The sequence below is a fragment of the Burkholderia sp. AU32262 genome, from assembly GCF_020419985.1.
Taxonomy (GTDB): Bacteria; Pseudomonadota; Gammaproteobacteria; order Burkholderiales; family Burkholderiaceae; genus Burkholderia; species Burkholderia semiarida.
Map to the genome: position 1 here is coordinate 112663 of NZ_JAIZRS010000007.1, position 115343 is coordinate 228005.

The window sequence follows — 115343 nt, forward strand, 5'->3', positions numbered from 1 at the left end:
GGCACGCGCTCGGGCTGTATCGCGGCATGCCGGGCGCGCGCGGCTGGCGTCGCGTGCTGTCCGACAACAAGAAGCTCGCACGCGGCGATCTGGCCGTGTTCGACGAGGCGCGTGCGCATCTGAACGCGGCCGAAGAAATTTTTGAAAAAAATGCTTTGCAAGATTCAAAAGACTTCGTATAATCTTGTTCTTCGCTGCTGAAACAAAACAGCGAAACGAAGCAAGCAGTATCAGTGGTGGCTGTAGCTCAGTTGGTAGAGTCCAGGATTGTGATTCCTGTCGTCGTGGGTTCGAGTCCCATCAGCCACCCCAACAAATTCAAGCAAAAAGCCCGGTTCATTGAACCGGGCTTTTTGCTTTTCGGCGTTCGGATAGAGCCTCGGCGTGTCCTGCTCGCGGCGTCTTTAACGAAGCGGCATCCCGTATTCAACGAAGCGACCGCGATACCATGTCGGCGCTCGTGCGCTTCGAAAGTGCGGTTGCGTAAATCGAGTCGCCCCGACGATATGGCTTCGATGTCGAATATGAAATCGTGGGCGAGACGGGCAGGTGTTGAAATCGGGCGCGCGATCGTGCGTGGTATCGACCGATGGCACCGCTTGTCTCGCATCGCCGACGGGGATGACGGAGATGGCGACGAGGCCTCGGGCCTGCTTCGTATCGCGCTTCCGTGTCGTTGCGCTGACAACGTTCGTACCCGTTTACCCGCGACGTTTTTCTTTCCCGCCTAAGGTTCCCGCGCGCCGTGCCGTTATCTTCTCTGGACAGCCCTCGTGCCTCGAATGCTGATCCGTTTTCTTGCCTGCTCGCGCCAAACGCGAGCAGGCTTTTTTCGTTTACGGCTGCGCATAACCCGCTGATTGGCGGAATCGAACAGGGGCTTGGCGCAAACCGACAAAGTGCAACAATCTTGCATGCGTGTAATGTAGGACCTTCCTCGTGCCCTCATGCTTTGCAGGGCCGTTCGATCCCGATGACCGATGAAGGTGTCGGGATTTTTTTTGCCCGCACGCCGACGTCCCGACACCGCGCTGCATGAAATGCATCCCGCAAAGCACGGTATATTTTGCGATGACACATGCCGATCAAGAAAACCAGCACAAGGAGTTGCCGCCGATGCCGGGCACCCGGACCACACTGCGCGCCGCGACGGCGCACGACGCGAACCACATTGCTCGCCTGCACACGCTGAGCTGGCAAACCGCCTATAGCCATATCCTTCCGGCCGCCTATCTGACCGACGAGGTGCCGACTGAGCACGCGGTTCGCTGGCGCAAGTATTTCGATCGCGACGAGAGCGAGTGGGGCTTCGTGCTGATCGCCGAGTCGCACGGCGAGCCGGTCGGCTTCGTCAGCGCCGAGCGCCCCGTCGATCCGGCGCTTGGCGTGCTGCTCGACTGCCTGCACGTTCATCCTTCGCATCACGGCGGCGGCACGGGCAAGCGCATGATCGAAGCCGTTCGCGCGTGGGCCAGGTCGATCGGCGTGGGCAAGGTCCATCTGCAGGTGCTGGAGGGCAACGTGCGCGCGATCGGGTTCTACGAACACAACGGCTGGCGATTGGCCGGCGTCGAAACGTGTCGCCTCGGCCAAACGGAAGTCATTGACCGGATTTACGCGATCGAGGCTTGAACGCTTGCGGCTTCGGCGCGGGCGGCGGCACCCGGCCGCCATGGCATCGCGCGAGGGGAAACCCGAACGGACATTGCGATCATTCGCCGCAATACCGCACAAGCAAATCGGCTTCGGTCTCGTGGATTTCGACGGGCAAGGTCGTCGCACCGGCATAGGCCAGATAGCGCGCGCGATGCTGGCCGTTACGGAACGACGCGACGCCGATTTTCGACAGGCCGGGAATACCGAGTAGCGTTCGCGTTCTCGTCTCGCGAAACGTGATGAACGGCATGTCCGGGATCCTGCTGCGGTTCGGATCGAGGAATTCGCGGATGCCGGCGGCTTTGCCAGGGGCCCAGTACTGAACCGACGGCAGTACGTAGTCGGTGGTGTCGCGGTCGGCGCAGGCCAGCAATTTCTTCAGGTCGACCGTCACGACCCGATGCCGCGAGTCGTCGGACGAGAATACTCGCTTGAGGTGCGTGTAGGCATAGGGGGCGTGTCCGGGAAGCTGGACGATCCAGACATCTACGCCGCTTTGTTTTGCTTGAGCGAGCGTCATTATTTCCTCTGGTGGCGCGAGGTCTTTGTGATCCGAGTTTAGCAGCGCGACGACGGCCGCGGAGCAGGTCGACAACGGAAATGGCAAGGCGGGGCAACTTCCGGTGCCATCGGAAGGGCAAAAGGAATGAGAGCGGTCATATGGCTGCGGTCGATATCGACAGGTTGCGAGAATATCGTGATACTGCCGGTGAAAATGAAGCGCCGCGCGAAATTCACGCAAGATTCACACTGTGCCGCGAAGCCCGTCGGGTGCCGGGCGTCATAAAAATAGAGAGGGCGGATTGAGCGGAGAAGCCATGTCGTCGAAACTCGAGATCGAGTATCTCGATTACTGTTTCAGAGCAACGCTCGACATCACGGCGTCGGGCCGTACCGCCGTTGTCGACAGGCAACTCGAATCCGCGGTGCGAAGCAGGACGCTCGCGTGGATCGTGTTCGATCGCTTTCTGGAGCGCAATGATTTCGCCGATGCGGAAGACGCGCGCGCCAATATCATCGACTGGCTGGAGCGACTTGCCGATCCGAAGCCCGTCGCATCGACCGCGATTGCGAAGGCGAGCGCGGTGGCGACCGGCGCGGTGGCGGCAGATTCGTCGACGGCCGAAATCGTTGGCGATGTCGCTATCGAGATCGTCGGCGATGCCGCTGTCGAGATCGTCAGCAATCTCGACTGGATCGATATGGTTACCGACTGGTTTTCCAGCGGCTCGTTGTAGTGACGAACTCGTGTTTTCGTGACGCAGATCATTGCGTGCGTGAAATTCCTCGCGAAAAAATGAAGCGAAAATCACTTCGCGTCAAAAAATAGAATAATCCTGCTTTGACAATACCGGCGACTTACCGGAAACTGCGCTCGGTGCTGAAAAATTGAATTGAATTAAGACGGGATAAACCGCTGGATGGGAAGGCGAACGCTGTCGGCCGGCTCTTCGTCAGCGAAGTCCACAAGCAATGCGTCGCGCTTGAACCATGAAGGTATTCGTCGGCACGCGAGCATGCCGGTTATCGTCACATTGTCACCAAAGGGTGAGTTGCCGCACAGACCGTCGCGTGACCCGCGATCACAATTTGACCGGTTGACCGTTCTTCCCCGGCCCGGTCAACCGTTTCCCCGCTCGCTCGCGCAGGAGCGGGGGCTTTTTGCCCCCCGACGCCGGAAGGCTGCGTCGGCGGAACCGGACAGGCGTCCGGCGGGCTGCGCGACGGCATTCGTTCGCGTCCCCACATCCGTTCGCCTGATCCGTACGAATCGCTTTCCTCGTGCCTGAGCGAACCCTCAGGCCCATCGCCGGTTTTTGCCGGCGATGCCTTGATCCCGGCGGCGGGCAACATCGCTGCCGGGATGTTTTTTGCGTCGGATGGCGTGACGTCACATCGCGCGCCACGGGCATGGCGCTTCGCTCACCCCGCCTGTTCGACGCTGGTTTCCCATCCGTCGTAGTTTCCGCCGAGCGCGCGTACCTCGCGATTGAGCGCGATCGTATGGCGCGTGATGTCGGCGAGCGCCATCGTGCCTTCGTGCGAAAACCGTACGGCCGACTTGCCGTCTTCGGTCGGCGCGACCGATTCGACCGGATAGCCTTTCGCTTCGGCCCAGTCCGCGAACTGGTGCGCGTCGCTCGGGTCGGGGAAGTACGCCCAGTGCATCACGCGCCGGCTCACGTCGGGGACGTCGCCTTGCTGCCGCAGCGCATCCAGCGTGCGCATGTCGCGCATGATCTGCCAGTCGTCGTCGGTCGGGTAGAGCGTCTGCCAGTAAGTGGCCTTGTCCGGGTCGTCCTGATGCGCGTACTGAAGTGCATAGGTCGTCTGGTCGGCCAGCGAATCGACGATCTCCGCGGCTGCCTCCTCGTCGAACGGCACGTAGAAAAGAAAATCCCGGTTGCCGTCGACGGTGATGCGGCCGACCTGCACGCCGCCTTTCGCGATGATCGCGGCGTCGAGCAGATCCTCGATCTTCGCGAGATCGGCGAATTCGTCGCCGGTCGGCAGGCCTTCGGGCGACGGGCGCGCGAACGGGACGCGCACGCTCAGCAGCGACGTGCGCGGATCGCCTTCGGCGATTTCCGCAAAGCCATGGTTGAAGCTGATGAAAGCCTGATGGTCGCCCATTCTGGCAGGGAAGGTTCCCCAGGCGTCGCTCATGTGTTTCTCCCGTACACGATTGTCTGTTGACGGTTGCAAAGCGTCCCAATGTATCATCGAAAATCGCGTTGGCCGGGCAAGCGCGCATGATCGCCGGCACGTGCGGGCCATGGTCGCGAGATCCGGCTGTCAGCCGCTTGCCGCGTGCAGCCGGCAGGCCGCAAAAATTCAAAGGAGATGCCGATGTCGACGTTTGCGGTGAATGGTGTGCGGATCGATCCGCTCAGCGCGCGCGTGACGCACGTGCGCTGGGCGGCCGTGAACCCGGCCGATCGCTCGTGGGCGGAGACGCCGCGCGAGGCCCCGGTGGCGGACGTGGCGCGTGCGCTTGCGTCCGGTAACGATGTCCGCGCGATCTTCTCGGCATCGGATACCACCGCGATCGGGCCCAGGCTGAAACGCGTGCTGTATCGCGATGCGTCGGAAGGCATCGAGCTCGACATCGATGCAACGAGCGAGTCGCGCACGTTGCGCGATCTGCCGCAGATCTGACTGCGGGCCGTTACCCCAAACGAATCGAGCGAGCGCGTCCATGACCCTGTCCAGATTTTCCATCGTCCCGTCGGCATTCGCGCTGTGTCTGGCGCTTGCCGCCTGCCAGACCGCGTCCGGGCCGGCGCCCGTGCAACCGTCGCCGGAGACTGCGTCGACGACCGATCCTGCCTCGTCGCCGGCGGCCGCGCCGGATCGCGGCATGGGCCTCGCGCCCCGGTTGGCGGAGCAGACTCACCGGGCCACCGGTCAATGCACGGCCAACGGTTCCGTCAACGTATGCAATTGACCGATGTCGGCGCCGCGGCGCGTGATTCGCGCCATCGGTATCGGAATCCTCACATGCCGGCCGCGTCGATGGGCCGGCGGCCGTCGGCACGAGCGGGCGTGCAATGACCGACGAGCGGAAACCAACGGATTCCGGCCGGCACGTCGATCCCGACGCGGAAACGGTCATCGGCGCGTTGCCGGTCACGCTGGCAGTCGACAGCCGAAGCCTGAAAAGCAGGGCGATCGTGTGTGCGGGGCTGGCCGCGGCGAGCCTGTGCGGTTACGTGGCCGCGCCGGCGCTCTGGCCGGGTTGCTGGGGCTGGTTAGTGCGGCGTTGTTCGTGTCGTCGCGGCGCAAGATCGCGCTGCAGATCGACGAGACGGGCTTCCGGCTGATCGGCGCCGCGCGCGAAAAACCCGTCACGCCGTGGCGGGACGTCACCGAATTCCGGATCGTCAGCGTCGCCGGGAATCATTACATCGGCTACCAGTTCTCCGCGCATTCGTCGCGCACGAAGGTGCCGGGTGGCGTAATGCTGCCGATCGCCCGGTTTGCCGATTTTCCGCTCGGCGCGGTGGCCGGGTTGCTTGAAGCCTGCCGTCGTCAGTTCGGCCTGCCTGACGAGCAGGCCGAGCGAACGGGCCGATGACGCCTGAAGCGGCGTTGTCCCGCGCCCCTGTCACACGAGCAAACAAAAAAATCCCGGGCGCCATGTCGATTTTCGCCGGAGTCGTCCGTCGTAGCATCGGAGGCGTGCGCAACGCGCGTCCGTCCCGATTTTCGATACGACAACCGACTGAAGGAGCGACACCATGCCCACGTCCGTCAAGCCGATCCCGGAAGGGATGCGCACGCTGACCCCGCATCTGATCTGTGCGGGCGCGACCGCAGCCATCGATTTCTACAAGCGCGCGTTCGACGCGACCGAACGATTCCGCCTCGCGATGCCCGACGGCCGGCTCGCGCATGCGTGCCTCGCGATTGGGGATTCGACGCTGATGCTGGTGGATGAGATGCCCGAGCACGGTGCGCTGGGGCCGAAGGCGCTGAAAGGCACGCCCGTCTGCCTGCATCTGTACGTGCCGGACACCGATGCGGCGATCCAGAAGGCGGTGGCAGCCGGCGCGACGGTCACGATTCCGGCCGCGGACATGTTCTGGGGCGATCGTTACGGGCAGGTCGAGGATCCGTTCGGGCATCGCTGGTCGCTGGCGACGCATCAGCGCGATCTGACACCCGAGCAGATCGCGGACGCCATGGCCAGCGCGCCGCCTTGCGGCAGTTGAACCGGCCCGCGTCGAACGACCGTGGGCGAGCGCGCTGCGCGGCGGCGCGATCTCGCCGCGGCCCGCGTGGCGCGTTCGCGGTCATGCGCCGGCCGTCTTGCCGTGCTGCTTGTGTTCGTACATCCGGCGATCGGCCGATGCCAGCAGGTCGGCGACGGTGCGATGGTGTGCGGGATCGTAGGCAACGTGCCCGACGCTGAACCGGATCGCGTAGCCGCGTGCGTCGGCGGCGTTGCGCTGCGCGAGCGCCTGCGTGACGCGTTCGACGGGCTCGGCGACGTCGGCCGGATCGGTGGCGCTCAACAGCACGACGAACTCGTCGCCGCCGAGCCGTGCGATGACGTCGCTGTCGCGCAGCGCGCCCGTCAACGTTTCGGCGAACGCCTTGAGCGCGCGGTCGCCTTCGGCATGGCCGAAGCGATCGTTGATCGCCTTGAAATCGTTCAGGTCGAAGAACAGCAGCACGGCGTGACGGCCGACGCGATCGCACAGCCTCAGCACGTGGCGGGCGAGAAGCTCGAAGCCGCGCCGGTTCGTCAGTTGCGTGAGTTCGTCGGTGGTCGCGAAATGCAGCGCGGCGATCTCGCGCTCGGTCATGTGGGCGAGATCGCCCAGCAGCGCGAGTTCGTCGGGTTCGAGCGAGCGGGGCCGCGTGTCGATCAGGCACAACGTGCCGATGGGGGCGCCGTCCGGTGCGGCGAGCGGCCGGCCGGCGTAGAAGCGGATGCCGGGCGCGCCGGTGACGAGCGGATTGTCGTGGAAGCGGTCGTCGTTCAGCGCGTCCTGGATCACCATCGTATCGGGCGCGAGCAGTGCGTGTGCGCAGAACGACACGTCGCGCGGCGTCTGCGCGGCGTCGAGGCCCGGATGACTTTTGAACCACTGGCGATTCTCGTCGACGAGGCTGACGAGGGCGATCGGGACGTCGAACAGCCGCCGCGCGAGGCGTGTCAGGCGATCGAAACGCTCTTCGGGCGGCGTATCGAGGATCGAAAGCGAATGAAGCGTATCGAGCCGGGCCGCCTCGTCGGCCGATTTCGGTGCGATTTGCATGGGCGTTGCCTCTTGTCCCGGCCGTCGGGCCGGTGATGGGTCGTACGCGGAACAGTATCGCGCATTCGTCGATGCATCGCCACGCTGGATGTTCCGCCACGGCGGTGACCGGGTTCATGAGATTCGGTGTCGATGCCGTGAAAGGCGCGTGTCACCGGCCCGGGTTTCGCCCCGATGCGGAATCGGACAGGCGATAACCTCAAGGCGCGCGTCGCCGCGCCGTAAACAGGACAAGTCCAATCGTTCATCCCATCGCACCATGGTTCGAATCCTGTACGCGGGCTATCTCGCGTTCGCGCTGTATTTCCTTTACCCGCTGGTTCAGAACACACTGACATTCAGCACCGATTGCGTGCGCAGTGCGCTGCCGATGGGCGCCCACGGCTTGTCGGCGAATTCGGCGAGCGGTGCGGACGGACATGCGAATCGCTGTGCGTCGAGCGCGCATGCCGGCGTCGCGACTGGCCGGGTGCCGGAGATCCATTGAGCATGGCGGCATCGCGCGTGACGGGCGCTTCGCGCAGCGGTGCACTGGCCATTCGGCCGAATTGAACATCGCGCCGCGCTCGCCGATCATCTGCACCATGGTGGCGGGAAGGCGAGCGGACGAGCGCCGACGGGCGAAAGGGCGTGCGGCGCGTCAGTAGCTGGAGCGGTACGGCGTGCCCTGATCGAAGCGGCTTTGCCAGTGCGTGAGGTAGCGCGACGCGAGTTGCGGATTGTTCCAAACCACGACGACGTTCTCGGAATTGCGGCTGGCCGCCGACGCACTGTAGTTGAACGAGCCTGTTTCGACGTGCTCGGCGTCGATCACGAGGTACTTGTCGTGATGGATCGCATAGGTGTCGATCGTGCGTGTCGGGATGCCCGCGTTGATGAGCAGGTTCAGTGCCTGCTTGCTGCTCTTTGCGCGGTTGCCCTTGTCGTCGACGACCACCGCGACATTGACGCCGCGGCGCTTGGCGGCAAGCAGTGCACGCGTGACGGGCGGCGACGTGAACGAGTAGGCGGCGACCCGGATCGAACTGCGCGCCGCGCCGATCGCTTTCAGCACGAGCGCCTCGGCGCCGCCGTCGGGCGAGAAGGCCGATTCGACGACCTGCGTCGCGGGGGCTTCATGAGTCGGAGCCGGCAACCATCGCGACACGAGATCGATCGCCTGCTGAAGCAGCGATTCGCTTTGCGTCTTGCCGAAGGCGGCGAAGGGTGTGGCGAGCAGGGAAGCGGCGAGACAGGCGGCAGCGAGGCGATTGCGCGACAACATGTTGGACAGCGAATGATTTCGAGACAGCGGGCCGTGAGTGTAACGCACGCGTGGCGGCCCGGTCACGTGCGGATGCGAAGCGACGGGCCACGCGATGATCGGTAGGGGTGGAGAAGGGTGACGCAAAGTTGCGTTGTGCGGTCCGTGTGCGATCGGCGATCAACGGACAGGAGTAGGCCCGACGATTGTGTGCGTTTTGCGTGTACCGTTGCCGAGCACGCGCGTGCGAGCAATGCGCGCGCCCGGTCGGACGGGCGCCCAATCAATGCGGCCCGCGGCTCAGGCGTACGTCTGGCGGGCATGCCGCTCGGGCATCCGCACGCAACGCATCGTCAATCCGCCGCTGCACGCGCCCCGGCGTCGTCGGACGCGATCCAGCCGGGCCCGGGCTCGGGCTGCACGTCGCGAGCGTCGAGCGGTTCGCCGCAGGCCGAGCATACGGTGACCGCGTGCATCAGCTGCCCGCAGGCCCGGTGGCGCAATTGCACCGGCGGACCGTGGCCATCGTCCTTCCAGCGATCGCCCCACGCCATCAGCGCGAGCAGGGCCGGGTAGAGGTCGAGGCCCTTTTCCGTCAGCCGGTATTCGAAGCGCGGCGGGCGTTCCTGATACGCGCGCTTGACGAGCACGCCTTCGTCGACGAGCCGCGCGAGCCGTTCGGCCAGCACGTGGCGCGTCAGGCCGAGCTGGGCCTGGAACGCATCGAAGCGGCGGCAGCCGAGGAAGGCGTTGCGCAGGATCAGCATGGTCCAGCGGTCGCCCAGCACGGCGAGCGTGCGGGCGACCGAACAGTTCAGCGTGCCGATGTCATCCCATTTCATCGTCGAGTCTCTTGCCTCTTGCGGCGGTCTTGCGGCGGTTCAGCGAAATAGCGGGTTCGATTATAGAACCCGCCTTCGGTCGCAACGGGCGCAGCCGCGTTGACAACGGCCGGCGTCGTTGACAATAATGAGTTCCAATTTAGAACTTACTCGCGCGGCGACGCGCTTTCAACCCGGAGACAACCCGATGAATCCGCTTTCCTTGTCTGGCCTCGATCTGCTGCGTGCCGCCGTGTCGGGCGACGCGCCCCTCGCGTCGATTTCCGAGACGATCCCGATGCGTCCGCTCGACGTCGAGCTCGGTTACGTGAAGTTCTCGGCGCGGGCGGACGGCCGGCACCTGAATCCGCTGGGCGGCGTGCACGGCGGGTTCGCCGCGACGGTGCTCGATTCGGTCACCGGGTGCGCGGTGCATTCGATGCTCGATGCGGGTGTCGGTTACGGCACCGTCGATCTGCACGTGAAGATGCTGCGGCCCGTGCCGCGCGACGTCGATCTGATCGCGGAAGGGCGGGTGATTCACCTGTCGCGTTCGCTGGGCGTCGCGGAGGGCACGCTGAAGACGCCGGACGACAAGATCGTCGCGCATGCGTCGGCGACCTGCTTCATCCAGCGGCCGCAGTAACCTGGGGCGGCCTCACGCTTGACGGAGCGGGCGAAGGAGCGCAGGAGCGTGCCGGGCGGCACCGCAGGCCGCTTGTAAGCATGTGCCGCGCCGGTCTGAAGCAGTCGCTCCAATGTGATAGCGTTCCTGCTTTCCACCGACGCGACAGGAACAGCATGGAATACCGCACACTCGGCGATTCGGGTATCGAGGTCAGCCTGATCGGCCTCGGCACGATGACGTGGGGCGAGCAGAATTCGGAGCGCGACGCGCACGAGCAGATCGACTACGCGCTCGGGCAGGGCGTGACGCTGATCGACGCCGCGGAGATGTATCCGGTGCCGCCGAAGCCCGACACCCAAGGCCGCACCGAACAATACATCGGCACCTGGATCGCGCGGCATCGCGCGCAGCGCGATCGCATCGTGCTCGCGACGAAGATCGCGGGGCCGGCGCGGCAGCCGCACAATCCACGCCATATTCGCGGCGAGGGCAACCAGTTCGACCGCAAGAACCTGACCGAAGCGCTCGACGGCAGCCTCAAGCGCCTGCAGACCGACTACGTCGATCTCTACCAGTTGCATTGGCCCGATCGCAGCACGACCACGTTCGGCCGGCCCGCGTATCCGTGGGTCGACGACGCGTACACGGTGCCGATCGAGGAAACGCTCGGCGTGCTCGCGGAATTCGTGAAGGCCGGCAAGGTGCGCGCGATCGGCGTGTCGAACGAAACGCCGTGGGGTGTCGCGCAGTTCCTGCGCGCGGCCGAAAGGCTCGGGCTGCCGCGCATCGCCAGCATCCAGAATCCGTACAGCCTGCTGAACCGCACGTTCGAGAACGGGCTGTCGGAGTTTACGCATCGCGACGGCGTCGGTCTGCTCGCGTATTCGCCGCTCGCGTTCGGCTGGCTGTCCGGCAAGTACGAGAACGGGGCGCGTCCGGCCGGCGCACGCATCACGCTGTTCGAGCGTTTCCAGCGCTACAGCAAGCCGCAGGCCGTCGAGGCGACGTCGCGCTATGTCGCGCTCGCGCGACGTCACGGGCTGTCGCCCGCGCAACTGGCGCTCGCGTTCGTCAACAGCCGCCCGTTCGTGCGCAGCAACCTGGTCGGCGCGACGTCGCTCGAGCAGTTGAAGGAGAACATCGGCAGCATCGACGTGAAGCTGTCCGACGAGATTCTCGCCGAGATCGACGCGTTGCACGAACGGCAGCCGAATCCGGCGCCGTAAGCGGCGCGCGGCCCGCGCGGCAGCGATGCCGCGACGGGCCGCATCGGGCGGTTTCGACGGCGCCGCGCCGCGCCGTCGTTGCTCGCGTCAGCGCATCTTCAGCCGCGTGCGTGCGACGAACAGCGCGGCGAGGCTCAGCAGCGCACATCCGATCAGATAGAGCGCCGGCGACAGCCGGTTGCCGGTCGCGCTGATCAGCCAGGTGATGACGAACGGCGCGAAGCCGCCGAACAGCGTGACGCCGGTGTTGTAGCTGACCGCGAGCCCGGTGGCGCGCGTCTGCGACGGGAACAGTTCGGCCATCAGTGCCGGCAGCGCGCCGCAGTACATCGCCTTCAGCGCGCCGATCCAGACCAGTGCGGCGAGCATCGTCGCGAACGACGCGTGGCGCGTGAGCCATGCGAACGTCGGCCACACGGTCACGAGCATCAGCACGGCCGCGACCGCCATCATGCGGATCCGCCCGGTGCGGTCGGACAGATGGCCGACGACCGGCGTGACGAGCGTGAGCACGAAGCCGGTCGCGAGCGTCGCCGCGAAGCCGGTCGATGCCGGTAGCCCGAGCTGCTTGATCGCATAGGTCGGCATGTACAGGATCATGTAGTTGATCGCGGTCGAGATCACGAGCACGCCGATCGACAGCAGCAGCCGCACCTTCTGGCCCGCGAACAGCTCGCGCACCGGCGCCTCGGAGCGTGCCTGCGTCTTGAATTCGACGCCTTCGTCGACGTAGCGGCGGATGTACAGCCCGACCGGGCCGATCGCCAGCCCGAACAGGAACGGCACGCGCCAGCCCCAGCTTTCGAGTTGCGCGGAGGTCAGCGTGGCCGTCAGCAGCGCGCCGAAGCCCGACGCGAGCAACGTCGCGAGGCCCTGGCTCGCGAACTGCCAGCTCGACATGAAGCCGCGCCGCTGCGGCGCGTGCTCGACGAGGAATGCGGTCGAACTCGCGAATTCGCCGCCGGCGGAAAAGCCCTGCATCAGCCGCGACAGCATGATCCCGAGCGGCGCGAGAATGCCGATCGATGCGTAGGTCGGCATCAGCGCGATCAGCAGCGTGCCGGCCATCATCATCGCGATCGACAGCAGCAGCGACGCCTTGCGGCCCGCGCGATCCGCGTACGCGCCGAGCACGAAGCCGCCGATCGGCCGGATCAGGTAGGACAGCCCGAACGTGCCGAGCGTCAGCATCAGCGACGTCGCTTCGCTCGTGGCGGGGAAGAACAGCTTGGCGATCGTCACCGCGAAGAAGCCGTAGACGATCAGGTCGAACCATTCGAGCGCGTTGCCGATCGACGCCGCGAAGATGATGCGCCGGATTTGCGCGGCGCTGGGGCGCGCGGCGTCCTGTGAGGTCAGGGTGGTCGTATTCATCGTGTGTGCAGGTCCCGTGAAAGGGGCGAAGCGCGTTACAGGGCGGCGCCGGCCGCGGCGGATGCCGCGCGGCGAACGGGCGGCGCGTTCTCGCCGAGATCCCAGAAGAGGCCGGCCATCATCTGCAGCCCCTCGCTGACGACGCTCGCGAGCAGGTGCTCGTCGGGCGCGTGCTGCGAGCACGCTGGGTACGAGTGCGGCACCCACAGCGTCGGCAACCCGAGCGTGTCGGCAAACACCTCGTTCGGCAGCGTGCCGCCGAGATTCGGCAGGATCGCGGGCTTCTTGCCGGTGGTGCGCGCGAGCGACGCGACGGCCCAGCGGACCCACGGATCGTCCGGCGGCACGCGCGTCGCCGGTGCGCCGCGTTCGACGTCGATCTCGATGTCGGCGAAGCCGTGCGCATCGAGATGCGCGCGCAGGTGTGCTTGCAGCGCTTCCCAGTCGGTGCCGACGACGAAGCGCAACTGGCAGTGCGCGTACGCGGCGGGCGGGATCGCGTTGACGGGATGCTCCGGATTGCCGGCCTTGAACGCGAGGATCTCGAACGTGTTCCAGCCGAACACGCGCTCGGCCGCGGACAGGCCGGGCTCGCCCCAGTCGGCGTCGAGCGCCGGGTCGCCGGGGCCGCCGCCGACGGAAAGATCGGCGAGCGCGTCGCGCACCGCGGCCGGGATCGGCGGCGGGCGCAACCCCTCGACGCGAATCGCGCCGCGCGCGTCGACGAGGCTCGCGAGCGCATGCGCGAGCACGATCGCCGGGTTGCGCAGCAGTCCGCCCCAGTTGCCCGAGTGATGCGCGCCGTCGCGGGCGCGCAGGCTCAGCTTGAAGTTGACCGAGCCGCGCGAGCCGAGAAATACCGTCGGGCGCGCGGCGGCAATGCGCGGGCCGTCGGACGCAATCAGCACGTCGGCCGCGAGCGCGTCGCGCTCCCGGCGGCACAGCGCGTCGAGGCCCGGAGACCCGGTTTCCTCGCCCATCTCGATCAGCAGCTTCGCATTGAAGCCGAGCCGGCCGCCGCGTGCTTCGAGCACGCTCGCCAGCGCGGCCAGGTTGATCGTGTGCTGGCCCTTGTTGTCGGCGCTGCCGCGGCCGTACCAGCGGTCGCCGTCGGCCGTCAGCGTCCACGGCGACAGCGGCGCGCGCCACTGCGCGTCGTAGCCGCGCACGACGTCGCCGTGACCGTAGATCAGCACGGTCGGCAGCGCGTCGTCTTCGTGGCGCGACGCGAGCAGGAATGGCCCGCCGCCAGCGACGGGGTTGTCGACGATCCGCGACGTGAAGCCGAGGCGTGCAGCCTCGGGCGCGATCTCGTCGGTCAGATAGGCGCGCAGCGCGGCTTCGCTGCCGCTTTCCTGGCTTTCGGTGCGCAGGCCGACGCGGCGGCTCAGGGTCGTGAAGAACGCACCGGATTCGAACTGGTTCAGCGCGTGCTGGATGGCGGCGGTACGGCTCAAGTCGGGTCTCCTCGGTCGGGTTCGCCGTGCGCGGGCGCGCAGGCAGCGTGAAGTGCGATCGATTCTAGAAAGCCGGTTTTTTTGTCACAATGATCGAATTTCGAACCTTTCTTTGCTGAAAAGGCAAAGCAGCGCGGCCGGATGCGGCGCGGAGACAGAACGATGGCGGCTTTCCTGCATGGCCTGGCATTGCGATATTTCGTCGAGGTGGCGCGTACCGGGTCGATCAGCGACGCGTCCGCGCGGCTGCACGTGGCCGTATCGGCAATCAGCCGCCAGATCGCGAAGCTGGAGAGCGAGCTCGGCGCGCCGCTGTTCGAGCGGCGGCCGCGCGGGATGGCGTTGTCGGAGGCGGGAGAGCGGTTGCTGGCGTTCGCGCAGCGGAGCCTGCTGGAGGCCGAGCACGTGATGAAGGACATCGGCGGGCTCGACGCGCTGCACGGCAGCCTGCTGAAGATCGCGTGCTCGGAAGGGTTCGCGATCGATTTCCTGCCCGGCGTGCTCGCGAGCTTCAAGGCGCGCCACCCGGGCGTCGATTTCATCGTGTGGGTCGTGTCGCCGGCGGACGCGACCCGGCGCGTGCGCGACGGCGATGCGGACATCGCTTTGACCTTCAGCCTCGCGCCGGAGAAGGGCGTGCGCGTCGACCACACCGAGCGCGCGCCGGTCTTTGCGCTGGTCCGGCACGATCATCCGCTCGCGGCGCGCGACGCGGTGTCGCTTGCCGATGTCGCCCGGTACGCGCACGTGCTGCCCGAGGCCGGCACGACGGTGCGCCAGCTGATCGACATCGCGTGCGCGCTCGACGGGCTGCTGCTCGAGCCCGAGCTGACGAGCAACAATACCGCGGCGATGTACGGCTACGCGCGGCGCACGGGCGCGGTGATGTTCACGGGGCTGTTGTCGGTGCGCGGCCGCTCCGAGGCGGACGGCTTCGTCGTCGTGCCCGTGACCAATCCGCAATTGCGCGAACGCAGCATCCAGGTGCGGACGATGGCGGGGCGCGATCTGCCCGCGTCGGTGCGCGCGTTCCGCGACCATCTGATCGACGCGATGCAGGCCGCTTCGTCGCCGCCGACCGCCGCGCGAGGCCCGGGACGCCGGCCCGTGAGATAATCGTCAATCCGCCTTCCGCGCCCATGCGGCTTCTCGAGCCGCATCGCCCCTGTTCGACGCCAAATTGAAGAACCTGATTGTCACCCTCGATCGCGCCGGCGAGTTCGACGAGATCATCGACGTGCGCACACCGCTCGAGTTCGCCGAGGACCATATCCCCGGCGCGCTGAACGCGCCCGTGCTCAGCAACGAAGAGCGCGTGCTCGTCGGCACGATGTACCGGCAGGTGTCGCCGTACGAGGCGACGCGCGTCGGCGCGGCAATGGTGGCGCGCAACATCGCGCGCCATCTCGACACGACGTTCGCGGACCGTCCGCGCAACTGGCGGCCGCTGATCTACTGCTGGCGCGGCGGCAAGCGTTCGGGCTCGATGACGACCTGGTTCAACCTGATCGGCTGGAAGGCGCGCCAGCTCGACGGCGGCTACAAGGCGTACCGCCGGTCGGTGTGCGCGACGCTCGATTCGCTGCCTACACGCTTTCGCTATATCGCGCTCGTCGGTCATACGGGCTGCGGCAAGACGCGCCTGCTGAACGCGCTGCGCGACGTGGGCGCGCAGACGCTCGACCTGGAAGCGCTCGCGTGCCATCGCGGCTCGCTGCTCGGCGCGCTGCCGGGCAAGCCGCAGCCGGCGCAGAAGGGCTTCGATTCGGGGCTCGTCGAGGCGCTCGGACGCTTCGACCCCCAATGGCCGGTGTTCGTCGAGTCGGAAAGCCGCAGGATCGGGCTCGTGCAGTTGCCGATCGCGCTGATCGAGGCGTTTCACGCGGGGCCGTGGGTTCAGGTCGAAGCCGCCCACGACGAGCGGATCGCGTTCCTTCTCGACGATTACGCCCATCTGTTCGACGCGCCGGGCGCGTTCAAGGCGCAGCTTCATCGGCTGATCGGCCTGCACAGCCGCGAAGAGGTGACGCGCTGGAAGGGGCTGATCGATGCCGGCGCGCGAGCCGAATTGTTCACCGAACTGATCGACAGGCATTACGATCCCGCCTATGCGCGCACTTACCGCGCGACGTACAACAAGCCGAACCGGGTGCTGACGTTCACGTTCCGGCCCAACGCGGCCGACGTTCACGATCAGGCGCGCACGCTGCTGGCCGAACTCGCGCAAGCCGGGCTGGCCGCATCGGCCGCATTTGCGGCCGGCACGACATCCGAAATCGATAAAAACCACTCGACGACCATCACACGATGACGACCACACGCACCCAACCCGCCCCGGCCCTCGGCTGGATGACCTTCCTTCTGATCGCGGTCGCGGGACTGTTCTACGTAAAATGGTTTCCGTACTACAACAAGGCGTTCGTTGCCGCCGAGCACCATTCGATCGGCCAGTCGATCCTGATGGGCACGTCGGCGGCCGCGCCCGAGCCGTCGCTGAAGGCGGCGCTCGACTACGCGTGGGCATACGGCAAGGCGATCTGGCAGGCGATGGTACTGGGCCTGCTGCTCGGCTCGGCCGTGCAGGCGCTGCTGCCCGCGCACTGGGTGGCGCGCGTGCTCGGTCGCACGGGTTTCGGCAGCGTCGCCGCGGGCGGGCTGCTGTCGCTGCCCGGGATGATGTGCACGTGCTGCGCGGCGCCGGTCGTCGCGGGCCTGCGTGCGCGTCATGCGTCGCCGGGCGGCGCGGTCGCGTTCTGGCTCGGCAACACGGTGCTGAACCCGGCGGCGCTGGTGTTCATGGGCTTCGTGCTCGGCTGGCACTGGAGCGCGCTGCGCCTCGTGCTCGGCATCGCGATGGTGTTCGGGATCGGCTATCTGCTGAATCGCGTCGCACGTCCCGAAGACCGCAGCATCGACGATGCGCAGCTTGCCGCGCTGGCGGCCGAACAGGCCGCGGCCGGCAATCCGTTCGTCCGCTGGATGAAGCTGCTCGCACGCATGGCCGTGCGGCTCGTGCCCGAATACATCGTGCTCGTGCTGCTGCTCGGCGCCGCGCGCGCGTGGCTGTTTCCGCATATCGGCCCGGACATCGGCAATCAGCTCGGCTGGATCGTCGCATTCGCGGTCGCGGGCATGCTGTTCGTGATTCCGACGGCCGGCGAGGTGCCGATCATCCAGGCGATGCTGTCGCTTGGCATGGGCGTCGGTCCGGCCGCCGCGCTGCTGATGACGCTGCCGCCGATCAGCGTGCCGTCGCTCGCGATGCTCGCGCGTTCGTTCAAGCCGTACATGCTGGCGATCGTCGCGACGCTCGTCGTCGTATTCGGGATCGTGAGCGGCTTGCTCGCGATCGCGTTCGGGTTCTGACGCGCGCAACGGCGCGCCCGTCGCGCGCCATCGTCGTATTCACCCGGCGCCGCCGCTTCATGCGTGCGGCGCCCTTTACAAGAAGCAAACAGGAAAACGCATGACCCAACCGAAGATTCATCCTCGACTCGAAAAGGCGCTGACGCGCGGCGATCTCGCGATTCGTCAGGCCAATTCCGCGCGGGCGACGGCCGTGCTGCACGCACTCGGCACGATGATCATCGAGGCCTCCGCAACGATCGGTGTCGAGGCCAGCATCGACATTCCGCAGGGCGATCGCATTTACGATCCCGTCAACGGCCTGTGGCTGCAGAAGATGCTGGTGTCGTTCGACGGCCCGGTGGACAAAGCCGACAAGGAAGAGCTGCGCACGGTGTATCTGGTGGCCGACGATCCGGGCACGCAGTTCCGCGTGGAATGGCATCGCGCGGACGGCAAGCTCGGCCGCCACGAAGGCGGCCCGCTCGCGACCGTCGCGTTCCTGACCGACGTCGAAATTCCGTGGAGCGACGACGACGAGTAACGTCGTCGCATTTGGCCGGCGCGTGGTGCCTGGTGCCCGACGCGCCGGCCGTCAGCGCATCATCCGCCGCCGGAACAGCCACGCGGACAGCAGGAATCCGCCGACCGCGTAGCCGGCGAGCACCGCGACGTGCAGCGCGATGTCGGTCGCCGGCCGGCCGAGCATCGCAGGCCGGATCAGCTCGACCGCATTCGCAAGCGGCAGCGCCTGCGCCGCATGCCGCGCGATCGGCGGCAACTGCGTGATCGGGAAGAACACGCCCGACAGCAGCAGCATCGGCGTCAGCACGAGCGTCTGATAGAACATGAAGAAATCGTAGGATGGCGCGAGCGCCGTGACGATCATCGCGATGCTGGCGAACGCGAGGCCGGCCAGCGCGATCACCGGCAGCACCGCGAGCATCGACGGAAAGCGTGCATAGCCGAGCACGCCCGCGACGAGCATGATCGCGCCCCCCGACAGCATTGCCTTGCTGGCCGCCCACACGATTTCGCCGAGCACGATGTCGCCGAGCGCGAGCGGCGTATGCATGATCGCTTCCCACGTGCGCTGCACGTGCATCCGCGAGAAACCCGAATACATCGACTCGAAGCTCGCGGACATCATCACGCTCGAGCCGACCGTGCCGGCCGCGAGGAATGCGATATACGACACGCCGTCGACATGGCCGAGCATCAGGCCGAGCCCGAAACCCAGCCCGAACAGATAGATCATCGGATCGGCAAGATTGCCGAACATCGACGCGAGCGCGAGCTTGCGCCACACGAGGTAATTGCGTCGCCAGACGGCGACCCAGTTGCCTGCATTGGCCGGCATTGCGATCGCGAAGCGTGATTCGCGCGGCGGGGCCGACGGCGTGGTGGCGGAATAGTTGCGGACGTCCATGGTCGTTCAGTCCTGCATCTCGCGGCCGGTGAGCCGCAGGAACACATCTTCCAGATTGGCCGGGCGATGCAGATAGCGCAATCCTGTGCGGCCCTTGAGGCGCGCGCTGAGCGGTTCGGGGTCGGTCACATAGCAGAACAGCGTCTCGCCGCTGATCTCGGTGCGCTTCGCGAAGGCCGACAACTCGTCGCGCAGCGCGGCCGGATCGGGCCCGTAGATCTCGATCACGTCGCAACCGATCTCCGATGCGATCAGGGCATGCGGTGCGCCTTCGGCGATCTTGCGGCCTTCCTCGATCACGCACAGCCGATCGCACAGACGCTCGGCTTCTTCCATGAAATGCGTGGTGATCAGGATCGTCTTGTCGCGCGCGAGCAGCGAACGCAGCCGCTCCCACATCAGATGCCGCGCCTGCGGATCGAGGCCCGTCGTCGGCTCGTCGAGCACGAGCACGTCGGGATCGTTGACGAGCGCGCGGGCGAGCGTGAGGCGACGCTTCATGCCGCCCGACAACTCGCCCACCTTCGCATCGGCCTTGTTCTCGAGCTTCGCGAATTCGAGCAGCGGCGGCACGAGCGCGCGTGCCGCCTGCGCCGACATCCCGAAATAGCGGCTGAACACGAGCAGGTTTTCCCGGACCGTGAAGTCCGGATCGAGATTGTCGAACTGCGGGACGACGCCGACGCGCTGGCGTGCATGTCGGGCACGCGATGGAACCGGTTCGCCGCACAGCGAAATGGTGCCGGCATCGGGATGCGCGAGGCCGAGCAGCATCTTCAGCGTCGTGGTCTTGCCGGCGCCGTTCGGGCCGAGCAGGCCATAGCATTCGCCGGCCTTCACGTGGAAGGACAGACCGTTGACGACGAGCTTGTCGCCATAGCGTTTTTCGACGTTGCGGAAATCGATCGGTGCGACGGACATGGGCGTCTTGTCGTTGTAAGCGGGCGTGTGCTGCTGCCCGGTGCGTGGCCGGTTTCCGAACGGATCGCGCGAATCCGTGTCACACGGGCGTGACCGAAGCGCACGATGCCGGCGCGACGCGGCTCGCTGGTGTACGAATGGGCCATTCTAGTGCATCGGCTGCGTCGCTTCAGGGCACGCCCGCCCGGTGCGATGCATGTGCGCACCGATCATGCACCGCATCATCGCGCACGCGCGACGCGGGGCGAATCAGCGTTTTCCATCCCTTGCGTCCTGAATTGCGGCGCACCATGATGAATGCGTCGGCTCGTTGTCGCGATAGGGAGGCTTCATGGCTAGCTACAACAAGATTTTGCTGTGTTACGACGGCACGCTCGAAGGGCGCAAGGCACTACGCTGCGGAGCCAATCTCGCAATGGACCTGAAGGCGGAAACGCATTTGCTGTCGGTCGTCGACATGCGTTCGAGCATTGCGCAAAGCGCCGGCTTGCTGACCGATGTCGCGTGCGGCCGCTTCGAGGAAACCGCGCGCGAAATCCTGCAGGAAGGCGTGAACTGGCTGCGCGAGCGCGGTGTGCAAGCCGAGGGCCATTTCGCCTTCGGTTATCCGATCGACGAAATCGCGAATCTCGCGTCGGAGCTGAAGGTCGACCTCGTCGTCGTCGGCCACCGGTGCCGCAGCGGATTGTCGAGATGGTGGATGGGCTCGGGCAATACGCAACTGCTCGATCGCGTGAACTGCAGCATTCTGGTGGCGTGTTCGTCGGCGGAAGAGCAGAAGGCCGAAATCGCGCGCGAGCGCGAGGCGGCCATGGCGGCCGGCCAATGATCTAAAGACTGGATGACGACCTGACCGGCGATGCATGCCGGTCAGGCATCGCGCTGGATCGGCGGAGCGGGCGTCCAGCGCGGGCTGCTATGCATGCAGGTCGATCCCGGACAATTTCCACGAGAACAGCCCGAAGCGGTGAAAGATCGCCGCATAGCGCGTGCCGTCGGCGCCGCGCTGATACGTGACGACGAATTCATCGATATTTCGGTAGCCCGCGCTGGTTTGTTGCTGGCGCGGCGCTTGCGGTGCTTCGCTGGGGCTGGCCGGTGCGGCGGGCGCGGGGGCCGGCGACGATGCCGCGGAAGCGGCCGCGTTGCCGCTCGGTACGCCGGCACTTGCGGGCGCCGGATGGGCGGGTGGCGCGGCAGGCGTGTTGCCGGGTGCATTGTCCGCCGGTGGCTGATTCGACCACTCAGGCGGCCGCTCGCCCGGATTGCCGCGCGGCGGCAATCCGCTCATCAACGCGGCGACGCCTTCCGGGGTCGCGTACGCATCGACGAGCGGGCCGATCAGCGCGGACCCGATCAACGCGCCGATCACCGCGAACGGATTGTCCTTTTTTACGGCGTCGACGCGGCGCATCAATTCTTCCGTGACCTGCTGCTTCAGGCTGATGCGCAGCGACGGAAAGTCCACATATTCGCTGATCGCCTGCGCGTCGCGCGCATCGATCGCCGATTTCAGGCGGCCGAGCGCGACATACGGCGACGCGTACCCATAGCCGAGCGCCGCAATGACGGCGACGACGAGCGCGACGATCAACAGGGGCTTGAGTCGCCATGCACGGCGCGACGAACCAGTCACGTTGCCTCCGGTGCGGGAAGGTTCCGCAATCAGAGACCGCCCGGCGTGGCCGATCGTTCCTCCGCGATGCAGCGATCGATCATCCGGCAAACGGCGTCGATCGTGCCCACCATGATCAGGCGCGAACGACCGTGATAGACGCGCACCGGCGCGCGACGCGCGGGTTCCGCGTGATTCAGGCCAGCGTTCAGCGATACGCGCGCGAACGCGGGGAGCGCTGACGGCAGCAGGGACGCCTGCCGTTCGACTGCGACTTCTTCTTGCACGGGCGCCGCCGCGGACAGCGGAGCGCAGGGCGTGCGGCCGCGCAGATGACGCAGGCGACCGAATTGACGGAAAGGCAGCAGGCGGGCAAGGCGTTCCATGATGTTCTCCTAGCGAGACGGAATGTCAGAGTTCGCCCGAGCGGATCAGCCCGACGGCGATGCCTTCCAGCGCGAAATCCGCGCTGCCGGCCTTGACGAAGATGTTTTCGTAATCCGGGTTCTCCGCGATCAGCTCGAGGCCGCCGGGCCGGCGCATCAGGCGCTTGACCGTGACGTCGTCGCCCAGGCGCGCGACGATGATCTGGCCGTCCTTCGCTTCCGTGCGCTTCTGCACGGCGAGGAGGTCGCCGTCGAGAATGCCGGCGTCGCGCATCGACAGCCCGCGCACCTTCAGCAGGTAGTCGGGCTTGCTGGTGAACAGCGCGGGATCGCACGCGTAGTGCTGCGAGATGTGCTCCTGCGCAAGGATCGGGCTACCGGCCGCGACGCGGCCGACGAGCGGCAGCGACAGTTGCATCAGGCCGGCGTGCGGCAGCGTGAACTGATGCGGGGCGTCGTCGATGCCGAGCAGCCGGATGCCGCGCGATGCGCCCGCGGCCAGCTCGATCACGCCCTTGCGCGCCAGCGCACGCAGGTGCTCCTCGGCCGCATTCGGCGAGCTGAAGCCCAGTTCGGCCGCGATCTCGGCACGGGTGGGCGGGAATCCGGAGCGCTCGATCGCGCGGCGGATCAAGTCGAACACTTGCTGCTGACGGGCGGTGAGTTTGGTCATGGCTCAACTGTATGGATAGACAGTGAGCTGTATTTTTATACAGTACTTCGCGAATTTCAAGTGTTACTTGAGGTTCGACGCGATTGCGTCGATTCCGGCGCGATTTCGCGACGCCCGGACGCCGGTTTGTCCGCCGCAACCGTCCGTCCCGTATGCGTTAGCACTTTTGAGTATTAAAAAATGAGGAAGGATTATTTTTAATCATGTAACCCGTTCGATAGACTGGCCCGACATCGCAATACCGACAACACTGGAGAACCAAGGATGGGCAAGCGCAACACGGGGCTGGTGGGCGGAGTGGGCCGCCTGATCGCAACATTCGCGCTGGGCGCGGCGGCGGCGCTGGGCGTCGCGACGCATGCGCAGGCCGATACGACTTTCCTGAACGTGTCGTACGACCCGACGCGCGAGCTGTATCAGGATTTCAACCAGGCGTTCGGCAAGGAGTGGAAGGCGAAGACGGGCGAAACCGTCAACTTCAAGCAGTCGCACGGCGGTTCGGGCGCGCAGGCGCGCTCGGTGCTCGACGGCCTGCAGGCCGACGTCGTCACGCTGGCGCTGGCCTACGACATCGACGCGCTCGCGAACAAGGGGCTCGTGAACAAGGATTGGCAAAAGCGCCTGCCCGACAACGCGTCGCCGTACACGTCGACGATCGTGTTCCTCGTGCGCAAGGGCAATCCGAAGGGGATCAAGGACTGGGACGACCTGACCAAGCCGGGCATCTCGATCGTCACGCCGAACCCGAAGACCTCGGGCGGCGCGCGCTGGAACTACCTGGCCGCGTGGGCATACGCGTTGCACAAGCCGGGCGGCAACGAGCAGACGGCGAAGGAATTCGTCACGAAGCTCTACAAGAACGCAGGCGTGCTCGATTCGGGCGCGCGTGGCGCGACGACGAGCTTCGTGCAGCGCGGGATCGGCGACGTGCTGATCGCATGGGAAAACGAGGCATTCCTGTCGGTCAAGGAATTCGGCACCGACAAGTTCGAGATCGTCGTGCCGTCGGTGAGCATCCTGGCCGAGCCGCCCGTCGCGGTGGTCGACAAGGTGGTCGACAAGAAGGGCACGCGCAAGCTGGCCGAGGCGTACCTGAATTACCTGTACAGCCCGCAGGGCCAGGAAATCGCGGCACGCAACTACTACCGGCCGCGTTCGAAGAACGTGCCGGCGGAGCTGACCAAGCAGTTCCCGAAGCTGAAGCTGTACACGGTCGACGACACGTTCGGCGGCTGGACGAATGCGCAGAAGACGCATTTCGCGGATGGCGGCGTGTTCGATTCGATCTACAAGCCGCAGTAACGCACGCAGTCACACCATAACGACCAAGCGGCGCGCCACGACAGCGCGCCGCATCCCCGACGGGCCGCCGGCGCGATGCACTGCGCCGGCGTTTGCGTCGGACCCGTGAGCAGCATCGACCCAGCAAGAGCATCCGATGACGACGTACACCTTTCGCAAGCCGAGCGCGCTGCCCGGTTTCGGCGTGACACTCGGCATCACGGTGGCCTATTTGAGCCTCGTGGTGCTGATTCCGCTCGCCGCCACGTTCCTGAAGACCGCGACGCTGTCGTGGGACCAGTTCGTCACCGCCGTCACGTCGCCGCGCGTGCTCGCGTCGTACCGGCTGACGTTTTCGGCCGCGCTCGGCGGCGCGCTGATCAACGCTGTGTTCGGCTTTCTCGTCGCGTGGGTGCTGGTGCGCTACACGTTCCCGTTCAAGCGCCTCGTCGATGCGGTCGTCGACCTGCCGTTCGCGCTGCCGACCTCGGTGGCCGGCATCTCGCTCGCGGCCGTCTACGCGACCAACGGCTGGGTCGGCCAGTATCTCGCGCCGCTCGGCATCAAGATCGCGTTCACGCCGGCCGGCGTGCTGGTCGCGCTGACCTTCATCGGGCTGCCGTTTGTCGTGCGCACCGTGCAGCCGGTGCTCGAGGATTTCGAGCGGGAGCAGGAAGAAGCCGCCGCGTGCCTCGGCGCGTCGCGCTGGCTGACGTTCCGCCGCGTCGTGCTGCCGGCCGTGCTGCCGGCGCTGCTCACCGGTTTCGCGCTCGCGTTCGCGCGCGCGCTCGGCGAATACGGATCGGTGATCTTCATCGCCGGCAACGTGCCGATGAAATCCGAGATCACGTCGCTGCTGATCATCACGAAGCTCGAACAGTATGACTACGCGGGCGCGACCGCGTTGGCGGTCGTCATGCTGGTGGTGTCGTTCCTGATGCTGCTGCTGATCAACACGCTGCAGTGGTATCTGCAGCGCAGGACGAGCAAGGGCGCGAGCGGTCCGGCGCCCGCCACCGTCACCGTCAACGCCGTCGCGGCAGGAGGCCAGCAATGAGCCAGGAGGCCACCGTCGTGCTGAAAACCCCGTCGTCCGCCGTGCGCGCCACGAAGCGGCTCGACCCCGTCAGCGAGTCGCGCGTCGTGCGCTGGCTGCTCACGGGCATCGCGCTCGCGTTCCTCGCGTTTTTCCTCGTCGTGCCGCTCGCCGCGGTGTTCGTCGAGGCGTTGCGCAAGGGCGTGGGCTTCTATCTCGAATCGCTGGCCGATCCCGATGCGTGGTCGGCGATCAAGCTGACGCTGACCGTCGCCGTGATCGCGGTGCCGCTGAATCTCGTGTTCGGCGTATGCGCATCGTGGGCGATCGCGAAATTCGAATTCCGCGGCAAGGCGCTGCTGACGACGCTGATCGACCTGCCGTTCTCGGTGTCGCCGGTGATCTCCGGCCTCGTGTACGTGCTGTTGTTCGGCGCGCAGGGCTGGTTCGGGCCGTGGCTGCAGGATCACGACGTGCAGATCATCTTCGCGGTGCCGGGCATCGTGCTCGCGACGATCTTCGTCACGTTCCCGTTCGTCGCGCGCGAGCTGATTCCGCTGATGCAGGCGCAAGGCACCGACGAGGAAGAAGCGGCGCGCGTGCTCGGTGCATCGGGCTGGCAGATCTTCCGCCGCGTGACGCTGCCGAACGTGAAATGGGGCCTGCTGTACGGCGTGATCCTGTGCAATGCGCGCGCGATGGGCGAGTTCGGCGCGGTGTCGGTCGTGTCCGGCCACATCCGCGGCGTGACCGACACGATGCCGCTGCACGTCGAGATTCTGTACAACGAATACAACTTCGCGGCGGCGTTCGCGGTGGCGTCGGTGCTGGCGCTGCTCGCGCTCGTCACGCTCGCGCTGAAGCTGATCGCCGAGCGTCATCTCGCCGCCGAACTGGCCGACGCCGTTCCCGCACATGCCGGCCCTGTCGGCGCCGTTTCGTCGAAATCGTAAAGAGGCAACCAGAATGGGTATCACCGTCCGTAACCTTCAGAAGCGCTTCGGCGATTTCACGGCGCTCGACAACGTATCGCTCGACTTCCCGCCCGGCGAACTGGTCGCGCTGCTCGGGCCGTCCGGCTGCGGCAAGACCACGCTGCTGCGCGTGATCGCGGGCCTCGAGCACGCGGACGCCGGCCAGGTCGTGCTGCAGGGGCTCGACGTCGCGTCGGTCGGCGCGCGCGACCGCCAGGTCGGCTTCGTGTTCCAGCACTACGCGCTGTTCCGCCACATGACCGTGTTCGAGAACGTCGCGTTCGGGCTGCGCGTGAAGCCGCGCCGCGAGCGGCCGTCGGAAGCCGCGATTCGCGAGAAGGTGCACGAGCTGCTCAAGCTCGTGCAGCTCGACTGGCTCGCGCAGCGTTACCCGTCCGAGCTGTCGGGCGGCCAGCGCCAGCGCATCGCGCTCGCCCGCGCGCTCGCGGTCGAGCCGAAGGTGCTGCTGCTCGACGAACCGTTCGGCGCGCTCGACGCGAAGGTCCGCAAGGAACTGCGCGGCTGGCTGCGTCGCCTGCACGACGACCTGCACATCTCGACGATCTTCGTCACGCACGATCAGGAAGAGGCGCTCGAGGTGGCCGATCGGATCGTCGTGCTGAACCGCGGCCACGTCGAGCAGGTCGGCAGCCCGCAGGACGTCTACGATCATCCGCAAAGCGCGTTCGTGTACGAGTTTCTCGGCGCGGCGAACCGGCTGCCGGGCACGGTCGCCGGGCGCGGCTTCGTCGCCGACGGCGCGGCTGCGCCGATCGAGGTCGACGCCGATTTCGCGGGCCCCGCGAATGCGTACGTGCGGCCGCACGATCTGCAGCTGTGGCCGGCGGGCGAAGGGCACCGCGACGGCATCGCGGTGGACGTGCGGCGCGTGATTCCGCTCGGCGGTTCGGTGCGCGTGGAGCTGGAGGCACGCGCGGGCGGCGCGCTCGAGGCGGAACTCGACCGCGACGCCTGGCGGGCGCTCTCGCTGCAGGTCGGCGACGGCGCGACGGCCGTGCCGCGTGCCGTGCGGGTATTTCCCGCGCGTTGACGAGGCAATGTGGGGCAAAGGGCGGGATTCGCTCCGATTCGACAATCAAACAACGACAGCCTAAGAGGCATACCCATGAATTTTCAGCAATTGCGGTTCGTGCGCGAAGCGGTGCGCCAGAACATGAACCTGACCGAAGTCGCGAACGTGCTGTACACGTCGCAGTCGGGCGTGTCGAAACAGATCAAGGATCTGGAGGATGAACTGGGCGTCGACATCTTCATTCGGCGCGGCAAGCGGCTGACGGGGCTCACGGAGCCCGGCAAGGCCGTGCACCAGCTGATCGAGCGGATGCTGCTCGACGCCGAGAACCTGCGCCGCGTCGCGCGCCAGTTCGCCGATCAGGACAGCGGCCACCTCGTCGTCGCGACGACGCACACGCAGGCGCGCTACGCGCTGCCGAAGGTGATCCGGCAGTTCACCGAGGTGTTTCCGAAGGTGCATCTCGCGCTGCGCCAGGGCAGCCCGCAGCAGATCGCGCAGATGATCCTGAACGGCGAGGCCGATCTCGGCATCTCGACCGAGGCGCTCGACCGCTATCCGGACATCGTCACGTTCCCGTGCTATTCGTGGCACCACACGGTCGTCGTGCCGAAAGGGCACCCGCTCGTCGGCCGCGAGAACCTGACGCTCGAGGAAATCGCCGAGTACCCGATCATCACGTACGACCAGGATTTCACGGGCCGCTCGCACATCGACCAGGCATTCACGCAGGCGGGCGCGGTACCCGACGTCGTGCTGACCGCGATCGACGCGGACGTGATCAAGACCTACGTCGAGCTCGGGATGGGGATCGGCGTGGTCGCGGCGATGGCCTACGACCCGCAGCGCGACACGGGGCTCGTCGCGCTCGATACGCAGCACCTGTTCGAGGCGAGCACGACACGGGTCGGGCTGCGCAAGGGCGCATTCCTGCGCGCGTATGCGTACCGGCTGATCGAGATGTTCGCGCCGCACCTGAACGAAGCGGAAATCGCCGGGCTGTTGCGCGAAGCCGTCTGATCATTGCGCGTCGCGCGCCGTCCGACTCGCCGCTTCCGTCATGGTCGGCGACAGGTCGCGACGGCGAATGCCCGCGCGCCGCGCGTCGATATCGTCGGCGCAAAGCGCGTTGTCCACGACGAACCGCGCCATCGTCGGCCGCCGCCCGCGAAGCGAGCGCTTCGGCGAGCCGCCGTCGCGAGTGTCGCATTTGCGCGTCGCGAAGCCCGCTCGCGCGCTCCGAATAAACCCTTAAATATTGATCAGACAGGTTGCGCGCCGAAGCGAATCGGTACAGCATAGCCTTCACTCCGCCGGCGTTCCGCTGGCGGTGGCGCGTCGACGACAGCACGCGCCAGGCAGTCGGCCGTCTGCCTCGCTTCCATTCCGTGGTACCGACAGCAGCATCGATGGCCATTGCTCGGGTAGTGTGGCGCAAACGTTTGCTCACATTAAAACAACAATCCGGCCTTCGGGCCGTCGCCAGGAGATGTGTATGAATGTCCGCTTTCGCCGTCGCTTCCTGACCGCCGCGCTCGCCGCCGTCGCGGTGGCCGCCGCACCGGTTGTCCACGCGCAGTCCGCGGCCAGGCCGAAGGTCGCGCTCGTGATGAAGTCGCTCGCCAACGAGTTCTTCCTGACCATGGAAACGGGCGCGAAGGAATACCAGAAACACAACGCGAACCAGTTCGACCTGGTCACCAACGGCATCAAGGACGAGACCGACACCGCGAACCAGATCCGCATCGTCGAGCAGATGATCGTGTCGAAGGTCGACGCGATCGTGCTCGCGCCGGCCGATTCGAAGGCGCTCGTACCGGTCGTGAAGAAGGCCGTCGACGCCGGCATCGTCGTCGTGAACATCGACAACCGGCTCGATCCCGACGTGCTGAAGTCGAAGAACCTGAACGTGCCGTTCGTCGGCCCGGACAACCGCAAGGGCGCGCGCAAGATCGGCGATTACCTCGCGAAGCGGCTGAAGGCGGGCGACCAGGTCGGCATCGTCGAAGGCGTGTCGACGACCACCAACGCGCAGCAGCGCACGGCCGGCTTCCAGGACGCGATGAAGGCGGGCGGGATGAAGGTCGTGTCGGTGCAGTCGGGCGAATGGGAGATCGACAAGGGCAATGCGGTGGCCGCCGCGATGCTCAACGAATACCCGAACCTGAAGGCGCTGCTGTGCGGCAACGACAACATGGCGATCGGCGCCGTGTCGGCCGTGCGCGCGGCCGGCAAGCAGGGCAAGGTGCTCGTGGTCGGCTACGACAACATCAACGCGATCAAGCCGATGCTGAAGGACGGCCGCGTGCTCGCGACCGCCGACCAGTACGCGGCGAAGCAGGCCGTGTTCGGCATCGACACGGCGCTCAAGGCCATTGCCGAGCATCGCAAGCAGGCCGACATGTCCGGCGTGGTCGAGACGCCGGTGGATCTCGTGACGAAGTAACGCCGCACCGGTCCGGCCGCCGGCCTCAAGAATCCGGCGCGGCGGCCGTTATCCGGTGTGAGCGCGATCACGGCCACTGCATGCACATGCACTTGTGAGCGTCATACCCGCGCGCCGCGTGCGCGCGGCCGCAATCAGGATCGCGATGGAACCGACCTTCCAACCCTCCCGTTCAGCCCACCCCGTGCTGTCCGTCTCCGGCATCGGCAAGACCTATGCCGAACCCGTGCTCGCCGACGTCACGCTGACGCTCGATGCAGGCCAGGCGCTCGCGCTGACCGGCGAGAACGGCGCGGGCAAGAGCACGCTGTCGAAGATCATCGGCGGGCTCGTCGATCCGACCACCGGTACGATGCAGCTCGGCGGCGAGGCCTATGCGCCGGCGAGCCGCACGCAGGCCGAGGCGCTCGGCGTGCGCATGGTGATGCAGGAACTGAACCTGCTGCCGACGCTGACCGTCGCCGAAAACCTGTTCCTGAACCGTCTGCCGCGCCGCTTCGGCATCATCGATCGCGCGCGGCTGCGCGACGACGCGCGCGCGGCGATGGCGCAGGTCGGGCTCGACGCGGTCGACCCCGATACGCCGGTCGGCGCGCTCGGCATCGGGCACCAGCAGATGGTGGAGATCGCCCGCAACCTGATCGGCGACTGCCGCGTGCTGATTCTCGACGAGCCGACCGCGATGCTGACCGCGCGCGAAGTCGAGCTGCTGTTCGAGCAGATCGACCGGCTGAAGGCGCGCGGCGTCGCGATCGTCTACATCTCGCACCGGCTCGAAGAGCTCGCGCGCGTCGCCGAGCGCGTCGCGGTGCTGCGCGACGGCCGGCTCGTGCATGCGGGCGACATGGCGGCGACGACGTCCGACGGGCTCGTCACGCTGATGGTCGGGCGCGAGATCGGCGAACACATCGATCTCGGCGAGCGCCGTTTCGGTGCGCCGCGGCTCGCGGTATCGGGCCTCACGCGCGGGACGGCCGTGCGCGACGTGTCGCTGGAGGTGCGCGCGGGCGAGATCTTCGGCATCTCCGGGCTGATCGGCGCAGGGCGCACCGAGCTGCTGCGGCTGATCTACGGCGCCGATACGCCGGACGCCGGGACGATCGCGGTTGGCCAGCCGCTGAAGCCGGCGCGGATCGCGTCGCCCGTCGAGGCGGTGAAGCTGGGCATCGCGCTGATCACCGAGGATCGCAAGGGGGAAGGGCTGCTGCTGTCGCAGTCGATCACCGCGAACGTGTCGCTCGGCCAGCTCGACCGGCTCGCGCGCGGCGGCATCGTCGATTCCGCACGCGAAACGGCGCTCGCCGAGCAGCAGATCGAGGCGCTGCGGATCCGCACGCACGGCGCGGCGCAGGCGGTCGGCGAACTGTCGGGCGGCAATCAGCAGAAGGTCGTGATCGGCCGCTGGCTCGCGCGCGACATGGGGGTGCTGCTGTTCGACGAGCCGACGCGCGGGATCGACGTCGGCGCCAAATTCGAGATCTACACTTTGATGGGCGCGCTCGCGCGCGAAGGCCGCGCGCTCGTGGTCGTATCGAGCGACCTGCGCGAGCTGATGCTGATCTGCGACCGGATCGGCGTGATGTCGGCCGGGCGCATGACCGCCGTGTTCGAGCGCGGCAACTGGACCCAGGATGCGCTGCTGGCCGCGGCATTCGCCGGCTTCGGCCGCGAGACGCCGGCCGCCGCCATGCAGCATCCGGACGCGGAGCAGGCGCGCGGCGCCGCTTCGGGCACTTCGACGACAGGACGACAGCAATGACCCAGCCTCCCGTATCCCCGACCGATGCAGGCGCGCAGCAGGACGTGACCGGGCGCCGCGCGCGCACGCTGTCCGGCACGCGGCTCGGCCTGTCGAACTATCTCGGGCTCGCCGGCGCGCTGGCCGCGATGATCGCGCTGTTCTCGGCGCTGAGCTCGCATTTCCTGACCTACGACACGTTCAGCACGATCGCGAACCAGATTCCCGATCTCGTCGTGATGTCGGTCGGGATGACCTTCGTGCTGATCATCGCCGGGATCGACCTGTCGGTCGGCTCGGTGCTCGCGCTCGCCGCGTCGATGGTCAGCGTCGCCGCGCTGAAGTGGCAGTGGGGGCCGCTGCCGGCCGCGCTGATCGGGATCGCGGTCGCGACCGCGACGGGCGCGCTGACCGGCGCGGTCACGGTGGGCTGGCGGATTCCGTCGTTCATCGTGTCGCTCGGCGTGCTGGAGGCCGCGCGCGGCCTCGCGTACCAACTGACGAATTCGCGCACCGCGTATATCGGCGACGCGTTCGATTTCCTGTCGAACCCGATCGCGCTGGGCATCTCGCCGGCGTTCCTGATCGCGGTCGCGGTGATGATCGCCGCCCAGTTCGTGCTCACGCGCACCGTGTTCGGGCGCTATCTGGTCGGGATCGGCACGAACGAGGAAGCGGTCCGACTTGCAGGGGTTAACCCGCGGCCGTATAAAATCCTCGTATTCGCACTGATGGGCGCGCTCGCGGGGCTCGCGTCGCTGTTCCAGATTTCGCGGCTCGAGGCGGCCGATCCGAACGCGGGCGCGGGCCTCGAACTGCAGGTCATCGCCGCCGTCGTGATCGGCGGCACGAGCCTGATGGGCGGGCGCGGCTCGGTGATCAGCACGTTCTTCGGCGTGTTGATCATCTCCGTGCTGGCCGCGGGGCTGGCGCAGATCGGTGCGAACGAGCCGACCAAACGGATCATCACGGGCGCGGTGATCGTCGTGGCGGTCGTGCTCGATACGTATCGCAGCCGGCGTACGCGCGTGCGGTAAAAAGACAGACAGAACAGACCAGAGAGAAACGGGAAATGGCGACGATCAAGGATGTGGCGGCCATGGCGGGCGTGTCATTTACGACCGTCTCGCACGTGGTGAACAATTCGCGGCCGGTGTCCGCGGATGTGCGTGCGAAGGTCGAGGGCGCGATCCGCGAGCTGAATTACGTGCCGTCGGCCGTGGCGCGCTCGCTGAAGGCGCGGGCGACGGCGACGATCGGCCTCGTCGTGCCGAACAGCACGAATCCGTACTTCGCCGAGCTGGCGCGCGGCATCGAGGATCAGTGCGCGGCCAACGGCTATTGCGTGTTCTTCTGCAATTCGGACGACGATCCCGTGAAGCAGCGCAACTACCTGCGCGTGCTGCAGGAAAAGCGCATCGACGGGCTGATCGTCGCGTCGGCGGGCGAGGACGCGGTGCTCGCGCAGACGCTCGCCGATATCCATGCGCCGCTCGTCGTCGTCGATCGCAACATCGAGGGGCTCGCGGCCGATCTCGTGCAGATCGACCACGAGCGCGGCGCGTACCTGGCGACGCGCCACCTGCTTGAGCTCGGACACGCGAAGATCGGCTGCATCACCGGGCCGACCGACACCGCCGTCAGCGCGATGCGCGTGCACGGCTTCATCCGCGCGATGGCCGAGCGCGGGGTCGACATCGTGCCGGGCGCGATCGCCGAAAGCGATTTCTCGTGCCTGGGCGGCTATCACGCGGCGTCGCGGCTGTTCGAATCGGTGCGGCCGAGCGCGATCTTCGCGGGCAACGACCTGATGGGCGTCGGCGCGCTGCGCGCGGCGGCCGAGCGCGGGCTGCGCGTGCCCGACGACTGCTCGATCATCGGCTTCGACGACATCGAATTTTCCCGCTACACGTATCCGGCGCTGTCGACGGTCGGCCAGTCGGTGCGCGCGCTCGGCGAAATGGCCGCGCAGACGCTGATCGAACGGATCGGCGGCGGTTCCACGGCCGTGCCGAGCCGTCGCCGCGTCGTGTCGCCGCGCCTCGTGCTGCGCGAATCGACGGCAGTCTATCGCGAGCCGGCCGCGCCGGGCGCTCGCGCATGACGGCGAGCGTAACGGGCGCCGGCCGCGTGACGGTGATCGGCAGCCTCAACATGGATCTCGTCGTGCGGGCGCCGCGGCTGCCGCTGCCGGGGGAAACGCTCGCCGGGCATGCGTTCGCGCAGGCGGCGGGCGGCAAGGGCGGCAACCAGGCCGTCGCCGCCGCCCGGCTCGGCGCGCAGGTCGCGATGATCGGCTGCGTCGGCGCGGATGCGCATGGCGCCGCGCTGCGCGCGGGCCTCGAGGCCGAGGGAATCGACTGCGCGGGGCTCGCGACGAGCGCGTCGGCGTCGACCGGCGTCGCGCTGATCGTCGTCGACGACGGAAGCCAGAACGCGATCGTGATCGTCGCGGGCGGCAACGGCGAGGTCACGACCGATACGATCGCGCGGCACGAGGCCGCGCTGGCGGCGGCCGACGTGCTGATCTGCCAGCTCGAGACGCCGCCGGACGCGGTGTTCGCGGCGCTGTCGGCCGGGCGCCGCCTCGGCCGCACGGTGGTGCTCAACCCGGCGCCGGCCGTCGCGCCGCTGCCGGACGGCTGGCTGCCGCTCGTCGATTACCTGATCCCGAACGAGGTCGAGGCAGCCGCGCTGACCGGGCTGCCGGTGCGCGATCCGGCGCAGGCCGAAACCGCCGCGCGGGCGCTCCAGGCCGGTGGCGCGCGCAACGTGCTGATCACGCTCGGCGCGCGCGGCGTGCTTGCGCTGACGGCCGACGGCGCCGCGCGTCACTATCCGGCGCCCGTCGTGCAGGCCATCGACACGACGGCGGCCGGCGACACCTTCATCGGCGGCTTTTCCGCACGGCTCGCGGCCGGCGCGGACGTCGACACGGCCATCCGCTTCGCGCAACGCGCGGCGGCGCTGTCGGTCACGCGCGCGGGCGCGCAGCCGTCGATTCCGACGCGCGCCGAATTGGCCGACTAGGGCCGGATCCCCGGTTTTCCGGTTCCATCGCGCTGCCGGTCCGTCGCATGAGACGGCTGGCGGCGGCCCCGCAATGCTTGGCGTTTCCACTGGCCTTTGGCGATTCCCCATCCCGACCCGAATTCCGTCATTTATTCAGACTTATGAAATAAACAGACGAATAATTCGAAATAAACACGCTAAAACCATCAAGTTATGCGTCGTGCGGTCGTAAATGCACCAAGTGAAGCAATGCTTCGAGCCAACGGGCCAGGCCCGTTCATGACGACGCAACACAGGATGGATGATGGTGTTCAGGAACCTGACGATTCGGGCGCGCATCGGTTTCACGATGGCGTTTCTGGCGGTACTGCTGGCGGTCACCGGCGTGCTCGGTCTGCACGGGATGACGCGTTCGAACGATTCGACGCGCGAGACTTTCACGAACCAGATGCCCAGCGCGGTCGACGTGGCGATGGCGGAAATGTTCGCCGCGCGCGAGCGCCTCGCGCTCGACCGTGCCGCGCTGCTGGCCGGCACGCCCGATTCGGCGGCGGCCATCGAGCGCAGCCGCGCGATGCGAGCGCAATCGGACGCCTGGTGGCAGAAGTACCTTGCGCTGCCGCGCGACGCCGACGAGGACCGGCTCGCACAGGACGTCGTCGCCCGGCGCAAGGTGCTGCAGAGCAGTTGCGACGCGTTCGCGAGCGCGGTCGCGGCCGGCGATCACGAGCGGATCGGCGACGGCGCCAAGCAGCTTCAGGCGCGCTATACCGAGCTGGCCGCGGCCGGTGAAACGCTGCGCGGCTTCCAGTTCACCAATGCGCAGGCGCGCTTCGATCAGGCCGAATCGGTGTTCGAGACGATGCGCGTGCTGTCGATCGTCGTGCTGCTGGTCGGCATCGGCGCCGCGGTGCTGTCGTGGCTGACGCTGAGCCGCGCGATCGGCCGCCCGATCGCCGACGCGCTGTCGCATTTCGACGCGATCGCCGCGGGCGACCTGCGCCGGCCGATCGTCGTGGACCGGCGCGACGAGATGGGCCAGTTGCTGGCAGGCCTCGCGAGGATGCAGCGCGGGCTCGTCGACACGGTGCGCACCATGCGCGGCGGCAGCGAGTCGATCGCGACCGCGGCCCGCCAGATCGCGGCCGGCAACATCGACCTGTCGTCGCGTACCGAGGAACAGGCTGCTGCGCTGCAGGAAACCGCGTCCAGCATGGAGCAACTGACGGGCACCGTGAAGCAGAATGCGGACAATGCGCGTCAGGCAAGCTCGCTGGCCGCGAATGCGTCTGAAATTGCGAACAAGGGCAACACGGTGGTCGGCCAGGTGGTCGGCACGATGGGTGAGATCAACGACAGCTCGGCGAAAATCGCGGACATCATCGCGATCATCGAGGGAATCGCGTTCCAGACCAACATTCTGGCGCTGAATGCGGCCGTCGAGGCCGCGCGGGCGGGCGAGGAAGGCCGCGGCTTCGCGGTCGTCGCGGGCGAAGTGCGCAGCCTCGCGCAGCGTTCGTCGAGCGCGGCGAAGGAAATCAAGGCGCTGATCGACGCGTCGGTGGAGCGTATCCGGACGGGCTCGACGCTGGTCGACGAGGCGGGGCGCACGATGAGCGACGTGATCGGCGCGGTCCAGCGCGTGACGGACATCATGGGCGAGATCGCGGCGGCGTCCGAGGAGCAGAGCGGCGGGATCGACCAGGTGGCGCGCGCGGTCGCGCAGATGGACGAGGTCACGCAGCAGAATGCCGCACTCGTCGAGGAAGCCGCCGCCGCCGCGCAGTCGCTGGAGGAGCAGGCGGCCCGCCTGCGCGAAACGGCAGCGGTATTCCAGCTCGACGACGAGGCGGCACGTGCGGGCACCGTCGTTGCGGTTGCCGCACGTCATGCGCCGCGCGCGCCTTCCGCGCCGGCTGCTGCGCCCGCACCGGCTGCCGCGCGCGTCGAACGCGAGGCCGCGCCGAAACGCGCGAGCGCCGCGACGCCGGCGCGCAAGCCCGCCGCCGTGTCGGCCGCCCCCGCGCCGGCAGCGGCGACCGCCGGCGGCGACGACTGGGAGACGTTCTGATTCGCGTGCGCCGCGTATCTATCCCCATTTGGTGACGACGACGCCCGCGATCCGCGGGCGTTGCCGTTTCTGCGGCGGACGAAATGTGGCAGCGCGGACGAGTCGATCGCGCATCGGCAGGTGTGCCGAGCGTCGCGCACCGAGAGATTCGCGGGAATGCGCTGCGTGCGCGTCATGTTCCCGCGTTCGTCGTACGGGTATGTCCGTAAGGGACTGCGAAAAAATTTGTAACGGTTCGCGCGGCGTGTCATCGCACGCGGCCGCTCGAACGTGAAGGGATGAAGGGAGAAGGTGGCGACGTCGGAGGTGTCCAACGCACGAGACGTTTCGGTGTTCGACGAGACGCGGCGGATGCAGTTTCTGCGGCTCGGGAGATCGATTGTAAAACGACGAAATGCGTTGTCCAAGCGGTGTTGTCGAGAATGACGAACTTCATACGAAGAGTTCGTGAAAAAAAATAAGAAAGGGTTTAGGATGAATTCGAACGCGCTTGCTTCTGCGCAGTCATACGAAGGCAGGCACGTCTTCAGACTCAGGCGAGGGAGGTAGCATGGATATTTACAGCAGCTTCGCGAACCGCTTCGAAAAAACGCGAGAGGAAGAGCTCTCGCTGGAGGAGTATCTCGCGCTCTGCAAGAACGATCCATCCGCGTACGCGACGGCTGGTGAACGCATGCTGGAAGCAATCGGGGAACCTGAACAGATCGATACCCGCAACGACCCGCGCCTGTCGCGGATCTTCGCGAACAAGGTCATCAAGGTGTATCCGGCATTCCGTGAGTTCTACGGAATGGAGGAGGTGATCGAGCAGGTGGTCGCGTACTTCCGCCACGCTGCGCAAGGTCTTGAAGAGAAGAAGCAGATCCTCTATCTGCTGGGCCCGGTGGGCGGCGGCAAGTCGTCGATCGCCGAGCGCCTGAAGCAACTGATGGAGCGCGTGCCGTTCTATGCGCTGAAGGGCTCGCCCGTCAACGAATCGCCGCTCGGGCTGTTCGACTACGACGAGGATGGTCCGATCCTCGAGGAACAGTACGGCATTCCGCGCCGCTACCTGAAAAGCATCCTGAGTCCGTGGGCCGTCAAGCGCCTGCACGAATACAACGGCGACATCCGCCAGTTCCGCGTGGTGCGCCGCTATCCGTCGATCCTGCGGCAGGTCGGCATCGCGAAGACGGAGCCGGGCGACGAGAACAACCAGGACATCTCGTCGCTGGTCGGCAAGGTCGACATCCGCAAGCTTGAGCAATACGCGCAGGACGATGCCGACGCGTACAGCTACTCGGGCGGCCTGTGCCTCGCGAACCAGGGTCTGCTCGAATTCGTCGAAATGTTCAAGGCGCCGATCAAGGTGCTGCACCCGCTGCTGACCGCGACGCAGGAAGGCAACTTCAAGGGTACCGAAGGTTTCGGCGCGATTCCGTTCGACGGCGTGATTCTTGCGCACTCGAACGAGTCGGAGTGGAAGGCTTTCCGCAACAACCGCAACAACGAGGCACTGCTCGACCGGATCTTCGTCGTGAAGGTGCCGTACTGCCTGCGCGTGTCGGAAGAGATCAAGATCTACGAGAAGCTGATCCGCAATTCGTCGCTGGCCGAGGCCGTATGCGCGCCGGGCACGCTGAAGATGATGTCGCAGTTCTCGGTGCTGTCGCGCCTGCACGAGCCGGAGAATTCGAGCCTGTTCTCGAAGATGCAGGTGTACGACGGCGAGAATCTGAAGGACACCGATCCGAAGGCGAAGTCGTACCAGGAGTATCGCGACTACGCGGGCGTGGACGAAGGGATGACCGGCGTATCGACACGCTTCGCGTTCAAGATCCTGTCGCGCGTGTTCAACTTCGACACGAGCGAGGTCGCGGCGAACCCGGTGCATTTGATGTACGTGCTCGAACAGCAGATCGAACGCGAGCAGTTCCCGCCGGAAACCGAGCAGAAGTACCTGTCGTTCGTGAAGGACGTGCTCGCGTCGCGCTATGCGGAGTTCATCGGCAAGGAGATCCAGACGGCGTATCTCGAGTCGTATTCGGAGTACGGCCAGAACATCTTCGACCGCTACGTCACGTATGCGGACTTCTGGATCCAGGACCAGGAATTCCGCGATCACGACACGGGCGAGAGCTTCGATCGCGCCGCGCTGAATGCGGAGCTGGAGAAGATCGAGAAGCCGGCCGGGATCAGCAATCCGAAGGATTTCCGCAACGAGATCGTGAACTTCGTGCTGCGCGCACGGGCGGCGAACGCTGGCAAGAACCCCGTGTGGACGAGCTACGAGAAGTTGCGGGTCGTGATCGAGAAGAAGATGTTCTCGAATACCGAGGAACTGTTGCCGGTCATTTCGTTCAACGCGAAGGGCTCGGCGGAGGAGCAGCGCAAGCATGAGGACTTTGTGAACCGGATGGTCGCGAAGGGCTATACGCCGAAGCAGGTGAGGCTGCTTTGCGACTGGTACCTGCGCGTGCGCAAGTCGTCATGACACGCGCGGTATCGCGCCCGTACGGCGAGTCCGTACGGGCACTTTCAGAGGCGCCACCCGCATGACGGCAGACGGCATGCGCGGCGAGTGCCCCGGCAGATCGACTTTCGAGCGGGAGACCGGGAGTGCTTCATCAAATCATCGACCGCAGGCTGGCCGGCAAGAACAAGAGCATCGCCAATCGCGAACGCTTCCTGCGTCGCGTCAAGAACTACATTCGTCGCGCCGTGTCCGACGCGGTGCGCGACCGTAGCATCAAGGATATCCAGAGCACGCAGAGCATCACGATCCCGCGCAAGGACATCGCGGAGCCGAATTTCCGGCACGCGCCGGGCGGGCGTCGTGAATACGTGCACCCCGGCAACGAGGACTACGTGCGCGGCGACAAGATCCCGCGTCCGCAAGGCGGCTCGGGGGGCGGCGGCAGTCAGGCGAGCAACGAGGGCGAAGGGCAGGACGACTTCGTGTTCGAGCTGTCGCGCGACGAGTTCATGCAGTACTTCTTCGACGATCTCGAACTGCCGCGCCTCGTGAAGACGCACCTGCTGACGGTGCCGAGCTGGAAGAACGTGCGCGCGGGCTGGTCGGCGGAAGGCACGCCGAACAACATCGACGTCGTGCGTTCGCTGCGCAGCGCGCTCGGCCGGCGCATCGCGCTCGGCTCGCCGCTCGTCAACGAGTTGCGCGAGCTCGAGGCGCAGCTCGAAGCGCTGAAGAGCGACCCCGAAGACCGCCGCGCGGAAATCGCGACGCTCGAAGCCGAGATCCATCACCTGAAAGGGCGCATCTGGCGGATTCCGTTCATCGACCCTTTCGACCTGCGCTACATCAACCGCGTGAAGCAGCCGCAGCCGTCGAGCCAGGCCGTGATGTTCTGCCTGATGGACGTGTCGGGCTCGATGGACGAACAGCGCAAGGATCTTGCAAAGCGCTTCTTCATCCTGCTTTACCTGTTCCTCAAGCGCAACTACGAGCGCATCGAAGTGGTGTTCATCCGCCACCATACGCGCGCCGAGGAGGTCGACGAGGACACCTTCTTCCATTCGACCGAAAGCGGCGGCACGGTGGTGTCGAGCGCGCTCGAACTGATGCGTAAGGTAATGGACGAGCGCTACTCGCCGACCGAGTGGAACATCTACGGCGCGCAGGCGTCCGACGGCGACAACTGGACTGACGATTCGCCCAAGTGTCGCAAAATCCTGGAAGAGGATATCCTCACCAAGACGCGTTACTTCGCGTATATCCAGGTCGCGCCGGAAGAGCAGAACCTGTGGCTGGAATACGCGCAACTGGCCCTGTCGCAACCGCATCTCGCGATGAAAAAAGTGGAATCGGCTGCGGACATTTACCCGGTGTTTCGCGAATTGTTCGAAAAGCAGGTGGAAATGTCATGACGAGCCGCCATCTGCACAACGAGTCGCGCGGCTACGAGCCGCGCCCTTCCGGCGACGACACGGCCGGCCCTGCCGCATCGCAGCAACCCGGGCAGGCCGAGCCGCCGCCGGCCGCCGACTTGCCCGGTTCCGGGCAAAAGGAAGCGCGTATGAACGTTGCCGAACGCAAGCCGCTGCCGTGCCCGTCCGACTGGACGTTCGAATTGCTCGAGGAATACGACACGCACATCTCGCAGGTTGCCGAACAATACGAGCTCGACATCTACCCGATCCAGCTCGAACTGATCAGCGCCGAGCAGATGATGGACGCGTATGCGTCGGTCGGGATGCCCGTCAACTACCGTCACTGGTCGTTCGGCAAGCACTTCCTCGCGACCGAGAAGAGCTACCGCCGCGGGCAGATGGGCCTGGCGTACGAAATCGTCATCAATTCGAACCCGTGCATCGCGTATCTGATGGAAGAGAACACGATGACGATGCAGGCGCTCGTCATCGCGCACGCGGCGTACGGGCACAATTCGTTCTTCAAGGGCAACTACCTGTTCAGGCTGTGGACGGACGCGCACGCGATCATCGACTATCTCGTGTACGCGAAGAATTACGTCGCGGAATGCGAGGAGCGCTACGGCCTCGATCGCGTCGAGGAACTGCTCGACTCGTGCCATGCGCTGATGAACTACGGCGTCGACCGCTACAAGCGGCCGCAGAAGCCGTCGCTGTCGAAGGAAGCGGCGCTGCGGCGCGAGCGCGAGGCGTACCTGCAATCGCAGGTCAACGAACTGTGGCGCACGCTGCCGGGCAAGAAGCCCGAGCTGACGGAGGAGCAGGAAGACCGCTATCCGCCCGAGCCGCAGGAGAACCTGCTGTATTTCGCGGAGAAGAATGCGCCGCTGCTCGAACCGTGGGAGCGGGAGGTGATCCGCATCGTGCGCAAGATCGGCCAGTATTTCTATCCGCAGCGGCAGACGCAGGTGATGAACGAAGGCTGGGCGACGTTCTGGCACTACACGCTGCTCAATACGCTGTACAACCAGGGGAAGCTGGAAGACGGCTTCATGATGGAGTTCCTGCACTCGCACAGCAACGTGGTCTACCAGCCGCCCGTCACGAAGCCGTACTACAGCGGGATCAACCCGTATGCGCTCGGCTTCTCGATGATGAGCGACATTCGCCGGATCTGCGAAGCGCCGACGGAAGAGGACTACAAGTGGTTTCCGGAGATCGCGGGCACGCCGTGGCTGCCGGCGATGCACTACGCGATGCGCAACTTCAAGGACGAGAGCTTCATCGCGCAGTACCTGTCGCCGAACCTGATCCGCGAGATGCGGCTGTTCTCGGTGCTCGACGACGACATGCGCGATTCGCTCGAGGTATCGGCGATCCACGACGATTCCGGCTATCAGTACGTGCGGCAGGCGTTGTCGCGGCAGTACGACATCCATCACCGCGAGCCGAATATCCAGGTATGGGCCGTCAACACGCGCGGCGACCGCAGCCTCACGCTGCGCCACTTCATGACCGACAACCGCCACCTGTCGAACGACAGCGACGAAGTGCTCAAGCACATGGCGCGGCTCTGGCAGTTCGACGTGTACCTGGAAAGCGTCGACGAGGCCGGCACCGTGCGCAAGCGCTACGAGTGCCGCTACGTGCCGCCGGAGGTACGCGTGTGATCGTCGCGGGTCGAACATGTTTGCATCAGACGCCAGCCTGCCGGCTGGCGTTTTCATATGACGAACGGGTGACGGGAGAAAAATTTTCTACATCCGGACGAACCCGCAAAGCCTGTTACTTTACATTTCGCTAAAATCCCGTAGCGCCGTGCGCCGGAACCGGTGCCACGCGCGACCGCACGCGGCGGCCCCGGCCGTCTCGCCCAGAAAGCACTAAAAGGAACAGACCAACCCATGGACGTCCAGACCGACCAAGCTGCGCTGTCCGCGCATGACACCCGGCGGCGCGTGTTCGCCATCGTCGGCGCCTCATCGGGCAACCTCGTCGAGTGGTTCGACTTCTACATCTATTCGTTCTGCGCGCTGTACTTCGCACCGGCGTTCTTCCCGAGCGGCAACACGACGACGCAGCTGCTGAACACGGCCGGCGTGTTCGCGGCCGGCTTCCTGATGCGTCCGATCGGCGGCTGGCTGTTCGGCCGCATCGCCGACCGTCATGGCCGGCGCGCGGCGATGATGATCTCGGTGCTGATGATGTGCGGCGGCTCGCTCGTGATCGCGGTGCTGCCGACCTATGCGCAGATCGGCGCGCTCGCGCCGGCGCTGCTGCTGGTCGCACGGCTGTTCCAGGGCCTGTCGGTGGGCGGCGAGTACGGGACGAGCGCGACCTACATGAGTGAAGTGGCGCTCAAGGGCCGGCGCGGCTTCTTCGCGTCGTTCCAGTACGTGACGCTGATCGGCGGCCAGCTGTGCGCGCTGCTGGTGCTCGTGATCCTGCAGCAGACGCTGTCGGCCGGCGAGCTGAAGGCATGGGGCTGGCGCATTCCGTTCGTGGTCGGCGCGGCGGCCGCGCTGATTTCGCTGTACCTGCGCAAGTCGCTCGACGAGACGTCGACGAGCGCGTCGCGCGACAAGAAGGACGCGGGCACGATCCGCGGCGTGTGGCAGCACAAGGGCGCGTTCTTCACGGTGGTCGGCTTCACGGCCGGCGGCTCGCTGATCTTCTACACGTTCACGACGTACATGCAGAAGTACCTCGTGAACACGGCCGGCATGCACGCGAAGACGGCCAGCAACGTGATGACCGTCGCGCTGCTCGTCTACATGCTGATGCAGCCGGTGTTCGGCGCGCTGTCGGACAAGATCGGCCGCCGCACGTCGATGATCCTGTTCGGCTCGTTCGCGGTGATCGGCACGGTGCCGCTGATGCATGCGCTGAAGGACGTGACGAGCCCGGTGGCCGCCTTCGTGCTGGTGACGGTCGCGCTGGCGATCGTCAGTTTCTACACGTCGATCAGCGGCCTCATCAAGGCCGAGATGTTCCCGCCGGAAGTGCGCGCGATGGGCGTCGGCCTGTCGTATGCGGTGGCGAACGCGATCTTCGGCGGCTCGGCCGAGTACGTCGCGCTGTGGTTCAAGTCGATCGGCAGCGAGGAAACCTTCTACTGGTACGTGACCGTGCTGTGCGCGATCTCGCTGATCGTGTCGTGGCGGATGCGCGATCCGAGCAAGGAAGGGTACCTGCGTCACGAGCCGTGATCGCTTGCGCCGTGCGCGCATGTGCATCGTGACGAACGTCCCGCCAGCGGCGGGACGTTTTCGTTGGTGCGCGCGATTCTGCCGGGGCGACGCGCGGTCGGGATCCGGTGCCGGAGCCTGGACAGGCGCGGGCATGAGCGTACGCCGTCATATCGATATGGAAATCGATTCGTTGCCTGTTGCGGGCGATTTCCTTACTCTGAACCCGTAGTTCGTGTGACACCTCCTTGACTGGGATTCGCGCCCGCTGCTTGCAGCGGGCGTTTTTTTGTGTGCTGCGCCCACTGCCGGGCGAGGAGCGACGAAGCCTGGCCGGCTCTCGGCTTGACGACGCGCATGGGACACGTCCGTAATAGTGCGGGTGTCGATATAACCGGTCCAAGATGCGGATTTGCAACCGCGAGTCGGGAAGGCGTGCCAATTCCCATTGCCAATTTACGTTTGCGCCGTTAAGTCATCAAAGAATGCCTGGTACGCATTGCGCCCGACCATGCGATTTGTCCCTTTCTCTATATTCATTAATAGTACGCTACTGATTGCTTTAATTTTGATATAAAGAATTTCTGGCATTTTTGGCGAGTGTGAATATTTTTTAACGATTCGGGGTGACTGCAAAAAATAATGGAGTCGAGCCATGTTTCGGTGCTGCCCGGGAAGGCTATTCGGCGGCAGTGCACGCATTCCGCTCGATCTGCGCAGATGGCCGAAACTATGCCGGTTGGCTGATATCGAGCCGGTTCCGTGATTAGGATTTATCCGAACGGACGAGGATTCCGATATTTCTTACTCGTCCGATATCGGAAAGTCATCCAAATAAATAGAATGACTGCGGTCGTCATATTTCGGTTGAAGTCATCCAGTCTTCCGGAATAAGGCGATCCGATCGGCGGTGCCGGCAAGCGGTGGAAGGCTGAATACCCGTGCGCCGATCGTCTCTTCCGAGAAAAATCGTCCATTTTTAGAGGAATCCAACGATGAAAATGAATCTGCTTCGGGGTTGCGTTGCAGCGGGTGTCGCGAGTGTCGCCATGGTGCCGTCGGTTTCGCACGCGTTCGATGGCCAGCTCGATTTCTACGGCAGCATCTCCGACGTCACCTGCAACATCAATGGCGAAGCGCCCGGCCCCGGCAACCGGAAAGAGGTGCAGCTCGGCGATCGCATCAGCCCGGGCACGTTCGACAAGATCGGGGCGACGTCGACGCCTGTCGCGTTCAATCTGGCCATCGGCGGCAATACCGGTTGTACCAACAACACGAAGGTCGTGATCGAATTCGATCCGGTGTCGGTGAACATCAACCCCGCCACGGGCAACCTGAAGCTCATCGGCACGAAACCGGCGGAAGGCGTCGAGATCCAGATCAGCGATGCGGGCAACGGCAAGGCCGGCAAGATCATGCTCGGCAAGCCGCAGAACATCACCGAAGCACAGGTCGCGACCGTCCAGAACAACGTCGCAACGCTCAGCTATACGGCGTCGTATGTGTCGACGGCCGCACCGGATGCGATCAAGACCGGTTCGGGTAACTCGTTCATCCGCTATCTGCTTGCGTACCACTGATCGGCGCATTACCTGTTCCATGTCATGACCTTGTCAATTCGTCATCCTTATTTACAAGTCGTGGCCGGTGTCATGGCGTGGGCCGCCTGCGCCACGCTGGCGCAGGCGGCGCTTTTGCTGGACGGTACGCGGGTGATTTTTCCCGAGCGCTCGCGCGACGTCACGGTCCGTATGGAAAACTCCGGTTCCGATCCGGTGCTCGCGCAAAGCTGGATCGACGACGGCCGCGCCGACGTTCCGCCCGAGCAGATGCGCACGCCATTCGTCGTCACGCCGACGCTGGCGCGCGTCGAGGCGGGCCGCAGTGCGGTGCTGCGCATCACCAACATGCAGGCGAAGTTGCCGGCCGACCGTGAATCGGTGTTCTGGCTGAATGTGCTGGAGGTTCCAACGGTGCGTCCCGATGCGGACAATCAGCTGCGTTTCGCGTTCCGAACCCGTATCAAGCTGTTTTATCGGCCTTCGTCATTGGCAAACGACGTCGATATGGCACCGGACAAACTGGTGTGGAAGGCGTCGACCGATACGTCGCATGCGGGCGAACGGCAGATGTCGCTCGAGGTCTCCAACCCGACGCCGTATTACGTTTCGTTCGGGATGGTCGAAGGCGGCTTCGGCGGCACGTTCGTGTCAGCCGGTGGTGGGATGGTCGCGCCGTTCGCGTCGCAGCGTTTTCCGTTGCGAGGCGCCGCCGTGCCGTCGCATCGCCCGACGGCCGTACGTTACATGCTCATCGACGATTACGGCGGCCGCACCACGATAACGAAAAAACTGACCGACTGAGCAGTCGATCCACGCAACGCATCCGGAAGGCACCATCCAGTATGCCGGATTCCCTTTATCAATTCGGTATACGAACTAATTGAATCCACATGCGCAGTTCAGCAGGTTTCCAATCTTCATGCGCGACGGGGCTTGCACCCCGGTTGCCGCAGCGGCCGTGTCTGCTGGCGGTCGTATCCGTGTTCGCGACGGTCGCGATGGTGTCGGGTACGGACGCCATCGCGGACACGATCGACACGGCGGCGCAGGAGGACGAGCGTCGCGCGGCCGCGGGTACGGCGCCGGCCGACCCCGCGGCGGGCGCGACGCGCTTCGACGATTCGATGCTGATGCACGGCCCGGACAGCGAGCCGATCGATACGACGCCTTTCGAGCGCCCGAATACGGTCCCGGCAGGCGTGCATCGGGTCGATCTGATCGTCAACGGACTGTGGCGTGGCGTGGAGGACATCACGTTCCGCCCCGATGCGCGCGGCGACGTGATGCCTTGCTACGACAAGGCACTGCTGCAGCGGGTCGGCGTCGACCTCGACCGGAGCGCGCGCGGCCAGGATGGCGACCAGCCGCTGAACCCGATGCCCGACGGCACGATCTGCGATGCGCTGTCGCGCTACGTGCCCGGTGCCGCGTTGTCGTTCGATGCGGCCGAGCAGAAACTGTATCTGACGGCGCCGCAGTTCTATATGCGGCTCGCCAGCCGGAGCACCTACGTCGATCCTTCGAACTGGACGAACGGCGTGCCTGCCGCGTGGCTGAACTACAGCGCCAGCGTGTTCAACACGCGTTCCAGCGGCTACGCGTTCTCGCAGCTCTACACCGGGTTGTCGATGGCCGCGAGCGCCGGGCGGTTCCGAATTCGGCACAACGGCAACCTCACGTGGTCACAGCGCAGCGGCACCCGCTATCAGCGCGGCTATGTATACGCACAAACCGATCTGCCCGACTGGCGCGCACAGTTGCTGGCCGGCGAAAGCTCGACCAACGGCACGCTGTTCGACGGTGTGTCGTTCCGCGGTGTACAAATCTCCAGCGATGACCGGATGCTGCCCGACGAACAGCGGGACTATGCGCCGGTCGTGCGGGGCGTCGCGCAGTCGAATGCCAAGGTGTCGATCTACCAGCGCGGCTATCTCGTTCACGAGACGACCGTCGCACCGGGGCCGTTCACGATCGACAACCTGCAGGCGATGAGCTACGGCGGCGACCTCGACGTGACGGTGACCGAGGCCAACGGCGAAACGCGCAGCTTCGTGGTTCCGTTCGCGACGACGGTCCAACTGTTGCGGCCGGGCAGCACGCGGTTCAGCGCGATGGCCGGGCAGGCGATCGAACTCGGCGGCGGCACCGACATCGGCACGCAGTACGTCGGCCAGTTCACGGTGCGGCGAGGCATCAGCAACGCGGTGACGGCCTACGGCGGCGCCGCGTTCGCGAACCGCTACCAGTCGGTGCTGACGGGCGTCGCGCTCAATACGGCGATCGGCGGTTTCGCGGCGGACGTCACGGTCGCGCGCACCCAGCCGCAAGGCAGCGAGCGCATGACCGGCTCCAGCGTGCGCGTGTCGTACAGCAAGAACCTGCCGAACAGCGGCACGAACTTTTCGCTGCTCGCTTATCGCTACTCGACCAAAGGCTATCTCGGCCTGCGCGACGCGCTGCTGCTGAATGCCCAGAGCAACACCGGCGCGGGTCTGGCATCGATCGCGCGCGTGCGCAATCGCGTCGACCTCAACGTGAGTCAGCAGGTCGGGCGCACGGGCAGCGTCTACGCGAACGGATCGGCGCTCAGCTACTGGGCGGGGCGCGGGCAGACGCTCAGCTTCACGCTCGGCTACAACACGCAGTGGCGCGACGCCACGATCACCGCGTCGGTGCAGCGCGTGCGCAATCTGTCCGTGATGGACCGGTCGTTCGGCGGTACGTCGGGCAGCACGCTCGTGAGCCTGAACGTGTCGATTCCGCTGGGTCGCAATACGCGGCGCGCACCGATCTTCAGCTCGTTCGTCACGCATGACAGCAGCACCGGTACGAGCGCGACGGCCGGCCTCGCGGGCCGTTTCGGCCAGCAAAACGGCGGATCGTATTCGTTGTCGTCGAGCTACGACGGCAGCAATCGCGCGTCGTCGGGCAGTTTCGGCGTCGGCTATCAGCGGCCGGCCGTGTCGCTGTCGGCGAATGTCGGCATCGGGCGCGATTATCAGCAGGCGTCGGCGAACGCAACGGGCGGCCTGGTGCTGCACCCGGGCGGCCTGACACCGGCGCCCACGTTGAGCGAGACCATCGGCGTCGTGCATGCGCCGAACGCGCGCGGCGCATTGGTGGCAAACACCACGGCACGCGTCGACCGCTTCGGTTACGCGATCGTGCCGAGCCTGATTCCGTATCAGCTCAACAAGGTCGACATCGACCCGAAGGACGTGCCGGAAGACGTCGAACTGAAGACCGTGTCGCACAGCGTGGCGCCGCGCTCCGGTTCGATCGTCATGCTGTCCTACGACACGGTGAAGGCGCGCGCGCTGCTGATCGACGCGCAAACTGACGACGGTCGGCCGCTGCCGTTCGCCGCGCGCGCGCTCGACGCGCATACCGGTGCGGCGCTCGGCGTGGTCGGGCAGGGTAGCCGGCTGTTCGTGCGCAGTCCCGCGGAAGACGGCCAGATTCGCGTCGAATGGGGCACGCGCGCCGATCAGCAATGCGTGATCGATTACGCGGTGCCGGCCGCGCAGCGTGCGGGAACCGGCTACGTGACGCTGAGCGGCGTCTGCCGCGCGACGACGGTAGTGCCGACGCCGGTGGCATCGGCGGCCGATCGTATTGGCGAGCGCTAGCCCCATGCATCGATCGACATCCCGTTTCGACGCCGTCATCCACACGCTGCGGCCCCGCTGGCGCCATCGCCCCGTCGTTGTGCGGGTCGTGTGTGCGGCCGTGCTCGGCTGCGTTGCGAGCATCGGCACGATGCGGTGCGACGCAGCGTTATCCGTGGTCGGCACGCGCTTCGTTTATCCGGGCGACGCGCGCGCACTGACCATCTTCACGCGCAACGACGGAGACGCACCGATCCTCGTGCAGGCGTGGCTCGACGATGGCGATGCGAACGCCGATCCGGGTCGCCTGCGTGTGCCGTTCGTCGTCTCGCCGCCGCTCGCGCGGCTCGATCCGGGGCAGCCGCTGACGATCCGTGTGCAGTCCCTGGGCGGCGGCCTTGCCGCGGATCGAGAGTCCTGTTTCTGGATCAACCTGCTCGAAGTACCGCCGGCCGCACCGGCGGGCGAGCACGCGCTGCGTATCGCGTACCGGCTGCGAATGAAGCTGCTGGTTCGGCCGCCCGGTCTCGACGGCGACCCGGACGAGGCGCCGAACCGGCTTGCATGGTCGCACGCCGGCGCGAACGCGGCGGCGTCGCCGGCGTCGCTCGTCGCGCTCAATCCCACGCCGTACTACGTGACGCTCACGCGTGTGTTGCTGAACGGCAAGGGCGCGATGCCGGCGCACACGGTAATGGATATCGCGCCGTTCGGCCGTGTCGAGATCCCGGTCGGCACACAGGCCGGGGCGGGGCCGGGCGAGATCGTGTTCGACGCCGTCGACGACAGCGGCGCCGCGCACGAATACCGCGCGCGGCTCGCGCCGCCATAACGGGCGGCGCGTGAAAGCTTGTAGTACCCGTCCTGCCGTGGGCATCGGCAGGGATTCAACCACAACAAGGAAAAACGAACGTGAACAAGACCTATTCTTTGGTATGGAATGACGCGCAAGGCGCGTGGCAGGTCGCCGGCGAACGGGTGCGCCGGCGCGGCAAGTCGGCGACGCGCGCGCGCGTCGTCGCGGTGCTGGCGCTGCTCGCCGGCGGCGCGGCGACGTCGGCGTATGCGCTGCCGACAGGCGAGAAGATCGTGTCCGGGAACGGCGACATCCATCGCTACGACAACGGGCGGCAGATGTCGATCAACCAGCATAGCGACAAGCTCGTGACGGACTGGCAAGCGTTCAACATCGGCAAAGGCGAGCGCGTCAAGTTCAACCAGCCGTCCGCGGCGTCAATCGCGCTGAACCGGGTCGTCGGCCAGGACGGCACCACAATCTACGGCAATCTCGATGCGAACGGCCGCGTGTTCCTCGTCAATCCGAACGGCATTCTGTTCGGCAAGGGCGCACAGGTCAATGTCGGCGGCCTGGTGGCGACGACGCTGGATATCAAGAACGACGACTTCGACGCAGGCCGCTACCGGTTTTCCGGCCAGTCTCCCACCGAAGTGCGCAACTTCGGCAATCTCGTGGCGAGCGAAGGCGGCGCGATCGCGCTGCTCGGCGCGAAAGTCTTCAACAACGGGGTCATCCAGGCGCAGATGGGCACTGTCGCGCTGGGCGCGGGGAGCGACGCCACGCTGAACTTCGACGGCAGCAAGCTGCTCAACGTGCAGATCGACCGAGGTATCGTCGATGCGCTCGTCAGCAACGAGCAGTTGCTGAAGGCCGACGGCGGCCAAGTGCTGATGAGCGCGAAGGCCGCCGATACGCTGCTGCGCACGGTGGTCAACAACCAGGGCACCATCGAGGCGCGCACGCTCAGAAACGTCGCGGGCCGGATTTCGCTGGACGGCTACGACGCCGGCACCGTCAACGTCGCGGGCGTGATGAACGCGAGCGCGTCGACGCCGGGCGACGGCGGCACGGTCGAAACCCGCGGTGCCGACCTGAAGGTCGCGCTTGGCGCGAGGGTCGACACGCGCGCGAGCAACGGACGCGGCGGCACCTGGCGCATCGCAACGTCGGATATGTCGGTCAAGGCAGGCGCGAACCAGCCGGGTGCGATCGTGGCCGATACGCTGTCGCGCAATCTCGCGACCACCGATGTCGAGCTGATCGCCGAACGCGGCCAACTGTCGGTCGACGGCCCGGTGACCTGGGCCAGCGGCAATCGCTTGACGCTCGCCGGCCGGCAAGGCGACGTGTCGATCAACGGCGCGCTGCGTGCGACCGGTGCGAATGCGAGCATGGCCATTGCCGCGAAGAACAACGTGCAGATCGCGGCGCCGATCGCGCTGACCGGCACCAACGCGCTGCTGACGCTCGATTACGGCGTCGCGCACGCCCTCGCGGGCGGTGCGGCCGTGACGCTGTCGGGGGCCGGTGCCGGTTTCGAGTCGAACGGCTATCGCTATACCGTGATCCAGAATCTGCAGCAGTTGCAGGCCGTCAACGCGAATCTCGACGCGCTGTATGTGCTCGGCAACGATATCGCCGGTTCGTATTATTACGGCTCGTCGCTCAAGACGATCGGTTCGGGCACGCCGTTCGCCGGCGTGTTCGACGGCCTCGGCAACACGATCAGCAATCTCGCCATCGCGAGCAGCGATGCCTATGCCGGGCTGTTCGGCCGCAACACCGGCACGATCGCCAACCTCAACCTGAAGTCGCTGCGTGTCAGCGCAGCCTCGGGCGTCGGTCCGGTCGCGATCGGCGGGCTGGTGGGCGAAAACGCCGGCAAGATCTCGAACGTGACGGCGACGGGCATGCAGATGAGTGCCGGCGCCAGCCGCAGCAACGTGCTGGGCGGTCTCGTCGGCATCAATAGCGGCGAGCTTTCCCACGCGCAGTTTTCGGGATCGGTAACGGGCAACGGCATGTCGGATGCCGTCGGCGGGCTGGTCGGCGAGAACCGACTGGAACAGCGTGCCGGCATCGTGTCGGACAGCGAGTCCAACGCGACCGTTTCCGGCGGCGCGTCGGTCGGCGGTCTCGTCGGCGTGAATCGGCGCGGTGAAATTCTGCGCTCGACGAGCCGTGGCACCACATCGGGCGCGTATGTCGCCAGCGCGAACGTCGGCGGGTTCGTGGGTTCGAACCTGTTCGGCACGATCGTCGACGGAACGGCGCTGGGGCGCGTGACGGGCGGCTCGAGCGGCACGGCAGGCGGGTTTGCCGGAAACAATACCGGCACGATCACCGGTTCGAGCGCGAGCGGTGCCGTGGACGGCCGATACGCGCAGGCAGTCGGCGGCTTCGTCGGGCTGAATCAGAGCAAGGTGGCCGACGGCAAGGCGCTGGGCGCCGTGTCGAGCCAGTCGGCAGGTTCGACGGGCGGTTTCGTCGGCATCAACCTCGGCGACAACGCGTCCATCGACATGGCGGAAGCGCACGGCGCGGTAACGGGCGGCCAGGGTGCGAACGGTGGTTTCGTCGGCAGTCATCTCGGCGGCCGGATTGTCGACTCGGTCGCACGCGGCAAGACGATGGGCGGCAGCTACAGCAAGACGGGCGGCTTCGTCGGCAACAACGATGCCGAATTGGTTGGTGTGAACGCGAGCGGCGACGTGGTGGCCGGCACGAGTGCGTCGGTGGGCGGATTCGCGGGCGCCAACAGGCGGTTCGGCACGATCGACGTCGCGTCGGCAGCTGGCAAGGTGATGGGCGGCCAGTCGAGCACGATCGGCGGGTTCGCAGGCGAAAACCTCGGCACGATGCGCGACGTATCGGCATGGGGGACGGTCGGCGCCGCCTACTGCGCGACGCTCGGTGGTCTGGTGGGCCTGAACGCCGGGCTCGTCGAGCGCGGTGAAGCAAGCGGGCGCGTCGACGGACGGCCGAACCAGACCTTCGGCGGCCTCGTCGGTATCAATCGCGGCATTTTCCGTAACAGCACCGTGTCCGGCGAAGCTGCGCTGCAGAAAATCGCCGGTCTCAATCTCGGTGTGATCGAGTAATGCAGCAGGCGGCGGGCGAGCATGGCCGGCGCCCGTCGCCGATTCAACGGGAGGGCAGCATGAAGACGATTCGACGGCGCTGGCTTTGGCGAGTCGGCCGGGCGATGCGTCGCCTGGCGACGGCGGGATGCATCCTTGCATTCGGCACGAACGCGATGGCGCAGAGCAGCAGTGGCGCGACGGCGCTGGGGTGCACGTTCAGCAACGCCGACGCGTCATCCTGGCGAATGATCACGCCGTTGACGAGCACGACGCCGGTCGGCGCGATCCTGTATCAACGCACGGTTTCGCTGATAGTCTCGTTCGCGTACGGCGTCGCGCCGACGGCGCACGAACTGGTGAGCGCCGCACACTGGATGCCCGGCAGCGTGGTCGCGAACGGTGTTGCGCAGACGAATGTGAGCGGGATCGGCTTCAAATGGGCCGGCGTGTCCGACGACAGCGGCGAGCGGACGCTGCTGCAGAGCGCGCTGCCGATGGTAACCGCAAAGTCCGAACTTGATCGACCGGTGGGAGGCGGCAACGACGCGCGAATGGTGCGCTTCCGGCAATTTCTGGTGCTCGACAAACCGGTGTCGCAATTGCCGGAGGGCAAGCTGGTCGTCAAGAACCTGCTGGGCAGCCCGACCGTCGCGATTTATGCGATCGACTTTCCAAAAGGTGTCGCTTCGATCGGCAGCACGGTGGTGGTACCCGAGCAAACGACGCCGCCCAACCTGTGCAAGCAGGTGAAGACCTTCGTCGGCGTCGGCAACGTCTGCATCGGCAGCCAGTGCGAGATCCAGGTGCCGAACCGCTGCGAAATCCAGTCGAACATGATCGTGCCGGTCACGCTCGGCAATTTTTCGATCAACAATTTTCCAACCGTGAACGCGATGTCGAAGCCGGTCAGTTTCGATATTTCGCTCAGCCAGTGCGCGGCGGCGGCGAAGCCATTGATCAGTTTCCGCGACAAGGCCACGCAGCCGAATCCGGACAAGACGCTGCTGCAGTTGAGCGCACCGGCCGGCCAGAAGGTCGCGCGCGGGTTCAACATCGTGATGACGAATGCGCTGACCGGCGAGCGGATTGCATACGGCGAGCCCGGCGCGGCCGTCCAGTATCCGATGCGTCGCACGGGCGACATGGCCGTCATGCCGTTGAGCGCGCAGTACATCCGCACCGGTACGGATGCGGAGCTGGGCCCCGGCTATGCCGGTGGCGGCGCGGAATTCTCGTTGACGTTTCCGTGAACGCGATGCATCGATCGGCGGTCAAGCCGGTGCCGACCCGCCGGCCTCATCACGAAACCCGCAGAGCAAAGCACCATTTGTTGGTTCGAATTCGCCGCGCGCGCTGATACGTTAGCGGCTTCGCGACGACACACTTCGCCGCGATGTTTTTCGAACCGTGCCGCCGCGCGATCCGCGGCGGCCTCATAACAAATCAGGCCGTGCTCATGAAAATCAACACGCTCGCTACGTGGCTCGTCGGGGTCGCGCTCATTACCGCAGGCACCGTCGCGCATGCGGACCGTCTCGACGACATCAGGAAGGCCGGTGTGCTGCGCGTCGCGACGTTCGACAGCAACCCGCCGTTCGGTTATGTCGACGCGAAAAGCAACCACATCGTCGGTCTCGACGTCGATTACGCGAAGGCGCTTGCCGACAAGCTCGGCGTGAAGCTGCAACTGCAGCCGACCAACCCCGCGAACCGCATTCCGTTCCTGACCTCCGGCAAGGTCGACCTCGTGCTCGCGAATTTCACGATCACCGACGAGCGCGCGAAGCAAGTCGACTTCAGCATCCCGTATTTCTCGTCGGGCCAGCAGTTTCTCGCGAAGAAGGGCGTGCTGAAATCGGCCGACCAGCTGAACGGCTTGCGCGTCGGCGCGGACAAGGGCACGACCAACGAGATCACGCTGCGCGAGAAATTCCCGAAGGCGACGATCGTCGCATACGACGACACGCCGTTCGCATTTGCCGCGCTGCGCGCGGGCAACGTGCAGGCCATCACGCAGGACGGCCCGAAGCTGATCGGCCTGCTCGCGAACGTGCCCGACAAGCAGAACTACGAGATCCCGGCGTTCACGATCTCGAACGACTACATGGGCGTCGGCGTGCCGAAGGGCGAGACGCGCCTGCTCGGCTTCGTCAACGACACGCTGAAGGGGCTCGAGGCGAGCGGCCGCGCCACGCAGATCTACGACGCATGGTTCGGGCCGACGACGAAGACGCCGCTCACGCGCATTTTCCGGATCGGCGACAAGACCTGACCGCTTCCGCACGCGCGCCGCGACCGGCCGGAAGATCGGCCGCGCGGCGTTGTTCGTATACCTCCGATCGCGCACTTCGTGCGCGCTTCCCAGCATGCTCGGGTTGGCTCCCAAATATCTGTCCTGGCTCTGGCAGGGCTTCCTGCTGACGCTCGGCCTCGCGGCCGCGTCGGCCGTCGCCGCGACCGTCGGCGGGCTGCAGCTCGCCGTGATGCGGCATGCACGCGGCAGGGCGCCGCGTGCGGCCGCCGCCGCGTACGTGATTGCATTTCGCAACACGCCGTTGCTCGTGCAGTTGCTGTTCTGGTATTTCGGTGTCGCGTCGTTGCTGCCCGATACGTGGACGGCGTGGCTCAATGCGCGCCATGCCGCGAGCGTGGGCCCGTTCACGCTCGCGTGGCCGTCGTTCGAATTCGTGGCCGGGTGGGTCGGGTTGAGCGCCTATACGGCTGCCTTCGTCGCCGAGGAATGCGAAGCCGGCCTGCGCGGCGTGCGGCGTGCGCAACACGATGCGGCGGCCGCGCTCGGCCTCACGCCGATGCAGTCGCTGCGCTACGTGGTGCTGCCGCAGGCCGTGCGCATCGCGTTGCCGCCGTTGTTCGGCCAATACATGAATCTCGTGAAGAACTCGTCGCTCGCGATGGCGATCGGCGTCGCCGAGTTGTCGTATGCGTCGCGGCAGGTCGAGACCGAGACGTTCAAGACGTTCGCCGTATTCGGCGTCGCGACGCTGCTGTACGTCGCGGCGGTGGCCGCGATCGAGGCCGGCGCGTATGCGGCCACGCAATGGCGCGACCGGCTCGGAGCGGGGCGCTGACGATGGATCTTTCGCTGCTGCTCTCGAATCTGCCGTACCTGCTGGTCGGCGCGTTTCCGGACGGCCCGCTCGGCGGCGCCGCGCTGTCGCTGGTGCTGGCGCTCGCGTCCGCGATCGCGTCGGCCGCGCTCGGCGTGGTGCTCGGCGTCGCGATGGCGCTTGTACGCGGCCCGGCGCGCGTGCTGCTGCTCGCGTTCATCGGCTTCTTTCGCGCGATTCCGGTGCTGATGCTGATCTTCTGGACGTATTTCCTGATGCCGGTGCTGCTGCATATGGATGTGCCGGGGCTCGCGACGGTCGTGTGCGCGCTGGCGCTGATCGGTGGCGCGTATCTCGCGCATGCTGTGCATGCGGGGATCGTCGCGGCCGGCGACGGGCAATGGCAGGCCGGGCTGTCGCTCGGGCTCACGCGCTGGCAGACGGTGCGCTACGTGCTGTTGCCGCAAGCGATCCGGATCATGACGCCGTCGTTCGTCAACCAGTGGGTCGCGCTCGTGAAGGACACGTCGCTCGCGTATATCGTCGGCGTGCCGGAACTGTCGTTCGTTGCAACGCAGGTGAACAACCGGCTGATGGTGTATCCGGCGCCGATCTTCCTGTTCGTCGCGGTCATCTATCTGGTGCTGTGCACGTCGCTCGACGGCGCGGCGCGGTGGTTGCTGTCGTGGCGGCCGCGGGCGCGGCGTGTCGAGGGCACGGCGGTCGAACGGATCAAATTCCTCCGATGATGTAATCCCGATACGCGGTTGCAAGGGAGCCGATTACCGGTCGCATGCCGATTCAAGTGATCCTGCTCCCGTTCCACGAATGCGGTAGTCGAGGAAACACCGGACGGCAGTGCCAGAAACCGGTGAGCGAACGACAGGCGCGTGTCGGTGTGTCGGCCGGTCCTTGGTGGCGAGCAAATAGAAACTCACCGTGAACATTGCGACGAACGCGAGGCCCAGCCCGATCGACACAAAGATGGGGGCACGATCGCGGAAACTCCTGTGGTAAGTGCGCCGATGCGGAAATGCATCGCCGGAGGTGCCGTATCTGGCCGCGCCGAGGAAGCTGATATGTGGTTGAAAGAAGGCTAATTTCAGGTCGTGCGCCGATTCCCCCTCGCAATTCTGTCAGGGATTTTTGAGATGATGGGTGAGGTAATATTCGCGCGAATTGCCGTAGCCAATACCGTCAATATTTGCGACTAACCGAATTCACTGTTCAGTCTGCACGGTTGGGACCGCCGATCGGCGCGTTCGCCGCTAATACGACTGTGAAGAGATCACCGGCTCGTCGCTTCTCGGCAACGCTTGACACTTGTTGACGCTGTTCGATCAGATTCCGTGCGATGTTCGAAGGCCGTGAGAGCGGATCGGACGAATCGCGAGTAGACCAGGATCATGAATAAAAACCATTATCGGCTGGTATTCAGCCGCGTGCGGGGTATGTTGGTTGCGGTGGAAGAAACCGCAAATGCATCGAGTAACGCAGGGCGAGGCGAAATCGGTTTCGCCATTCGTTCGCCGCACACATTCGCGAGATCCGCGCTTCGTCAGGTGGCACTCGCTGCACTGGTTGCTGTCGGCGTGGTGCCGATATGGGCCAATGCCCAGGTTGTTGCGGGCGGTACGCATGCGCCGTCGGTAATCCAGACACAGAACGGACTTCAACAGGTGAACATCAACCGTCCCGGCTCGTCGGGCGTGTCGATGAACACGTACAACCAGTTCGACGTACCCAAGCCCGGGATTATTCTCAACAACTCCCCGATCAACGTTCAGACTCAATTGGGCGGCATTATCGGCGGCAATCCTAATTACCGCGCCGGCGACGCCGCGCGTCTGATCGTCAACCAGGTCAACAGCAACAACCCGAGCTTTATTCGCGGCAAGGTCGAGATTGGAGGCGCAGCCGCGCAGCTCGTGATCGCGAATCAGGCCGGCCTGGTCGTGGATGGAGGCGGCTTCCTGAATACGAGCCGAGCCACGCTGACAACAGGCAATCCGAACTTCGGGCCGGACGGTTCGCTCACGGGCTTCAACGTGAACCAGGGTCTGATTACCGTGGCCGGCGCGGGTCTCGATACCGCCAATGTCGATCAGGTGGATTTGTTGGCGCGCGCCGTGCAGATCAACGCGAAGGCCTACGCGAAGACGCTGAATGTCGTCGCCGGATCGAATCAGGTCGACTACACCACCCTGAACGCCACGCCGATCGCCGGCAACGGCGCAGCGCCCAGCATCGCGATCGATGTCAGCCAGCTCGGTGGAATGTACGCCAATAGGGTGTTTTTGGTGTCTTCAGAGAGGGGCGTCGGTGTTGCCAATGCGGGCGACATCGCTGCGCAAGCGGGGGATCTGACGCTGCTCGCGAACGGTCGTCTCGTGCTGTCGGGGCAGACCAATGCGGCCGGCAATATGTCGCTGTCGGCCGCGGGTGGTATCCAGAACAGTGGCGTTACGTATGGCAAACAGTCGGTCACCATCAACACGGGCGCGGACCTGACTAACAGTGGCGCGTTGACCGCCCAGCACAATTTGACCGCCAACGTCGGCAGCCTCAACTCTACGGGCACCCTCGGCGCAGGCATCAACGCCGACAGCACGGTCGGTTCGAGCGGCGATCTGAGTGTCACGAGCAGCGGTCAGTTGACCGCGACGGGGACTAACAGCGCGGCCGGGAACGCGACCTTCGCCGGTAGCGGTGTCGATCTGTCGAACAGTGCGACGGCTGCCAACGGCAACCTCACGCTGACCGCGACGGCGGGCGACGTGAATTTGACCGGCTCGACCGCCAGCGCCAAGGGCGCTGTGAACGCGCAGGCGAGCGGCACGGTCATCAATGACCGTGGCAATCTGTCCAGCGGCGCGGGCATGACGCTCGGCGGCGGCAACCTGTCGAATCAGGGCGGCCGCGCCTATTCGCAAGGCCCGCTGTCCCTGCAGATGGCCGGCACCGTGTCGAACCAAAACGGGATGCTGAGTTCGCAAAGCACGGCCGACGTTCGCGGGAGTGCGATCCAGAACAATGCCGGGCTGATTCAGAGCGCGGGCAAGCAAACGATTGCGGGCGCATCGATCGACAATAGCGCCGGTCGGCTGATTTCCCTGAACGCGGACGGCCTGTCGGTGACGGCAACCGGCGCACTCACGAACGCGGCCGGCGCGAACGTGAGCGGCGATCCGGGCGGCGTCATCGGCGGCAAGGGCGACGTGACCGTACAGGGGAACACGGTCACGAACAGCGGCTCGGTGTCGGCCGATGCGAACCTGCACGTGATCGGCCAGAGCGTCGACAACGGCAACGGTATCCTGCACGCCGGGCAGACTGCGACAGTCGAAGCCGGCACTCATTTTGCGAATGCGAACGGCCGGGTTGAGGGCCAAAGCGCCGTGTTGAACGGCACGACGCTGGACAACTCCCAAGGCACGATCAATGCGGAGACAGTCTCGCTGAACGGTTCGACGCTGCTGAACCACGGCGGTACGGTCACGCAGACCGGCACTGGCCCGATGACGGTCGCGATTACCGACACGCTGGACAATTCGAACAACGGTCTGATTCAGACGCGCAGCACGGATCTGTCGCTCACGCCCGCTACGCTGATCAACGACAACGGCGGCACGATCACGCACGTCGGCACGGGTACGCTGACGGTCGGCAACGCTTCAGGCACGGTCAACAACCAAGCGGGGGCCATCGCCAGCAACGGCCGCACGGTCCTGCAGGGCAAGACGATCGACAACTCGGCCGGTTCAGCGTCCGGCCAAACGGGCTTGAGCGTCAATGTGGCCGACTCGATCACGAATACGAGCGGCAAGCTCACGTCGAACGCCAACGTCGACGTAAACGCCGGCGGTGCACTGATCAACGACGGCGGCGAGCTCGGTTCGAAGACGGCGGTCACGACGATTCATAGCGCCTCGCTGTCGAACCTCGGCGGCAAAATCGCGTCGCCCGTGCTGGCGGCAACCGTCGCCGGCCTGATTGACAACAGTCAGAACGGCGACATCGAAGCCAATCGGCTTGCATTGACAGCCGCGAACCTGAAAAACGAGGGCGGCCGCATCTCGCAATGGCAGAACGGGCCGACCACGCTCGCCATTTCCGGCACGCTCGACAATTCGAATGGCGGGGTCATCCAGACCAACAGCACGGATCTGACGCTCGCACCAGCCGCACTGGACAACTCGAAAGGCACCCTCGTGCACGGCGGCGCCGGCACGCTGATGCTCACGCCGGGTAACGGCGCCGGGGCCTTGAACAACAGTGGCGGCACGATCGGCACCAACGGACAAGCCATCTTGAAGGCCGGCAGTCTGGACAATGGTAGCGGCGTCATCGCTGCGAAGCTGGGTCTGTCTGCGATGATTGCTGGAGCAGTGAACAACGCTCAGGGCCTGATGCGCTCGAACGCGTACCTGTCGATGATCAGCGGCGGCGCGTTGTCGAACCGGCAAGGGCACATCGCGGCGGGCCAAGCGGGTGACGCCAGCACGCTGTCGATTCAGGCCGCGTCGATCGACAACACCGACGGCGCGGTGCACGACTTCGGTAGCGGCGCGATGAACGTGCGGGGCGGCAGCCAGATCGTGAACAGCCACGCGGGCGGCGTCGCCGGCATGGGGCAGATGACCGGCCAGGGTGACGTGACGATCGGCGCGGCCTCGATCTCGAACACGCAGGGCGGCCAGTTGATGGGCGCGAACCTGCTGGTGCAAGGCGATACGCTGGACAACACCGGAGGCCAGATCGGCAATGTCGCGAATGCAGCGGGTGACGTGAACGTAAACACGACAGGCGCGATCTCGAACACCGGTGGTTCGATCGGCTCGACGCACGACCTGACGGTGGCGGCTTCGACGTTGTTCGGCGGTGGCACATACAGCGCGGCGCACGACGCGACGATCAACCTGCAAGGCGATTTCACGACCACACCGCAAACGCAGTTCAACATCGGTCACGACCTGACCTTCACGTTGCCGGGCACGTTCACGAACAACGCGAACCTGCAATCGGTCAACAATCTGACGCTCAACGCCGGCAACATCGTCAACACGGGCGCGATCACGGCCGGTAGCTTGCTCAGGACGCATTCGGGCGACCTGACGAACTATGGCGCGATGGTGGGCGGCAGCGTCGCCATCCAGGCCAGCGGTACCGTGTAGAACCTCGGCCCTGTCGCGTTGATCGGCGCATCGGACACGTCGGGCCTGCTGGAAATCCTCGCACACGACATCGAGAACCGCGACGACACGACGCTGGGCGATTCGATGCCGACCACGACGATCTTCGGGCTCGGCAAAGTGGCTTTGGCGGGCGGCAAGGATGCGAACGGCAACTACACGAACGCGGCGTTGATCAACAATTCGTCGGCAGCGATCCAGTCAGGGAGCTCGATGGAACTGCACGCCGACAAGGTCACGAACACGCGGCGCGTGATGCAGACCTCGGGCAACACGAGTCAGGTCGATCCCGCGTTGCTGCAACAGCTCGGCATCAGCATGTCAGGGTGCGCTGCTTACTTCATGGCAGCCTGTAGCGGTCAGGACGTTCACTGGGTCAACATCTTTCACGACCCGAACGATCCCAGCTACGATCCCGCGCCGATCATCGCCGCGCTCAAATTGCAGCCGGGTGGTGTGTTCACCGTTCCGCCGGACGGCGGCCAGTGGAACAGCGGGTATCAGTACACGACCTACGAGGGCAAGGCGACCGCCAACACCGTGACGAAGCTGAGCCCGGGCGCGCAGATCGCGTCGGGCGGCGATCTCGACGCGTCGACGGTCAAGACGTTCCAGAACTACTGGAGCAGCGTGACGGCGGCCGGCGACATCGAGCAGCCCGTGAGTCTCGACATGGACGGCTGGGGCGCAACGGGCCAGCAAGCGCCGGGCGTGACGGTCACGTATTCCGGGTACTACCACTACAACAACTACGACAACACCGAACACAACTGGACCTTGCCGTTCGGCGACAAGCCGTTCGTCGGCGGCCCGGGTGGATACACGCAGGCGGCGCCGGCCGACGTGCGGCAATACAGCTTGCCCGACTATCGCTCGACGTGGGGCGCGAACGGCGCGATCTCGGGCAATGGCGTGAGCGTGAACAACACGGCGGCCAATGCGACCATTCCGTCGCTCGGCCTGCTGCCCGGTCAGGCCGTGCCGGGACTGACGATCGGCACGGTGAGCGGTAACGCGAGCGGCACGCAGTCCGGAGCCGCCGCGATCAAGGGTGGTACGCCCACCTGGGTCGATCCGGTGATCGCAAGCGCGACCGCCGTGAGCGTGTTGAACAACCTGACGATTCCGCAGGGCGGCCTGTACCGGCCCAATCCGGCTCCGAATCCGACGTACCTGATCGAGACGAACCCCGCGTTCACGCGGATGAACAATTTCCTGTCGAGCGACTATTACCTTCAGCAGATCGGCGTGAATCCGCTGACGACCGAAAAGCGGCTCGGAGACGGGTTCTACGAGCAGCAGCTCGTGCGCAACCAGGTCACGCAACTGACGGGCAAGGCGGTATTGGGGCCGTATACGGACCTTCAGGGCATGTATCAGTCGCTGATGGCCGCGGGCGCTGAATTGTCGAAGTCGCTGAACTTGCCGCTCGGCATGAGCCTGTCGGCGCAGCAGGTGGCCGCGCTCACGAGCAACGTGATCATCATGCAGACCGAGACGGTCGGCGGTCAACAAGTGCTCGTGCCGGTCGTGTATCTGGCGAAGGCCGATCAGCAAAATGCGAACGGGCCGCTGATCACGGCCGGCAATATCGATTTGAAGAACACACAGGTCTTCACGAACAGCGGCGCCGTGAAGGCGGATGCGACGCTCGCGCTTCAGGGCAAGCAGATCGACAACGCATTCGGTGCGCTGCAAAGCGGCGGGCTGATGTCGCTCGATACGACAGGCAACGTGGATCTCACGTCGGCCAACGTGAAGGCCGGCAGCCTCGAACTGAACGCAGGCAACAAGCTGATTCTGGATACCGCGACGCAGACGACGCACCAGGTCAGTCGCGACGGCGCGACGAGCGACAAGACGACGCTCGGGCCGGCCGCGAACCTGAACGTGGCCGGCGACGCGGCGATCAAGACCGGCGGCGACTTCCAGCAGAACGCCGGGAACCTGAATGTCGGCGGGAACCTGAACGCCAATATTGGCGGGAACTGGAACCTCGGCGCGCAGCAGACCGGCGAGCACAAGGTCGTGCAGCGCGCGAACGGCGTGTCGGATACGGACCTCAACAGCGCGACCGGCAGCACCGTGAACGTCGGTGGCAAGTCGGCCATCGGTGTGGGCGGCGACCTGACGGCGCAGGGTGCGCAACTCAACTTCGGTCAGGGCGGCACGGTCGCGGCCAAGGGCAACGTGACCTTTGGCGCGGCGAGCACCACGTCGACCATCAACGCCAACAGTTCGGGCGACCAAGGCAATCGCAGCTATGCGGAAACCCGGCATGGGGCGGACCAGGCGCTGACGGGCACGACCGTCAAGGGCGGCGATACGCTCAACGTGGTGTCGGGCAAGGACATCAATGTCATCGGCAGCACGATCGACCTGAACAAGGGCGATGCGAACTTGCTGGCGGCCGGCGATGTGAATGTCGGGGCCGCGACCGAAACGCATGTGTACAACTCGCACGAGACGCATAGCCGTAGCGGCGTCGTGAGCGGCACGAAAATCGCCAGCAGCCAGGACGCGACCAGCACTGTCGCGAACGGCAGCCTGATTTCGGCGGACGGTGTGTCAATTGGTAGCGGCAAGGACATCAACGTTCAGGGTAGTACGGTCGTCGGTACACACGACGTGACGCTGAACGCGGCGCACGACGTGAACATCACGACGTCGCAGGACACCAGCCAATCATCAACCACCTATCAGGAGCAGCACTCGGGCCTGATGTCGGGCGGCGGCCTGTCGTTCTCGGTCGGCAACAGCAAGCTTGCGCAGCAGAATCAATCGTCGAGCGTGACGAACAACGCCAGTACGGTCGGCTCGGTCGACGGCAATCTGTCCGTCAACGCGGGCAATACGCTGCATGTGCAAGGCAGCGATCTGGTTGCAGGCAAGGACGTGACCGGGAAGGCGGCGAACATCGTCGTCGATTCGGCCACCGACACCACGCATCAGGCGCAACAGCAGCAGACGAGCAAGAGCGGGTTGACGATCGGCCTGTCGGGCTCGGTAGGCGATGCGATCAACAACGCGATCAGCGAGACGCAGGCCGCGCGCGAATCGGCGAAGGACAGCAACGGCCGCGCATCGGCATTGCATAGCATCGCGGCGGCCGGAGACGTGGCATTCGGCGGCATGGGCGGCGCAGCGCTGTTGAACGGCGCAAAGGGGCCACAGGCCCCGAGCATCGGCGTGCAGGTCAGCGTCGGTTCGAGCCATAGCTCGATGCAGTCGTCCGAAGACCAGACGATTCAGCGCGGCTCCAGCATTAACGCGGGCGGCAATGCGAAGCTGATCGCGACGGGCAACGGTACGCCGAAGGACGGCAACATCACGATCGCGGGCTCGAACGTGAACGCCGCCAACGTAGCGTTGGTCGCGAACAACCAGGTCAATCTCGTCAACACGACCGATACGGACAAGACACGGAGTTCGAACTCGTCGTCGGGGTCGAGCGTCGGCGTATCGATCGGCACGAACGGCATCGGCGTGTCCGCGTCGATGCAGCGTGCGCATGGCGACGGCAATTCGGACGCGGCGATCCAGAACAACACGCATGTCAACGCGAGCCAGACCGCAACCATCGTGAGCGGCGGCGACACGAACGTGATCGGCGCGAACGTGAACGCGAACAAGGTTGTGGCTGACGTGGGCGGCAATCTGAATGTGGCGAGCGTTCAGGACACGACCGTGAGCGCCGCACATCAATCGAGCGCGGGCGGCGGTTTCACGATCAGCCAGACCGGCGGCGGAGCGAGTTTCAGTGCGCAGAATGGCCATGCAGACGGCAACTATGCGGGCGTGAACGAGCAGGCGGGCATCCAGGCCGGTGCTGGCGGGTTCGACGTGGCCGTGAAGGGCAATACCGACCTGAAGGGCGCGTATATCGCCAGCACGGCCGACGCGTCGAAGAACAACCTGACGACTGGCACGCTCACGACGAGCGACATCGAGAACCACTCGCACTACAGCGCGAACAGCGCGGGCTTCAGCGCGGGCGCGTCGGTCGGGTCGAGCAACAAGGCAGTCGGCCCGTCGTCGGTATCGGGCTCGGGCGGCGTCACGCCGATGGTGTTCCAGAACGACAGCGGCGACCAGAGCGCGACGACGAAGAGCGCGGTGAGCGCTGGCACGATCAACATCACGAAGCCGGGTGAGCAGACGCAGGATGTCGCGAACCTGAACCGCGACACGACGAATCTGAACGGGACGGTTTCGAAGACGCCCGACGTTCAGAAAACGCTGTCGCAGCAGGCCGATACGATGAACGCGGCGCAGGCGGCCGGCCAGACGGTGTCGCAGGGGATTGGCTTGTATGCGGACAACAAACGTGACGCGGCGCTGAAAGCAGCTCAATCGGCGTATGACAGCGGCGACCTCGCTGGCGCGCAAGCGGCGCTGAACGAAGCCAAGGGCTGGATGGAAGGCGGTGCGTCCCGCGCGGAATTGCAGATGGGCGGCGGTGCGCTGATTGGCGGGCTCGGCGGCGGCAGTGCGCTCATGGCAATCGGTGGCGCAGCCGGCGGGGGCATGTCGTCACTGCTGGCGAACCAGGCTGAGAAGATCAGTAAATCGGTCGGTGATAGGACCGGCTCGTCGCTGGTCGGCAATATTGCTGCGAACGTGGCGGCGACGGTGGGCGGAACGTTAGTGGGCGGCACGGCCGGCGGCGCAATGGCGTCGAATGTGCAGCTTTACAATGCAGATAACGATCGGAACAAGCAAACGTCAAACGACGTATTTGCGTCGTTGTCAAAGAAGGTAGCCCAGGCTATCGTCATGACGTCCGACGCCAAGGCCGGTATGTGGAACGGGATGGTCAACGTCGCGGGCGCGATCGTCAACCTTCCGAACGGCGGGCCGCTTGCCACACCTGGCGATGCAGGCTATGTCTCGCTGGAAGGGCTGAAGAAGCCGTACAAGTCTGGAACGTCGGTCGGACCTGACACGGAGTTCTGGACACCGGTCTTGGCGACGCTGGGTCTGGGCGGCAAAGCTGCAGTCGGAACCGATGCGGCAACAACGTCGGCGGATGTCGCCACGGTCGGAAACGGCGCACTGAAAACCGCAAGTGGTGATTTGAGCGCGGCCGGCAATGCGGCAAGAACCCAACCGTATGGCAATGGCGCAAGCGCGTCGCCCTCGCCGGGAACAGCGACAGCGGGGAGTTCAGGAGCGAATGCTCAACTCCCAACGGCCAATGGTGGAGTTGCGGCGGCGGGTACATCATCGGCCACAAACGTGGGCAAGGTTGTTATCGACGGCAAGATCGGCGGCCAACTTGAGGCTCGTGGATGGACGCAGCAAGAAGTGCACGCAGTCGTCAATGAGGGACCTGTCGGAACGACGATGGATAATCGATCTGCGGGGAAGACCCCAGACGGGTTGCCGAGAAAAGATTCCGCATCCGTGTACGGTTCTAAGAGTGGTTACGTTGTGGTCAACGACCGGACCGGCGAAGTTGTCCAAGTGAGCGGTAAAAACGATCCTGGTTGGATTCCCGACAGTCGAATTAAATGGAAGTGAGTCGCGATGAATATTGATCTCCAACGACGCTACGATTCGTCGGATGACTTTTTCTCACTGGGCGGAAGCGTTGTGATGAAGCTATCTGCCGATGCAGCAATTGCGGTTTGTGAACGGGCGGGTCAGCACGGTTTGGTTGTAGCTCGGATCGAGGGAGGTATTTGGCATTTCCCTGGATTCGAAGCGAGGCTCGATTGCATTTGGGATGGAGTCGATCCGCCCGTTGACGTTGGTGTTGCGGAACAAAACAATCTAGCCGCGGCTGAGTTCGTTCATTCAGAGAGTCTAGAGCACGATGTCTTTGTTGTGACTGCCCGCCAGATAACGGACCGGTAAGTTGGACGATGAGCATCCTGACCAACGTCAGCGCCGTTGCTTTTTACTCCGTTGGCGTTGCAAAAGTGGATGAATTTAAATTCGAATGCTTCATTCAGCGATCGTTCGGCAGCACAGAGCTTACTGAGAGGCAGGTTCGCCTCCGTCGCTTCCTACCGCATATCCAATACGAGGGGCGAAATGAAGTGCGGTCATGCGCATGAAGTTGAGGGACTCGAACAGTTGCTTTATTGGGTTCTTACATGGGTGGTCGCACAGTCAGTGCCCTTGGATCATTGGTTGGCTGCAATATTGCAGCCTAATGGGGGATCGGGTGGCGATCCAGGATGGGAAATAGACCATATCCCGTGCACAGGTCACCCCGGCACGTACAAGGTGTGGGCTGATCCTGATGTGAGCGGAATTGAGCCATCTGAACGTATCTTTGACGCCCAGACGTTTCGAAATGCATTGAGGGTGACGTTGCTAGCCTTTGGGGATGAGTTCCCCGAAAGAGAGTAAGAGGTTCGCAATGTTATTGTTAGATTTGATTTGTGAATTTGGATTTCGTCGGTTGCAATTCTGATCGGGTGAGGTCGAAATGGCGGGATCGATAGTTACTTCTAAGAACGTTCGTGCTCCGGTAAGTACAAACCGATTCGATTATTCTGTTAGAAAAATCGGTGATCAGTTTGATTCGTCTGATATTTGCAGAATTGCAGGGCGTGGGCGGTGCGCTGATCGGCGGGCTCGGCGGCGGCAGCGCGCTCACGGCGATTGGGGGCGCAGCGGGAGCCGGCATGCCGTTACTGCTGGCGAACCAGGCTGAGAAGATCAGTAAATTGGTCGGCGATACGACCGGCTCGTCGCTGCTCGGCAACATCGCCGCAAACGTCGCGGCAACGGTTGGTGGCGTACTGGTTGGCGGTAGTGCAGGCGGGGCGATGGCGTCGAACGTCCAGCTTTACAATACAGACATATCGACAGTAGATAGAACAATCAGTTACGAGGTAAAAAATTACAACATCGAGAACAACTCAAGTGGTTTGATTAACAATGTTGCAAATCAGGCAATTCAGCGAGCAGCCAATTTGCCAGAGGGAATGCAACAACAAGTTGTGATTGATATACGCGGGCAAACGGTATCCCCCGCACAACGGACGGCGATTGTTCAAGGTATTGTTCAAAAGTCGAATGGCATAATTAGCCCGATTAATATTCAATTTAAGACAAAATGAGAACGATAGGCTTTCACGGTGGACATACAATTTGTGAGCTTGGGCCGGCCCCTGATGTTAGATTGTTCTTCAAGTGTCTCGAACTGTATGCGGCACAAGATCATTCGGAACAAGATTGGAGCTTGTTAACGGATCGCCTATATCGCCGGTACCTTCGGAGGGAGGAGTTGGATAGCGCTCGCGCGTTGATGGCGAAAGCCCGCGAAATTTTTGCAGAAAAGCCAGCTGCAACATCTGTTGAGTGGGATGCTGCAATGCTTGCAAATCCGGAAAAGAGCTGGCTGAATCCAGGCCGATCGACACTGACTGACGTATTTGGAAGGTTTTTTGAAAAATTCGTCGATGCCTGCGAGTCTGCAGAGTCATTCTTCGAGGCATTTAACATCTACCAGCCTGTTCGTGTTGTAATTTCAGATTTGTCTGGATTTACTCGATATCAGAATAGACCTCTTTCTGAATACGACGCACTGGAAGGGGAGCCATTTTGGTTGAAATAATGACTCTCTTGGTTGAATTATGAAATAAAGGAATCGTCCGCAACGCGATTAAAAGAAGGGTTAGCGATCGCGTCCATTGCTAAATCATCCAAGGTGATTGCCATGATTTTTAGATCGAATTTTGACAAAAGGTATGGTCATCCCAATTTTGTGGTATCGCTGGATGGCGATTTTGAGTTCATGATAAGTGACCTGTTTGAGTATTTTGAGGGCGAGATTCGACGAGGGGTGAGGTTCAATGCTGGTCAGAGTATCCAGTTTGGCTGGATGATCTTGATGTTGAAAGAAGACGGACATGGCGATTTGGAGATGTGGGAGCCAGATTTTCGTCGTATGCCAATAAATTGGATGTTTTCGATAGACAAAACTTTCAAGGATTTGCATTTGCAAAGAGAGGTGTGCGCTCAGGTGGATGTTGATCCGAATTTTCCATCCTTACTGGAGAGGGGGATTGTTTCTCCAGGATTTGGATCATGTCGAGAATTTTTTATAAACCGGGATTTACCGCAGAAAGGCGATTCAGGTTGGTTTTTTGTTGAGCGAGACAATAATGGCGGCGATGGAAAATTCTCCTCCTTGTTTGAGGTGGCGGTGAATTCTCCGAGGGTTGTCCCATTCTTGGCCTTGCCATCTGGCACAATTGTTAAATATGTTGCGGGCAAGATCGAGGTAAGATTTCACGATCGGGTAATTTCTTCCTCGGAGAATAAATTCTTGCAAAGAATTTTGGATGGCTGGACGTCTGGCGGAACGTATCATTGAAATTTTTTGGTGGGATGATTGTAAGTCCAAAAATGACATCGGGAACGGAAAGGTAGCTGGGTAAACGAGAACGATACGATGAGATTAACGGCGCGTGATTACAATGATTCAGCCGCTGATGCGAGATTCGATCCAGGAATCTAGGCCGGGTTTGCACCTGCGTTGGAAGGAGCCCGACTTGATGGATTGGCTGCCTCGTAAAATCCGATTGCGTCGATGGCAAGGTGATAATTGAGCGAAAAATCCTGCCGTTATGGCGGATAGGGCTTACGATTAAGCCAGTCGTTAGTCACAGGTGCTCGCTCAAAATGGATTTACATGAGCGATGCGGCATGCGAAATAAACAATAATCTGCGCGGGATAAAAGAAATGTTTCATATCCTTGGAATGGCCGGCATCACAGGGAAGGTTGTCTCGTCAAATGGAAAATAAGTACTTTGCAAGAGTAATTATTGATGTTTCGATATTTTTGGAATATTCTGGTGAGAGCGTCATTGATCCGGATGCATCCATGGAGTTACTGGAAAAAATAAGTGGCGGGTTGCAAGAGATGTCGGATTGTGAAAGAGCATCTTTGTCGAAAAATATTCGCGAACTGGCGCCGCAATACGGTTCGCGGTCGAGCTTCGTAACTGATCTCCCATCAAATTTGGGAATTTCGGAATAACGAGATCGGTATACCCACCACCATCACTGAATGGTCCGTATGTCACAATCGGCATGTAGGTAAATTTTAAATTGAGGCGGACTAAGATCATCCTGATCAAATGAGGCGAAAGTGGCAGGATCAATAGTTATTTCTAAAGACGTTCGCGTTCCGGTGAGTACGAGTCAGTTCGATTATTTGGTTAGCAGAATCGGTGATCAGTTTGGCTCGTCTGACATTTGGGTTAAGGATGAGGTTTATCTTCCTATGGAAGAAGGAGGGATGAGCTTTATCTCAACGGAATCGTTGAATTCTAACGGGCTGTCAATTTTTCTGACGGCTGTGACGCGGGCTAGAACCGCTTCTCAGGCTGAGGATTCATTTCCGCTATACGAGAATGTGTGGGATCAATTGATTGAGAAGTTGCGGCAAGACACCCGGCTCGGAAATGCGGGGAATTGATTTAAATCGAGACTATAGTTGGGGCGCTGATGCGAATTTATGGACAGTGCCATATCGATAACGGGGGATGGTTGCTGTCTATTCCTGTCAATCAAAAAAATAATTAAATGAAAACGACCAGACGGCTGGCTGTTTTGCCAATCACTACTCTGATCACGCTTGCTGCGCAAGCACAACAGGTGCCCACTCCGAACGACCAAGCCGCCGCCGCCCGCGCGAACGCCGAGCAGAATCAGCAAGTGCGGCAACGTCGCGACACCCAGCAGCGTGAGGCCACCGTGCAAGCGCCGGGCGTGCGCTCGGACGTGCCGCGTCCGGAAGACTATCCGGTATTGCTCGCCGAGACGCCGTGCTTCCGAATCGACCGCTTCACGCTCGACGTGCCCGACTCGTTACCGGCCACGTCAAAGGCGCAAGGCGCATCCGCATTGCCGATGGATCGCTTTGCCTTTGCGCGCGACTGGCTTGCGCACTACGCCGGCCAATGCGTCGGCAAGCAAGGCGTCGACCTGATCGTCAAGGGGCTGTCGCAGGCCATCCTCGCACGCGGTTACATCACGACCCGCGTACTCGTGCCCGAGCAGGATTTGTCCACCGGCACATTGAAGCTTGCGCTGATTCCGGGCGTGATCCGCCACGTGCGTTTCGAGGACGAGAAGCTACGCGGAACGTGGAAGACCGCATTCCCGACGCGCGACGGCGACGTGTTGAACCTGCGCGACATCGAACAAGGGCTTGAGCAGATGAAGCGCGTCTCAAGCCAGGATGTGTCGATGCGGATCGCACCGGGCGATACGCCTGGCGAAAGCGATGTCGTACTCGACGTGAAGCGCGGTAAGCCGTGGACCGTCGTCGCCTCCATCGACAATTCCGGCACGCGCGCGACCGGTAGGCTGCAAGGCAACGTCTCGCTTGGCATCGACAACCCGCTGGGCCTGAACGACATCTTCAACGTCGGCTTCAACCAGGATCTGGAATTCGGCGACAAGCGCTTCGGCTCGCACGGCTGGAACGCGTTCTACTCGATCCCCTGGGGTTACTGGACCGGCACGCTCTCCGCCTACACCAACACGTACTTTCAACCACTTGCGGCCGTGAATCAGACGTTCGTTGCGAGCGGCAACATGAAGACGGTCGATTTCAGGCTCAATCGTGTGCTGACGCGCAGCCGGAACGATGTGTTCGGCGCACAGGTTCGCCTGACGCGCCGTTTCGGCGACAGCTATATCGAAGGCACGACGATACCGTCGTCACATCAGAACGCGACCTTTCTCGAACTCGGGTTGACTGACCGGCACTATTTCGGCTCGTCGCAGTTCGACGGCTCGCTTGCCTATCGTCAGGGCTTGGGCTGGCTCGGCTCGACCGATAGCATGTTCGCGGCAGAGGGAGGGCAGACGTACCGATTCAAGATGATCGTGCTCGATGCGAATCTGTCGACACCGTTTGCGATTGGGGCGCAGCCGTTCAAATACGTGACGACCTTTCATGGTCAGTACACCGGCAACACGGTTTCATACCTCGATAGCGTCACGATCGGCAGTCGTTATACCGTGCGGGGATTCGACGGTGAAACGCTGCTGGCGGCATCACGCGGGTTCTACTGGCGCAACGAATTGCAGGTTCCCATCTCGCAGACCGAGCTATCGGCCTATGCCGGTCTCGACTACGGTCGCGTCTGGGGACCGGAGCCCGTTGCCTTGGTCGGCACGCAGCTCGCGGGTGCAGTGGTTGGTGTCAAGGGCAGTGTCGTGACTCGGTTCGGTGGATACGGCTACGATCTCTTCGCGGGTACGCCTGTCTACAAGCCGTCGGGTTTTCCGACCGCGCGAGTGACGCTCGGTTTTCAGGTGACTGCTCAGTTCTGAAGACAATGAGCCAAGGTACTTCTCCGACACGTACACGTCGCAAGCCCGACGTTGCATATGCCCGTCTGGTCGAGATTGCCGCCGAACGGGGGCATACGCTTCTAACGCTCGAATGGCGAGGGCTGAAGTCCTACTATGAATTCCGCTGCGAATCGGGCCATGACTTCACGCGCATAGGCACTGTCGCGATGCGAGGCACGATAACCTGCCTCCAGTGCGAACAAGTGCGCGTGCAGCACCGCTTTCAGGAACTATTGAGTGAACGCGGTCTTGTTTGCCATGAAGGAACCTATCTCGGTCAAACGGCGCGGCAACATTTCACCTGTCGTTCTGGACACGAATGGACGACCGAGGCTCGCAAGATTCTAGACGGCCATGGGTGTCCGCGATGCGCAAAAATCGAGTTGGCTGCGTGTCTCCTACATTCCGATGGCTTGGAACGTCTTCATGAGGCGGCGATGGAGCGCGGCGGTCGTTGCCTGACGGACGCATATATCGGTATCGCCGCACTTTATGAATGGGAGTGTGCCGAGGGCCATCGATGGACAGCCGTAGCTCACAGAATCGTCGACGGCGGATGGTGCCCGCAGTGTGCTCGAATCAGGCATGGAGAACAGCAACGCGATCCGAACGGGCTCCAGCGATTGCAGGCCGCAGCGGCGCTACGCGGTGGACAGCTTCTCTCGACGGAGTATCACCTGACAAATTCGAAGTACCGATTCCGATGCGCACGTGGACATGAATGGACGACGTGGGGGCATTTGGTGCTCGGCGGGGCATGGTGTCGGCATTGCGCCAATCTCGCGAAGCGCCGAACGATAGAGGACATGCAGGCAATTGCCGCGGAGCGCGGTGGTCGATGCTTGAGTACCGAATATCACGGCAATCGAGTCAAATTGACGTGGCAATGCGCACACGGACATGTTTGGGACTCGATGCCGAACACGGTGGTCAATCGCGGTGCGTGGTGCCCGAACTGTTTTCGGTTGCGAATCACTCGGGATCCGGTATTGCGCCGGCGCTATGACCACGAGGGGATGTAGTGCAAGCCGCCTTCGGTATCAGGCGCAAGTCTGCTTTTACCCCGCGCCAAAACATTGGCTCAAGCCCGTGACCAGCCGGCGGTGTAGAGAAGAGCGGCGGAGCACTTGACCGTACGCTCTTCCGCGACCACCAGCATCGTGTACCTCAGAATCAGCTTCGCTCCGCCGAGTAGTGCGTATCGAAAACCGCACGCAGCGTCGACGACCCGGTCGCGAAATCGCCCCACAGCGGCCCGTCGTTCTGCGCGAACGCGAACGGCGTCGTCTTGATCGACGCAAGCCGGAAGCGCCATTGCGCGGCTTCCTGGCGGAACGCGGTGAGCTGCATGTCGGATAGCCCCGTCTGCGCGTTCGCGAGCGTGACGAGCGGATCGACCGGATCGTTCGCGACGCGCACCTCGAAATGCAGGTGCGGGCCGGTGGCCGCGCCCGTCATCCCGACCGACCCGATGCGCTGGCCCTGCTTCACCGTTTCGCCGACCTTCAGCCCGCGCGCGTACGCGGACAGGTGCGCGTAGTAGGTCGAATAGCCATCCGCATGATCAACGATCACGTAGCGGCCATAGCCGCCCGGATCAGTGCCGACGAACGACACGACGCCGTCGGCCGCCGCATCGACCGGCGTGCCGCTCGGCGCGGCGAGATCGACGCCCGTATGGAACGCCATCGCCTGCGACAGCGGATGGATGCGCTCGCCGAAGAACGAGCTGATGCGCGTCCACTTGACCGGCATCGTGAACGCCGCGGCTTCGAGCGGCGAGCCGTCGAGCGTGTAGTACGCACCGTGTTCGGCGCCCGGCGCGTGGAACCAGATCGCGCCGAACGTGCGGCCGGCGACGCGCAGCTCGAGTGCGGTCAGGCGCGGCGTGCCGTCGTGCGTGTCGAACGCGAGGCGGTAATAGTCGCCGCGCTGCGCACTCGCGCGCATCGCGACCTTGCCGGTGACGAGATCGCCGAGCTGGATGCGCACTTCGGGCGGCACGTCGAGACGATTCAGCGTATCGGACAGCGTGAGCTCGATGTCGCCCGCGCGCATCCCTTGCCGATGATCGGGCGACGCGAACTGGAACAGGCTCGCGTAGCCGAGCATGTCGTTGCGATGCGCGCTGAGCGGCGCGAACAGGCCCGGCTGCGGGCTGCGATCGTTGCGCTCGAGGTATTCGTTGCGCTCGCCGAGCGTGCGTGCAAGCTCGCTCGTCACGAAATGCTGCGCGGTGGGAAACGGCGTATCGGACAGCACGCGCTGCGGCAGCGCGGCCGTGCCCGAGTCGACGGCGCCGGGCAGTTGCGATACGGCAGGCAGCGCGGCGGCGAGCCCGAAGGCGGCGAGGGCGCCGAGCACGGCGGCCGGCACGAGCGCGCGCACGAGGCGCTGCGCGCGGCCGGGCGCGAAAGCATCAGGGGTTGCGGCAGGCTTGACCAAAGGTGTCCACATCCAGGAAAGCGGTTCAAAGAGGTGTGGGCAGGAGCCGTCGGCGGTCCATGCGTCAGGGGGGCGACATGGCGGGCGACGGGCGTGCAACAAAACAGGCCCCGCCAGGGGCCTGTATCGTTCCCGTTCGACCCAACTCGCGGGGCGGGCCCCGCTTCGAACGGCGGCGTGCATGCCGGGTCGAACCCGGTTATCACGAAGACGCTAAAGAAAGATGACAGCGTCAGTCTACCGATGTTCCGCGAAACGTTAAAAATTTTAAAGAGGGTCAGCTCATTCGTTTCGCAGTGCGGTAAGTCGGGTTAAATCAGCATTTGTTACGACGATTTTGATTAGTCCGGCAATTTTTGCGCGCGCCGGCGCAGCGCGGCCGACGTGCGGACGGCGTCGAAACCGGCGTCGAGCATCGCCTCGGCGTCGTTCCACAGGTTGCCGCGCAGCCGGTTGGTCCAGATCATCGACGCGAACACGCCTTCGAGCAGCGACACCAGATAGACGGCAGCCAGATGCACGTCGAGATCGGCGGCGATTTCGCCGGCCGCGATCGCGCGACGCAGCAGCGCCTTCGTGATCCGCAGCATCTGCAGCTCGAGCAGCATGCGGCGCCGCTGCAGCGCGCCGTTTTCCTCGCTCTGCTCGCACTTCGTATAGAGGATCACGAGCACGCGCTGCATGGGGCCCGGCTCGCCGCATTCCTGCAGGTAGTGCGACGCGGCGCGCCGCAGCGTCGCGAACGGCGGCAGGCCGTCGCCGGCGTCGAAACCTTCCGACGTGCGCGCGAACGCGCGGTCGCACATCGCCAGACAGACTTCCATCTTGTTGCGGTAATGGCCGTAGACGGCGCCCCGCGACATCCCGGCGGCCTCGGCCAGGTCCGCCATCGCGGTTTGCGCGACGCCTCGCTCGAGCAGCACGAGCGAGGCGGCGTCGAGGATCCGGTGCTTGATGGCGAGCGATTCTTCCCGGGTCTTGCGGGCCATGTCGTGAAATTCCTTACAGCTCGCTGTCGTTTTATTGAGACAGTGTGTCGGTCAGATTGAAGGAGCCTGTATTTAATCAGACATGACTGATTATAATCGGCCACCCTGAGCCGCCGCATTGTATCGGCGGCGAACGTTCCGAGGTCAGAACATGAATAACAAACGCACCCTGTGGCGCCGCACGCGGCTGGCGCCGTTCGCGCTCGCGGCCCTGCTGGCGGTGGGCGGATGCGGAAAGGGCGACGAGGACGCCGCGCCGGAGGCCGCGAAGCAGGCCACCGTCGTGACGGTGCGCCCGACGGCGGTGCCGATGACCGTCGAACTGCCGGGCCGGCTGGACGCATACCGGCAGGCGGAAGTCCGCGCGCGGGTCGCGGGCATCGTCACCGCGCGCACCTACGAGGAAGGCCAGGAAGTGAAGCAGGGCGCGGTGCTGTTCCGTATCGATCCCGCGCCGCTGAAGGCCGCCCGCGACGCCGCGCAGGGCGCGCTCGCGAAGGCGCAGGCCGCCGCGCTCGCGGCGACCGACAAGCGCCGCCGTTACGACGATCTCGTGCGCGATCGCGCGGTGAGCGAGCGCGACCACACCGAGGCCGTCGCGGCCGACACGCAGGCGAAGGCCGAGGTCGCCTCGGCGAAGGCGGAACTCGCGCGGGCGCAACTGCAGCTCGACTACGCGACCGTCACCGCGCCGATCGCGGGCCGCGCACGGCGCGCGCTCGTGACCGAGGGCGCGCTCGTCGGCCAGGACCAGGCGACGCCGCTAACGACCGTCGAGCAGCTCGATCCGATCTACGTGAACTTCTCGCAGCCGGCCGCTGACGTGGACGCACTGCGTCGCGCGGTGAAGAGCGGGCGCGCGACGGGCATTGCGCAGCACGACATCGCGGTGACGCTGCTGCGCGCGGACGGCACCGCGTATCCGCTGAAGGGCAAGCTGCTGTTCAGCGATCTCGCGGTCGATCCGACCACCGACACCGTCGCGATGCGCGCGCTGTTCCCGAATCCGGAGCGCGAGCTGCTGCCCGGCGCATATGTGCGGATCGCGCTCGACACGGCGGTCGACCAGCGGGCGATCCTCGTGCCGCGCGACGCGCTGCTGCGTACCGCCGACCGTACGTCGGTGCGCGTGGTGGGCGCGAACGGCAAGGTCAAGGATGTCGAGGTCACGGCCGACCAGATGAGCGGCCACGACTGGCGCATCACGCGCGGCCTCGCGGGCGGCGAGCGCGTGATCGTCGACGACGCCGCGCAGTTCGCGCCGGATACCACCGTCAAGCCCGTCGAAAAGGCGCCGCGGTCGAAGGCGGCGCCGGCAGCGGCCGCTTCGCAGGCGGCCGCCCGTCAAACCTGACCGGTTCAAACCAACATGGCACGTTTCTTCATCGATCGCCCCGTCTTCGCGTGGGTGATCGCCATCTTCATCATGCTGGGCGGCCTGTTCGCGATCCGCGCGCTGCCCGTGGCGCAGTACCCGGACATCGCGCCGCCCGTCGTCAGCATCTATGCGGCGTACCCGGGCGCGTCCGCGCAGGTCGTCGAGGAATCGGTGACCGCGCTGATCGAGCGCGAAATGAACGGCGCGCCGGGATTGCTGTATACGTCCGCGACGAGCAGCGCCGGGGCGGCGTCGCTGTACCTGACGTTCAAGCAGGGCGTGAACGCCGATCTCGCGGCCGTCGAAGTGCAGAACCGGCTGAAGACGGTCGATGCGCGCCTGCCCGAGCCCGTGCGCCGCGACGGCATCCAGGTCGAGAAGGCCGCCGACAACATCCAGCTCGTCGTGTCGCTGACGTCCGACGACGGCCGGATGACCGACGTGCAGCTCGGCGAGTATGCGTCGGCGAACGTCGTGCAGGCGCTGCGCCGCGTCGAGGGTGTCGGCAAGGTGCAGTTCTGGGGCGCCGAATATGCGATGCGGATCTGGCCCGACCCGGTGAAGCTGGCCGGGCACGGCCTCACCGCGTCGGACATCGCGTCGGCCGTGCGCGCGCACAACGCGCGCGTGACGATCGGCGACATCGGCCGCAGCGCGGTGCCGGACAGCGCGCCGATCGCGGCGACCGTGTTCGCGGACGCGCCGCTGAAGACGCCGGCCGATTTCGGCGCGATCGCGCTGCGCGCGCGGCCGGACGGCTCCGCGCTGTTCCTGCGCGACGTCGCGCGCATCGAATTCGGCGGCAACGACTACAACTATCCGTCGTACGTGAACGGCAAGGTCGCGACCGGGATGGGCATCAAGCTCGCGCCGGGCTCGAACGCGGTGTCCACCGAGAAGCGCGTGCGCGCGACGATGGACGAGCTGTCGAAGTACTTTCCGCCGGGCGTGAAATACCAGATCCCGTACGAGACGTCGTCGTTCGTGCGCGTGTCGATGAACAAGGTCGTCACGACGCTGATCGAGGCCGGCGTGCTGGTGTTCCTGGTGATGTTCCTGTTCATGCAGAACCTGCGCGCGACGCTGATTCCGACGCTCGTCGTGCCGGTCGCGCTCGCGGGCACGTTCGGCGTGATGTACGCGGCCGGCTTCTCGATCAACGTGCTGACGATGTTCGGGATGGTGCTCGCGATCGGCATTCTCGTCGACGACGCGATCGTCGTCGTCGAGAACGTCGAGCGGCTGATGGTCGAGGAAGGGCTCGGGCCGTACGACGCGACCGTCAAGGCGATGCGGCAGATCAGCGGCGCGATCGTCGGGATCACCGTGGTGCTCACGTCGGTGTTCGTGCCGATGGCGTTCTTCGGCGGCGCGGTGGGCAACATCTATCGGCAGTTCGCGCTGTCGCTCGCGGTGTCGATCGGCTTCTCGGCCTTCCTCGCGCTGTCGCTGACGCCCGCGCTGTGCGCGACGCTGCTCAAGCCGGTGTCCGGCGACCATCACGAGAAGCGCGGCTTCTTCGGCGGGTTCAACCGCTTCGTCGCGCGGGCGACGCAGCGCTACGCGGCGGGGGTCGGCGCGATGCTGAAGAAGCCGGTACGCTGGCTCGTCGTGTACGGCGCGCTGACCGCGGCCGCCGCGCTGATGCTCACGCAACTGCCGACCGCGTTCCTGCCGGACGAGGATCAGGGCAACTTCATGGTGATGGTGATCCGCCCGCAAGGCACGCCGCTCGCGGAAACGATGCAGAGCGTGCGCGAAGTCGAGTCGGCCATCCGCCGCGACGAGCCGGCCGCCTATACCTATGCGCTCGGCGGCTTCAACCTGTACGGCGAAGGGCCGAACGGCGGGATGATCTTCGTCACGCTGAAGAACTGGAAGGCGCGCAAGGCCGCGCGCGATCACGTGCAAGCGATCGTCGCGCGCATCAACGAACGCTTCGCGGGCACGCCGAACACGACGGTGTTCGCGATGAACTCGCCGGCGCTGCCCGATCTCGGTTCGTCGAGCGGCTTCGACTTCCGGCTGCAGAACCGCGGCGGGCTCGACTACGCGACGTTCAGCGCCGCGCGCGAGCAACTGCTCGCGGCGGGCGGCAAGGATCGTGCGCTCACCGATCTGATGTTCGCGGGCACGCAGGACGCGCCGCAACTGAAGCTCGACATCGATCGCGCGAAGGCGTCCGCGCTCGGCGTGTCGATGGACGAGATCAACACGACGCTCGCGGTGATGTTCGGCTCCGACTATATCGGCGATTTCATGCACGGCACGCAGGTGCGGCGCGTGATGGTGCAGGCCGACGGGCGGCACCGGCTCGGTCCGGACGACGTGAAGAAGCTGCGCGTGCGCAACGCGCGCGGCGAGATGGTGCCGCTCGCGGCGTTCACGACGCTGCACTGGACGCTCGGGCCGCCGCAGCTCACGCGCTACAACGGCTATCCGTCGTTCACGATCAACGGCTCGGCCGCGGCCGGCCACAGCAGCGGCGAGGCGATGAGCGCGATCGAGCGGATCGCCGCGAAACTGCCGGCCGGCATCGGCTATGCATGGTCGGGGCAGTCGTTCGAGGAGCGGCTGTCGGGCGCGCAGGCGCCGATGCTGTTCGCGCTGTCGGTGCTGGTCGTGTTCCTCGCGCTCGCGGCGCTCTACGAGAGCTGGTCGATTCCGTTCGCGGTGATGCTGGTCGTGCCGCTCGGCGTGATCGGCGCGGTGCTCGGCGTCACGCTGCGCGCGATGCCGAACGACATCTATTTCAAGGTGGGGCTGATCGCGACGATCGGGCTGTCCGCGAAGAACGCGATCCTGATCGTCGAAGTCGCGAAGGATCTCGTCGCGCAGCGCATGTCGCTCGTCGACGCGGCGCTCGAGGCCGCGCGCCTGCGGCTGCGGCCGATCGTGATGACGTCGCTCGCGTTCGGCGTCGGCGTGCTGCCGCTCGCGTTCGCATCAGGCGCCGCGTCCGGCGCGCAGACGGCGATCGGCACCGGCGTGCTCGGCGGCGTGATCACGGCGACCGTGCTCGCGGTGTTTCTCGTCCCGCTGTTTTTCGTGATCGTCGGCCGCCTGTTCGACGTCGGCCCGCGCCGGCGCGGCGGCGCGCAGCCGACGACGATGGAGGGTTCGCAACCATGATGTTCGCGCTGAATGCACGCGCCGCGCGGCGGCTTCCGGCGGCGCTCGCCGCCGCGCTCGCGCTCGCCGGGTGCTCGCTTGCGCCGCGTTACGAGCGCCCGGCGGCGCCGGTGCCGGCGACCTATGCGCCGGTCGACGGCGGTACGACACCGGCCGGCGCGTCGGCCGCGGCGCAGGATACGGCGCTGCTCGACGACTGGCATGCGTATTTCACCGATCCGGCGCTGCAGGCGTGGATCGACGCGGCGCTCGCGAACAATCGCGACCTGCGGATCGCGGCCGGCCGGCTCGAGGAAGCGCGCGCGCTGTACGGCGTGCAGCGTGCGGACCTGATGCCGTCGGTCGATGCGAATCTCGGCTATGAACGCGCGCGCCAGTACGATCCGGTCGTGCGCGAAAGCGCGATCAGCGGGCTGTATCGCGCGGGCGTCGGCGTCAGCGCATACGAGCTCGACCTGTTCGGCCGCGTGCGCAACCTGTCCGACGCGGCGCTCGCCGAGTATTTCGCGACGGCCGACGCGCAGCGCACGGTCCGCATCGGCGTGATCGCCGAAGTGGCGGGCGCATACGTTTCCGAACGATCGTTGCACGAGCAACTGGCGCTCGCTCAGCGCACGCTCGATGCGCGCGAGCGGATGGCCGCGCTCACGCAACGCCGCTATGCGGCCGGCACCAGCGATGCGATCGAGCTGCGCTCGGCCGAGATGCTGGTGGCGTCCGCGCGCGCGTCGCAGGCCGCGCTGCAGCGCGAGCATGCGCAGGCCGTACGGGCGCTGCAATTGCTGGCGGGCGACTTCGCGCGCAGCGTGCCCGGCGACGCGACCGCACTCGACGCGCTGTCGATCGCGCCCGTGGCGCCCGGTGCGCCGAGCGCATTGCTCGAACGGCGGCCGGACATTCGGCAGGCCGAGGCACGGCTGAAGGCCGCGAACGCGAACATCGGCGCGGCGCGCGCGGCGTTCTTCCCGCGCATCGCGCTGACGACGGACTACGGCTCGGTGAGCGACGCGTTCTCGAGCCTGTTCGCGGCTGGCACGAGCGTATGGACGTTCGCGCCGCGCATCACGCTGCCGATTTTCGCGGGCGGCCGCAATCGCGCGAACCTCGACGTCGCCAACGCACGCAAGGACATCGCCGTTGCCGAATACGAGAAGGCGGTGCAGACCGCGTTTCGCGAAGTGGCCGATGCGTTCGCCGCGCGCGACTGGATCGACCGGCAGCTCGCCGCGCAGCAGGATGTATATGAGGCGGACGGCGCGCGGCTGAAGCTGGCGGAGCGTCGCTACGCGGGCGGCGTCGCGACTTATCTCGAACTGCTCGACGCCCAGCGCAGCACGTACGAGTCGGGGCAGGAACTGATCCGGCTCAGGCAGCTCAGGCTCGCGAACGCGATCGCGCTGTACCGTGCGCTCGGCGGCGGCTGGGCGCCGGCAACGGCGGAGGCCGCGGCTTCCGCGTGACGTGCGATTCGTCGCCCGACGCCGCGGCGTGTCGGGCGACTTCACGGCGGCCACGCGCTTCGACGTTCGGCCGCCGCTTCGACAGGGCGTACCGCCCGCCGTGCCGCCGATCGTCGTCGGCGCTCCCTTTCACCGTTCGGCGGACCGTCTCCGCGCTTTTCATTTCGCCCAATCCGGCATGCCAGCCGCGTTCCAGCGGCCGCGCCTGCATGCGGTTTCACGATCGGCAATTGACGATCGAATTAATCAATGCATTGGAATTAATGGCGGCGACAAAGTGTCGCGGTAAAACGTTTGTATACTTTTCGCAATCGTTTGCGCGATAAATCCATGTCGATGGAATGCCGTCGTTAATTTCCTGTCAGTTGAAAATGGCGTGATATTCGCGTTGCGATATGACAACGGTGGCGGCTTTGGACAATGTTTTGTCTTTTGAATGATGCTCCCATGCAAACCAATGCAGGCAAGGGCTGGCGGCGCGCCAGCGATTATCGGCAAGAAATTCCCTTAATCTTCAACCAGTTCCGAAAAATAAAAAAGGACTGCGGATGAAAATTCGATAATTGAAAATGGAAAGGAAAGAATGAGGGTTTAGAGGCGTAAATCGAACATTGTCAGACGGATTTGACAATGATTTACAGAAATCTTTCACGGTTATCTCGATAATGCCGCCTCGTGACGGACGGGAGCCACCACACGCTGCCGTTTGCGTCCGCCACGTCATTCATTCCATTTGCACTCCTTACGGGAAACTTCATGAAAAAAACCATCCTGACCGCTGTCGCACTCGCGGCCCTGTCCACCTCGGCCTTCGCGGCGGGCACCGGCACGATCAACTTCACCGGCGAGATCGTCGCGGGCGCATGCGGCATCGACTCGGGCTCGGTCAACCAGACCGTGAACCTCGGCAAGGTGCCGACCAACGTGTTCAAGCAGGCCGGCGACAAGTCCACGCCGACCAACTTCGACATCAAGCTGACCGATTGCGACACCAGCGTCGCGAAGAACGCGTACTTCACGTTCACGGGTACGTCGAGCGCCGGCCAGCCGAAGCTGCTCGCCACGATCGGTTCGGCGACCAACGTCGGCATCCGCCTGCAGGCCGCGTCGGGCGAGTACCTCGACAACGGCGCCGAGCAGAAGGCGCCGACGGTGCTGCAGAACGGCACGAACATCGCGCGCTTCGCGGCGATGTACGAAGCGACGGCAGCCGGCGTGACGCCGGGTACCGCGGACGGCGTCGCGAACTTCACGGTCCGCTACCAGTAAGCGTCGGTATCGGAGGAGGGAGGCATGCGCCCCTTCCTCCGTCATCTTTCCCCCGTTTTCCTTCTCCCTGGACTCCCGGTAGCGCCGCGTGCGAATCAGACATTCCTTCCTTTGCGTCTCCGTGCTGGTCGTCGGCAGCCAGAGCCAGGCGACGGAATTCAATTCGTCGTTCCTCGACATCGGCGGTACGAACAACGTCGACCTGTCGCAGTTCTCGCAGCCCGACTTCACGTTGCCGGGCGAATACATGCTCGACGTGCAGGTCAACGACCTGTTCTACGGGCTGCAATCGATCGAGTTCATCGCGCTCGACGCATCAGGCGCGGGCAAGCCGTGCCTGCGGCCGGAGCTCGTCGCGCAGTTCGGGCTGAAGCCGTCGCTCGTGAAGGATCTGCCGCGCTTCCAGGGTGGGCGTTGCGTCGACCTCGGCGCGATCGAGGGCGCGACCGTGCGTTACCTGAAAAGCGACGGGCGGCTCAAGATCACGATTCCGCAGGCGGCGCTCGAGTTCACCGATTCGACCTACCTGCCGCCGGCGCGCTGGTCCGAAGGCATTCCGGGTGCGATGCTCGACTATCGCGTGATCGCGAACACGAACCGCAACTTCGGCTCGGGCGGCGGCCAGACGAATTCGATCCAGGCGTACGGGACGGTCGGCGCGAACTGGGATGCGTGGCGCTTTCGCGGCGACTACCAGGCGCAATCGAACGTGGGGAATACCGCGTACGCGGACCGCACGTTCCGCTTCAGCCGGCTGTATGCCTTTCGCGCGCTGCCGTCGATCGAGTCGACGGTGACGTTCGGCGACGACTACCTCAGCTCCGACATTTTCGACACGTTCGCGCTGACGGGTGCGTCGATCCGCAGCGACGACCGCATGCTGCCGCCGTCGCTGCGCGGCTATGCGCCGCTGATCTCGGGCGTCGCGCGCACCAACGCGACCGTGACGGTGTCGCAGGCCGGCCGCGTGCTGTACGTGACGCGCGTGTCGCCGGGCGCGTTCGCGCTGCAGAACATCAATACGAGCGTGCAGGGCACGCTCGACGTGGCGGTCGAGGAAGAGGACGGCAGCGTGCAGCGCTTCCAGGTGACGACGGCCGCCGTGCCGTTCCTCGCGCGCACCGGGCAGTTGCGCTACAAGGCGGCGGTCGGCAAGCCGCGCCTGTTCGGCGGCGCCGGCATCGCGCCGTTCTTCGGCTTCGGCGAGATCGCGTACGGGCTGCCGTTCGACATCACGGCCTATGGCGGCTTCATCGCTGCGTCGGGCTACACGTCGGTCGCGCTCGGCGTCGGCCGCGATTTCGGCGCGTTCGGCGCGGTGTCGGCCGACGTCACGCACGCGCGGGCGCGCCTGTGGTGGAACGGCGCGACACGCAACGGCAACTCGTATCGCATCAACTATTCGAAGCACTTCGACGGGCTCGATGCCGACGTGCGCTTTTTCGGCTACCGCTTCTCCGAACGCGAGTACACGAACTTCGCGCAATTCTCGGGCGATCCGACCGCGTACGGCCTCGCCAACAGCAAGCAGCGCTATTCGGCGACGCTGTCGAAGCGCTTCGGCGACACGTCGACCTATTTCTCGTACGACCAGACGACCTACTGGGCGCGTGCGTCCGAGCAGCGGGTCGGCCTGACGCTCACGCGTGCGTTCTCGATCGGCACGCTGCGCAACCTGAACGTCAGCGTGTCGGCATTTCGCACGCAGAGCGCGGGCGCGAGCGGCAATCAGTTCTCGGTCACCGCGACGCTGCCGATCGGCGGCCGCCACACCGTCACGTCGAACCTGACGACGGGCAGCGGCAGCACCAGCGTGAACGCCGGCTACATCTACGACGATCCGGCCGGCCGCACGTATCAGGTCAATGCGGGCGAGACCGACGGGCGTGCATCGGCGAACGCGAGCTTCCGCCAGCGCACGTCGGCGTACCAGCTCACCGCGCAGGCATCGACGCTCGCCAATGCGTATGCGGCCGCGTCGCTCGAGGTCGACGGCTCGTTCGTCGCGACGCAGTACGGCGTGTCGGCGCACGCGAACGGCAATGCGGGCGACACGCGGCTGCTGGTGTCGACCGACGGCGTACCCGACGTGCCGCTGTCGGGCACGCTTGCGCATACCGATTCGCGCGGCTACGCGGTGCTCGACGGCATCTCGCCGTACAACGTGTACGACGCGACCGTCAACGTCGAGAAGCTGCCGCTCGAAGTGCAGGTGACGAACCCGATCCAGCGCATGGTGCTGACCGACGGCGCGATCGGCTTCGTCGAATTCTCCGCCGCGCGCGGCAGCAATCTGTACCTGACGCTGACCGACGCGGCCGGCAAGCCGCTGCCGTTCGGCGCGTCGGTGCAGGACGCGGCGAACGGCAAGGAACTCGGCATCGTCGGCGAGGGCGGTGCGGCGTTCCTGACCCAGGTTCAGCCGAAATCCACGCTGGCGGTGCGGGCGGGCGAACGGACGCTCTGCACGATCGACGCACTGCCGAGCCAGCTCCAACTCGAAGGCACGCCGATTCCGGTGACGTGCCGGACGTCCGGCGAGTCGCATGCGGCGGCCGCGCGCGTCGAACGATGATTTCACGGATCCAGCGATGAACAATTCCTTTGCCCTTTCTTTCCCGCGGCGCGCGCTGTGCGTGCTCGCGGCCGCCGGCGCGCTGCTCGCGGGCGCCGCCCATGCGGCGATCGTGCCCGATCGCACGCGCGTGATCTTCAACGAAGGCGAACAGGCCGCGATCGTGACGATCACCAACAAGAGCACGACGTATCCGTATCTCGTGCAGTCGTGGCTGGAGGACGCGAAGGGCAACAGGGTCACGTCGCCGCTGATGGTCGTGCCGCCGCTGCAGCGCGTCGAGGCGAACGAGCGCAACGTGCTGCGAATCGCGAAGCTGCCGGGCGCCGAGCTGCCGGCCGATCGCGAAACGGTGTTCTATCTGAACATCCGCGAAGTGCCGCCGAAGACCGACACGCCGAACACGCTGCAGATCGCGCTGCATACGCAGATGAAGCTGTTCTACCGGCCGAAGGCCGTGCAACCCGCCCGCGACGAGGACTGGACGCTGCCGATGACGCTGCGCGTCGACGCGGCCGCGCACAGGCTGGTGTTCGACAACCCGACGCCGTACCACGTGACGGTCGTCGACGTGAGCGCGGGCGCGCAGAAGACGCCGGTGCCGATCGAGCCGGTGATGGTGAGCCCGATGAGCACGGCCGACGTGCCTTTCAAGGCGGCGACGCCGTCGACGCTGTTCGTCACGCATATCGACGATTACGGTGGCCAGATGGCGGTCGAATATGCGTGCGACGCGGGTGTGTGCAAGAGCGTGAAGCGATGAGCGGGGGCATGCGTCACCGGGTGTCGCCGGCGGCATGGTTGCGCTGGGTCGTCCTCGCGCTGCTGGTCGCGGCGGCGCAGCCGGCGTGGGCGTTGCGCTGCCTGACCAACAGTGGCGCGACTTCGTTGACCGAGCCGATCGGCGGCGTGGCGTCGTACCCGACCGATGCGCCGGACGGCTATGTGATCTGGGTGTCGCCGGTGCGCACGACGTCGGGGTATTGCTACAAGGATCTGGGTGACGCCGGTAGCCTGAAGGTCGTCGACAACATTTACTTCTACGCGAATCCGAATCGCACGGACCCTGCCGCATGGGGGCTCGAGATCGGCATCCGCTACAAGGGCGTCGATTATTTCGACAAGACCAGCAATCGCGGCGGCGGGGTGTTTACCGGGTATGCGGTGCCGCCGTGCAGCCGGTACGACTTCGATCGGGGCCGTTGCCAGCGCACGAACATCAGCATCGACTACCAGGTCGTCGTGCGCAAGAAGGGCAACTGGGTCCAGCCGCCGAGCGATATCTATACGGTGTTCCAGTTCGACGGCGAGTTCGGACTGAATGCGTTCGGCACGAGCTTCCAGTACCGCCTGAGCGGCCTGCGCAACCTCAAGCCGACGCCGTGCTTCGTCGACGTGCTGGTGACGCCCGAACCGGGCATCGTCAATTTCGGACAGGTGCAGGCGGCGGGTAGCGGCTTCCTGCCGGCGGTGCCGCGCAAGCGGTTCTCGTTGTCGTTGACCAAGAAGTGCAACGTCGCGGTGCGGGTGGACGGGTATTTCGAAACGAGTTTTCCGGTCCAGAACGGTTTGCTGGTGCCGGCGAAGGACAGCAATTTCGGGATCGGCATCGAGGACAGCCAGGGCAGGGCCATTCCGTTCAACCAGCAGTTCACGCTGGCTCAGTTCGCGTCCAACGTGATGAATCAGAGCGTGTTGATGGACGCGGTGCTGAAGTCGTTCGGTCCGCCGAAGATCGGACGATTCGACGCGACGGCGACGATTCGGTTGTTTATCTACTGACGGCGGACGGCGGCGGGCACGGCCGAAGCGGCGGCACGCGGATCAAGGGAAACGGCGGCGTGTCGGCGTTTTTTCAAACTCGCCGCCAGATGGTGCGGCCGGATGCGTCCCATCCGTCAAAACATGGATTCCGTCGATTGTTCAGACAAATCCCGACAATCGGAAGGGTCATCCTGTAATCGGATTGAGAATGATTTGCGTTTACGTTAAATTGCGCTATCTCGGAATTTGACGGAGCAGATCGATGGCGATGGCGGAAGTGCTCGACCGACCGGCGGCGGCAGCGGCGAACCCGTTCCTCGGCAGTTATCCGGACCTGCCGCCGCGCGCCGCGCCGCGTGCGCGCCGGGCGGCCGAGCCCGGTGCGCAGGGCGCGCTGCTCGACGTGCTGATCTCGCATCGCGCGATGCTCGTCAACGTCGCCCGCGGCTTCGTCGGCTGCGCGAGCCGCGCGGAGGACGTCGTGCACGACGTGTTCGTGAAGCTCGTCGAATTCCCGAACCAGGACGCGGTGCGTCAGCCGGTCGCGTACGTGACGCGGATGGTGCGCAATGCGTCGATCGACGCGTGCCGTCGGCAAAGCCTCGAAAACATCTATCACACGGAAGAGGACGACGGCTTCGACGTGCCGTCGCCCGAGCCGACGCCGGAAGCCGCGCTGATGACGCGCGACACGCTGCGGCGCGTGTGGGCCGCGCTCGACGATCTGCCGGCGCGCAGCCGGGCCGCATTCGAGATGGTGCGGCTGCGCGAGGAGACGCTGCAGACCGCGGCGCGCGCGCTGAACGTGTCGCAGACGCTCGTGCATTTCATGGTGCGCGACGCGGAGCGCCACTGCGCGGAATGCCTCGACGCGTGCCATCGCGGCGTCGCCTGCCCGGTGTTCCTGGGCGGCCGCGCGCGGCGGCGGTAAAAAAACGCGCCGGCCAACCGTCTATCAGACAGGAGCGGCCGAATTCGCCGCTCCGCCTCCTTCAACCGCCCAGCGATTTCCGATCATGACGCAAGCCCCGACGCCTTCCGCCGACACCGACGATCTCGTCTATACGGTCGTCATCAACGACGAAGAACAGTATTCGATCTGGCCGACGTTCCGGCCCGTGCCGGCCGGCTGGCGCGAAGTGGGCGTGAGCGGCCCGAAGGCTGACTGTCTCGCGCACATCGAGACCGTCTGGACCGACATGCGCCCCGCGAGCCTGCGCCGCGCGATGGACGGCGAGCGCGCGACGCGCGCGTCGTGACCCGTTGCGCCGCATGCGCGGCGCGCCACCTGAAGAGGACGTTGCATGACCCTGCTTTCGTTGCCGACGCTCGACGACCTGCGTATCGAGCCGGGACTGCCCACCGTCGTGTCGCCGCGCGGCAACGACGGGATGTCGATCGACGAGGTCGCGCCGCTCGCGCGCGAGATCGCGGCCGACACGCTCGAGAGGACGGGCGGCGTGCTGTTCACGGGCTTTCGCGTGCCGTCGATCGACGCATTCCAGCAATTCGCGGCCTCGTTCGGCGATCCGCTGATCGGCTATGAATACGCGTCGACGCCGCGCAGCCAGGTCGAGGGCGCGGTCTACACGTCGACCGAATACCCGCCGCACCGCGCGATTCCGCTGCACAACGAGCAGTCGTACACGCGCGAATGGCCGCTGCGCATCTGGTTTCACTGCGCGCTCGCCGCGCCGAAGGGCGGGGCGACGCCGATCGCGGACAGCCGCGCCGTGTATCGCGCGCTCGATCCCGCGCTCGTCGCGCGCTTCGAGAAGCGCGAGCTGCTGTACGTGCGCAATTTCGGGCAGGGGCTCGACCTGCCGTGGCAGCAGTCGTTCGGCACCGACGAGCCGGCCGAGGTCGAGCGGATGTGCGCGGCGCGCGGGATCGAATGCGCATGGCGCACCGACGACGACGGCGAATTGCTGCTGCGCACACGCGAACGCTGCCAGGCCGTCGCGCGTCATCCGCGCACGGGCGATCGCGTATGGTTCAACCAGGCGAACCTGTTTCACCTGTCGGCGCTCGACGACGACATGCAGGAAGCGCTCGTCGACGCGGTCGGGCTCGAGAACGTGCCGCGCAACGTGTATTACGGCGACGGCGAACCGCTCGAGGCCGACGCGCTCGCGCAGATCCGCGGCGTGCTCGACCAGCAGCGCATCGTGTTCCCGTGGCGCACCGGCGACGTGCTGATGCTCGACAACATGCTGAGCGCGCATGCGCGCGACCCGTTCGAGGGGCCGCGCAAGGTCGTCGTCGCGATGGCGCAGAGTTATACGGTCCCGCGCGACCGAACGGAGGATTGATGACGCGTAGTACCGCCGCGCTTGCCGCGCGCGGGCTGTCGGTGGGATATCGCGACCATGTCGTGATCGACGGGCTGGACCTGTCGATCGCGGCCGGCCGCGTAACCGCGCTGTGCGGACCGAACGGCTGCGGCAAGAGCACGCTGTTGCGCACGCTGGCGGGCCTGCAGCCCGCGCGTGCCGGCCATGTCGAAGTGAACGGCCGGCCGCTCGCGTCGTTTCGCCGCCGCGCGCTCGCGCGCGAGCTGACGATGCTCGCGCAGTTCAACCAGATTCCGTCGGGCCTCACGGTGCGCGAGCTCGTCGCGTACGGGCGCTATGCGTACGGCGGCTTCCTGCGCGGCCTGTCGCGGGCCGATCATGCGGCGATCGACGAGGCGCTCGACACGAGCGGCCTCGCGGGCGACGCGGAGCGCGACGTCGGCGCGCTGTCGGGCGGCGAACGCCAGCGTGCGTGGATCGCGATGGCGCTCGCGCAGCAGGCGCCGATCGTGCTGCTCGACGAACCGACGACCTACCTCGACATTCATCACCAGCTCGACATCCTCGATGCGCTGCGTGCGCTGAACCGCGCGCGCGGGCTGACGATCGTGTGGGTGCTGCACGACCTGAACCAGGCGGCCGCGTACAGCGACGAGATCGTGCTGATGCGCGCGGGTCGCCTCGTCGCGCAGGGCACGCCCGACGCGATGCTCGATCCGGCGCGGCTGCGTGCGGCGTTCGGCGTCGAGATGCTGAAGCTCGCGCATCCGCAGACGGGCGCGCCGATGTGCGTGCCGGCCTACGGGCCGTCGACCGACGGCGCGCCGCAGGCGGCCGGCGTTTTCGATCGGGATCTCGCGGTATGACGACGTTCGCGATGCGCAAGCGCCTCGCGGCGACGGGCAGGGGCGCGGCCAAAGGGCGGGCCGGCGCGATTGCGCTCGGCCTCGTCGTGCTCATCGCGCTGCTCGCCGCGCTACGGATCGCCCCCGATCTGCGCGTGTGGTGGGACGCGGCGCCCGGCAGCGATGCCGCCGCGCTCGCGCACGTGTTCCTGTTCGACCTGAATCTGCCGCGCGTCGCGGCCGCGCTCGTCGCGGGCGGCTGCCTCGGCATCGCCGGCGCGTTGTTTCAATCGCTCACGCGCAATCCGCTCGCGTCGCCCGACCTGCTCGGCGTGACGGGCGGCGCCCAGCTCGGCCTGCTCGCGGCGATGCTGGTGCCGGCGTTGGCCGGTGTCGCGTCGGTGCCGCTGCTGTTCGTCTGCGGGCTCGCTGCCGCCGCGTGCGCGATCGTCGCGGCGGGCGGCTGGCGCGCGACGCCGTTGCGGCTCGTGCTCGCGGGCAGCGTGTGCATGCTGCTGTTCGCGGCGCTGTCGACGCTCGTACTCGCGTTCTTCGAGCAGAACATCGCGGGCGCCGCGCTGTGGACCAACGGCAGCCTGTACCAGCCGGGCGCGACGGGCCTCGCGCTCGCCGCGCGCTGGCTCGTCGTGCCGCTCGCCGCGCTGCCGTTCGTGATCCGGCCGCTGAATCCGCTTACGCTCGGCGACGATGCGGCGGCCGCGGCCGGCGTGCGCGTCGATGCGACGCGGCTTGCCGCGACGATCGTCGCGGTCGCGTTCACGAGCGTGGCCGTCAGCATCGCGGGCCCGCTGTCGTACGTCGGCCTCGTCGCGCCGAATCTGCTGCGCCAGATACGCGGCGCGCGCGCGGCGCGGCTCGGCGTGCTGGTGCCGCTGTCGGCGCTCGCCGGCGGCGCGCTCGTACTCGTCACCGACAGCGCGGTGCTCGCGTCAGGGCTCGACGCGACGCTGTCGACCGGCGTTGCGATCGCGCTGGTCGGCACGCCGCTGATGCTCGCGATGATCCGGCGCGGCGCCGCTTGGTCGGGCGTGCTGCATGCGGATGCCGAACGCGCGACGGGCGGCGGCTCGACGCGGCTCGTCGGCTGGCTCGAACGGCTCGGCTGGCCGCTGCGCAGCGTGCTGTTCGTCGGGGCGGGCGTGCTGGTTGTTTTCGTCGGCGTGTCGGCCGGCCCCGAGTGGCTGTCGCCCGCGCGCTGGTCGGCGGCGCTGTCCGGTCACGATGCGCTCGCGCGCATGCTGATCGACCTGCGCATGCCGCGCCTGCTGTGTGCGCTGCTCGCCGGCGCGTTGCTGGCCGTCAGCGGCGTCGCGATGCAGAGCGTCGTACGCAATCCGCTCGCGGGCCCCGAAGTGCTCGGCGTCACGCAGGGCGCGGGGCTCGTCACGCTGTTCGCGCTGTCGACGTGGCCGCTGATGGGCCATGTGACGCTTGCCGCCGCCGCGCTGACCGGCGGCGGGCTGTCGCTCGCGATTACGCTCGCGCTGAATCACCGGCATCGCTACGCGCCGCTCGCGGTTGCGCTGACCGGCATCGTGATCGGCGCATTGTGGACCACGCTCGCGCAATGGCTGATCACGCAGGAAAGCGTGCAGCCCGCGCGCTTCGTCGTGTGGCTCGTCGGCGGCACGTATGGCCGCAGTTGGGGCGAGGTGTCGATGCTGCTGCCGTGGTGCGTGCTTGCGGTGCCGGTGTTCGCGTGGCTCGCGAAGCCGCTCGACATGCTCGCGCTCGGCGACGATCAGGCGGCCGCGCTCGGCCTGCCGGTGGCCGCGCTGCGGCCGCTCGCGCTGACGATCGCTACGCTCGCGGCGTGCGCGGCCGTCGCGGCGGTCGGGCCGGTCGGCTTCATCGGGCTGATGGCGCCGCACGTCGCGACGATGCTCGGCGCGCGCCGGCATCGCACACGGCTGTGGCTCGCGGCGGCGTGCGGTGCGCTGATCCTCGGCGTCGCGGATCTCGCGGCGCGCACGGTCGTCGCGCCGCGCGAAGTGCCGGCCGGCGTGCTGACCGCGCTGATCGGCGCGCCGTACCTGCTCGGGCTGCTGATCCTCGAGGGGCGCCGCGCCCGGCGCGCGGGGCGATGACGCCCGCGCTCGACGGCGCGCGCGCCACGCGCTTTTCGGCGTTCGCGCCGCAACCGTTCGCCGAACATCTCGACGTCGTCTGGCTCGGCATGCCCGACGATGCACACGTGCATGCGCCGGGCCGTATCGTCGTGCCCGTCGCCGAATTGCCCGCGCATCGCGACGCCGTGCTCGCCGCGATGGTCGACCATTACGGCGGCGATCCCGCGCAGCATGCGCGCGCGCTGATGTCGCAATGGAGCAAATACTATTTCGGCCGCGCGGCGCCGGCCGGCGTCGTCGCCGCGCTGACGCTCGGCCGGCCGCTCGACATGACGCCCGAGCGCACGTTCGTCGCGCTCGACGACGGGATGCCGGCCGCGCTGTATTTCGCGAACGATGCGCTCGGCGCGCCGTGCGACGAACCGGAGCCGCGCTATGCGGGGCTCATCGCGCATCTCGGCGCGGTGATCGAGCGGCTCGCGGCGATGGGCCGCGTCACGCCGCGCGTGCTGTGGAGCAACGCGGGCAACCTGCTCGACTATCTGCTCGATACGTATCGTTCGCTGCCGTGCGCGGCCGATCCCGTCCGCGATGCGGACTGGCTGTTCGGTTCGGCCTGCGTGCGCGGCGAATCGAATCCGTTGCGCCAGCCCGTGCGCGATGCGGTGCCGCGCTCGCCGCTGCTGCCGACGCCGTTTCGCGCGCGCCGCGTGTGCTGCCTGCGCTACGAAATTCCTGGAGAAACGCAACTGTGTGGAAGCTGCCCCCTGCTACTGACGATGGACGACGCGGCGCTGGCCGAGCAGGACGCGTGCCGGTGACGCACGCCGGCCGCCGTCACGCGCTCGGCGCGCTCGCGGCGGCACTCGGCGCCGCGTGCTGCGGCGCGTTTTCCGCATCGGCCGCTGCGGCTTCCGTCGCCGGCGATGCACGTGGTACACAGGGCGCCGTGTCGCTGGCCGGCAATCCCGTCGTGTCGCAGGCCAGCACGAAGATGCCCGTGCGGCCGCAGCGCGTGGTCGCGCTCGACTTCATGTTCGCGGAAAGCGTGATCGCGCTCGACCTCGTGCCGGTCGGGATGGCCGATACCGCGTTTTACCCGGGCTGGCTCGGCTATCGCAGCGAGCAGCTCGCGCACGTGACCGACATCGGCTCGCGGCAGGAGCCGGGGCTCGAGGCGATCGCGGCGGTCAAGCCGGACCTGATCATCGGCGTCGGTTTCCGGCATGCGCCGATCTTCGATGCGCTCGACCGGATCGCGCCGACGATCCTGTTCCAGTTCAGCCCGAACGTGTCCGAAGGCGGCGTGCCCGTCACGCAGCTCGACTGGATGCGCCAGATCTTCCGGACGATCGGTGCGGTCACGGGCCGCGATGCGCGCGCGCAGGCAGTCGAAGCGCAACTCGACGCCGGCATCGCGCGCAATGCGGCGCGGCTCGCGGCCGCGGGCCGCCACGGCGAGCGCGTCGCGCTGCTGCAGGATCTCGGCCTGCCCGACCGTTACTGGGCCTATACGGGCAACAGCACGTCGGCGGGCCTCGCGCGCGCGCTCGGGCTCGATCCGTGGCCGAAGAAGCCGACGCGGGAAGGCACGCTGTACGTGACGTCGGCCGATCTGCTGCGGCAGCGTGACCTGGCCGTGCTGTTCGTGACCGCGTCGGGGATGGACGTGCCGCTGTCGGCGAAGCTCGATTCGCCGGTGTGGCGTTTCGTGCCCACGTTGAAAGCACATCGGATCGCGCTGATCGAGCGCAATATCTGGGGGTTCGGCGGGCCGATGTCGGCGCTGAAGCTGGCCGACGTGATGACCGATACGATGCTGAAGCTCCCGGCCGTGCGTTGAGCGCGCGGCGCGCTTCGAGCCGTGGACGATGCTGCGTTTGACGGGCAGGGCGTTGCGACCGACCTCACGACGCGCGGTTTCCACCTTTTCTTTTCACCACGCGTCAGCAACATTCCCCCCGCTGAAACGAGAATCGCCGACACACTGCCAATGAATGCAGCGTGCCGGCGATTTTTCTCGTCGACGGTCGTGTCGGGTTACGCGCTCAGCGCATCGACGCCATCCTGCGCACGCAGGCGCGCCGGTTGCGTATCGCTGACGATGCGTCCGTTGTCGAGCTTCAGCAGACGGTCGGCGAGATCGAAGTAGCGGTCGTCGTGCGTGATCACGATCACGGCCTTGCCGCGCGCGCGCAGCTCCGGCAGCAGTTGCTCGTAGAACACGGCCTTGAACGACGGATCCTGATCGGCCGCCCATTCGTCGAACAGGTAGAACGGACGATCCTCCAGATACGCGACGACGAGCGCGAGCCGCTTGCGCTGCCCGGTCGACAGCGCGCGCGTGGAGAACGCGCCGTCGACGACCTTCACCTTGTGGTCGAGCGCGAGTTTCGCGACGAGCGCGTTGGCCCGCGCATCGGCCTGCGCGCGCGACGGATCGTCGGGGTCGACGATGCCCAGCAGCGCATCGAACAGGTGAAAATCGTTGAACACCGCGCTGAAGCGCTGCCGGTAGGCCGCGCGCTCGCGCCAGCCGATCGTGCGGCCGTCGACCTCGATCGTGCCCTGCTCGGGCTCGTAGAGCCCCGTCAGCACCTTCGCGAGCGTCGTCTTGCCGCTGCCGTTGCCGCCGACGATGAACACGAGCTCGCCCGGCTTGATCGTCAGGTCGATCGGCCCGATGCTGAACATCCGTTCGTCGCGTTCGTGGAAATACGCATGCGTGACGCCGCGCAGCGTGACGGCGCCGGCCGGCGGCACGTCGGGCGCATCGGCCGCGGGCGGCACCGTGCGCAGCGCGCCGAATTCGGCCATCACGCCTTCGATCCGCGTGAGCGACACGCGCGCCGCGTTGACGGTCGGCAGGTTGTTCAGCAGGCCGTCGAGCGGTACGAGCATGAACAGGAACACGACGACGTAGCCGGCGGCGGCGGCGGCCGGGTCGGCATGCACGCCGAGCTGCGGCCAGAACGACGCGACGCCGAGAAACACGTAGAACAGGAAGATGATCCAGCCGACCCCGACCGCATACGCGCTGAACGCGCGGCGGCGGTGGTCGCGCACCTCGCCGATCGCGGCGCCGAGCTGGCCGTCGACGAACTGGCGGGCGCGTGCATCGTGCAGCTTCAGTTCCTTCGCGCCGGAGAACAGCGAGCCGAGATAGCCGAACAGACGGTCCTGCGCCTGGCCGGCGGCTTCGAGCGCCGCGATCGCGCGGCGGTCGCCGGTGTGATAGCCGAGCGAGCCGGCGATGATCGCGGCCAGCGCCAGCAGGCACACGGGCCAGGACAGCCACGCCAGATAGCCGAGGCAGCCGAACACGATCGAGCCGTGCATGACCAGGTTCGGCAGCGCGAAGAACAGCATCGACACGTTGGTCGCGTCGTCGGTCAGCACCGACTGCACGGGCGCCGCGCCGATGCGCTCGATGTCGCGCAGTTCGGCCGCGCCGACGCGCCGCGCCAGATGCACGCGCAGCCGCGCCATCGTGTCCTGGGACAGGCGGGCGAACAGCGTACCCGACACGATCCGCGTGACGAGCGCGATCACCGCGCACAGCGCGAAACGCCACGCGAGCGCCGCGTCGGCGGCGCCCGGTTGCGACAGCGCGCGGTTCAGCGTCGCGACGAGCAGCACGCTCGCGACGCCGTTCAGCACGCACGCGGTGAGCGCCAGCGTGAGCGACACGCGGCTTTCGCGCAGCAGCGCGAGGATCAGGCGCGCCGCGGGGCGGCCGGGGGAAGCGTCGAGGGACGGCGGGGAAGAAGGCTCGTGGGCGGCTGTCATCGGCAACGTCGGTAAAGGGAGGGCAGGCAATAACGCGAAAACGGCAAATCTGACGCGAAAGCGGCGAGCGGGGCGAGCCCCGTTGCGGCTTTCCTCCCTGATAGACGAACGGGCCGCGCAAATATTTAGTCCCATCGTCAAAAAAAGCGGTCGCACGCACTTTGCGCGCAAAACGGTAAAAAATCGGCTGCGTCGTTCGTCACACCAGTGAAGCCGCCCCTTGCGGCCCCGAGACTTGGCCGAAGCGGCCGGACCGAAGGACTTCACGCACATGACGAGTTTCCCGACTGCGCTGCATCACCGAATCCGCGAACTGGCGCGCCTCGCGCCCGACGCACCCGCCATCGCGGTGCCTTTCCAGAACGACCTGCGCCTGTCGCGCGGTGCGCTCGACGCACGTGCATCGCAACTCGCCCGGCAACTGCGCGCGGCCGGCGTCGGCGCCGAAGTGCGGGTCGGCGTGTGCGTCGAGCGTTCCGGCGAACTGTTCGTCGCGCTGCTGGCCGTGCTGAAGGCCGGCGGCGTGTTCGTGCCGCTCGATCCGCGCCATCCGGCCGCGCGCCTCGACTGGATCGTGCAGGATGCGCAACTGCGGCACGGCATCGTCGACGCCGCCGGCCGGGCGGCGCTCGGCACGCCGTTCGAACACGCGTTCGACGTGACGGCCCAAGCGTCGGGCGTCGCGCAGGATCACGCGTTCGACGACGATGCCGTGGCCATGCACCCGCGTTCGGCCGCGTACATGATCTATACGTCGGGCTCGACCGGCACGCCGAAGGCGGTGGTCGTCGAGCACGGGCCGCTTGCCGCGCACTGCGACGCGCTCGCGGCCGCGCTGCCGATCGAGGCGGGCGACCGTCTGCTGCATTTCGCGTCGGTCAACTTCGACGCCGCGCACGAATGCTGGCTCGCGCCGCTCGCGGTCGGCGCCGGCATCGTCGTGGCGCCGCCGCAACCGTTCGCGCCGGACGCCGCACATGCGCTGATGGTGCGCGAAGCGGTCAACGTCGCCGCATTTCCGCCTGCTTACCTGCGCGAGTTCGCGGCCGTCGCCGCACGCGACGGCGTGCCGCCGGCCTTGCGCGTGCTCGCGTTCGGCGGCGAAGCGCTGCCGCAGCAGGCATTCGAATTCGTGCGCCGCACGTTCCCGGCCGTGCGCCTGATCAACGGTTACGGGCCGACCGAAGCCGTGATTTCGCCGATGCTGTGGCCGGTGGAGCCGGGCGAGACGCCGGTGCTGGCCGCCGACGACGCGTATGCGTCGCTGCCGATCGGCCGCGCGATCGGCCCGCGCGTCGCGCGCATCGACGGCGCCGACGGCGACGGGGTGGGCGAACTGCTGCTCGGCGGCGTGTGCGTCGCTCGCGGTTATCACGGTCGCCCGGCGCTCACGGCCGAACGTTTCATTCCCGATGCGGACGGTGAGCCCGGCGCGCGCGTCTATCGCACCGGTGACCTCGCACGGCTGCGCGACGACGGCGCGTTCGACTATCTCGGCCGCCTCGACGACCAGGTCCAGGTGCGCGGCGTGCGCGTGGAGCCGGCGGAAATCGCCGCATGCCTGCGCTCGCACCCGGCCGTGGCCGACGCGGCCGTGCTGGCCGAAACCGCCAGCGGGCCGACGCGGCTGATCGCGTGCGTCGCGCTGCGCGCGGCGGCCGACGATGCCGCATTGAAGGCGCACGTGGCCGCGCAATTGCCGGCCGCGTGGCAGCCGCACCGGTTCGTGCGTTGCGATGCGCTGCCGTACACGCTGAACGGCAAGCTCGACCGTGCCGCGCTGCGCGAGCGGATTGCCGCCCAGCGGGTTGCCGCCGCACGCGACACGACGCAAGCCGCGGGCGATGCGCCGCGCACGCCGACCGAACAGCAGATCGCGGGCCTCTGGCAAACGCTGCTGGGGCTCGACGTCACGCCATCGCGCGCCGATCGCTTCTTCGCGCTCGGCGCCGATTCGCTCGCCGCGATGCAGTTGCAGGCCGCGATCCGTGCCGCCGTGCGCGTGAACCTTCGGCTCGACACGCTGTTCGCCGATCCGGCGCTCGCCGAACTGGCCGAAACCGTCGATCGCGCGGAGCGCGAGACCGGCGAACCGCTGGCCACGATTGCCGCGCGCCGCACGCCGGCCGATGCGGCCGTATCGGGCGCGCCATACGTCGATCGCGCGGCATCGCTCGCGCAGCAACGCTTCTGGGTGCTCGCGCAGACGCGCGACGCGAGCGCCGCGTATCACATCGCCGCGCACTGGACGATCGACGGGGCGCTCGACCGCGACGCGCTGCAGCGCGCGCTCGATCACGTGATCGGCCGTCACGAAGCATGGCGCACGACGCTGGTCGACAACGACGACGGCGTCGTGATGCAGCGGATTCATGCGCATCTGCCGGTGTCGATCGCCGCCGTCGATCTGCGCGACCAGCCGCCGGCCGCCCGCGACGCGCAAGCCGCGCGTCTCGCCGAGCGCGACGCGGCCGCGCCGTTCGACCTCGCGCGCGGCCCGCTGCTGCGCGCGACGCTCGTCGTGCTCGCCGACGACCGTCACCGGCTGCTGCTGACCGCGCATCACGCGATCACCGACGGCTGGAGCTCGCGCTGCGCGTTCGACGAACTGTCGGCTGCGTATCGCGCCTATGCCGAAGGCCGCGAACCGTCGCTGCCCGACTTGCCGATCCAGTACGCCGACTACGCGGACTGGCAGCGCGACATGCTGGCCGGCGGCGAGGGCGAGCGCCAGCTCGACTACTGGCGCGGCGCGTTGCGCGACGTGCCGGGCCCGCTCGCGCTGCCGGTCGATCGCCAGCCGGGCGCCGTGCGTACGCTGCACGGCGCGCGCGTGTCGGTGCGCCTGCCCGATGCGGTCGCGGCCGACGTGCGGCAACTCGCACGCGATGCGCAGGCGACCGTCTTCACGGTGCTGCTGGCCGCGCTCGACGCATGGCTGTCGCGCGTGACCGGCGAAACGGACGTCGTCGTCGCGGTGCCGGTCGCGCATCGCCAGCGCCCCGAAACGCGCGCGTTGCTGGGTCTTTTCCTGAATACGGTCGCGCTGCGCGTGCGCGTGGCGCCGACGCTGCCGTTCCGCGCGCTCGTCGATGCGGCGCGCACCGCGGCGCTCGATGCGGTCGCGCATCAGGACGTGCCGTTCGAGCGCGTCGTCGATGCGGTGAAGCCGCCCGTCAAGCGCGGCGACGAATGGCTGCGCGTGAAGTTCGCGCAGCAGTTCGACGCCCGGCACGACAGCGTGCTGCCGGGCGCGACCGCGGTCGCGACGCCGGGGCCCGATCTCGCCGCGCGCTTCGACTTCGCGCTGGATTTCACCGACGACGCGAACGGGATCGAGCTGGTCGCGGCGTATGCGACCGACTGCATCGATGCCGATACCGCGCGCGCGTGGCTCGACAGCTATGCGGCGCTCGTCGCATCCGCCGCGCGTGAACCGCACGCCACGACGGCCGCGCTGCCGTGCGATGCGTCGGCTGCGTCGCGTCAGCCGCGCGACGGCCGTGCGCTGCGCGTCGAACACGCCGACATCGTCGCCGCGTTCGCACGGCAGGCGGCCGCGTATCCGCATCGCGTCGCGCTTTCCGACGCATCGGCATCGCTGACGTTCGCCGGACTCGACGACGCGTCGAACCGCATCGCACGCGCGCTGGCGCAGCGCGGCGTGGCCGCCGAAGCGGCGGTCGTCGTCTGCATCGAGCGTTCGGCGCGTTTCGTGGTCGGCCTGCTGGGCGCGCTGAAAGCCGGCGCGCTGGCCGTGCTGCTCGACCCCGCGCAGCCGGCCGCCCGCCTCGCCGCGGCCGCGGCCGACTGCGGCGCGCGCTGGGCGCTCGTCGCGCAGCCGGCTGAGTGGCCGGCCGGCATCGACGCGCAGCCGCTCGACGTCGACGCGCTCGCGCAGGACGCGACGCTCGCCCATGCGGCCGGCGTGCGCGTCGCGCCGCACCCGGAGCAGGGTGCGTACCTGATCTATACGTCGGGCTCGACCGGCACGCCGAAGGGCGTCGTCGTCTCGCACGGCGCACTGGCCGATTACGTGCAGGGGATGCTCGACGAACTCGCGTTCGCGCCCGACGCATCGTTCGCGATGGTCTCGACGGTCGCGGCCGATCTCGGCCACACGACGCTGTTCGGCGCGTTGTGCGCGGGCCGCACGCTGCACCTGCTGCCGGCCGCGTGCGCATTCGATCCGGACCTGTTCGCCGACGAAATGCGCCGCCGTGAAGTGGGCGTGCTGAAGATCGTGCCGAGCCATCTGCAAGCGCTGCTCGACGCGCGCGTGCCGGCCGACGTGCTGCCGCGCCACGCGCTCGTGACGGGCGGCGAAACGCTCACGTGGGCGCTCGTCGCGCGGCTGGCCGCGCTCGCGCCGGCCTGCCGCGTGATCAACCATTACGGGCCGACCGAAGCGACGGTCGGCGCGATCGCGTGCGATACGGCGTCGATCGCCGCCGACGCGCGCGATCCCGCGAGCGGTGTGCCGCTCGGGCTGCCGCTGCCGAATGCGCGCGCGCTGGTGCTCGACGCGTTCGGCGCGTGCGTGCCGGCCGGTGCGACGGGCGAACTGTACCTTGGTGGGCCGGGCGTCGCGCGCGGCTACCTCGGGCGCCCCGCGCAAACCGCCGAGCGCTTCGTGCCCGATCCGTTCACACCCGGCGCGCGGCTGTATCGCACGGGCGACCGCGTGCGGTTGCGCGCGGACGGCCGCCTTGCGTTCCTGGGCCGCATCGACGATCAGGTGAAGATTCGCGGCTACCGCGTCGAGCCGGGCGAGGTGAGCGCGGCCGTGCGCGCGGCCGGCCCGATCGCGCAGGCCGAAACGCTCGCGATCGAGCACGATGGCCGCCTGCGGCTCGCGACGTTCGTCGTGATGCGCGACGGCGCGGCGTTCGACGAAGCCGCGGTGCGCGCAGCACTCGCCGCGACGCTGCCCGACTACATGGTGCCCGCGCAGTTCGTCGCGCTCGCACGCCTGCCGGTGACGGCGAACGGCAAGATCGATCGCGCGGCATTGCGCGAACGGGCGGCGGTGCCGGTCGCGGCCGCGCCGGGCGATGCGCCGCAGGGCGCGGTCGAGACGGTGCTCGCCGACGTCTGGCAGGCCGTGCTGAAAGCGCCGAAGGTCGGCCGCGACGACAATTTCTTCGAGCTCGGCGGCGATTCGATCCTCGTGTTGCAGGTGATCGCCCGGGCGCGCAAGCGCGGCGTGCGCTTCACGCCGAAGCAACTGTTCGACGGGCCGACCGTCGCCGAACTCGCACGCGTCGCGAAAACGGACGACGCGGCCGGCGCCGCTCAACCTGTGGGCGCGGCAGCAGCGACCACGGCTGTCACGCCGGCTGCCACGCCGATCCTGACGCCCGCGCAACAACGCTTCTTCGCGCTCGATATTCCGCACCGCGGCCACTGGAACCAGTCGGTGTCGTTCGATGTGCGCGGCGCGTTCGACGCAGATGCATTCGCGCGCGCCTTCGACGCGTTGCTCACCCATCACGACGCATTCCGCCAGCGCTTCGCACGCGGCGCCGACGGCACGTGGCACGCGAGCGACGCGGCAAAGCCGTACGACGCGCTGCCGTTCGTCGAAGTCGCCGCACGCGACGACGCCGACGCGCTGGCCCGCTTCGACGCGCTGCAACGCCGTCTCGATCTCGGCCGCGGGCCGCTCGCGTGCGCGTGCGCGGCACGGCTGCCGGACGGTTCGACGCGACTCTATCTGGCGATTCACCACGCGATCGTCGACGGCGTGTCGTGGCGCATCCTGCTCGACGACCTGGACACGGCCTACCGCGCCGCATGCGAACGCACGCCGGTGCGCCTGTCGCCGCCGGGCCTGCGCGCGGACGCCTGGGCCGCACGGCTCGCGCGTGCCGCGACGGAACCGGCGTCGCCGTTCGCGGCCGAAGCCGCCTACTGGGCCGGCATGGCGCAGGGCGACGACATCGCGCCCGATCATCCCGACGCCGTGGCCACGAACGCCGATGCGGCCGTCGTCGTGCAGACGATCGACCCGGCATTGACCCGCGCCGCGCTGACCGACGCGCACGCGGCCTATCGCACGCAGACGATCGAACTGCTCGGCGCGGCGCTCGCATTGGCGCTGGCCGGCGCGCGCGGCGCCGCGTCGTGCCGGGTCGAACTCGAAGGGCACGGCCGCGAAGCGCTGTTCGACGACGCGGACGCCAGCCGCACGGTCGGCTGGCTGACGAGCCATTACCCGGTGACGCTGCCGGTCGAAGCAACGGCCCGCGACACGCTGTGCGCGGTCAAGGACACGTTGCGCGCGGTGCCACACAAGGGGCTCGGCTTCGGCGTGCTCGCGCACTACGGCGATGCGGCCACGCGCACGGCGCTGGCCGCCGTGCCGCGCCCGCGCGTCACGTTCAACTATCTCGGCCAGTTCGACGCGCCGCGCGATGCGACGCTCGTCCCGCGTTTCGGCGGCACCGGCGTCGAGCGCGATCCGAACGGGCCGCTCGGCAATACGCTCGCGATCCATGCGTACCTCGACACGGACGGCGACGGCGCGCGCACGCTGAAGGTGCACTGGGTCTACGGTGCGCCGCAATTCGAACGCGCGACGATCGACGCGTTCGCCGCACGCTTCGCAACCGCGCTGCGCGAACTCGTCGAGGCATGCGCTTCACGCATCGCGCATCGCGGCGCCGGCGCGACGCCGGGCGATTTCCCGCTCGCGCAGGCCGCCGGCCTCACGCAGGCCGCGATCGAACGCGCACCGCTCGACTGGCGCGCGATCGACGACGTGTATCCGCTGTCGCCGATGCAGCAGGGCATCCTGTTCCATGCGCTGTTCGCGCCCGGCCACGCGAGCTACGTGAACCAGCTCGTCGCGACCGCGACCGCGCTGGACGCCGACCGGCTCGCGGCCGCGTTCGACGCGTCCGTCGCGCGTCACGACATCCTGCGTACGAGCGTGATGCCGGACGAAGCCGCGCCGCTGCAATGCGTGCATCGTCACGCGCGCATGCCGGTCGAGCAGCTCGACTGGCGTACGCGCGGCGACACGCTCGACGCCGATTTCGACGCGTGGCTCGCGGCCGACCGCACGCGTGGCTTCGACTGGCGCGAGCCGCCGCTGATGCGGCTCACGCTGATCCGCGTGACGGACGACGCATGGCGCGTCGTCTGGACGCGCCACCACGTGCTGCTCGACGGCTGGAGTACCGCGCGGCTGCTCGCCGACGTGCTGCGCGACTATCGCGACCCGGATGCCGTGTCGCCGTTCGCGAGCCGCCCGGCGCTGCGCTATCGCGATTTCATCGCATGGCTCGGCACGCGCGAGCGCGACGCCGACGAACGCTTCTGGACCGAACGCCTCGCGCGCCTCGACGCCCCGACGCTGATCGCGGAGCGCACGGCCGATCGCGCGGAGGCCGAGATGGCCACGTGGCGCGCGACGCTCGACGCCGACACGACGGCGCGCGTCGCGCAGACGGCTCGCGCGCTGAAGCTGACCGTCAACACGCTGGTGCAGGGCGCGTGGGCGCTCGCGCTGCAGCGGATGACGCACCAGCCGGCCGTCGCGTTCGGCGCGACCGTCGCCGGCCGTCCCGATGCGCTCGCGGACGTCGATTCGGTGCTCGGTCTCTTCATCAACACGCTGCCGGTCATCACCGCGCCGGCGCCGCAGCAACGCGCGGCCGACTGGCTGCAAACGCTGCAACGCGAGAACGCGGCGGCCGCCGAACACGCGCACACGCCGCTTGCCGACATCCAGCGCTGGGCGCGCGGATCGGGCGGCGCGCTGTTCGACACGCTGGTCGTGTTCGAGAACTATCCGGTGGACGACACGGCGCGTGATGCCGATCCGCGCGCGCTGGCGTTGAGCGACGTACGCAGCATCGAAGCGACCGATTTCGCGCTGACGCTCGTGATCGAAAGCGGCGCCGAACTGACGATCGACTACGGCTACGACACCGCCCGCATCGACGCACGTCAGGTCGAGACCTGGCATCGCGCGTTCGCCTGCGCGCTCGACGCGCTGGCCTGTACGCCCGAAGCGCTGCTCGGCACGCTGTCGATCGCCGACGATGCGACCCGCGACGCGCTGGCCCGCGCGCACGACACCGCACATGTCTGGCCGATCGAACGACGCCGGCCGCTACACCTGCAATTCGCCGACGCGGCACGGGCGACGCCCGACGCGATCGCGCTCGAATACGCGGACGCTCAAGGCCGCGTGCAGCGCGCGACCTATCGCGAACTCGACGCCGCCACGTCGCGCATCGCCGCCGCGCTGCGCCGGCGCGGCGTGCGGCCGGACACGCCGGTCGCGCTGTGCGTCGAGCGCTCGTTCGACATGGTGATGGCGCTCGTCGGCGTGCTGAAGGCCGGCGCCGCGTACCTGCCGGTCGATCCCGACTATCCGGCCGAGCGCATTGCGTACCTGCTGCGCGACGCGCGGCCGGCCGTCGCGATCACGCAGGCGCATCTGCGCGAGCAGGTCGAGGCCGCGCTGGGCGAGGGCGCCGATACGCGACTGCTGACGGTCGCCGACCTGCTGGCCGACGAGGCCGGCGATATCGATGGCGAAACCGCCGCGGTCGACGACGCGCAGCTCGCGTACCTGATCTACACGTCCGGCTCGACCGGCAAGCCGAAGGGCGCCGGCAACACGCATGGCGCGCTCGCGAACCGGATCGCGTGGATGCAGCACGCATACCGGCTGACGCGCGACGACGTCGTGCTGCACAAGACGCCGTTCGGCTTCGACGTGTCGGTGTGGGAATTCGTGTGGCCGCTCGCGATCGGCGCGAAGCTCGCGATCGCCGCGCCGGGCGACCACCGCGATCCGGCGCGTCTGGCCGCGGCGATCCACGCGCACGGCGTGACGGTGCTGCATTTCGTGCCGTCGATGCTCGCCGCGTTCACCGCGCATCTCGACGATTTCTCGGCCGCCGCGCAATGCGACAGCGTGCGTCTGATCGTCGCGAGCGGGGAGGCGCTGGCACCCGAACTCGTCGCGAAGATGGCGCGCCTGTTGCCGAACGCGACGCTCGTGAACCTGTACGGGCCGACCGAGGCCGCGATCGACGTGTCGCACTGGACCTGCGGCCCCGACGACGCGCAAGCGGTCGCGGTGCCGATCGGCCATCCGATCGCGAACCTGCAACTGCACGTGCTCGATGCCGCGTGGCAGCCGGTGCCGGCCGGCGCGACCGGCGAACTGTATCTCGCGGGCGCGGGCCTCGCGCGCGGCTATCTCGGCCGGCCGGCGCTGACCGCCGAGCGCTTCGTGCCCGATCCGTTCGTGCCGGGCGCGCGCATGTACCGCACCGGCGACCTCGCGCGCCGGCGCGCGGACGGCGCGCTCGACTACCTCGGCCGGGTCGACACGCAGGTGAAGCTGCGCGGCCAGCGGATCGAGCCGGGCGAGATCGAGGCGCTGCTGCGCGCGGCGCCCGGCGTGAACGATGCGGTCGTCATCGTGCGCGACGAGCAACTGATCGGCTATGTCGCGCGCGGCGACGCGGGCGCGCTCGACCGTGCGGCGCTGCTCGACGCGCTGCGCGCGCAACTGCCGGCGTACATGGTGCCGTCGCAGTTGATCGAGCTCGACGCATTGCCCGTCACGCCGAACGGCAAGTGCGACCGCCATGCGCTGCCGGCGCCGGTGCGCGAAGCGGCCGAAGCCGTCGAACTCGCGACCGATACCGAGCGCGCGCTCGCGGCAATTTGGCAGCGCGTGTTGCACGTGGACGCGATCGGCCGCGACGGCGATTTCTTCCTGCTCGGCGGCCACTCGCTGCTCGCGACGCAGGCTCACGCGCAGGCGAACCTGCACTGGGGGCTCGCGCTGCCGCTGCGCACGCTGTTCGACACGCGCACGCTCGCGCGCTGCGCGCAAGCGATCGACGCGGCCTGCGCGGCGCGCGGCGAGACCGATGCGGCGAGCGCGATCGACGCGCTGCTCGGCGAACTGGAAACCCAATAAGGACGACGGATGACGAAGGTTCAACCCGACTGGCTCGCGCTCGCGACGCGTTTCGCGCAACTGCCCGACGCGCAGCGCGCGGTCTTCATCGACAAGCTCGGCGCGGCCGGCATCGACTTCCGCGTGCTGCCGATCCCGCCGCGCACGCCGCGCAGCGACCGCGTGCCGGCGTCGTTCGCGCAGACGCGGCTATGGCTGCATGCGCGGCTGATCGATGCGCCGGACGCGTACCACATCACCGAGCGCCTGGCGCTGACGGGCCCGCTCGACGGGCATGCGCTGCGTCTCGCGTGCGATGCGCTGATCGCGCGCCATGAGGCGCTGCGCACGACTTTCGACGAAGCGCAGGACGGCGTCGCGCAAACGATCCACGCGCCGCTGCGCTGCCCGTGGCGCGAAACCGATCTCGAAGCGCTGCCGGACGCGCAGCGCGTGCCGCGCGCGGAAGCCGTCGCGACGGCCGACGAAGCCGAACCGTTCGACCTCGGTACCGCGCCGCTCGTGCGTGCGCACCTGGTGCGCTTCGACGCGACGCATCACTGGCTCGCGCTCACCGTGCATCACATCGTGTCGGACGGCTGGTCGTCGGGCGTGATGCTGGAAGAGCTCGCGGCGTTCTATCGCGCGTATGCGTCGGGCGAGCCGGTGCCGCTCGCGCCGCTGCCGATCCAGTACGCCGACTACGCGTTGTGGCAGCGCCGCTGGCTCGATGCCGGCGAGCGCGACCGCCAGCTCGCGTTCTGGCGCGAGCGGCTCGATCCGCAGCGCGGTGTGCTGACGCTGCCGGGCGCGGCCGCGCGGCCGGCGCGGCGCAGTGCGCGCGGCGCGCGTCACGTGTTTTCGCTCGATGCGCGCGTCGGTGCGCAGTTGCGCGCGTTCGCGGCCGCGTCCGGCGCGACGCCGTTCGCGGTGCTGCTCGCCGCGCTCGACGCGCTGCTGGCGCGTGCGACCGGCGACGCGCGGATCTGCGTCGGCGTGCCGGCCGCGAACCGCGAGCGCGCGGAAGTCGCCGCCCTGATCGGCTTCTTCGTCAATACGCTGGCAATCGACGTCGACGTGCCCGCGCACGGCGATTTCTCGTCGCTGGTCGCGCGTACGCAGCGCGCGCTCGTCGACGCGCAGATGCACCAGGACGTCCCGTTCGAGCAGGTGGTCGACGCGCTTGGCGTGCCGCGCAGCGCGAGTCACCATCCGCTGTTCCAGGTGATGGCCGCGTATGGCGAACGCCGCGCGCTGCCGCCGCTCGGCGCGGCGTCGGCCGCGCTGCTGCCGTCGGGCACGCCGTCCGCGAAATTCGATCTGACGCTGTCCGTCGAAGCGACGCCGGACGGCACGTTCGACGCTGCCTTCATCTACGCGCTCGACCTGTTCGACGCGGACGCGATCGCACGGCTGGCCGCGCGCTTCGTCACGCTGCTGACCGACGCGCTCGCGCGTCCCGACACGCCGATCGGCGATCTCGACTGGCTGCCTGCCGACGAACGCGCGCAACTCTTCGCGTGGAACGCGCCGGCCGCCGCGATCGCCGCCGAGCCGTTCGTGCCGGTGCACGTGCGCATCGCCGCGCATGCGCACGCGCGGCCCGACGCACGCGGCGTCGCCGATATCGATCGCGCATTGACGCGCGGCGAAGTCGATGCGCGTGCGGCGCGCCTGGCGCGCCATCTGGTGGCGGCCGGCGTGCGGCCCGAGATGCGCGTGGGCGTCGCGCTACAGCGCTCGGCCGATCTGCTCGTCGCGCTGATCGCGGTGCTGAAGTCGGGCGCCGCGTTCGTGCCGCTCGACCCGGCGCACCCGCGCGAGCGGCTCGCGCAGATCGTCGGCGATGCGAACATCGCGCACGTGCTGACCGACGCCGCGAGCGCCGCGTCGCTGCCCGAATTGCCGGAATTGCGCATCTGGCGCGCGGACGAAATCGATGCGCTCGACGAAGCCGCGCACGTCGCGCTGCCGGACGTGCTGCCCGGCCACGCGGCGTATGCAATCTACACGTCGGGCTCGACCGGCAAGCCGAAGGGCGTGATCGTCGACCATGCGTCGTTCGCGCTGCACTGCGCGGCGATCGCCGAGCGCTACGGCGCGGGCGAGAACGACGTGTTCCTGCTGTTCCAGTCGGTCAATTTCGACGGCGCGCACGAAGGCTGGTTTTCGCAATACATGTCGGGCGCCGCCGTGTCGGTGACGGCCGACGTGTTGTGGCCGCCCGCGCAGACCTGCGCGATGATGATCCGCGACGGCGTGACGATGACCTACGTGCCGCCGGGCTGCGCCGCCCAGCTTGCCGAATGGGCGCTCGCGCACGGCGCGCCGCCGACGCTGCGTTCGCTGACCGTCGGCGGCGAGGCGACGTCGCGCGAGGCGTTCGCGATGCTGCGCCGCGCGCTGCCGAACGTGCGCGTGGTCAACGGCTACGGCCCGACCGAAACGGTCATCACGCCGACGCTGTGGATGTTCCGTCCCGGCGACGATCTCGCGAAGCTCGGCGACGCCGCGTATTTGCCGATCGGCACGCTGGTCGGCGCGCGCACCGCGCACGTGCTCGACGCGCGGCTGCATCCGCTGCCGGTCGGCGTGATCGGCGAACTGTATCTGGGCGGCGAGGGGATCGGCGTCGCACGCGGCTACCTCGACCGCCCGGCCCTAACGGCCGAGCGTTTCGTGCCCGATCCGTACGGCGCGCCGGGCGCGCGGCTGTACCGTACCGGCGACCTCGTGAGGCGCCGCGCGGACGGCGTGTTCGACTTCATCGGCCGCGTCGATCATCAGGTGAAGCTGCGCGGCCTGCGCATCGAACTCGGCGAAATCGAGGCGCAGCTCGCCGCGCACGACGCGGTGCGCGAAGCCTGTGCGGTCGTGCACGGGCAGGGCGCGCTCGCGCAGCTCGTCGCGTACGTCGAGCTGACCGCCGAAGCGCGGGCGGCCGCGCAGCCGGTCGAAGCCGCGGCGCTCGACGCGCATCTGCGCCGCACGCTGCCCGACTATATGGTGCCCGCGCAACTGATCGTGCTCGACGCGCTGCCGCGCAACGCGAACAGCAAGGTCGACCGTGCACGGCTGCCGGCGCCCGTGCGTGTCGAACGCGCGTACGAGGCGCCGCGCGACGGCGACGAAGCCGCGCTCGCGGCGATCTGGTGCGACGTGTTGAACCTGGAACGCGTCGGTCGCGGCGATCATTTCTTCGATCTCGGCGGCCATTCGCTCGCGGCCGTGCGCGTGGCGACGCGCGTGGCCGAACGGCTCGGCCGCGACGTGCCGGTGCGCGCGCTGTTCGAGGCGCCCGTGCTTGCCCAGTACGCGCTGCAGGTGGCCGACGCGCCGCGCGCCGCGCAGTCGGGCGCCACGGCGCCGGGTATCGCCGTGGCCAAACCGGACGCGCACGGCGTGTGGCCGCTGTCGCCCGCGCAGCTCGGCCTGTGGTTCCTGTGGCGCGCGCAGCCGGACAGCGCCGCGTACAACATTCCGGTCGCGCTGCGCGTGCGTGGCCCGCTCGACGTCGATGCGCTGCGCGCGGCGTTCTCGGATGCGGCGGCCGTGCATCCGGCGCTGCGCGCGCGGCTCGTCGCCCGCGACGGCGCGCTGCCGGGTCAGCGGATCGACGCGGACGTGGCCGTCGCGCTGCCGGTGATCGACCTGTCGGCCCGAGCCGATGCGCTGGCCCGCGCGGCCGCGCTGACCGACGAGGATGCGCTCGCGCCGTTCGATCTCTTGGCCGACGCGCCGCTGTGGCGCGCTCGTGTGCTGCGGCTCGGTGCGAACGACCACGTGCTGTCGGTGACGATCCATCACATCGTGTCGGATGGCGAATCGATCGAGCTGTGGCTCGACGCGGTGCGTGCCCGCTATGTCGCCCGCGTGCAGGGCAGCGGCGCGCCGGCCGACGAAGCCGACCAAGCCGCCCGACCGGCCCTCCCGCTCGTGCTGCCCGCGCCGTGCCATCCGGCGCGCGTCGCGTACTGGCGCGACGCGCTCGCGGATCTGCCGTCGTGCGTGTTGCCGCAGCGCGCCGATGCGCCGGCCGTGCCGCAATGGCGCGCGGCCCGTATCGCGTTCGAATTCGACGCACAACTGATTCGCGCGGCGCGCGACGCCGCATCGGCCTCGCACGCGACGCTGCCGATGCTGCTGCACGCGGCGCTCAACACCGCGCTGTTCCGCGCGACGGGCGCGGCCGACCAGCCGGTCGGCGTGCTCGCGTCGACGCGCGAGCTCACGGGCGACGCGGCCCGCGCCGCGCTCGGCCTGTTCATCAACTCGGTCGTCGTGCGTACGCGGATCGACCCGTCGGCGCGCCGCGCGGACGTGCTCGCGCAAGTGCGCGACACGGCGCTCGCCGCGTATGCGCATGCCGACGTGCCGTTCGCCGACGTCGTGGCCGCGCTGCGTGCGCCGCGCGCCGCGCAGGCCAATCCGCTGTTCCAGGTGATGTTCAACTATCTGCGCCCGACCGGCGCCGCCGCACGCGATTGGGCCGGCCTGTCGCTGGCCGAATTCAACGACGTGCGCCATCGCGTCGTGTTCACGCTGGAGCTGGACGTCGTCGAGCATCCGGACGGCCGCGTGAGCGCCGCGTTCTCATATGCGGACGAACTGCTTGCGCGCGATTTCGTCGACGCGCTCGTCGAGCTGTATCACGACGAGGTCGCGCGTTTCGCCGGTGCGTCGGAAGCGGCGCTCGGCGCACCCGAGGCGCGCGCAGCCGTGCACGGTGCGTTCGGCACCCACGCTCACGCGGCAGCGCCGGTCGATGCAACGCCGTCGCATGCCGCCGCCGCGCTCGCCGCGCTGTGGTCCGACACGTTCGCGACGGCCGCGCCCGAGCCCGATGCCGACCTGTTCGAAGCCGGCGCGACGTCGTTCGACGTCGTGCGCTTCGTCGACGCGGCCGGCCGCGCCGGTCACGCGCTGACGGTCGCCGACGTGTTCGCGGCGCCGACGCTCGCGGCGCTCGCCGCGCGGCTCGACGCGCGAGCGGAAACGGGACAGGAGGCGCGCCATGCTGGCTGAAGTGCGTCCGGACGGATTCACGATGCTCGATACCTACCGGCTCGCGTTCGCGGACGGCCTGTTCGCCGTGCGCGACGGCGCGGAGATCCGTGTCGCGCACGGCGACGGCATCGGCGCGCAGTTGCTGCGCGCGCAGGTCGGTGACGACGGCGCGCTGCGCCTCGTCGCGTACAACCATCGCGCGGCGCCGGCCGACCAGCGGCGGGCGCTGCTGGCCGCCCTGGCCGCGGCGTTTTCGGACAGCGCGCGCCACGCGGCGGTCCGGCTCGACCCGGCTGCCTGGCCGGCCGTCGCGCTCGATGCGTTGCGCGCGAGCGGCGTCCTCGCCGACGGCGGCCGCTGCCTGCGCGACGGCTGGGCGCAACAGGCCGACCTGTGGCGCGTCGGCCCGGCTCTGCCGTGCGCGACGCTGCCGACGATCACCGACGGCCGGCGTCATCCGCGCCGGCCGCCCGCACCGCGCGGGGACGTCTATGCGCGCGACCTGCCGGCGCTCGGCGTGCGCTTCACGCTGCGCGGCTGGCAGCCGGCCGAGGACGCCGAACGGCTCGCGCGCTGGTTCACGGAGCCGCGCGTGCGCGACGGCTGGCCGGGCGCCCAGCCTGACCAATGCGGTGCGCAAGGCCCGCAGGAAGCCGATCCGCACGTGACGCCGCTCGTCGGCTGTTTCGACGGTGAACCGTTCGCGTATTTCGAGGCGTTCTGGCTGAAGGAGGACGCGCTCGCGCCGCACGTCGCGGCGCGCGACTACGACCGCGGGCTGCGGATGCTGGTCGGCGAGTCGCGCTGGCGCGGCGCGCACCGCGTGGCCGGCTGGCTGCCGTCCGTCGTGCATTACCTGTTTCTCGACGACCTGCGTACCGAAGCGGTCGGCTGTGCCGTTCCGGCCGGCCACACGCGGGTTGCCGACCATCTCGCGCGGCATGGCTTCGCGCGGCAGCGCCGTCTCGCGCTGGCCGACGCGCAGCCGCTGTGGATGCGCACGCTGCGCGAGACGTTCTTCTCCGGCCGTCACGTCTGACGGGCCGGATTCACCGACAAGGGAGCTGAGACATGCAGAGAGAAACCGTATTCGACCTGATCGGCGTCGGCTTCGGGCCGTCGAATCTGGCGCTGGCCGTGCGCCTCGCGGAGCGCGGCGGCGCGCACACGCTCGCCCATTGCTTCATCGAGCGCCAGCCGGAATTCGGCTGGCATCGCGGGATGCTGCTCGACGACTGCCGGATGCAGATTTCGTTTCTGAAGGATCTCGTGACGATGCGCGATCCGAAGAGCCGCTACACGTTCATCAACTATCTGTTCGAACGCGGCCGCCTGAACGAATTCATCAACCTGAAGAATTTCTACCCGACCCGCGTCGAATTCCACGATTACCTGAGCTGGGTCGCCGATGCGTTCGACGACCGCGTCCATTACAGCGAGACGGTGCTGGGGATCGAACCGGTGCGCGGCGACGGCGCGAAGATCGACGCGCTGCGCGTGCTGTCGCGCGACGCGGCCGGCCACGAGCGCCAGCGCGTCACGCGCGCGCTGTCGGTCGGCGTCGGCGGCACGCCGGCGATTCCGGATGCATTCGCCGCGCTCGGCCGCGACCGCGTGATCCATTCGTCGTCGTACCTGGCCGACATCGACCGGCTCGTCGCGTCGCCCGACGGCGAACGCCGCCGCGTCGCGGTGATCGGCGCGGGGCAGAGCGCGGCCGAGGTGTTCATCGACCTCGCGCGCCGCTTCCCGCACGTCGACGCGAGCCTCGTGATGCGCGCCGGCGCGTTGAAGCCGGCCGACGACAGCCCGTTCGTCAACGAAATCTTCAGCCCCGAATTCACCGACGTCGTCTATGCGCAGCCGCACGACGCGCGTCGTGCGCTGCTCGAGCGCTATCGCGACACGAACTACGCGGTGGTCGACCGGCCGCTGATCGAGCAGATCTACGAAATGCTGTACCTGCAGCGCATCGACGGCACGCCGCGCCATGCGCTGCTCGCGAACAGCGCGATCGAGGCCGCGGTGCGCGCCGCCGACGGCCGCATCGAGCTGACGCTGCGCGACCGGATGAGCGGCGCCACGCGCGTCGAGCGTTTCGATGCGCTCGTGCTCGCGACCGGCTATCGCCGCGACACGCATTCGGCGCTGCTCGAAGGGCTCGCGCCGCATCTGGGCGATGCGCTCACGCGCGGCGACGTCACGCGCGACTACCTGCTCGCGACGCCCGAGCACTTCGCGCCGCGCATCTACCTGCAAGGCTGCTGCGAAGACAGCCACGGCCTGTCCGACACGTTGCTGTCGGTACTGGCGCGCCGCGCGGACGAAATCTGCGCGTCGCTCGAAGACGGGATCGCGCTCGCCGAGGACGACGGCGCGGCCCGGGCAACGCAAGAAAAACGACCGAACAACGGGGTGAGCGCGGGCCGGATGGCTTTCGCTCTTTGACAAAGGCGCGGTCGGAGACCGCACGAAAAAGTGGAGCAGAAGAAGATGGAGTGGGCAACAGGCACGCGTTTGCGTGCGATCGCAGCCGCGGCAAGCGTGGCGTTCGGTACGGCGGCAGGGCACGCATACGCCCAGACGGCGCCGGCCGTGAACGCGGGCGCCGCGGCGTCGGCCAGCAGTGCGCAAAACGGCGCGACGGCGAATGAGTCGACCAGCGCGCAAAACGGCACGCTGCCGGCGATCACCGTCAACGCGGCCTCGGCAGGTGACGGCACGGTCGGGCTCGTCGCGAAGCGCAGCACGACCGGCACCAAGACCGACACGCCGCTCAACGAGATCCCGCAGACGATCAACGTCGTCACCGCGCAGCAGATCGAGATGACCGGCGCCACCGACGTGAACGCGGCGCTGCGCTACGTGCCGGGCTTCTCGTCGTACGGCTCGGACAACCGCTCCGACTGGTACGCGGCGCTGCGCGGCTTCACACCGACCGCCTACGTGAACGGGCTGCAGGTGCCGAACACGATCAACCTCGCGAGCTGGCGCGTCGATCCGTACATGATCGACAGCATCAGCGTGCTGCGCGGGCCGACCTCGGTGCTGTACGGCGCGGGCGATCCGGGCGCGATCATCGACGTGCACACCAAGCTCGCCGACGGCGAGCGCGTGCGCGAAGCGGGCGTGCAGATCGGCGACTACGCGCGCAAGCAGTTCATGATCGACGTCGGCGACAAGCTCGATCCGGACGGCAAGTATGCGTACCGGTTCGTCGGCGTCGCGCGCGACGGCAACGCGCTGACGGGCCCGAACAACGACCAGCGCGTCGCGCTCGCGCCGTCGTTCCGCTGGCGCCCGGACGCGGATACGTCGCTGACGCTGTCCGCGACCTACCTGCAGGACTGGGGCGACATCTCGTCGAACTTCCTGCCCGCGCAGGGTACGGTGCTGCCGAACCCGAACGGCCAGATCAACAAGGACGTCTACGAAGGCGACGGCAGCTTCAACTACTACCGCAAGAAGCAGTGGTCGGTCGGCTACCAGTTCGAGCGCAACCTGACGCCGGCCTGGACGTTCCGCCAGAACACGCGGCTGATGCACCTGTCGCTCGACAACGGTTCGGTGTTCGGCAACGGCTTCGTCGAGGGCAGCACGACCGACGTGTCGCGCTGGGCCGGCGTGTTCCAGATGAACTACAGCCGCTTCGACATCGACAACAACCTCGAGGGCCGCTTCGCCACGGGCCCGCTCCAGCACACGCTGCTGCTCGGCTTCCAGTACAACCGCCAGACCGCGACCGACAGCGAATGGCTGGCCGCCGCGCCGCCGCTGAACATCTACAACCCGGTGTACCAGCCGGTCACGACGGCGGTGTTCACGCCCGACGCGACGTTCCGCACCAATACGTACACGACGCTGAACACGTTCGGCCTGTACGCGCAGGATCAGATCAAGTGGAACCGCTGGACGCTGACGCTCGGCGGCCGCGAGGACTGGGTCAACCTGCGGCAGGACGACCGCGCGGCCGGCACGTCGACGAAGGCCGATGTGACGGCATTCACCGGCCGCGTCGGCCTCACGTACCAGGGCGATTACGGGTTGTCGCCGTACGTCAGCTACGCGACGTCGTTCAATCCGCTGATCGGCGTGAACCTGGTCGGCGGCGGGCTGCCGCAGCCGACGCGCGGCAAGCAGATCGAAGCCGGCCTGCGCTGGCAGCCGCCCGGCAAGAACATGATGCTGAACGCGGCGATCTACCAGGTCAACCAGACCAACGTGCTCACGTCGGCGCTGCCGAGCCAGGATCCGACCGGCACGAAGTCGGTGCAGACGGGCGAGGTGCGCTCGCGCGGGATCGAGCTGAGCGCGACCGGCAAGGTCACGCGCAACCTGTCGGTGATCGCGTCGTACGTCTATCAGGACGTGAAGAACGTGCAGGCGAACGACGTCTCGCTGAACAACTGGCCGGTCGATATCCCGCGGCCGCGCCAGATGGCGTCGCTGTGGACCGACTGGACGTGGCACACGGGGCCGCTCGCGGGCTTCGGCCTCGGCGGCGGCATTCGCTACCAGAGCGCGTCGGCCGGTGCGG

Annotated in this window: 82 protein-coding genes, 1 tRNA gene and 1 pseudogene (2 of these 84 only partly in view); 67 read left to right on the forward strand and 17 right to left on the reverse strand. The window is 66.6% G+C overall.

Annotation, left to right across the window (positions count from 1 at the left end):
- The 3 genes from dusA to LGN10_RS10705 form a co-directional block, all read left to right on the forward strand.
- Window positions 1-182, forward strand: partial view of a tRNA dihydrouridine(20/20a) synthase DusA gene (dusA, locus tag LGN10_RS10695; protein ID WP_059584302.1) — the end only. It extends 805 nt beyond the left edge of the window; 182 of the gene's 987 nt are visible here — the last part of the coding sequence; its start codon lies beyond the left edge, outside the window; the stop codon is at window positions 180-182.
- Window positions 183-236: 54 nt separating this feature from the next.
- A tRNA-His gene (locus tag LGN10_RS10700) sits at window positions 237-312 on the forward strand.
- 804 nt (window positions 313-1116) lie between these two features.
- Window positions 1117-1632, forward strand: a complete 516-nt coding sequence (locus LGN10_RS10705) for a GNAT family N-acetyltransferase (RefSeq protein WP_059638828.1) — start codon at window positions 1117-1119, stop codon at window positions 1630-1632.
- A 79-nt stretch (window positions 1633-1711) separates the two neighbouring features.
- Here the strand turns inward: LGN10_RS10705 and LGN10_RS10710 are convergent, their stop codons facing one another.
- On the reverse strand, window positions 1712-2176 hold the full coding sequence (locus LGN10_RS10710; protein WP_059638827.1) for a plasmid fertility inhibition factor family protein: 465 nt from the start codon (window positions 2174-2176) through the stop codon (window positions 1712-1714).
- Window positions 2177-2474: 298 nt separating this feature from the next.
- Here LGN10_RS10710 and LGN10_RS10715 point away from each other — a divergent pair, with 298 nt between their 5' ends.
- Window positions 2475-2894 carry a hypothetical protein gene (locus tag LGN10_RS10715; RefSeq protein ID WP_124657966.1) on the forward strand — a complete coding sequence of 140 codons (420 nt, stop codon included), beginning with the start codon at window positions 2475-2477 and terminating at the stop codon, window positions 2892-2894.
- 685 nt (window positions 2895-3579) lie between these two features.
- Here LGN10_RS10715 and LGN10_RS10720 read toward each other — a convergent pair.
- The gene (locus LGN10_RS10720) at window positions 3580-4323 is read right to left on the reverse strand and encodes a DUF695 domain-containing protein (protein WP_059584173.1); all 744 of its coding nucleotides are present in this window, start codon (window positions 4321-4323) and stop codon (window positions 3580-3582) included.
- Between the two features lie 183 nt (window positions 4324-4506).
- Here LGN10_RS10720 and LGN10_RS10725 point away from each other — a divergent pair, with 183 nt between their 5' ends.
- The 4 genes from LGN10_RS10725 to LGN10_RS10740 all read left to right on the forward strand — a co-directional run bounded on the left by LGN10_RS10725 (window position 4507) and on the right by LGN10_RS10740 (window position 6371).
- Window positions 4507-4815: a hypothetical protein gene (locus LGN10_RS10725; protein ID WP_059584348.1), complete on the forward strand. Its 309-nt coding sequence runs from the start codon at window positions 4507-4509 to the stop codon at window positions 4813-4815.
- A gap of 40 nt (window positions 4816-4855) precedes the next feature.
- A complete protein-coding gene (locus LGN10_RS10730) occupies window positions 4856-5104 on the forward strand; it encodes a hypothetical protein (protein WP_226223222.1) in 249 nt (82 codons plus the stop codon).
- 21 nt (window positions 5105-5125) lie between these two features.
- The gene (locus LGN10_RS10735) at window positions 5126-5734 is read left to right on the forward strand and encodes a hypothetical protein (protein WP_226223224.1); all 609 of its coding nucleotides are present in this window, start codon (window positions 5126-5128) and stop codon (window positions 5732-5734) included.
- 163 nt (window positions 5735-5897) lie between these two features.
- A complete protein-coding gene (locus LGN10_RS10740) occupies window positions 5898-6371 on the forward strand; it encodes a VOC family protein (protein WP_104012165.1) in 474 nt (157 codons plus the stop codon).
- 81 nt (window positions 6372-6452) lie between these two features.
- Here LGN10_RS10740 and LGN10_RS10745 read toward each other — a convergent pair whose 3' ends face one another.
- A complete protein-coding gene (locus tag LGN10_RS10745; protein WP_059584166.1) occupies window positions 6453-7424 on the reverse strand; it encodes a sensor domain-containing diguanylate cyclase in 972 nt (323 codons plus the stop codon).
- Window positions 7425-7683: 259 nt separating this feature from the next.
- On the opposite strand from LGN10_RS10745, the gene LGN10_RS10750 reads away from it, so the two are divergent.
- A complete protein-coding gene (locus LGN10_RS10750) occupies window positions 7684-7911 on the forward strand; it encodes a hypothetical protein (RefSeq protein WP_059638685.1) in 228 nt (75 codons plus the stop codon).
- Between the two features lie 153 nt (window positions 7912-8064).
- Here LGN10_RS10750 and LGN10_RS10755 read toward each other — a convergent pair whose 3' ends face one another.
- Both LGN10_RS10755 and LGN10_RS10760 read right to left on the reverse strand, forming a co-directional pair.
- On the reverse strand, window positions 8065-8688 hold the full coding sequence (locus LGN10_RS10755; RefSeq protein ID WP_059638683.1) for a phospholipase D family protein: 624 nt from the start codon (window positions 8686-8688) through the stop codon (window positions 8065-8067).
- 332 nt (window positions 8689-9020) lie between these two features.
- Window positions 9021-9509, reverse strand: a complete 489-nt coding sequence (locus tag LGN10_RS10760; RefSeq protein ID WP_226223228.1) for a winged helix-turn-helix transcriptional regulator — start codon at window positions 9507-9509, stop codon at window positions 9021-9023.
- A 187-nt stretch (window positions 9510-9696) separates the two neighbouring features.
- On the opposite strand from LGN10_RS10760, the gene LGN10_RS10765 reads away from it, so the two are divergent.
- Together LGN10_RS10765 and LGN10_RS10770 are read left to right on the forward strand one after the other, a co-directional pair.
- Window positions 9697-10134, forward strand: coding sequence for a PaaI family thioesterase (locus LGN10_RS10765; protein ID WP_006484216.1), 438 nt, complete (start codon window positions 9697-9699; stop codon window positions 10132-10134).
- Between the two features lie 155 nt (window positions 10135-10289).
- Entirely contained in the window at window positions 10290-11342 is a 1053-nt protein-coding gene (locus tag LGN10_RS10770) for an NADP(H)-dependent aldo-keto reductase (protein ID WP_099316367.1), read from the forward strand.
- An 87-nt stretch (window positions 11343-11429) separates the two neighbouring features.
- Here LGN10_RS10770 and LGN10_RS10775 read toward each other — a convergent pair whose 3' ends face one another.
- Window positions 11430-12716 (reverse strand): MFS transporter, encoded by a 1287-nt coding sequence (locus tag LGN10_RS10775; RefSeq protein WP_059584158.1) that lies wholly within the window; start codon window positions 12714-12716, stop codon window positions 11430-11432.
- Window positions 12717-12751: 35 nt separating this feature from the next.
- Entirely contained in the window at window positions 12752-14173 is a 1422-nt protein-coding gene (locus LGN10_RS10780) for a M20 family metallopeptidase (RefSeq protein ID WP_226223230.1), read from the reverse strand.
- Between the two features lie 162 nt (window positions 14174-14335).
- Here LGN10_RS10780 and LGN10_RS10785 point away from each other — a divergent pair, with 162 nt between their 5' ends.
- The 4 genes from LGN10_RS10785 to LGN10_RS10800 all read left to right on the forward strand — a co-directional run bounded on the left by LGN10_RS10785 (window position 14336) and on the right by LGN10_RS10800 (window position 18062).
- The gene (locus tag LGN10_RS10785) at window positions 14336-15289 is read left to right on the forward strand and encodes a LysR substrate-binding domain-containing protein (protein WP_226223232.1); all 954 of its coding nucleotides are present in this window, start codon (window positions 14336-14338) and stop codon (window positions 15287-15289) included.
- 64 nt (window positions 15290-15353) lie between these two features.
- Window positions 15354-16484, forward strand: coding sequence for a tRNA 2-selenouridine(34) synthase MnmH (gene mnmH / locus LGN10_RS10790; RefSeq protein ID WP_226223234.1), 1131 nt, complete (start codon window positions 15354-15356; stop codon window positions 16482-16484).
- A complete protein-coding gene (locus LGN10_RS10795) occupies window positions 16481-17539 on the forward strand; it encodes a permease (RefSeq protein ID WP_226223236.1) in 1059 nt (352 codons plus the stop codon). The genes mnmH and LGN10_RS10795 overlap by 4 nt, the downstream gene beginning before the upstream one ends.
- Before the next feature lie 100 nt (window positions 17540-17639).
- Complete coding sequence (locus LGN10_RS10800; protein ID WP_226223238.1) at window positions 17640-18062, forward strand: hypothetical protein; 423 nt, start codon at window positions 17640-17642, stop codon at window positions 18060-18062.
- Between the two features lie 51 nt (window positions 18063-18113).
- On the opposite strand, the gene LGN10_RS10805 is transcribed toward LGN10_RS10800, so the two are convergent.
- Together LGN10_RS10805 and nodI are read right to left on the reverse strand one after the other, a co-directional pair.
- Complete coding sequence (locus LGN10_RS10805) at window positions 18114-18947, reverse strand: ABC transporter permease (protein WP_059584149.1); 834 nt, start codon at window positions 18945-18947, stop codon at window positions 18114-18116.
- Window positions 18948-18953: 6 nt separating this feature from the next.
- A complete protein-coding gene (gene nodI / locus LGN10_RS10810) occupies window positions 18954-19868 on the reverse strand; it encodes a nodulation factor ABC transporter ATP-binding protein NodI (RefSeq protein ID WP_059638668.1) in 915 nt (304 codons plus the stop codon).
- Window positions 19869-20199: 331 nt separating this feature from the next.
- Between nodI and LGN10_RS10815 the strand changes: the two genes are divergently transcribed.
- Window positions 20200-20697, forward strand: a complete 498-nt coding sequence (locus tag LGN10_RS10815) for a universal stress protein (protein ID WP_226223240.1) — start codon at window positions 20200-20202, stop codon at window positions 20695-20697.
- A gap of 87 nt (window positions 20698-20784) precedes the next feature.
- Here the strand turns inward: LGN10_RS10815 and LGN10_RS10820 are convergent, their stop codons facing one another.
- The 3 genes from LGN10_RS10820 to lexA are packed head-to-tail and all read right to left on the reverse strand — an operon-like array spanning window position 20785 to window position 22542.
- Window positions 20785-21504: a DUF2939 domain-containing protein gene (locus tag LGN10_RS10820; protein ID WP_226223242.1), complete on the reverse strand. Its 720-nt coding sequence runs from the start codon at window positions 21502-21504 to the stop codon at window positions 20785-20787.
- Window positions 21505-21533: 29 nt separating this feature from the next.
- Window positions 21534-21869 carry a hypothetical protein gene (locus LGN10_RS10825; protein ID WP_006476078.1) on the reverse strand — a complete coding sequence of 112 codons (336 nt, stop codon included), beginning with the start codon at window positions 21867-21869 and terminating at the stop codon, window positions 21534-21536.
- A 25-nt stretch (window positions 21870-21894) separates the two neighbouring features.
- On the reverse strand, window positions 21895-22542 hold the full coding sequence (lexA, locus tag LGN10_RS10830; protein WP_006476077.1) for a transcriptional repressor LexA: 648 nt from the start codon (window positions 22540-22542) through the stop codon (window positions 21895-21897).
- A 264-nt stretch (window positions 22543-22806) separates the two neighbouring features.
- Between lexA and LGN10_RS10835 the strand changes: the two genes are divergently transcribed.
- The 5 genes from LGN10_RS10835 (at window position 22807) to LGN10_RS10855 (ending at window position 27886) form a co-directional block, all read left to right on the forward strand.
- Window positions 22807-23844: a sulfate ABC transporter substrate-binding protein gene (locus LGN10_RS10835; RefSeq protein WP_226223244.1), complete on the forward strand. Its 1038-nt coding sequence runs from the start codon at window positions 22807-22809 to the stop codon at window positions 23842-23844.
- A 136-nt stretch (window positions 23845-23980) separates the two neighbouring features.
- Window positions 23981-24880, forward strand: a complete 900-nt coding sequence (cysT, locus tag LGN10_RS10840; RefSeq protein ID WP_099316374.1) for a sulfate ABC transporter permease subunit CysT — start codon at window positions 23981-23983, stop codon at window positions 24878-24880.
- Window positions 24877-25812, forward strand: coding sequence for a sulfate ABC transporter permease subunit CysW (gene cysW / locus LGN10_RS10845; protein WP_059584141.1), 936 nt, complete (start codon window positions 24877-24879; stop codon window positions 25810-25812). Before cysT ends, cysW begins: the two co-directional genes overlap by 4 nt.
- Before the next feature lie 13 nt (window positions 25813-25825).
- Window positions 25826-26884, forward strand: coding sequence for a sulfate/molybdate ABC transporter ATP-binding protein (locus LGN10_RS10850; RefSeq protein ID WP_059584139.1), 1059 nt, complete (start codon window positions 25826-25828; stop codon window positions 26882-26884).
- A 75-nt stretch (window positions 26885-26959) separates the two neighbouring features.
- Window positions 26960-27886, forward strand: a complete 927-nt coding sequence (locus LGN10_RS10855) for a CysB family HTH-type transcriptional regulator (protein ID WP_034186954.1) — start codon at window positions 26960-26962, stop codon at window positions 27884-27886.
- Here LGN10_RS10855 and LGN10_RS33505 read toward each other — a convergent pair whose 3' ends face one another.
- Window positions 27887-28018 carry a hypothetical protein gene (locus tag LGN10_RS33505; RefSeq protein WP_264163118.1) on the reverse strand — a complete coding sequence of 44 codons (132 nt, stop codon included), beginning with the start codon at window positions 28016-28018 and terminating at the stop codon, window positions 27887-27889.
- 343 nt (window positions 28019-28361) lie between these two features.
- Here LGN10_RS33505 and LGN10_RS10860 point away from each other — a divergent pair, with 343 nt between their 5' ends.
- From LGN10_RS10860 to LGN10_RS10930, 15 genes are all read left to right on the forward strand, one after another.
- Window positions 28362-29312 (forward strand): sugar ABC transporter substrate-binding protein, encoded by a 951-nt coding sequence (locus LGN10_RS10860; protein WP_226223246.1) that lies wholly within the window; start codon window positions 28362-28364, stop codon window positions 29310-29312.
- A 145-nt stretch (window positions 29313-29457) separates the two neighbouring features.
- Complete coding sequence (locus LGN10_RS10865) at window positions 29458-31071, forward strand: sugar ABC transporter ATP-binding protein (protein ID WP_059584136.1); 1614 nt, start codon at window positions 29458-29460, stop codon at window positions 31069-31071.
- On the forward strand, window positions 31068-32087 hold the full coding sequence (locus LGN10_RS10870; protein ID WP_059584134.1) for an ABC transporter permease: 1020 nt from the start codon (window positions 31068-31070) through the stop codon (window positions 32085-32087). The genes LGN10_RS10865 and LGN10_RS10870 overlap by 4 nt, the downstream gene beginning before the upstream one ends.
- Window positions 32088-32122: 35 nt before the next feature.
- Window positions 32123-33154 carry a LacI family DNA-binding transcriptional regulator gene (locus tag LGN10_RS10875; RefSeq protein WP_050012587.1) on the forward strand — a complete coding sequence of 344 codons (1032 nt, stop codon included), beginning with the start codon at window positions 32123-32125 and terminating at the stop codon, window positions 33152-33154.
- Window positions 33151-34080 carry a ribokinase gene (gene rbsK / locus LGN10_RS10880; protein ID WP_226223248.1) on the forward strand — a complete coding sequence of 310 codons (930 nt, stop codon included), beginning with the start codon at window positions 33151-33153 and terminating at the stop codon, window positions 34078-34080. The genes LGN10_RS10875 and rbsK overlap by 4 nt, the downstream gene beginning before the upstream one ends.
- A 286-nt stretch (window positions 34081-34366) precedes the next feature.
- Window positions 34367-36133, forward strand: a complete 1767-nt coding sequence (locus LGN10_RS10885; protein WP_226223250.1) for a methyl-accepting chemotaxis protein — start codon at window positions 34367-34369, stop codon at window positions 36131-36133.
- Window positions 36134-36683: 550 nt separating this feature from the next.
- Window positions 36684-38606 (forward strand): PrkA family serine protein kinase, encoded by a 1923-nt coding sequence (locus tag LGN10_RS10890; protein WP_027784391.1) that lies wholly within the window; start codon window positions 36684-36686, stop codon window positions 38604-38606.
- A gap of 125 nt (window positions 38607-38731) precedes the next feature.
- A complete protein-coding gene (locus LGN10_RS10895; protein WP_006476064.1) occupies window positions 38732-40000 on the forward strand; it encodes a YeaH/YhbH family protein in 1269 nt (422 codons plus the stop codon).
- On the forward strand, window positions 39997-41673 hold the full coding sequence (locus tag LGN10_RS10900; RefSeq protein WP_059584130.1) for a SpoVR family protein: 1677 nt from the start codon (window positions 39997-39999) through the stop codon (window positions 41671-41673). Before LGN10_RS10895 ends, LGN10_RS10900 begins: the two co-directional genes overlap by 4 nt.
- 234 nt (window positions 41674-41907) lie before the next feature.
- Window positions 41908-43212 carry an MFS family transporter gene (locus tag LGN10_RS10905; protein WP_059584128.1) on the forward strand — a complete coding sequence of 435 codons (1305 nt, stop codon included), beginning with the start codon at window positions 41908-41910 and terminating at the stop codon, window positions 43210-43212.
- Between the two features lie 1028 nt (window positions 43213-44240).
- On the forward strand, window positions 44241-44771 hold the full coding sequence (locus LGN10_RS10910) for a fimbrial protein (RefSeq protein ID WP_226223252.1): 531 nt from the start codon (window positions 44241-44243) through the stop codon (window positions 44769-44771).
- Between the two features lie 24 nt (window positions 44772-44795).
- A complete protein-coding gene (locus tag LGN10_RS10915) occupies window positions 44796-45554 on the forward strand; it encodes a molecular chaperone (protein WP_226223253.1) in 759 nt (252 codons plus the stop codon).
- A gap of 179 nt (window positions 45555-45733) precedes the next feature.
- On the forward strand, window positions 45734-48382 hold the full coding sequence (locus LGN10_RS10920) for a fimbria/pilus outer membrane usher protein (RefSeq protein WP_226223256.1): 2649 nt from the start codon (window positions 45734-45736) through the stop codon (window positions 48380-48382).
- Between the two features lie 4 nt (window positions 48383-48386).
- Window positions 48387-49193, forward strand: a complete 807-nt coding sequence (locus tag LGN10_RS10925; RefSeq protein ID WP_226223258.1) for a molecular chaperone — start codon at window positions 48387-48389, stop codon at window positions 49191-49193.
- 80 nt (window positions 49194-49273) lie between these two features.
- A complete protein-coding gene (locus LGN10_RS10930) occupies window positions 49274-52261 on the forward strand; it encodes a GLUG motif-containing protein (RefSeq protein ID WP_226223260.1) in 2988 nt (995 codons plus the stop codon).
- 43 nt (window positions 52262-52304) lie between these two features.
- Here LGN10_RS10930 and LGN10_RS10935 read toward each other — a convergent pair whose 3' ends face one another.
- Complete coding sequence (locus LGN10_RS10935; RefSeq protein WP_226223262.1) at window positions 52305-52511, reverse strand: hypothetical protein; 207 nt, start codon at window positions 52509-52511, stop codon at window positions 52305-52307.
- Between LGN10_RS10935 and LGN10_RS10940 the strand changes: the two genes are divergently transcribed.
- The 12 genes and pseudogenes from LGN10_RS10940 (at window position 52501) to LGN10_RS10990 (ending at window position 71814) form a co-directional block, all read left to right on the forward strand.
- The gene (locus tag LGN10_RS10940; protein ID WP_226223264.1) at window positions 52501-53493 is read left to right on the forward strand and encodes a fimbrial protein; all 993 of its coding nucleotides are present in this window, start codon (window positions 52501-52503) and stop codon (window positions 53491-53493) included. The genes LGN10_RS10935 and LGN10_RS10940 overlap by 11 nt on opposite strands.
- A gap of 206 nt (window positions 53494-53699) precedes the next feature.
- Window positions 53700-54515 (forward strand): ABC transporter substrate-binding protein, encoded by an 816-nt coding sequence (locus LGN10_RS10945; RefSeq protein WP_059584343.1) that lies wholly within the window; start codon window positions 53700-53702, stop codon window positions 54513-54515.
- Window positions 54516-54609: 94 nt separating this feature from the next.
- On the forward strand, window positions 54610-55332 hold the full coding sequence (locus LGN10_RS10950) for an amino acid ABC transporter permease (protein ID WP_226223266.1): 723 nt from the start codon (window positions 54610-54612) through the stop codon (window positions 55330-55332).
- A gap of 2 nt (window positions 55333-55334) precedes the next feature.
- Window positions 55335-56060 (forward strand): amino acid ABC transporter permease, encoded by a 726-nt coding sequence (locus tag LGN10_RS10955; RefSeq protein WP_226223268.1) that lies wholly within the window; start codon window positions 55335-55337, stop codon window positions 56058-56060.
- 657 nt (window positions 56061-56717) lie between these two features.
- Window positions 56718-66026: pseudogene (locus LGN10_RS10960) on the forward strand (hemagglutinin repeat-containing protein).
- Window positions 66027-66032: 6 nt separating this feature from the next.
- Window positions 66033-66362 (forward strand): toxin-immunity protein system imunity protein CdiI, encoded by a 330-nt coding sequence (gene cdiI, locus LGN10_RS10965; RefSeq protein ID WP_226223270.1) that lies wholly within the window; start codon window positions 66033-66035, stop codon window positions 66360-66362.
- Between the two features lie 662 nt (window positions 66363-67024).
- On the forward strand, window positions 67025-67579 hold the full coding sequence (locus LGN10_RS10970; protein WP_226223272.1) for a hypothetical protein: 555 nt from the start codon (window positions 67025-67027) through the stop codon (window positions 67577-67579).
- Window positions 67580-67767: 188 nt separating this feature from the next.
- Window positions 67768-68076 (forward strand): hypothetical protein, encoded by a 309-nt coding sequence (locus LGN10_RS10975; protein WP_226223274.1) that lies wholly within the window; start codon window positions 67768-67770, stop codon window positions 68074-68076.
- 12 nt (window positions 68077-68088) lie between these two features.
- The gene (locus LGN10_RS10980) at window positions 68089-68838 is read left to right on the forward strand and encodes a hypothetical protein (protein WP_226223276.1); all 750 of its coding nucleotides are present in this window, start codon (window positions 68089-68091) and stop codon (window positions 68836-68838) included.
- Window positions 68839-69259: 421 nt separating this feature from the next.
- Window positions 69260-69505, forward strand: coding sequence for a hypothetical protein (locus LGN10_RS10985; protein WP_089464730.1), 246 nt, complete (start codon window positions 69260-69262; stop codon window positions 69503-69505).
- Window positions 69506-69616: 111 nt separating this feature from the next.
- A complete protein-coding gene (locus tag LGN10_RS33655) occupies window positions 69617-69946 on the forward strand; it encodes a hypothetical protein (RefSeq protein ID WP_319001224.1) in 330 nt (109 codons plus the stop codon).
- Window positions 69947-70053: 107 nt separating this feature from the next.
- A complete protein-coding gene (locus LGN10_RS10990; RefSeq protein ID WP_226223282.1) occupies window positions 70054-71814 on the forward strand; it encodes a ShlB/FhaC/HecB family hemolysin secretion/activation protein in 1761 nt (586 codons plus the stop codon).
- Window positions 71815-73008: 1194 nt separating this feature from the next.
- Here LGN10_RS10990 and LGN10_RS10995 read toward each other — a convergent pair.
- Both LGN10_RS10995 and LGN10_RS11000 read right to left on the reverse strand, forming a co-directional pair.
- On the reverse strand, window positions 73009-74292 hold the full coding sequence (locus LGN10_RS10995) for a M23 family metallopeptidase (protein ID WP_226223284.1): 1284 nt from the start codon (window positions 74290-74292) through the stop codon (window positions 73009-73011).
- A 329-nt stretch (window positions 74293-74621) separates the two neighbouring features.
- Entirely contained in the window at window positions 74622-75269 is a 648-nt protein-coding gene (locus LGN10_RS11000) for a TetR family transcriptional regulator (protein ID WP_226223286.1), read from the reverse strand.
- A 151-nt stretch (window positions 75270-75420) separates the two neighbouring features.
- Between LGN10_RS11000 and LGN10_RS11005 the strand changes: the two genes are divergently transcribed.
- The 14 genes from LGN10_RS11005 (at window position 75421) to LGN10_RS11070 (ending at window position 93919) form a co-directional block, all read left to right on the forward strand.
- On the forward strand, window positions 75421-76623 hold the full coding sequence (locus tag LGN10_RS11005; RefSeq protein WP_226223288.1) for a MexX/AxyX family multidrug efflux RND transporter periplasmic adaptor subunit: 1203 nt from the start codon (window positions 75421-75423) through the stop codon (window positions 76621-76623).
- A 15-nt stretch (window positions 76624-76638) separates the two neighbouring features.
- Window positions 76639-79779: a multidrug efflux RND transporter permease subunit gene (locus LGN10_RS11010; protein ID WP_226223289.1), complete on the forward strand. Its 3141-nt coding sequence runs from the start codon at window positions 76639-76641 to the stop codon at window positions 79777-79779.
- Window positions 79779-81239 carry an efflux transporter outer membrane subunit gene (locus LGN10_RS11015; protein WP_226223388.1) on the forward strand — a complete coding sequence of 487 codons (1461 nt, stop codon included), beginning with the start codon at window positions 79779-79781 and terminating at the stop codon, window positions 81237-81239. The genes LGN10_RS11010 and LGN10_RS11015 overlap by 1 nt, the downstream gene beginning before the upstream one ends.
- Window positions 81240-81995: 756 nt before the next feature.
- Window positions 81996-82508 carry a fimbrial protein gene (locus LGN10_RS11020; protein WP_059584116.1) on the forward strand — a complete coding sequence of 171 codons (513 nt, stop codon included), beginning with the start codon at window positions 81996-81998 and terminating at the stop codon, window positions 82506-82508.
- A 121-nt stretch (window positions 82509-82629) separates the two neighbouring features.
- Window positions 82630-85083, forward strand: a complete 2454-nt coding sequence (locus LGN10_RS11025) for a fimbria/pilus outer membrane usher protein (RefSeq protein WP_226223390.1) — start codon at window positions 82630-82632, stop codon at window positions 85081-85083.
- 16 nt (window positions 85084-85099) lie between these two features.
- Window positions 85100-85846 (forward strand): molecular chaperone, encoded by a 747-nt coding sequence (locus LGN10_RS11030; protein WP_226223291.1) that lies wholly within the window; start codon window positions 85100-85102, stop codon window positions 85844-85846.
- Window positions 85843-86865 carry a fimbrial protein gene (locus LGN10_RS11035; protein ID WP_059584112.1) on the forward strand — a complete coding sequence of 341 codons (1023 nt, stop codon included), beginning with the start codon at window positions 85843-85845 and terminating at the stop codon, window positions 86863-86865. Before LGN10_RS11030 ends, LGN10_RS11035 begins: the two co-directional genes overlap by 4 nt.
- A gap of 244 nt (window positions 86866-87109) precedes the next feature.
- Window positions 87110-87778, forward strand: a complete 669-nt coding sequence (locus LGN10_RS11040) for an RNA polymerase factor sigma-70 (RefSeq protein ID WP_226223293.1) — start codon at window positions 87110-87112, stop codon at window positions 87776-87778.
- Between the two features lie 85 nt (window positions 87779-87863).
- Entirely contained in the window at window positions 87864-88106 is a 243-nt protein-coding gene (locus LGN10_RS11045) for an MbtH family protein (RefSeq protein ID WP_006476052.1), read from the forward strand.
- A gap of 45 nt (window positions 88107-88151) precedes the next feature.
- Window positions 88152-89159: a TauD/TfdA family dioxygenase gene (locus LGN10_RS11050; protein ID WP_226223295.1), complete on the forward strand. Its 1008-nt coding sequence runs from the start codon at window positions 88152-88154 to the stop codon at window positions 89157-89159.
- The gene (locus LGN10_RS11055) at window positions 89159-90007 is read left to right on the forward strand and encodes an ABC transporter ATP-binding protein (RefSeq protein WP_059584107.1); all 849 of its coding nucleotides are present in this window, start codon (window positions 89159-89161) and stop codon (window positions 90005-90007) included. Before LGN10_RS11050 ends, LGN10_RS11055 begins: the two co-directional genes overlap by 1 nt.
- A complete protein-coding gene (fhuB, locus tag LGN10_RS11060) occupies window positions 90004-92094 on the forward strand; it encodes a Fe(3+)-hydroxamate ABC transporter permease FhuB (RefSeq protein WP_226223297.1) in 2091 nt (696 codons plus the stop codon). The genes LGN10_RS11055 and fhuB overlap by 4 nt, the downstream gene beginning before the upstream one ends.
- Window positions 92091-92897 (forward strand): siderophore-iron reductase FhuF, encoded by an 807-nt coding sequence (gene fhuF / locus LGN10_RS11065; RefSeq protein WP_226223299.1) that lies wholly within the window; start codon window positions 92091-92093, stop codon window positions 92895-92897. The genes fhuB and fhuF overlap by 4 nt, the downstream gene beginning before the upstream one ends.
- Entirely contained in the window at window positions 92894-93919 is a 1026-nt protein-coding gene (locus LGN10_RS11070; RefSeq protein ID WP_226223391.1) for an ABC transporter substrate-binding protein, read from the forward strand. Before fhuF ends, LGN10_RS11070 begins: the two co-directional genes overlap by 4 nt.
- 197 nt (window positions 93920-94116) lie before the next feature.
- On the opposite strand, the gene LGN10_RS11075 is transcribed toward LGN10_RS11070, so the two are convergent.
- The gene (locus tag LGN10_RS11075) at window positions 94117-95865 is read right to left on the reverse strand and encodes a cyclic peptide export ABC transporter (RefSeq protein WP_226223301.1); all 1749 of its coding nucleotides are present in this window, start codon (window positions 95863-95865) and stop codon (window positions 94117-94119) included.
- 271 nt (window positions 95866-96136) lie between these two features.
- Here LGN10_RS11075 and LGN10_RS11080 point away from each other — a divergent pair, with 271 nt between their 5' ends.
- The 5 genes in view from LGN10_RS11080 to LGN10_RS11100 are tightly spaced (at most 45 nt apart) and all read left to right on the forward strand, a layout consistent with a single transcriptional unit that may run on beyond the window.
- A complete protein-coding gene (locus LGN10_RS11080; protein ID WP_226223303.1) occupies window positions 96137-105820 on the forward strand; it encodes a non-ribosomal peptide synthetase in 9684 nt (3227 codons plus the stop codon).
- Between the two features lie 9 nt (window positions 105821-105829).
- Complete coding sequence (locus LGN10_RS11085) at window positions 105830-110824, forward strand: non-ribosomal peptide synthetase (RefSeq protein ID WP_226223304.1); 4995 nt, start codon at window positions 105830-105832, stop codon at window positions 110822-110824.
- A complete protein-coding gene (locus tag LGN10_RS11090) occupies window positions 110814-111845 on the forward strand; it encodes a GNAT family N-acetyltransferase (protein WP_226223306.1) in 1032 nt (343 codons plus the stop codon). Before LGN10_RS11085 ends, LGN10_RS11090 begins: the two co-directional genes overlap by 11 nt.
- A gap of 32 nt (window positions 111846-111877) precedes the next feature.
- Window positions 111878-113254: a lysine N(6)-hydroxylase/L-ornithine N(5)-oxygenase family protein gene (locus LGN10_RS11095; protein WP_104012153.1), complete on the forward strand. Its 1377-nt coding sequence runs from the start codon at window positions 111878-111880 to the stop codon at window positions 113252-113254.
- Window positions 113255-113299: 45 nt separating this feature from the next.
- Window positions 113300-115343, forward strand: partial view of a TonB-dependent siderophore receptor gene (locus LGN10_RS11100; RefSeq protein ID WP_226223307.1) — the 5' portion only. The gene runs 194 nt beyond the window's last position; 2044 of the gene's 2238 nt are visible here — the first part of the coding sequence; its start codon is at window positions 113300-113302; its stop codon lies beyond the right edge, outside the window.

Excerpts from the sequence above, each read along its gene's own strand:
- LGN10_RS10705 (WP_059638828.1), top strand. The coding sequence starts at position 1,117 with ATGCCGGGCACCCGGACCACACTGCGCGCCGCGACGGCGCACGACGCG.
- LGN10_RS10710 (WP_059638827.1), bottom strand. The coding sequence starts at position 2,176 with ATGACGCTCGCTCAAGCAAAACAAAGCGGCGTAGATGTCTGGATCGTC.
- LGN10_RS10715 (WP_124657966.1), top strand. The coding sequence starts at position 2,475 with ATGTCGTCGAAACTCGAGATCGAGTATCTCGATTACTGTTTCAGAGCA.
- LGN10_RS10720 (WP_059584173.1), bottom strand. The coding sequence starts at position 4,323 with ATGAGCGACGCCTGGGGAACCTTCCCTGCCAGAATGGGCGACCATCAG.
- LGN10_RS10725 (WP_059584348.1), top strand. The coding sequence starts at position 4,507 with ATGTCGACGTTTGCGGTGAATGGTGTGCGGATCGATCCGCTCAGCGCG.
- LGN10_RS10730 (WP_226223222.1), top strand. The coding sequence starts at position 4,856 with ATGACCCTGTCCAGATTTTCCATCGTCCCGTCGGCATTCGCGCTGTGT.
- LGN10_RS10740 (WP_104012165.1), top strand. The coding sequence starts at position 5,898 with ATGCCCACGTCCGTCAAGCCGATCCCGGAAGGGATGCGCACGCTGACC.
- LGN10_RS10745 (WP_059584166.1), bottom strand. The coding sequence starts at position 7,424 with ATGCAAATCGCACCGAAATCGGCCGACGAGGCGGCCCGGCTCGATACG.
- LGN10_RS10750 (WP_059638685.1), top strand. The coding sequence starts at position 7,684 with ATGGTTCGAATCCTGTACGCGGGCTATCTCGCGTTCGCGCTGTATTTC.
- LGN10_RS10755 (WP_059638683.1), bottom strand. The coding sequence starts at position 8,688 with ATGTTGTCGCGCAATCGCCTCGCTGCCGCCTGTCTCGCCGCTTCCCTG.
- LGN10_RS10760 (WP_226223228.1), bottom strand. The coding sequence starts at position 9,509 with ATGAAATGGGATGACATCGGCACGCTGAACTGTTCGGTCGCCCGCACG.
- LGN10_RS10765 (WP_006484216.1), top strand. The coding sequence starts at position 9,697 with ATGAATCCGCTTTCCTTGTCTGGCCTCGATCTGCTGCGTGCCGCCGTG.
- LGN10_RS10770 (WP_099316367.1), top strand. The coding sequence starts at position 10,290 with ATGGAATACCGCACACTCGGCGATTCGGGTATCGAGGTCAGCCTGATC.
- LGN10_RS10775 (WP_059584158.1), bottom strand. The coding sequence starts at position 12,716 with ATGAATACGACCACCCTGACCTCACAGGACGCCGCGCGCCCCAGCGCC.
- LGN10_RS10785 (WP_226223232.1), top strand. The coding sequence starts at position 14,336 with ATGGCGGCTTTCCTGCATGGCCTGGCATTGCGATATTTCGTCGAGGTG.
- LGN10_RS10795 (WP_226223236.1), top strand. The coding sequence starts at position 16,481 with ATGACGACCACACGCACCCAACCCGCCCCGGCCCTCGGCTGGATGACC.
- LGN10_RS10800 (WP_226223238.1), top strand. The coding sequence starts at position 17,640 with ATGACCCAACCGAAGATTCATCCTCGACTCGAAAAGGCGCTGACGCGC.
- LGN10_RS10805 (WP_059584149.1), bottom strand. The coding sequence starts at position 18,947 with ATGGACGTCCGCAACTATTCCGCCACCACGCCGTCGGCCCCGCCGCGC.
- nodI (WP_059638668.1), bottom strand. The coding sequence starts at position 19,868 with ATGTCCGTCGCACCGATCGATTTCCGCAACGTCGAAAAACGCTATGGC.
- LGN10_RS10815 (WP_226223240.1), top strand. The coding sequence starts at position 20,200 with ATGGCTAGCTACAACAAGATTTTGCTGTGTTACGACGGCACGCTCGAA.
- LGN10_RS10825 (WP_006476078.1), bottom strand. The coding sequence starts at position 21,869 with ATGGAACGCCTTGCCCGCCTGCTGCCTTTCCGTCAATTCGGTCGCCTG.
- lexA (WP_006476077.1), bottom strand. The coding sequence starts at position 22,542 with ATGACCAAACTCACCGCCCGTCAGCAGCAAGTGTTCGACTTGATCCGC.
- LGN10_RS10835 (WP_226223244.1), top strand. The coding sequence starts at position 22,807 with ATGGGCAAGCGCAACACGGGGCTGGTGGGCGGAGTGGGCCGCCTGATC.
- cysT (WP_099316374.1), top strand. The coding sequence starts at position 23,981 with ATGACGACGTACACCTTTCGCAAGCCGAGCGCGCTGCCCGGTTTCGGC.
- cysW (WP_059584141.1), top strand. The coding sequence starts at position 24,877 with ATGAGCCAGGAGGCCACCGTCGTGCTGAAAACCCCGTCGTCCGCCGTG.
- LGN10_RS10850 (WP_059584139.1), top strand. The coding sequence starts at position 25,826 with ATGGGTATCACCGTCCGTAACCTTCAGAAGCGCTTCGGCGATTTCACG.
- LGN10_RS10855 (WP_034186954.1), top strand. The coding sequence starts at position 26,960 with ATGAATTTTCAGCAATTGCGGTTCGTGCGCGAAGCGGTGCGCCAGAAC.
- LGN10_RS33505 (WP_264163118.1), bottom strand. The coding sequence starts at position 28,018 with ATGGCGCGGTTCGTCGTGGACAACGCGCTTTGCGCCGACGATATCGAC.
- LGN10_RS10860 (WP_226223246.1), top strand. The coding sequence starts at position 28,362 with ATGAATGTCCGCTTTCGCCGTCGCTTCCTGACCGCCGCGCTCGCCGCC.
- LGN10_RS10865 (WP_059584136.1), top strand. The coding sequence starts at position 29,458 with ATGGAACCGACCTTCCAACCCTCCCGTTCAGCCCACCCCGTGCTGTCC.
- LGN10_RS10870 (WP_059584134.1), top strand. The coding sequence starts at position 31,068 with ATGACCCAGCCTCCCGTATCCCCGACCGATGCAGGCGCGCAGCAGGAC.
- LGN10_RS10875 (WP_050012587.1), top strand. The coding sequence starts at position 32,123 with ATGGCGACGATCAAGGATGTGGCGGCCATGGCGGGCGTGTCATTTACG.
- rbsK (WP_226223248.1), top strand. The coding sequence starts at position 33,151 with ATGACGGCGAGCGTAACGGGCGCCGGCCGCGTGACGGTGATCGGCAGC.
- LGN10_RS10885 (WP_226223250.1), top strand. The coding sequence starts at position 34,367 with ATGGTGTTCAGGAACCTGACGATTCGGGCGCGCATCGGTTTCACGATG.
- LGN10_RS10890 (WP_027784391.1), top strand. The coding sequence starts at position 36,684 with ATGGATATTTACAGCAGCTTCGCGAACCGCTTCGAAAAAACGCGAGAG.
- LGN10_RS10900 (WP_059584130.1), top strand. The coding sequence starts at position 39,997 with ATGACGAGCCGCCATCTGCACAACGAGTCGCGCGGCTACGAGCCGCGC.
- LGN10_RS10905 (WP_059584128.1), top strand. The coding sequence starts at position 41,908 with ATGGACGTCCAGACCGACCAAGCTGCGCTGTCCGCGCATGACACCCGG.
- LGN10_RS10910 (WP_226223252.1), top strand. The coding sequence starts at position 44,241 with ATGGTGCCGTCGGTTTCGCACGCGTTCGATGGCCAGCTCGATTTCTAC.
- LGN10_RS10915 (WP_226223253.1), top strand. The coding sequence starts at position 44,796 with ATGACCTTGTCAATTCGTCATCCTTATTTACAAGTCGTGGCCGGTGTC.
- LGN10_RS10925 (WP_226223258.1), top strand. The coding sequence starts at position 48,387 with ATGCATCGATCGACATCCCGTTTCGACGCCGTCATCCACACGCTGCGG.
- LGN10_RS10945 (WP_059584343.1), top strand. The coding sequence starts at position 53,700 with ATGAAAATCAACACGCTCGCTACGTGGCTCGTCGGGGTCGCGCTCATT.
- LGN10_RS10950 (WP_226223266.1), top strand. The coding sequence starts at position 54,610 with ATGCTCGGGTTGGCTCCCAAATATCTGTCCTGGCTCTGGCAGGGCTTC.
- LGN10_RS10955 (WP_226223268.1), top strand. The coding sequence starts at position 55,335 with ATGGATCTTTCGCTGCTGCTCTCGAATCTGCCGTACCTGCTGGTCGGC.
- cdiI (WP_226223270.1), top strand. The coding sequence starts at position 66,033 with ATGAATATTGATCTCCAACGACGCTACGATTCGTCGGATGACTTTTTC.
- LGN10_RS10975 (WP_226223274.1), top strand. The coding sequence starts at position 67,768 with ATGGCGAAAGCCCGCGAAATTTTTGCAGAAAAGCCAGCTGCAACATCT.
- LGN10_RS10985 (WP_089464730.1), top strand. The coding sequence starts at position 69,260 with ATGGAAAATAAGTACTTTGCAAGAGTAATTATTGATGTTTCGATATTT.
- LGN10_RS10990 (WP_226223282.1), top strand. The coding sequence starts at position 70,054 with ATGAAAACGACCAGACGGCTGGCTGTTTTGCCAATCACTACTCTGATC.
- LGN10_RS10995 (WP_226223284.1), bottom strand. The coding sequence starts at position 74,292 with ATGTGGACACCTTTGGTCAAGCCTGCCGCAACCCCTGATGCTTTCGCG.
- LGN10_RS11000 (WP_226223286.1), bottom strand. The coding sequence starts at position 75,269 with ATGGCCCGCAAGACCCGGGAAGAATCGCTCGCCATCAAGCACCGGATC.
- LGN10_RS11005 (WP_226223288.1), top strand. The coding sequence starts at position 75,421 with ATGAATAACAAACGCACCCTGTGGCGCCGCACGCGGCTGGCGCCGTTC.
- LGN10_RS11010 (WP_226223289.1), top strand. The coding sequence starts at position 76,639 with ATGGCACGTTTCTTCATCGATCGCCCCGTCTTCGCGTGGGTGATCGCC.
- LGN10_RS11015 (WP_226223388.1), top strand. The coding sequence starts at position 79,779 with ATGTTCGCGCTGAATGCACGCGCCGCGCGGCGGCTTCCGGCGGCGCTC.
- LGN10_RS11020 (WP_059584116.1), top strand. The coding sequence starts at position 81,996 with ATGAAAAAAACCATCCTGACCGCTGTCGCACTCGCGGCCCTGTCCACC.
- LGN10_RS11030 (WP_226223291.1), top strand. The coding sequence starts at position 85,100 with ATGAACAATTCCTTTGCCCTTTCTTTCCCGCGGCGCGCGCTGTGCGTG.
- LGN10_RS11035 (WP_059584112.1), top strand. The coding sequence starts at position 85,843 with ATGAGCGGGGGCATGCGTCACCGGGTGTCGCCGGCGGCATGGTTGCGC.
- LGN10_RS11040 (WP_226223293.1), top strand. The coding sequence starts at position 87,110 with ATGGCGATGGCGGAAGTGCTCGACCGACCGGCGGCGGCAGCGGCGAAC.
- LGN10_RS11045 (WP_006476052.1), top strand. The coding sequence starts at position 87,864 with ATGACGCAAGCCCCGACGCCTTCCGCCGACACCGACGATCTCGTCTAT.
- LGN10_RS11050 (WP_226223295.1), top strand. The coding sequence starts at position 88,152 with ATGACCCTGCTTTCGTTGCCGACGCTCGACGACCTGCGTATCGAGCCG.
- LGN10_RS11055 (WP_059584107.1), top strand. The coding sequence starts at position 89,159 with ATGACGCGTAGTACCGCCGCGCTTGCCGCGCGCGGGCTGTCGGTGGGA.
- fhuB (WP_226223297.1), top strand. The coding sequence starts at position 90,004 with ATGACGACGTTCGCGATGCGCAAGCGCCTCGCGGCGACGGGCAGGGGC.
- fhuF (WP_226223299.1), top strand. The coding sequence starts at position 92,091 with ATGACGCCCGCGCTCGACGGCGCGCGCGCCACGCGCTTTTCGGCGTTC.
- LGN10_RS11075 (WP_226223301.1), bottom strand. The coding sequence starts at position 95,865 with ATGACAGCCGCCCACGAGCCTTCTTCCCCGCCGTCCCTCGACGCTTCC.
- LGN10_RS11080 (WP_226223303.1), top strand. The coding sequence starts at position 96,137 with ATGACGAGTTTCCCGACTGCGCTGCATCACCGAATCCGCGAACTGGCG.
- LGN10_RS11085 (WP_226223304.1), top strand. The coding sequence starts at position 105,830 with ATGACGAAGGTTCAACCCGACTGGCTCGCGCTCGCGACGCGTTTCGCG.
- LGN10_RS11090 (WP_226223306.1), top strand. The coding sequence starts at position 110,814 with ATGCTGGCTGAAGTGCGTCCGGACGGATTCACGATGCTCGATACCTAC.
- LGN10_RS11095 (WP_104012153.1), top strand. The coding sequence starts at position 111,878 with ATGCAGAGAGAAACCGTATTCGACCTGATCGGCGTCGGCTTCGGGCCG.